Below are 91488 nucleotides of genomic sequence, written 5' to 3'. Positions count from 1 at the left end.
TTGCCCCCGCTCTCTCGCGGCGACTCCGGAACTGTACGGGGACAGGACCGCCACATGCAAATCGCCCCCGCCCGGGGTCCCGGGCAGGGGCGATCCGATGTTCAGGCGCCGTCAGACGCGGCCCATCTCCTCGGCGATGGCTGCCACGAAGCCGTCGATGTCGGCCTCCGTGGTGTCGTACGAGCACATCCAGCGCACCTCGCCGGTGTGCTCGTTCCAGAAGTAGAAGCGGTAGTGCTTCTGAAGCCGCTCGCTCACCTCGCGCGGGAGGATCGCGAACACCGCGTTCGCCTGGACCGGGCGCACGATCTCGACGCCGTCGATCCCGCGAACGGCCGCCTCCAGCCGGCTGGCCATCGCATTGGCGTGCCCGGCATTGCGCAGATAGAGGTCGCCGGAGAGCAGCGCCTCGAACTGGACGGAGAGGAAGCGCATCTTCGAGGCGAGCTGCATCGAGGTCTTGCGCAGGAACTTGATGTTCCGCACCCGCTCGGGGTTGAGCACCACCACGACCTCGCCGAACAGCAGGCCGTTCTTCGTACCGCCGAAGGACAGCACGTCGACGCCCACGTCCGTGGTGAAGGCGCGCAGCGGCAGGCCGAGCGCTGCGGCGGCGTTGGCCAGGCGGGAGCCGTCGACGTGGACGAGCATGCCGAGCTGGTGGGCGTGCTCGGTGATCGCACGGATCTCGTCGGCGGTGTAGAGGGTGCCGAGCTCGGTGCTCTGGGTGATGGAGACCGCGAGCGGCTGCGCGCGGTGCTCGTCGCCGAAGCCCCAGGCCTGCTGGTCGAGCAGCTCGGGGGTGAGCTTGCCGTCCGGGGTGGGGACGGTGAGCAGCTTGATGCCGCCCATCTTCTCCGGGGCGCCGCCCTCGTCCACGTTGATGTGGGCGGATTCGGCGGCGACCACGGCACCCCAGCGCGGGAGCAGCGCCTGGAGGGCGACCACGTTGGCGCCGGTGCCGTTGAAGACGGGGTGGGCCTCGGCCTTGTCGCCGAAGTGGCGGCGGAAGACGTCCTGGAGGTGGGCCGTGTAGTCGTCCTCGCCGTAGGCGATCTGGTGGCCGCCGTTGGCGAGGGCTATCGCGGCGAGGATCTCCGGGTGCACGCCGGCGTAGTTGTCGCTGGCGAAGCCGCGGACGGCGGGGTCGTGCCGCCGTACCGCGTCCGTACGGGTGAGGTCGGTCATCGGGCTGTCAGCCACAGGTGCTGTCCGTTCAGTTCTGCTGCGGGGCGGTCCCAGAGGCCCGCCAGGTGTCCGGCGAGGTCGGCGGTGTCGGTGAAGCCGGCGAACTTCGCCTCCGGCTTCTCGGCCCGCATTTCGGGGCTGACCAGCGCCTTGATGACCAGGATCGCAGCCGCTGCGGTGGGCTCGCCGTCGGGGGCGGTGGTCTCCTTCTTGAAGGAGTCCGCCATGGCGAGGGTCCAGGCCTCGGTGGCAGCCTTGGCGGCCGCGTAGGCGGCGCCGCCGGCGGTGGGCTTGTGCGCGGCGGCGGCGGAGATCATCGCGTAGCGGCCGGCGGAGCTGCGGACCAGGGCGGGCTGGAAGGCCAGCGAGGTGTGCTGGAGGGTGCGCACGACGGTGTCGTGCAGGAAGTCCCAGTCGTCCAGGCGGGTGTCGAAGAAGGTCTTGCTGCCGCGCCAGCCGCCGACCAGGTGGAACAGACCGTCGACATGGCCGTGCTCGGCCTCCAGGTGGTCGGCCCAGTCGTGGACCTCCTGCGGGTCGAGCAGGTCGATCACCTGTCCGCTGACCTTGGCCCCGCGCACGGCGATGCGGGTGGCGTCCAGCGCGGATTCGAGGCGCTGGGCGTCGATGTCGGCACCGATCACGGTGGCGCCGTCGGCGGTGAGGCGGCGCAGCACCGCCTGGCCGGCCGGGCCGCTGGCTCCGGCGACGGCGATGACCTTGCCGGTCAGCGGGGACTTGGTGGTCGTGGTCACGCGGCGGCTCCCTGGATACCGGTGCCGGTGATGCCGGCGGTGGCGGCGATGACGCCGCCGAGCTTCTTGGACAGGGCCTCGTAGAACATGCTCAGCGGGAACTCGTCCGGGAGCACCGCGTCGCACAGCGCCTTGTTGAGGGCCTTGCCATCGGTGATGTCGAGCGGCAGCGCCTCGGAGCCCTTCGCCCAGGTGGAGGCGGGGTGCGGGGTGAGGTAGCGGGAGACCAGCTGGTAGGCGGCGATCCAGTGGGCCGGCTTGGGCCGGTCGATGCCGTCGCGGTAGAGGGTCTCGATCTCGGCGCAGAGCGCGTTGGTGACCTGCGGGGCCCGGTCCCAGTCGATGCTGAGGCGGTTGTCGCGCCAGCGCAGCGCGTCGTGCTTGTGCAGGTAGGCGAAGAGCAACTGGCCGCCCATGCCGTCGTAGTTGCGGACGCGGTCGCCGCTGACCGGGAAGCGGAACAGGCGGTCGAAGAGGATCGCGTACTGGACGTCGCGGGCGTGCGTGTTGCCCTCGGCCTCCAGTTTCACCGCCTCCTTGAAGGTGGTGAGGTCGCAGCGGAGCTCCTCCAGGCCGTACATCCAGAACGGGCTGCGCTGCTTGATCATGAAGGGGTCGAACGGCAGGTCGCCGTGGCTGTGGGTGCGGTCGTGGACGAGGTCCCACAGGACGAAGGTCTCCTGCGCGCGGTCCTGGTCCTTGAGCAGGCCCTCGGCGTCGGCCGGGATCTCCAGGCCGAGCTGCTGGACGGCGCTGGTGGTGACGGCGCGGAAGCGGGCGGCCTCGCGGTCGCAGAAGATGCCGCCCCAGGTGAAACGTTCCGGCGCCTTGCGCACGGCCACCGTCTCGGGGAAGAGCACGGCGGAGTTGGTGTCGTAGCCGGCCGTGAAGTCGGTGAAGGTGATCGGCACGAACATCGGGTTGTCGAAGCGGGTCCGCTCCAGCTCGGCCAGCCAGTCGGGCCACACGACGCTCAGCAGGACGGCTTCCAGGTTGCGGTCCGGGTTGCCGTTCTGCGTGTACATCGGGAAGACGACGAGGTGCTCCAGGCCGTCCTCGCGCTGGTCGGCGGGGTGGAAGGCGAGCAGCGAGTCCAGGAAGTCGGGCTCCCGGTAGCCGGTGTCGGCCCACTTGGCCAGGTCCGCGTCGACGGCGGCCAGGTAGGCGGCGTCGTGCGGGAACAGCGGGGCGAGCTCCTCGACGGCGCCGCGGACAGTGGCCAGCAGCGGGTCGACGGTGTGCCGCTGGACGGCGGACAGGTCGATCGAACCGTCCTTGGACTGCAGCGGGCGCAGCGTCTCGACGGCCTCCTTCAGGCGCAGCCAGGCCGGGTGGCCGGCGAGGGTCGAGACCGGGGCGTCGGCCGCCGCAGCGAGCCTTGGCGAAAGATTCTGCATCGGGGACTCACTTCGACAGGAGTTATTTCAACGGAGACACCATAAGTACGAAAGGTTCTCCTGTTCAAGGGGGTCGCGACCGACAAAGCTTCGGCGTGGCTCCGCCGAGACCCTGGTGGGGCCACGGGGCGCGGGCCCGCCGGCCGGGCGTCCGCCATGTGGACAGGGATCTGGATGTTCTGGACAGACGCACTGTCGGAATGCGAACCTCCCGCCATGCTCCCGGCGGTGATCACGGTGACCGAGTGCCACATCGGCCTTTTCCGGGCGCCCTCTTGTTGTCACGCCTGCTGTCGCGTGCGCGGCCTCTGCCGCCGCTGTCGCTGATCCGGCTCGGAGGGCGCCGCGGACGCGGGCCCGTACGCCGACCATGCCGTGTGTGTTCCGGCGCCGCCACCGGGGGGAAGTGACCCGCCGGGCCCGCGGCCGGCCCCGGCCCGCCCGTCGCCTCCCCTGTCCCACCCGGCCCTTGCCTCCTCCCTGTCCCGCCCGGCCCTTCCTCACTGGAGCCCTGCCATGACCATCCGCAAGCCGTCCGCCGCACTGCCCCTCGCCGCACTGCTCGCCGCGGCCGCCGCGCTGACCGCGTGCGCGCCGCAGGACGCCAAGTCCGACGGGGCCGCCGCCTCGGGCTCCTCGGGTGCGGCCGGTACCGCCGCGGGCTGCGCGCCGGGAGCGCTGGCGACCCGGACGGCGGGGACGCTGACCGTCGGCACCGACAAGCCCGCGTACGACCCGTGGTTCACCGAGGACAAGCCGGAGAACGGCAAGGGGTTCGAGTCCGCCGTGGCCTTCGCGGTGGCGGAGAAGCTGGGCTACCCCAAGGAGAAGGTCAGCTGGGTGGTCGCGCCGTTCGGCAAGGCCACCTCGCCCGGGGCCAAGGACTTCGACTTCGACGTCAACCAGGTGTCCATCAGTGACGAGCGCAAGCAGGCCGTCGACTTCTCCTCCGGCTACTACGACGTGCGCCAGGCCGTCATCGCGCTGAAGAACTCCAAGGCGGCGGGCGCGAAGAGCATCGCCGACCTGAAGGGCGCCAAGCTGGGCGCGCAGGTCGGCACCACCAGCCTCGACACCATCACCGACACGATCAAGCCGAGCGTCCAGCCGGCCGTGTTCGACTCCAACGACCTCGCGAAGGCCGCGCTGAAGAACGGCCAGGTCGAGGCGCTCGTGGTGGATCTGCCGACGGCCTTCTACATCACCGGCGCCGAGGTGCCGGAGGCGCAGGTGGTCGGCCAGTTCGCGGGGGCCACGCAGGGCGAACAGTTCGGCCTGGTGCTGGACAAGGGCTCGAAGCTGACCGGCTGCGTGTCGCAGGCGGTGGACGCGCTGCGCTCCGACGGCACGCTCGCGAGGCTGGAGAAGCAGTGGCTCTCCGACGCCGTCTCGGCACCGGTGCTCAAGTGAGCGGCGACGCGGTGGCGGCCGGTCCGGCGTCGGTCGCCAAGGGCCGGGACGGGAAGGGCCGCGCCGGGAAGGGCCGCGCCGGGAAGGGGCTCGAAGGGGGTGACCTCGACGGGGAGGGCCTCGACGGCGGCGGGGGCAAGGGGGACGACGACGGCTACCGTCCGTCCGAACGGCGGCTGGCGCACGAGGCGTACCGGCGCGGCCGGGCCCGCCGGTCGGCGCTGATGGCCGCCGGGTCGACCCTGGCGACGGCGGTCGCGCTCTACCTGCTGGTCGTCAACTCCCCCGGCTGGGAGGTGACTCGGAAGACCTTCTTCAACGCCGACTACGCCCGCCAGGCGCTGCCCGAGGTACTGAAGGGGCTGCGGCTCAACCTGGAGCTGATGCTCGGCTGCGGCGCCCTGATCCTGGTGTTCGGCCTGCTGCTCGCGGTGCTGCGGACGCTGCGCGGGCCGGTGTTCCTGCCGGTGCGGCTGCTGGCCACCGCGTACGTGGACTTCTTCCTCGGGCTGCCGATGATCATCTGCCTGCTGGTGATGATCACCGGGGTGCCGGCGCTGCGGCTCGGCGGGGTGACCACCGATCCGCTGGTGCTCGGCGGGGCGGCGCTGGTGCTGACGTACTCCGCCTACGTGTCGGAGGTGTTCCGCTCCGGCATCGAGTCGGTGCACCCCAGCCAGCGGGCCGCGGCCCGGTCGCTCGGGCTCACCAACGCGCAGGCGATGCGGTACGTGGTGCTCCCGCAGGCCGTGCGGCGGGTGGTGCCGCCGCTGCTGAACAACCTGGTCAGCCTGCAGAAGGACACCGGGCTGGTGTCGATCGGCGGGGCGATCGACGCGGTGTACGCGGCCAAGATCATCGCGGCCCGGTCGTTCAACTTCACGCCGTACCTGGTGGCGGGACTGGTGTTCATCGTGCTGACCATTCCGCTGACGCGGTTCGCCGACTGGCTGACCGCACGGACGAACCGTCGGCAGTTCCAGGGAGGTGCGGTGTGAGCGGGGACGTGCTCCGACTGGAGTCCGTGCGCAAGACCTTCGGCGGCCAGGTGGTGCTGCGCGACGTGGGGTTCGCCGTGCCCGAACACTCGGTGACGGCACTGATCGGGGCGTCCGGCTCCGGCAAGTCCACGCTGATGCGGTGCGTCAACCTGCTGGAGGGGATCGACGACGGGGCGGTCTTCCTGGACGGGGAGGAGATCACCGACCCGCGCGCGGACCAGGACGCCGTCCGCCGCCGGATCGGCGTGGTGTTCCAGTCCTACAACCTGTTCCCGCACCTGACCGTGCTGGAGAACATCACGCTCGCCCCGCGCCGGGTGCACGGACGGGGGCGGGCCGAGGCGGAGGCGGAGGCGCTGGGGCTGCTCGACCGGCTGGGGCTGGCGGCCAAGGCGAAGGAGTACCCGGACCGGCTCTCCGGAGGACAGCAGCAGCGCGTCGCCATCGTGCGGGCGCTGGCCACCGGGCCCCGGCTGCTGCTGCTCGACGAGATCACCGCGGCGCTCGACCCGGTCCTGGTCGGGGAGGTGCTCTCGGTGGTGCGCGACCTCAAGGAGCAGGGCATGACGATGGTCCTGTCCACCCACGAGATGGGGTTCGCGCGCGAGGTGGCCGACCAGGTCTGCTTCCTGGACGACGGGGTGGTGCTCGAACAGGGGCCGCCGGAGCAGGTGTTCGGCGATCCGCGGGAGGAGCGGACGCGACGGTTCCTCAGCCGGGTCGTCGCCTCGGGGCGGCTCGCGGGCTGAGCACCGGCCGGGGCGGCGGAGCGTGTGCCCGGTGGCCGCACACCGGGGGCACCACTGTGCGCCCCGGTGCGCGCCCTGCCCGCGCCCCGGCCACAGCGGTGATCGTGGACTGGACGACCGTCCAGACCGCGGTCGGCGGGCGACGGTGTGGCGGGCCGCACCGCACCGCCGCCGGCCGCCCGCCCTCTCCGCCCCGGGAGGCCGCCGTTGCACGGACCCTCGCTGATCAGCTGGCTGCTCGCGCTCCTCACCGCCACCGCCGGCGCCTACTGTCTCACCCGGCTGCGCCACTCCCCCTGCGCCGCCGACACCACTCACCACTTCGGCGCCCGCCGCCTGCTCGCCCGGGAGTCCGACGCCGCCGAGGCCCTGATGGGGCTCGGCATGGCCGCCATGGCCGTGACCGGCGGCGCCGTCCCGGCCACCGTCTGGGCCTGGGTGTTCGGTCTCCCCGCCACCACCTTCCTGCTCGCCGCCGTACGCGCCCCGGCCCGCCGGGCACACCGGCTGCACCACGCGATCGGCGCGCTCGCCATGACGTACATGGCGCTCGCGATGACCGCCACCCCCGGCCATCACCACCACGCCGCCGACGCGGGCACGCCGCTGCTGACCGGCTCCCTCCTGCTCTACTTCGGCGCCTACTCCCTGTGGGCCGGCACCCGGCTCCTGCACACGGCCTCCGGGACCGTGGCACTCGGCACCGCCGGGCTGCCCCGGGCCTGCCGGCTCACCATGGGCATCGGCATGTTCGCCATGCTCCTGACCATGTGAGCCCGGATCGATCCAAGAGCCCATCCCTGACGTGGCGTTGGTCACTGGCCGGTCGAAAGCCGTTCCTCCGGACGTCATCAGCGCATAGGTTGGCAGGGAGCGCGTTGTCGCGTTCCGTGCGTACTCGGGGAGCCCATGCGATGACTGCCCTGATCGGCCTGCTGCTGCTCGGACTGCTGCTCTCGACCGTCGCGCCCCGGCTGCTGGCCCGGGCCCGCTGGGCGGAGCGCGAACCGGTGCTGGCGCTGCTGGCGTGGCAGTGCCTGGTGGTGGCCGTGCTGCTGTGCTGCGTCCTGGGCCTGCTGCTGGCCGCCTCCGCCGCGCTGCCCGAACTGCGCGCCCTGGTGTTCTCGGGCGCCCCGCACGGCGTCGAGGCCGCGTACGGCCTCCAGGACGCCGAGGGCTGGGGCCGACTGTGCGCCGCGGTGCTGGCGGCGGGCGGCCTGCAGACGGTGCTGGCGCTCACCCGCGAAGTCCGTTCCGCGAAGGCGATCCGCGACCACCGACATGCTCAACTCACGGTCCGTGCTCCGGAGTTGCCCGAGGCCATCGCGTCCGCCCGCAGCCGCCGGGAGCGGCTGGTGGTGCTGGAGAACGTCCGCCCGGAGGCGTGGTCGCTGCCCGGCCCGGACTCCCGCCTGGTGGTCACCACCGGCGCCCTCCAACAGCTGACCGACCGGGAGTTGGCCGCCGTCCTGAGCCACGAGCGCGGGCACGTCCGGGCCCGGCACCACTGGCTCCAGCAGTGCGCACAGGCGCTCGCCTCCGGTTTCCCCGGGGTCGGCGTGTTCAGTGCCTTCCGGGCCCAGGTGGAGGAGCTGGTGGAGCTGGCGGCCGACGACCGGGCGGCGCGCCGGCACGGCCGGCACACCACCGCCCTCGCGCTGGCCGAACTCAACCTGGACCGCGGGGTGTTCGGCTCCTGCCCGCCTGGTCTGGCGCAGTCCCCGCGGCGGGTGGACCGGCTGCTCGCGGGCCGTCCTCGGCTGTCCGTCCCGCACCGGCTGCGGCTCACCGTCGTCGCCCTCGCCGCACCTGCCGCGGCCGTCCTGCTGGCCGTCGCCCCGGGGCTGACCTCGCTCCTCTGAGAAGGCCCGCACCCCTTCGGAAAGGTCCAATCCGGGCGTCGGCCCACCGAGTTGACACCAGGTCAGCTTGCCGGCGGCTCGCCCAGCGGCCCGAGCGGAGCGCCGAGGGTCAGTTCGAGCACCTCGCGATGGAGCGGCCTGGCCTGCTCGTACCGCTCCCGACCGGTCCCGGTCAGGGTGATCACGATGGCCCGCCGGTCGCTCTCGCACATCGCCCGGGTGACCAGCCCGCCCTTCTCCAAGCGTGCGATCACCCGGGACAGCGCGCTCTGGCTGAGGTGGACGGTGTGGGCCAGCTCCTGCGCCCGCAGCGCATGACCGCCGCCCTGGCACCCCTCCACCAGGCGCTCCAGCACCTCGAACTCGCTCACGCCCAGCCCGCACTTGTCACCCAGCTCGCGATCGAGCATGCAGGCCGTGGCGGCATGCCGGGCCAGCAGGTCGCGCCATTGCGCGACGAGACCGGCCTCCGCCGGGGAGTCGAGATCAGCCACGGTGCCACCCTAGCACGTGCGCCGTAAAATTATGTGTTCACATCTTATTCATTTGCATTGAATGCACACGCATGTACTGTCCTCCCCATGACCACCGCGACCGCCACGTCACCCGACGCCCCGTCAACCAGCGGGCTGAGCTGGACACCCCGCCTCTGGGGCACCCTGATCGTGCTCTGCGCCGCCATGTTCCTGGACGCCCTGGACGTCTCCATGGTCGGCGTCGCCCTCCCGTCCATCGGCTCCGAGCTGCACCTCTCCACCTCCGCCCTGCAATGGGTGGTCTCCGGCTACGTGCTCGGCTACGGCGGCCTGCTGCTGCTCGGCGGCCGCGCCGCCGACCTGCTCGGCCGCCGCCGGGTCTTCCTGGTCGCCCTGGGCGTCTTCGCCGCCGCCTCGCTGCTCGGCGGCCTGGTCGACGACGGCGGGCTGCTGATCGCCGCCCGCTTCCTCAAGGGCGTCAGCGCCGCCTTCACCGCCCCCGCCGGCCTGTCGATCATCACCACGACCTTCGCCCAGGGCCCCGCCCGCAACCGGGCGCTGTCGATCTACACCACCTGCGGCGCCAGTGGCTTCTCGCTCGGCCTGGTGCTCAGCGGGCTGCTCACCTCGGTCGGCTGGCGCTGGACGTTCCTGATGCCCGTTCCGGTCGCACTGCTCGCCCTGCTCTTCGCGGTCCGGCTGCTCCCCCGCCCCGCCGAGGAGCGCGCCAAGGGCGGCTACGACGTGCTGGGTGCGATCACCGGCACCGCGACCGTGCTGCTGCTGGTGTTCACCGTCACCGAGGCGCAGGGCGTCGGCTGGCTGAGCCTGCGCACCGTCGGCTCGCTGGTCGTGGTCGCCGCACTGGCCGCCGCCTTCCTGCTGGTGGAGAGCCGCACCGCCCACCCGCTGGTCCGACTCGGCATCTTCCGCAACGGCTCGGTCGCCCGGGCCAACGTGATCGCCTTCGCCATGGCCGGCGCGTACGGCGGGTTCCAGTTCGTCGTCACGCTCTACCTGCAGCACCTGCTGGGCTGGTCGGCGCTGCAGATGGCCCTCGGGCTGCTGCCGGCCGGCGCGTTCATCGCGCTCTCGGCACCGTTCATGGGCCCGATCGTGGACCGCTTCGGCACCGGCAGGCTGCTGCCGATCGGCCTGCTGGCCCTGGTCGGCGCGTTCGCACTGTTCCTGCGGCTGGACGAGCACAGCTCGTACCTGGGTCTGGTCCTGCCCTCGATGCTGCTGCTCGGCGTGGGCTTCGCGCTGGCCTTCCCCTCGGTGAACATCGCCGCCACCGACGGCGTGGGCGACGAGGAGCAGGGTCTGGCCTCCGGCCTGGTCAACACCGCGATCCAGGTCGGCACCGCGGTGGTCCTGGCCGGCGCGACCGCGATGATCGCCGCCGGCAGTGCCGGCGGCGACAGCCCGCAGGCGCAGCTGGACGGCTACCGGCCGGCCCTGGTGTTCGTCACGGCGGTCGCGCTGTTCGGCCTGCTGATCGCCGCGGTGGGCGCCCTGGTCGACCGGCGGCGGACGTCAGCTCCCGCGCCGGTGCGGGACTACGATTACCCCCCGGTCGGGTCGAGCACGGCGCGGACCGAAGTCCTGACCAACCGCTGACCGTCGACCGCCGCCCGGGGCCGGCCCCCCGGCCCCCGCCGTCGGACAATGGCGCCGGCTCCACCAAACCCCCGTTTTGGTGGAGCCGGCCGTCTTCTGTACCGGGCGCCCGAGCGGCGCCCACCGGCGCGCGGTTTCACGGTGCGACTACCGGCTCCGCCAGTATATTGGCCCGGAGCCAACGAACGTTCGGAGCAGACACGATGGCACCTCGCGGGGATTCGGTCAATGAGGAGATGCGGCAACGCTCCCGTCTGCGCATCATGCGAGCCACCGTCGAACTGGTCGACCGGCACGGATACGCGGGCACCACGCTGACCGACATCGCCGAGCGGGCCGGGCTCGCGCGCGGGCTGCTCTCCTACTACTTCGACGGGAAACGGCTGCTGATGCAGTCGGCGACGCACCGGATGATGCACCAGTCGCTCTCCGGCGCGCTCGCCGAGCTGACCCCGGACGCCACGCCGGCGGCCCGGCTGGCCCGCGCGATCGACGCGGTTCTCACCCTCGCCCTGGAGCATCCGCGGGTGATGCGCTCGCACCTCGCGCTGATCCTGGACCCGGACTCCGGCGCCTTCGTCCAGGACCCGGAGCAGCAGCAGCTCGGCGCGATCCTCCAAGGCCTGCTGCTCGACTGGGGCGCACCGGACCCGGCCGCCGAGCACGCGGTGCTGCGCAGCGCGCTGATGGGCGGCTGCATCGGGGTGCTGCTGCCGGGCGCCGAACTCCCGCTGGCACTGATCCGGGCCGACCTGTTCCGCCGCTACGACCTGCCCTGGGAACTGGGCACCCCGCCGCAGGCACTGCCGCCGGAACGCGAACGGCCGCCGGCCCGCGGCTGACGGCGGGTGGACGGCGGCTCGGTGTCCGGGCGACCGATCGCGGGAGCCGGACCCGTACGCTCTGCCGGGAGTTCCTCTCAGCGCTCCTTGAGGATCGACGCCAGCAGGTCCACGGTCCGCTCCGGCGTGAGGCTGTCCACGCAGAGCCGCTCCATGACCTGGATGTACGCGTCGACGTCGTCCCGCTTGTCGAGGTACAGCGCGCTGGTGAGCTGCTCCAGGTAGACGACATCCGCGAGGTCCTGTTCAGGGAAGCGCAGGATCGTGAACGCCCCGGACTCCCCCGCGTGCGCGCCGAATCGGAACGGCATCACCTGGATCACGACGTTGGCCTGCTCGGCGACGTCGATCAGGTACTGCACCTGGCCGCGCATCACCTTGGGCCCGCCGACGGGGCGGCGCAGCGCGGCCTCGTCGATCACGGCCCACAGTCGCGGGCTGGCGCCCTCGGTCAGCAGCTTCTGGCGACGCAGGCGGAGGCTGACCCGCCGCTCGATCTCCTCCTCGCTGACGACCGGCCGACTCTGGCCGAAAACCGCCCGTGCGTACTCCTCGGACTGCAGCAGTCCGGGGATGAACTGCACCTCGTAGGTGCGGATCAGCTGGGCGGCCTCCTCCAGGCCGACGTAGGTCTGGAACCAGCCCGGCAGCACGTCGTTGAAGCTGTGCCACCAGCCGGACTTGTTGGCCTCGCGGACCAGCCCGAGCAGTGCCTCCCGCTCCAGGCCGTCGTCCACGCCGTAGAGGCTGAGCAGGTCGGCGACGTCGCGCTCCTTGAAGCTGACGCGGCCGAGTTCCATGCGGCTGATCTTGGACTCCGAGGCCCTGATCGCGTAGCCGGCGTCCTCGCGCGTGATGCCGCGCGTCTCACGCAGGCGACGCAGCTGAGAACCGAGGAGGATCCGGCGGACCATCGAGCCGCCGCCCGGCTGAACTGTGGTCATGCGGTCGAAACCTCCACCTAGGGCAAACAGCGCACAGTCTGCCATCAGTTGAGCGCTCACGGTGCCGATACTGACGGATGTTCCTATCAGTTCCACACTCCACACACCAGGATGCACGTGCATCCGGCGCTTGCATATGCCAATAGTGCGACTGCACGTGAATCGACTCTTGCATCTGCAGTGAGCGCACACCACCATGGTGCACGTGCACCTGCACATCCCTGGCATTCCCGCGGGCTCCGCGTCGACCCCACGCGCGACTCCGTGCACCGACCCGGCAGCGTTCCCCCGCGCCACCGGGGGTTCGTGTGCGCGCGCGCTGGTCGAGGGGGCGGCCGAGCGGCCGAGCGAGTCGGAGGTGACCGGCATGACCCCGGCGGGTCCAGCCGTGTCCGCCCCCTTATGGGAGGAGCTCTTCATGAGCACCGGTACGGCTTTGGCGGTTGACCCCCATGTGGTCACCTGTACGCTCGCTCCTCGCTTCGAAGCCGTCAGAACCGCGCGCGACTTCGCCAGAACCTCTCTTCAGCGCTGGGGCCTGATGGAGCTGTTCGACGACGTCGCGCTGGTGGCCTCGGAGCTGGTGACCAACGCACTGCGGCATGCGATCGGCGCACGGCCCGACCCTGCGGGTGGCGTCCAGGGCGAGTACGACTTTCCCATACAGCCGACCCCTGAGGGCCGGCTGCCGATCCGAATAAGCCTGGTCCACCGCTCCCCCCAGGTGGTCTGCGCGGTGAGCGACCCGAGCTGCATCGGCCCGGTCGCCCGGGAGGCGGACTTCGTCGCCGAGTCCGGCCGCGGACTGCACCTGGTGGAGTCCTTCAGCCGCTCCTGGGGTTGGCACCCGCTGGGCAGCGGCAAGGTGGTCTGGGCCCTGTTCGAGGCGGAGCCGGCCACCGGTTCCGAACTCGGTGGACGGCACCGGCGCTCGGCCTAGCGCCAGGCGGCGCGCGGCCGGCCGAGGGAGGCCCCGGGAGGACCGCACCCCGGGCTCCGCGGAGCGGATCGGCGGGCCTGGCACAGGTGCGCCACGGGCTCCGGCCCAGCCCTCAGGGCGATTTCCACGACGATTCCCGGGCCTGTCTCCCGGACGAGCCGGCCGGACCGACGGCCGGGCACCCCGGCGGCCCGACTCCCGTCCACGTCCGGGCCCCCAGCCGTGCGCGGGACCACCCGCCACACCTGCGCGCGGTCGGCCGCGAGAACGGCCGCCACGAGAGCGCCCGCCATGTGGCCCCGGACCGGCCCCGGACAAGACAAAGGCCGTCGCGGTGTCAGCACCCACGACGGCCCCCCGATGGCAGGACGGCGGCCGGTCAGACCGCCAGGTGGTCGAACTCCCCGTCCTTGGCCCCCAGCAGCAGGGCGGCGATCTCGGCCCGGGTGTAGATGAGCGCCGGACCTTCCGGGAAGCGCGAGTTGCGCATCGCCACATCGCCCCCCGGCAGGGCCGCGAACTCGACGCAGTTCCCCTGGGAGTTGCTGTGCAGGCTCTTCTGCCAGACAACCCCCTTGAGGTCGGCGGCCGCCATCCCGTTGTAGGTGTCGTACGAGCCGTACGTGTCCTGCGAGTCGTGCATAGAAATCTCCCGAAGAGCTCCGGAGTGGTCGTCCAGCGCGGCGCTCCCGGCACCCGCCGAACGAACGGACCGGCCCCGTACCGGCCCGGCACAACGCCTCACTTGACGCGATGATAGCTGCTGTGCACGTGCATCAGCACGGGACATTGCAGGTGCACGAGGCCTTTCACCGGCAGTTCTGAACTCTTCACGGACCCTTCTCCTGACGGTACGTAAACGGACATAGCCGAGTGAATCGCCAGATTCTCGATAACCGGCCGTGAGCGATTCCCCGCTGAATGTTGATCTTCAGACGCCCGGAGTCGCGCCTTCGTGACCCTCCGTCAGGCGACCTCCCGGCTGTGAGACATCTCACGCGCCACAGAAGCAACTCGACGCCCCGTCGGACACGTCAGGGCAACCAGCGGTGATCGCTCGAAGGCTGGGTGAGATATGTCCGGATTGCGGGCAAACCGCCCGGACGGACACGACGGGAGCGCGGCGCACCCGCCATGACCACGTGAAACTCGAACGGCAGCCGAATGCAGGCCTGACGGGCCGATGTCCTACGATCTCCGGCATGAGCACCGCAGCCATCCCGGGCGCGCCACTGCCCGTCCGCACTCCAGGCTCCCGTGCGCGGGGGCGCCACCGTCGCCCCGAGCGCCCCGAGATCCCGGCCGGATCCCCGGCCCTGGTGCTCGCCGTGCCCGCGACCGCCGGGCCCGAGTCCCGCTCGGTCGTCGAGGAGCTGCTGTCGATCGTCCGCAGCGAGCAGGGCGACATCCAGACCGCCGTCGGCTACCTCCCGGGCGAAGCCGCCCAGGGCGCCGACAGCGACGACCGCACCGTCGCCGAACTGCTGGCCATGGCCGCCGAGGCCGGCCTGCCCGCGCCGGTCCTGGTGCCGCTGGTACCCGGCCCGCACGGATTCCTGACCGAACTCCACGCCCTCGCCGCCGAGTACGGAGCCCCCGTCACCGACGTGCTCGGCCCGCACCCGCTGCTCGCCGAGGCCGTGCACGTGCGCCTGTCCGAGGCCGGCCTGGCGCGTGCCGACCGGGCCCGGCTGTTCGCCATCGCGACCGCCGCGGACGGCGTCGTGCTGACCACCGTCGGCGGCGAGGAGGCCGCTGCCGCTGCCGGCATCACCGGTGTCCTGCTGGCGGCCCGGCTGGCCGTCCCGGTCGTGCCCGCCGCGCTCGACGTGCCGGGCTCGGTCGCCGCGGCCGTCAACCACCTCAAGGAGACCGGCTCCCAGCGCCCGGCGCTGGCCCCGCTGGTGATCGGGCCGGAGGCCGACTCCGAGCTGCTCGCCACGGCCGCCGAGGAGACCGGCTGCCCGTCCGCGGCGCCGCTGGGCGCCTACCCGACGGTCGGCCAGCTGATCGCCTCCACCTACCTGGCCGCGCTGCCGGCGCCCTCCCCCGAGGCCCTGACGCGGGCCGAGGCCGAGGCGGCGGAGGCCGCCGAGGGCACCCACGCCGACCACTCCGGCCGGGGTGGTCGCGCCGCTCACGCCGCTCACGCCGCCGCCGAGGAGTCGGCCGGCCAGTAGTAGCGGTCACCGCACGTGTGAAGGGCCCGGAACGGCTACGTTCCGGGCCCTTCCCGCTTGTCCCGTAAGGGAGTTAAAGGACGAATAGGTGTGATGTCCGTTCTATCCGCATTTGTTCACCATCGCTCGACGCACCCCCCGACGGCCACAGTGCGGACACGCCGCTCTCCCGACGGGCGGGCCCCCAGGCGACCCGACCCACCGTCACCCGCCTCCTGAAACGCAGACAGTTGCGCGCACCCTTCGCGGCGTTGCCGGAAATCGGTCATTTCCGATCATGACAAGTGAGGGGAACGACCGTTCTCGCCAAACCGTGATGCGCGTCACAGGTGTTTGCAGTTTGAACTTAAGTCTGCTTAACGTGCTCCCCGTTCGTGGCCACACGAACCCAGTTCATCCGCGACGCCGAGTCCTGCCGTCGGATGTCCTGGCAGCGCGAAAACGCACCACGGCAGGAGCGGGGGACCCACAGGTAAGTCGCCCCGGACCGTTCCCCGGAACGATCCAGGGCTAGGGGTGAAGCCGCGCCCACAGCGCGGCCGGGCAACTCCAGCCCGAATCCGACAGCTCACCTCGCAGGCGTGGGAGAGGACTGCGTCTTCATGCTGCCCACCAACGGCACCCGTCTGTCCAGTCGTACCCGACGCGTGATCGCCGCCGTCGGCGTCGCGGGCGTCGGCCTCACCATCCCCTGCCTCACCTCCGGCACCGCCTCCGCCGCCTCCGTCGCCACCTGGGACAAGGTCGCCCAGTGCGAGAGCACCGGCAACTGGAGCATCAACACCGGCAACGGCTTCTACGGCGGCCTGCAGTTCACCTCCAGCACCTGGGCCGCCTTCGGCGGCACCGCCTACGCCCCCCAGGCCAACCAGGCCACCAAGGACCAGCAGATCGCCGTCGCCGAGAAGGTCCTCGCCTCGCAGGGCCCCGGCGCCTGGCCGGTGTGCTCGGTCCAGGCCGGCCTGACCAAGGGCGGCACCCCGGCCGCCGTCGACACCTCGGCCGGCTCGACCACCGGCTCGGCTGCCGGTTCGACCGCCACCAAGCCCGCCGCGAAGCCGGCCGCCCCGGCCGCCAAGCCCGCGCAGACCCAGACCCCGGCCCCGGCCGCGAAGCCCGCCAAGCCGGCCGCACCGGCCCAGGACCAGGCGCAGGCCCCCGCCGACTCCACCAACGGCACCTCGGCCCAGAAGGGCCAGAGCCAGGCCCGGAACAGCGCCCAGCCCCAGGCCGACGACTACACCGTCGCCTCCGGCGACTGGCTGTCCTCGATCGCCGACAAGCACAACCTCCAGGGCGGCTGGCAGCGGCTGTACGAACTCAACCGCGGCACCCTGACCGAGGGCCCGGACTCCATCTACCCGGGCCAGCGCCTCTCGTTCAAGGACGGCGGCCAGGCCCAGCAGTCGGCTCAGGCCGACCGGTCCGGCTCCGGCTCGTCGGCCACGTCCGGCTCGGACTTCACCTGGTTCGACCGCTCGCAGAAGTCCGGCCAGACCTCCAACGGCGCTGTCGCGAGCGCCAAGCCGGCCGCCCAGCCCCAGGCCCCGGCCACCAAGCCGGACTCCAAGCCGGCCGCCCAGGCTCAGACCCCGGCTCAGACCCCGGCCGCCACCGGCAGCATGGCCGCCGCGGTCTCCTTCGCCCAGTCGAAGGTCGGCCAGGCGTACGTCTACGGCGGTACCGGCAACGGCGGCTGGGACTGCTCCGGCCTGACCCAGGCCGCGCTGCGCGCCGCGGGCGTCTCCGTCCCGCGCGTCGCCGCCGACCAGGCCGCCGCCAGCACCCGCGTCTCGCTGGACAGCCTGCAGGCGGGCGACCTGCTGTTCTGGTCCAACAACGGCCAGAACTCCGGCGTCTACCACGTCGCGATCTACATCGGCGGCGGCCAGTACGTCGAGGCCGCCAACCCGAGCTCGGGCGTGCGCCTGCAGACCGTCGCCAACTGGGCGCCGGACTTCGCCGGCCGGGTCTGAGCACGACCGACGGGTGACAGCCGACAACTGACGGCTGACCCGGCACCCTGGCGGCACACAACGGGCCCCGGAGAGCAACTGCTCTCCGGGGCCCGTCCGTTGACCGTCCTCAGCGCGCGCAGGCCCCCGTGGACCCGCGCATGACCAGCTCCGGCTGGAACATGAACTCCCCGCGCTGGACCGCGTTTCCGCCGACCTCCTCCAGCAGCGCGTCCACCGCCGCGGTCGCCATCGCCTCGACCGGCTGGCGGATCGTGGTCAGCGGCGGCTCGGTGAAGGCGATCAGCGGCGAGTCGTCGAAGCCGACCACCGAGACGTCGTGCGGCACCGACAGCCCACGCTGCCGCACCGCCCGGATCGCCCCGAGCGCCATCATGTCGCTGCCGCAGACGATCGCCGTGCAGCCCTTGTCCAGCAGCGCGCCGGCCGCCGCGTGCCCGCCCTCCACGCTGAACAGCGTGTGGTGGACGAGTTCCTCGGCCTCCTCCTGGCTCCGTCCCAGCACCTCGCGCATCGCCGCCGTGAAGCCCTCGATCTTGCGCAGCACCGGCACGTACCGCCGCTGCCCGACCGCCAGCCCGATCCGCTCGTGCCCGAGTTCGGCCAGGTGCTGGACGGCCATCCACATCGCGGCCCGGTCGTCCGGCGAGATGAACGGCGCGTCGATCCGCTCGCTGTAGCCGTTGATCAGCACGAACGGCACCCCTCGCCCGGTCAGCCGGGCGTAGCGGTCGTGGTCGGCGGTGGAGTCGGCGTGCAGCCCGGAGACGAAGACGATGCCCGCCACGCCCCGGTCGACCAGCATCTCGACCAGTTCGTCCTCGGTGGACCCGCCCGGTGTCTGGGTGCACAGCACCGGGGTGTACCCGTGCCGGCTGAGCACCTGCTCGATCACCTGGGCCAGTGCGGGGAAGATCGGGTTGCTCAGCTCCGGCGTGATCAGCCCGATCAGGCCGGCGCTGCGCTGGCGCAGTCGGGTCGGCCGCTCGTAGCCGAGCACGTCGAGCGCCGCCAGCACGGTCTGCCGGGTGGCGGCGGAGACGTTCGCCTTGCCGTTGAGTACGCGGGAGACGGTGGCTTCGCTGACCCCCGCCTGCGCCGCGATGTCTGAGAGTCGCGCCGTAGTCACGGTCCCAGAGCCTATTGCAACCACGTCAGACCGCCCACCAGCCGGTGCTGTCCGGCGCGAGCACCGTCTCGCCGCCGTCGACCACCAGCTCCACCGAGGAGAGCAGCAGCTTTCCGGGCGCCGCTATCCGGACCGGCTCGTCCGTGGCGTTGACGGTGCAGACGAAGGAGCCGCGGCGGAACGTCAGGGTCCCCTCGGGGCCCTCCAGCCACTCCACGGCCGTCCCGGCGCCGAGGTCGTCCTGGGAACGGCGGACGGCGAGCGCGCTGCGGTACAGCTCCAGGGTGGACGCCGGGTCGCCGGTCTGCGCCTCGACGCTCAGCGCGGCCCACTCGGCCGGCTGCGGCAGCCAGGACGGCCCGCCGGCGACCGGGCCGAAGCCGTACGGGGCCTCGGTGCCGGACCACGGGATCGGGACGCGGCAGCCGTCGCGGTAGCCGTCCTGCCCGGCCTTGCGGAAGAACGACGGGTCCTGGCGGACCTCGTCCGGCAGGTCGGTGACGTCCGGCAGACCGAGTTCCTCGCCCTGGTAGATGTACGCGGAGCCGGGCAGCGCGAGCATCAGCAGGGTGGCGGCGCGGGCCCGGCGCAGGCCGAGCTCGCGGTCGCCGGGCGTGCGGATCTGGGTGCCGAGGCCGGGCGGGTTGGCGAAGCGGGTGGCGTGCCGGGTGACGTCGTGGTTGGACAGCACCCAGGTGGTCGGGGCGTCGACCGGGCGCATCGAGTCGAGCGAGACGTCGATCACCTCGCGCAGCGCGGCGGCGTCCCAACCGGTGCCCAGGTACTGGAAGTTGAAGGCCTGGTGCAGCTCATCGGGGCGCACGTAGTTGGCGGTGCGCTGGACGGTCGGGGTCCAGGCCTCGGCGACGCCGATCCGCTGGCCCGGGTACTCGTCGAGGATCTTGCGCCAGCTGCGGTAGATCTCGTGCACGCCGTCCTGGTCGAAGAACGGCATGACGTCGTTGCCGAGCAGCTTGAGCTGGTCGGAGCCGCCGAGGTCGGGCAGGCCGGGGGCCTTCACCAGGCCGTGGGCGACGTCGATGCGGAAGCCGTCGACACCCATGTCGAGCCAGAACCGCAGGATCGAGCGGAACTCGTCGGCGACGGCCCGGTTCTCCCAGTTGAAGTCGGGCTGCTCGGGGGCGAACAGGTGCAGGTACCAGTCGCCGGGGGTGCCGTCCGGGTTCTCGCTGCGCGTCCAGGCCGGGCCGCCGAAGATGGACTCCCAGTCGTTGGGCGGCAGTTCGCCGTTCTCGCCCTTGCCGGGGCGGAAGTGGTACCGCTCGCGCAGCGGGGACTCGGGGCCCTCGCGCAGGGCGCGCTGGAACCACTCGTGCTGGTCCGAGGAGTGGTTCGGGACGAGGTCGACGATGATCCGCAGCCCCAGCTGGTGGGCGTCCCGGATGAGCGCGTCGGCGTCCAGCAGGCTGCCGAACATCGGGTCCACGGCGCGGTAGTCGGCGACGTCGTAGCCCGCGTCCGCCTGCGGCGAGGCGTAGAACGGCGACAGCCAGACCGCGTCCACGCCGAGGTCGCGCAGGTACGGCAGGCGGCTGCGGATGCCGGGCAGGTCACCCATGCCGTCGCCGTTGGAGTCGGCGAAGCTGCGCGGGTACACCTGGTAGATGACCGCGTCCCGCCACCAGCCTCTGGACGCGCCGCCAGTCGCAGGAGCCGGGGTGACCGCCTCGTGGGCGGCGGCGTCGGCGGCAGGCCGGGAGGTGTCGGCCAGGTTCTGGGTCATGGACGGTATCCCTTGGGGACTAGAGGAGCGAGGAGCGTTACGACTTGGAGGCACCGGCGGTCAGACCGGTGACCAGGTGACGCTGCACCAGGTAGAAGAAGGCTGCCGACGGGATCGCGATCAGCACGGCGGTCGCGGCCATCAGGTTCCACTGGGCGTCGTGCTCGCTGACGAAGGTCTGCAGGCCCACGGCCAGCGTGTACTTGTCGGAGCTGAGCATGAAGGTGGAGGCGAACGGCACCTCGGCCCAGTACGTGAGGAAGGAGTAGAAGGCGGCCACCGCCAGACCCGGGCGGGCGAGCGGCAGCACCAGCCGCCAGAAGGTGCCGAACGGGCTGAGCCCGTCGACCCGGCCGGCCTCGTCGATCTCCACCGGGATGGTGTCGAAGTAGCCCTTCAGCAGCCACGCGCAGTACGGCACGGTGGTGGTCGAGTAGACCAGGATCAGGCCCAGGTAGCTGTCCAGCAGGCCGAGGTCGGAGAGCATCGTGTACATCGGCACGATCAGCACCGCGATCGGGAACATCTGGGTGACCAGCAGCGACCACATCAGCGGCCGGTGGCCGGGGAAGCGCATCCGGGAGACGGCGTAGCCGGTGGTGGCGGCGACCAGGACGCCGAACACGGTGGTGACGCCGGAGACCAGCAGGGCGTTGCCGAACCAGGTGAAGAAGTCCGTGTCGAACAGCACGTGGTGGTAGTTCGACAGCGTGAGCTTGTCGAGGATCGCGCCGGGGTGGAGGTAGTCGGTCTTGTCCGGGCCGAGCGAGACGAAGAGGATCCACGCCACCGGGAACAGCGCGATCAGGCCGGCCACGATCAGGGTGCCGTGGGACAGCGCCCTGGCCAGCAGGCTGCTCTCACCGCGCCGGCGGACCTTGGCCGGCCGGGCGGCCGGGGCCACGGTCGTCGCGGGGGTGGGGAGTTCGGTGGTGGTGCTCATCGGGGGTACCTGCCTTCGTGGGTCAACTGGGTCCGGGGCCTCAGCCGTTGGCCTGCTCGTTGCGGGCGAGCCAGCGCCGGTAGAAGGCGGTGAAGACGATCAGGATGGACAGCAGGATCACGCCGTAGGCGGCGGACTGCGCGTAGTCCCGGGGGATCTGGCCGAAGCCGAGCCGGTAGGCCCAGGTGACCAGCAGTTGGGCGTCGGGCGCACCGGTGCCGAAGAGCAGGAAGATGACGTTGAACTGGTTGAACGTCCAGATCACGCCGAGCAGGACGACGGTGGAGGAGACGGCCCGCAGCCCGGGCAGGGTGACGTACCGGAAGCGCTGCCACGGCGTGGCGCCGTCCATCTCGGCGGCCTCGTACAGCTCGGCCGGGATCGACTGCAGGCCGCCGAGCAGCGAGATCATCATGAACGGCACGCCGGCCCAGGTGTTGACCAGGATCGCGGCGGACTTCTGCGCCCACGGGTCGGTGAGCCAACCGGGTTCGGGCAGGTGGAGGAAGGAGAGCATGCTGTTGACGACACCGCCGTCGGACAGCATCAGTCGCCAGGAGAAGACGGTGACGAAGGTCGGCACGGCCCAGGGCAGGATGAGCAGCATCCGGTAGACGGCGCGGCCGCGCAGCTTCTTGTTGAGCAGCAGGGCGAGGCCCAGGCCGAGGGTGTAGTGCAGGAGGACGCAGATGGCCGTCCAGGCGATGGTCCAGACGAAGTGGGACCAGAAGCGGTCGTACGAGCCGGGGCCCCACAGGATGTCGGCGTAGTTGTGGAAGCCGACGAAGTTGTAGCTGGCCGGGATCTCGTTGACGCCGATCTTGCGGGCGACGTTGAGGCTGTTGGCGTCGGTCAGGGTGAGCCAGAGGCCCTGGACCAGCGGGTAGAGCACCAGCGCACCGAGGACCAGCACCACGGGGGCGATCATCGCGTAGGCGTACCAGTGCTTGGCGTAGGAGCGCTTGACGCGTTCCAGCAGGCCCGGACGCTGCTCGCGCTCCGGGCTGCCCTTGCCGGTGGCGCCCTGCACGGCGACTGACATCGATTGACACCTTCTCGGGGGGAAGTCTCGGGGAGAGCGGGTCCGGCCGCCGGGCCCGCCGGGTGGCCGCCGCCGCGAGAGCGGCGGCGGCCCGGACGGCCGACGGCGACTACTTGGCGAAGCCCGGCAGCAGCTTGGCGTAGTCGGTGGCGACGGTGTTCAGCGCGTCCTGGGTGCCGGTGCCCTGGACGGCCTTGCCCAGGTTGGTGCCGAGCGAGGAGAACAGCGAGCTGTACTCGGGCAGTTCGGGGCGCGGCTTGGCGCTGCCGAGGACGGCCTGGAAGCCGGCGATGCCGGGGTCGGCCTTGACGTCGGCGGTGAAGGCGTCGGAGCGGGTCGGCAGGGTGGAGTTCTTCTGCGCGATGAACGCCTGGCTCTCCGCCGAGGTCATGAAGGCGGCGAACTTCTCGGCGGCGGCCTTGTGGGCCTGGTCGGCACCGGCGTAGACGGAGATGTTGTGCCCGCCGGTGGGCGCACCGGACTTGCCGCTGGAGCCCGCCGGGACGGGCGCGATGCCGAGGTTGTTCTTGTCGGCGAACGCGGCGCCCTTGTAGATGTTGGTGATCTCCCACGGGCCCTGGACGATGGCCGCGACCTTGCCGTTGTTGAAGGCGTCCATCATGTGCGCGTAGGCGTCGGTGGTGACGTCGGCCTTGGCCATGCCGGGCGCGGTGAACATCGTCTTGTAGGTCTCGATGGCCTTGACGGCCTCCGGCGAGGTGACGGTGATCTTCTTGCCGGCGGCGTCGACGGTGTCGGTGCCCTCGCCGAACAGGAACGGCATCGCGTAGTAGCCGTCCGCGGCCTTCAGCCAGAAGCCGTCGACACCGGCCTTGTCCTTGAGCGCGGCGGCGTCGGTCTTCAGCTCGTCCCAGGTCTTGGGGGCGTCGGTGATGCCGGCCTTGGCGAACAGCTCCTTGTTGTAGAGCAGGCCCAGGGTGTCGGTGACCAGCGGCACGCCGTACAGCTTGCCGTCGAACTTGGCCTGCTGGATCAGGCTGGGCTGGAAGGCGGAGGTGTCGGCGACGGCCGGGGTGCCGTCGAGCGGCTCCAGGTAGCCGGCCTTGGCGAAGGCGGCGGTCCAGCCGACCTCGGAGCGGAACACGTCCGGAGCACCCTTGGCCCCCATGGCGGTCTGGAGCTTGTTCTGCGCCTGGTCGAACGGGACGTTGACGAAGTCGACCTTGACGTTCGGGTTGGCGGCCTCGAACTTCTTGACCAGCTCCTGGTAGTTCGGCGCCTCGTTGGTGGCGTTCGAGGTGTCCCAGTAGGTGAGGGTGACCGGCCCGTCGGCCTTGCCGTTTGAGCTGGAGCCGCTGCTGCCACAGGCAGCCATCGAGACCGCGAGGGCCACAACGAGGGCAGAGGCCGCGATGCCACGCCGCATGAGAACTCCTTGGGAGGGTGGGGGTGCCCGAGATCTTCGGAGACAGGCGCATAATGGCTGCCTCGTGCCGACTGCACCGTTGCTGCCGTCGGGCTCGGAAGGAAGTTAACAGCGGTGCAATAGCGACGGAAAGTCCTTGCAGCAAGTTTCTGCAAGAAACGGCGATCGTTACGCCCACGTGTCCTGGACGTAGCCGCACGGTAGTTGACAGTGCGACCAAATGTCCGGGTTCACCCGTTTCGATCCGGTACCGGATGGCCGAGAGCACCACCATCCCTGGCCGAAAACCGCTTGCAGCAGACTGAACGCATGCGTATCAGAGCCGCCATGAGGGACGAACTACCGCTGCTGTGCGAACTGGAGCGGGCCGCCGGGGCCCCCTTCGCCGCGATCGGCATGCCGGAGATCGCCGACGACGAACCACCGGCCCCGCACGAGCTGGCCCACTACCTGGACGCGGGCGTCGCCCTGGTCGCCGTCCCCGACGCGACCGACCTGCCCCACGGGACCGACCTGCCCGACGCGGCCGACCTGCCCCACGGGACCGACCTGCCCCAGCAGCCCGGTCCCGGTCCGATCGCCGGCTACCTGCTCGCCGAGCCGGTGGACGGCGCCCTGCACATCGAACAGGTGTCGGTCCACCCCGACCACGCCCGCCGGGGCATCGGCCGGGCACTGATCGAACACCTCGCGGCCGGCACCGACGCCCCCGCGCTCACCCTCACCACTTTCGCCGACGTCCCCTGGAACGCCCCCTACTACGCCCGCTGCGGCTTCCGCCCGCTCGCCGACCACGAGCTCACCCCGGGCCTGCGGGAGATCCGCCGCAAGGAGGCCGAGCACGGTCTCGACCGCTGGCCCCGGCTCTGCATGCGCCGGGACCTCGCACGGGACCCCCGGCAGGACCCCCAGCGGGACCTCACCCCGGACGCGCCCGGAGCGCTCAGCTGACGCCCAGCCGCAGCACGGTCGTCGAGCGGAACTCCTCCCCCGGCCGCAGCACGGTGCTCGGGAACGCCGGGTGGTTCGGGGAGTCCGGGAAGTGCTGGGTCTCCAGCGCGATCCCGGCGAACGGCCCGTACGGGACGCCGCTCGCGCCGGTGACCGCGCCCTGGAACTTGTTGGCCGTGTAGACCTGGACGCCCGGCTCGGTGGTCAGCACCTCCAGGGTGCGCCCGCTGACCGGGTCCTCCAGCAGCGCCGCCCGGGCCGGGCCGCCGTCGGCCGGCCGGGCCCGGAGCACCCAGTTGTGGTCGTAGCCGCCGGGCCCGGCCAGCTGCGGGTGGTCGTCGTGCACCGACTTGCCGATCGGCGTGGCCACCGTGAAGTCGAACGGCGTGCCGGCCACCGGTTCGGTCCGCCCGTACGGGATCTGCCGCTCGTCGGCCGGGGTGTAGGCGTCGGCGTCGAGGGTGAGCAGGTGGCCGAGGACGTCGCCGTTCCCTTCACCCGCAAGGTTGAAGTACGCGTGGTTGGTCAGGTTGACCACGGTCGGCTTGCTGGTGGCGGCGCGGTAGGCGATCACCAGCTCGCCGGCCGGGTCCAGGGTGTAGGAGACGGTGACGTCCAGCGCACCGGGGAAGCCCTGGTCGCCGTCCGGGCTGTGCAGCCGCAGCCGCACCCCGCCCTCGATCCCGTCGGCCTCCCAGATCCGCTGCGCGAAGCCGTCCGGCCCGCCGTGGATGGTGATACCGCCGCCGGTCGGGGCGAGCGGGTGCTCCTCGCCGTCGATGGTGATCCTGGAGCCGTCGATCCGGTTGGCGTACCGGCCGACCACGGTGCCGTAGTGCCGGGCCGGGCCGAGGATCTGCGTCAGCTGGTCGGTGGAGAGCAGCAGTTGGGCGGGGCGCCCGGCGCGGTCCGGGCCGGTGAGGGTGTGCAGGGTGGCGCCGAGGGTGAGCACGCTCGCCTCGTACGGGCCGGCGGAGAGCGTCCAGCGCTCGATCGCGGCGCCCACGCCCGAGGGGTCGAGGGGTTCGTGCCGCACGCTGGTGGCCTCGCTCGCCATGGCCTGCTCCTCACTGGCGGTCGCGGGTGCCGTGACCGCCCCGGTTCCGGGTCCGTCCAGGGGGTCGCCGCGGCGACCCCCACGTCTGCGTCAGCCTAGCGACGGCGACCGCCCCGGGAGCGCTCCCGTGCCTCCGCGCGCCGCCCGGGCGCCCGCCGCCCACGCGCCCGGGCCGCCACGGCTACTCCTCCTCGGGCTCCGCCCCCGGCCGGGTGGCCCCGCGCGGCTGCGTCGGCAGCCCAAGGGCGGAGGCCAGGCCGTCCGGCCCGCTGCCCGCCTTGCGGTAGACCGCGGCCAGTCGACGGTTGACCAGGCTGAGGTGCACGCCGAGCTCGTCGGCGATGCGCTGCGGCGGCACGCCCTGCACCGCGAGGTTGGCGACCTCCCACTCGGGCTGGCTGAGCGTCTCCCGGAAGTCGCGCAGCCCCAGCCGGTTGGGCCGCAGGCCGTAGTTGGCCAGCTCCCGCCGCGCCTGGTCGACCAGCCCCTCGGCCGAGCAGTGCTGGGCCAGTTCAATGCCCTGGTACAGGTACTCCTGCGCGTCCTCCAGCCGCCCGACCCGGCGCAGCGCGGCGCCGAGGTCGACCAGCGCGACGGCGTGCTCGTACCCGGCCGGCGACTGGCCGAGGTACATCACGGCCTGCTCCAGCAGTTCGACCGCCTGCTGGCCGTCCTCGATCTGGGCGTTCAGCCGCAGCGCGGTGCCGATCGCCGAGGCGGTGCCGAAGGTACGGGCGTCCTGGACGGCCTTGTGGGCGTACTCGCGGGCCCGGTCGGGCTCGTCGGCCGCGATCGCGATGGCGAGGTGGCCGGCCCAGGGCGCCCATACGGTGTTGTGCCAGCCGCGGGCCTCCAGTTGGGCGCCGGCCTCGGTGAGTGCGGCGGCCGCCCCGGCGTAGCGCTTCTTGGCGATCAGCAGCTTGCCGTACAGCGAGGGCGCGTCGGGCAGCACCATCGCGGTCGCGTGGTACGGCGGGTGGAAGCCGAACTTGACGGCGAGTTCCCAGGCCTCCTCGGTCCGGCCGCGGGCGAGCAGGGTGTCCACCAGGACGCCGACGGCGTCCCAGGCGAGCGGCAGCTTGGGGCCGATCCGCTCGGACAGTCGCAGCGCGCGGCGCAGGAAGTCCTCGGCCTCGGCGAGCAGGCCGCGGCGGAAGCGGGCGAGGCCCATCAGGAAGTACGCGAAGCCCCGGTGGGCACCGCTCCACCCGGCGACCTCGAACTGGATGATGGCGTCCGCGAACAGCCGCTCGGCCTGGGCGATGCGGTCGTTGTAGGTGTAGGTGAGGCCGAGCATGGAGGGCAGTTCGAAGCCCCAGGTGCTGTTGGTCCAGCCGAGTCCCTTGGGCAGTCGGCCTGCGTCGAGGACCGAGTCGGCGTAGGTCAGAGCCTCGGCGGAGGGGGCGCCGCGCAGGGTGAGGTCCCAGGCGCGCATCGCGAGGACGGCCCGGTCGGCGGCGTCGCGGGTGCTGAGGCCGTCGCACATGAGGCCGAGCCGGGTGGAGCGGCCGGGCCCGTCGTCCTCGGACTTGCGGAAGGCGTGCCACATGAACGAGGCTGCCTGGAGCCGGAGTCGGCCGGCCGGGTCGGCGGTCTGCTCGGCCTCGTCCTGGCAGACCACCGCGGCCTGGCGCAGTTCGCCGCTGTGTGCGAGCACCTCGGAGAGCCGGAAGGTGGCGTCGACCCGCAGTTCGGGGCGCAGCGGCCCCTCGTCGGGGTCGAGGGCGAGCTTGAGCTGGTTGACGGTGGCGACGGGGTCGGTGAGCAGCGCGGAGCAGCCCAGTTCGTACAGGACCTCGGCGCGGATGTCGTCGGCCGGGGGTTCGTTGAGGGCCCGGTGCAGGCAGCGCTGGGCGGCTTCGGGAGCGCCGATCAGCAGGTGTTCGACGGCGGCCCGGCGCAGTTTGCGGACGGTCTTGTCGTCGCCCTCGCCGGAGAAGGTCTCGACGAGGTGGCGGGAGGCGGCGAGCAGGCCGAGTCCGGCGTTCTCGATCTCGGCGGCGGCGACGCCGTGCATGCCGGTGCGGGTGGCCTCCGGCATGGTGTTGTAGATCGAGCTGCCGATCAGCGGGTGGACGAACTCCAGGTTGCCGTTGGGGGTCTGGGTGAGCACGCGCTGCTTGCGCAGCTGCTTGATGGCGTCGCGGGCGCCCTCGGTGGTCTGGGCGCAGATCCGGGTGGCGAGGTCGACCCGGATGTCGGTGCCGAGCATCGCGCAGGCCCAGGCGAAGCGCAGGGTGCCGGAGCCGAGCCGGTCGATCCAGCTCTTGAGGGTCATTCCGGTGGCGTCGACGGCGAGTTCGCGCAGTTGTTGGGAGTTCTCCTCGACCGGTTCGAGGTCCTGGTCGCGGACCTGGTCGAGCAGGGCGACGGCTTCGAAGGGGTTGCCGTTGACGACGTTCCAGAACTCGTAGCAGAAGGCGTCCTCGGCCTTGTCGCCGAGTTCGGCGCGGATCATGTCGGTGACGGAGACCAGCGAGAGCCGGTTGAGCTCGTGCTTGCTGGTGGCGAGGCCGAGGACGGCCTTGCGGTGCTGCTGGATCTCGGTCGGCCAGTCGTTCTCGTCCTCGCGGAAGGCGAAGACGAGCAGGACGGGCAGTTCGCGGGAGCGGACGGCGAACTGGGTGAGCCAGGAGAGCGACTCGTGGTCGCCCCAGTGCAGGTCGTCGACGATCATGACCAGCGGGGCCCGGCGCGGCGCGAGTTGGGTGAGGACGTAGTCGAGGCCGTCGCGCACGCCCTGGGGGTCGAGGCGGCGGGCGCCGGCCTTGGGCCGCTTGAGGCCCATGGCCGGTCCGACGACCTCCTCCCAGGTGCCCATGACCTGGCGGAACTCGTCGGGCTCCAGGCTGGTGAGGAGGGGTTGGAGGAGCTGGCGCAGCACGTGGTAGGGCTCGTTGAACTGGCGTTCGCCGCCGCGGGCGAACAACACGGTGGCGCGGTCGCGGAGTTTGGCGACCCGTCGGACCTCGTGCAGCAGGCTGGTCTTGCCGATGCCGGGGCGGCCGGAGAAGGCGAGCAGTTCGCCGATCTCGGTGCCGCCGGCCGCGAATTCGCAGCAGAGTTTGTCGACGGCCGTTTCGACGGAGCGCAGTTCGGCGTCGCGGTCGCGCAGCCTGACCCTCGGCGAGGTGCTGTCGCCGTCCCGGCCGGAACCTGATCCCGTCCGAAGTTCGTTGTCCTGCTCGGTCACCGTCGTGCCTCCGCCTCGCCACTCGCGTCACAGCCCGTGTCGCTGCTCGCATCACTGCCCGTGGAGCCGAGGTTAGCGCTGCGTGGCACTCACTGTGGGGCATTCGCGCAGGCTGGGGCGGACGGTGAGGGTTCGGACGCCTTGCCAAGGGCAATTGCCCTATACCCCTAACGTCCGATCATTACATCAGATACCCTACGGCCCGCGAGGCGAAGATGATCTTTCGCTACCACCCTCTCCCCGGAAGCCTCGCCGCGTCAACTCCCCCCACACCGAGCGTTCGAACCACTAGTGCCCCCACCCTTCGCCGCACCGGGAGTCCGATGTCTGACGACACCTCACTTCAGATTCCGTTCCCGCACCGCCGCAGCCCGCACGGCCCGCAGGCCACCGCACTGCACCGTGACTGGCTGGTCCGCCACCCGCTGCTCCCCGACGTCGACCACCCCGGGTACGCCCACTGGGAGGTGGTCGACCTCGCCGCCCTCGGCTACCCCGACACCGGCCCGGACGAACTCTCCCTCGCCGCCGACCTGATGGGCTTCTACTTCCTCTTCGACGACCAGTTCGACGGCCCGCTCGGCCGCCGCCCGACGGAGGTCGCCCCCATCTGCGAGCGGCTGATCGCCGTCCTGCACGGCGCCCGCCCCGACCAGGACTCGCCGGTCGAGACCGCCTTCGCCGACCTCTGGGACCGCAGCGTGCGCGGCATGCCCGCCCGTTGGCAGGCCCGCGCCGCGTACAACTGGGAGTGGTACCTGGCCAGTCACCCCGCCGAGGCCGCCGGCCGCATCTCCACCCGGCCACCCGACCGCGACGGCTACCTGGTGCTCAGACGAGGCACCGCGGCGATGGAGACCATCTTCGACATGGTCGAACGCCTCGGCCAGTTCGAGGTCCCCGCCGCCGTCCTGCACCACCCGGTGCTGCGTCAACTGCGCCAGCTGGCCGCCGACATCCCCTCGCTCAGCAACGACGTCCGGTCGTTCCCGCTGGAAGCCCCGCGCGGCGACGTCAACAACCTGGTGATGATCGTCCAGCGCGAGCGCCGCTGCTCGGCCGAGGAGGCCTGCGCGGTGGTGCTGGAGGAGGCGCAGCTGATGGTCGAGCGCTGCCGGGACCTGCACGGCCGACTGCCGGACGTCTACCGGGAGTTGGGGCTCTCCCGAGTCGAACGGACGATCGCCCAGCGGTACGCGGACGGGCTGGTCACCTGGCTCGCCGGCTACCTGTACTGGGAGTCCCGCACCGGCCGCTACCACGCGGTCTGACACCGTCCCGACCGGAGCGCGGAGACACGGTGCGCGCCCCCGCGCGACGGCCGGAACGCGCACCCTCCGTACGGGCCGGGCGCACGGACCGTAGCCGCGCCCCGCGCCGGGTGGCTATCGTGCTCGACGGCGGACGCCCCGGCGGGCCTCCGCCCCGAATTGCGTGTCCGCACCCTCCCGCCGGGCCGCCCCGCGCCGGGCGCGGCCCGGCGCGCCGCCCCCGCCACCCGGTCCGGGCGGCGCCCGACGTCGCGAGGAGACACCAGAGCATGACGGTCTACCAGCCCCCCGGCACGCCCGGCAGCATCGTCGCCTACCGCTCCCGGTACGAGCACTGGATCGGCGGCGGCTGGACCCCGCCGGCGCGCGGCGAGTACTTCGGCGACCCGACCCCGGTCACCGGCGAGGTGTTCACCGAAGTCGCCCGCGGCACCGCCGAGGACATCGAGGCCGCGCTGGACGCGGCCCACGCCGCCGCCCCCGGCTGGGGCCGCACCCCGCCCGCCGAGCGGGCCCAGGTGCTGCTGCGGATCGCCGACCGGATGGAGGCGAACCTGGAGCGGCTGGCCGTCGCGGAGAGCTGGGAGAACGGCAAGCCGGTGCGCGAGACGCTGGCCGCCGACCTCCCGCTCGCGGTCGACCACCTGCGCTACTTCGCGGGCGCGCTGCGCGCCCAGGAGGGCGGCCTGTCCCAGCTGGACGAGGACACCGTGGCGTACCACTTCCACGAGCCGCTGGGCGTGGTCGGCCAGATCATCCCGTGGAACTTCCCGATCCTGATGGCGGTCTGGAAGCTCGCCCCGGCGCTCGCGGCCGGCAACGCGGTGGTGCTCAAGCCCGCCGAGCAGACCCCGGCCTCGGTGCTGCTGTGGGCCGAGCTGACCGCCGACCTGCTGCCGCCCGGCGTGGTCAACATCGTCACCGGCTTCGGCGAGGAGGCCGGCGCCCCGCTGGCCTCCAGCAACCGCATCCGCAAGATCGCCTTCACCGGCGAGACCACCACCGGCCGGCTGATCGCCCGCTACGCCAGCGACAACCTGATCCCGGTCTCGCTGGAACTCGGCGGCAAGAGCCCCAACCTGTTCTTCGCGGACGTCGCCGACGCCTCGGACGCCTTCTACGACAAGGCGGTCGAGGGCTTCGCGATGTTCGCCCTCAACCAGGGCGAGGTGTGCACCTGCCCCAGCCGGGCGCTGATCCAGTCCTCGGTCTACGAGCGGCTGCTCGCCGACGGTCTGGAGCGGGTGCGCGCGATGCGCCAGGGCGACCCGCTGGACACCGAGACCCAGGTCGGCGCGCAGGCCAGCGCCGAACAGCTGAAGAAGGTCCTCTCCTACTTCGAGATCGGCCAGGCCGAGGGCGCCAAGCTGCTGGCCGGCGGCGAGCGGGCCGACCTCGGCGGCGCCCTGGCCGGCGGGTACTACGTGACGCCGACGGTGTTCGAGGGCGTCAACAGCATGCGGGTCTTCCAGGAGGAGATCTTCGGCCCGGTCGTCTCGGTCACCCGCTTCGAGGACTTCGCCGAGGCGATCAGCCTCGCCAACGACACCCAGTACGGGCTCGGCGCGGGCGTCTGGACCCGCGACCTCAACACCGCCCACCGCGCCGGGCGCGCCATCCAGGCCGGCCGGGTGTGGACCAACTGCTTCCACGCCTACCCCGCCCACGCGGCCTTCGGCGGCTACAAGAACTCCGGCATCGGCCGGGAGAACCACAAGGCGCTGCTGGAGCACTACCAGCAGACCAAGAACCTGCTGGTCAGCTACTCCCCGGACGCGGTCGGCCTCTTCTAGGCCACGGCCTTCACGAAACACGGAGCGGGAGACCGGTCCCGGCCTCCCGCTCCGCCGCCACTCCCCGTGGCCGCACCGCGAACGCCCGCTGGGACGTCCACGCTGCGCAACCCTCCGTAGGGCAAAACGCCCATTTCGGGATCTAAGCACATGAATGCGCGATTTTCTCGACGCGCCGCCGACATGCCCGAACACACCCGGCGAACGCCGTAAACAGGACTCCCCGTCCCTCACCCCCGGGAGTCCCGATGACCATCTCCCCCGCCAAGCTCTCCGACCCCACCGTGCGCGCCTTCGTCGCCGCGGTCAACGCGGGCGACCGCGACGCCTTCCTGGCCACCCTCACCCCGGACGCGACCATGTCCGACGACGGCTCCGACCGCGACCTGCCCCAGTGGATCGACAAGGAGATCTTCACCGTCCGCGGCCGGATGGACGTCCAGACCGAATCGGACGGCGGCCACGCGCTGATCGCCAACTTCACCAACGACACCTGGGGCGAGATGCGCACCGCCTGGCGCTTCACCCTCACCGGCCCCAAGATCACCCGCTTCGAGACCGGCCAGGCCTGACGGCTCGGGACCGGGCCCGCCGCTACCCGGACAGCCCCAGGCACCCCCGCACCGCGCGGATCAGGTTGCGCGAGCGGATGTCGCCGGTGACACCCGGCTGCATGCCGTTGGTGACGTAGCCGAAGCCCAGCCCGAGCTCCGGGTCGGCGAAGCCCAGCGAGCCGCCCCGGCCGGGGTGGCCGAAGCTCGCCGGGGAGGCCATCGGGGCGGTCGGGCCGTGCCGCCAGAAGCCCAGGCCGAAAGTGGAGTTGACGATCAGCACCCGGTCCGGCCCGCTCACCTCGGGCCCGGCCGCGCGGGTCAGCACCCCGGGCGCGAGCAGCGGCGGCAGCAGCGCGCCGGAGCCGTCCGGGCGGTCGGCGGCGCCGATCAGCGCCGCGTAGAACCGGGCCAGCGAGCGGGCGGTGCCGATGCCCCCCGCGCCGGGGATCTCGGCGGCCTGCACCGCCGGGTCGTTGAGGTCCACCCCGGGGCGCACCGAGGCGAAGGACCGCGCGGTCAGCGAGGCCGGGTCCTGGTAGGCGTCCCGGACGGACTGCTTGGGTCGCAGTCGCAGCCCGCTCGGCCCGGTCCGGGCCGCCTCCGGGGCGGGCAGGTCGACCAGCCGGCCGACCCTCGGCGCGGCCCCGGCCGGCAGCCCGATCCACAGGTCCAGCCCGAGCGGCCGGGCGATCTCCTCGGCGAAGTACTGGCCGATCGTGCGCCCGCTCACCCGCCGCACCACCTCGCCGACCAGCCAGCCGAAGGTGTACGGGTGGTAGCCGTGCGCGGTGCCCGGCTCCCAGGCGGGCGCCTGCGCGGCCACCGCGGCCGCCGCGCGCTCCCAGGTCAGCACGTCCTCCAGCCGCAGCGGCACGTCCAGCGCGGGCACCCCGGCCTGGTGCGACAGCAGCCAGCGCACCGGCACCCCGCCCTTGCCGGCCTGCGCGAACTCGGGCCAGTAGGAGGCCACCGGGGCGTCCAGGTCGAGCAGGCCGCGCTCGGCCAGCAGCAGCGCGGTGGCCGCGGTCAGGCCCTTGGTGACCGAGCGCAGCACCTGGGCGGTGTCCGCCGTCCAGGGCACCGCCGGCGCGGGCCGCCCGCCGACCTCGGGCCGGGCGTCACCGCCCCACAGGTCGACCACCTTGCGGCCGCGCGCGTACAGCGCGAAGGCCGCGCCCAGTTCGCCGTACTCGCGGAAGTTCCGCGCGAAGGCCTCCCGTACGGGCTCGAACCCCTCGGCCGTCTCTCCCCAGATCTCCACCACCGCGCGCCGCCCTCAGCCTGTCCGGTTCCCGCGTTCCCGCCCGCGTCGGATCGCACACGAATCGCATGCGCATCACAGTGCGCATCACATGCGAATCGAGCTCGGATCGCACTCGAAAAGCGTTCGAAGCGGGCCCCGAAACCCTAACCTGTCCATCATGACCAACCCTGCCGAAGAACTGCTGGACGTCGTCGACGAGCACGACCGGGTGATCGGGACGGCGCTGCGCGGGGAGGTGTACCGGCAGGGGCTCACCCACCGGTGCGTCTTCATCCTGGTCCGCGACCCGGCCGGGCGGATCTTCGTCCACCGCCGCACCGACACCAAGCTGTTCGCCCCCGGCGCGTACGACATGTTCGTCGGCGGCGTGGTCGGCTCCGGCGAGACGTACGCCGAGGCCGCCGTACGCGAGGCCGAGGAGGAGCTCGGCGTGCACGGGATCAGCCCGCGTCCGCTCTTCAAGTTCCTCTTCCGGCAGGACCGGCTCTCCTGGTGGAGCGACATGTACGAGGCCGAGTGGGACGGCCCGGTCCAGCCGCAGGAGTCCGAGGTCGCCTGGCACGCCTGGCTCACCCCCGCCGAGCTCGCCGACCGCCTCGCCCGCGACCACTTCGTCCCCGACGGCCGCGAGGCCTACCGCCGCTACCTGGACCTCCACGCCGCGTAGGCCCCGCCCCGGACGGCGGATAGGGTGGCGCGCATGGCCTCCCGTACGCCGTCGCCGACGGCCGCCCGCGCTGCACGGACCCCCGCCCCGGAGCAGGCACCGGCCCGGGCGGCGGGCCAGGCGCCGGACCGGGCACCGGCCCGGGCGGCTGCCGGTGAGCGGCCGCGCCGCAGGCTCAGCGTGGACGAGCGGCGCGAGCAGCTGATCGCCGTCGCGCTGGAGCTGTTCAGCCGCCGCCCGCCGGAGGAGGTGTCGATCGACGACATCGCCGCCGCCGCGGGGGCCTCCCGGCCGCTGGTGTACCACTACTTCCCCGGCAAGCAGGCGCTGTACGAGGAGTCGCTGCGGCGGGCCGGGCGGGAGCTCTCGGCGCGCTTCGAGGAGGCCGCCGACGGGCCGCTGTCCGAGCGGCTGTACCGGGTGATGGGCCGCTATCTGGACTTCGTGCAGAGCCACGGGCCCGGCTTCGCGGCGCTGCTGCGCGGCGGCTCGGTGGCGGCCAGCGCGGGCACCTCGGCGGTGATCGACGAGGTGCGGCGGGCCGCCCACGACCAGATCCTCTCCCACCTGGCGATCCCCGCGCCGAGCCCCGGGCTGCGGCTGACCGTCCGGGCCTGGATCGCCAACGCCGAGATCACCTCGCTGGAGTGGCTGGCCGAACGCTCGGTGCCGCTGGAGGACCTGCAGCTGCACCTGGTGCAGGAGTTCGTCGCCTCCCTCACCCTCACCGCCGCCCGGGAGCCGGCGCTCGCCGCCGAACTCGCCTCGTTCTTCGCGGACGAGCGTCCTGACGGCCCGACCGGGCGCCTGGTGCGGGAGCTCGCCGGACTGTTCGCCGTCCCCGGGATCGCCGAGGCGGTCACCGCGCTCGCCACCGCACCGTCCGGCGAAACGTCCCCGCAGGCCACGGGCGAAACGGCCGCGGCTCCCATCGGGTGATCCGCCGGTTCGGTCCCGACAGCGGGCTCTGATAGGAATGAGCACGGATCCGACGGCACGCCGCCACGGCGCGCGCGGACCCACCCGAACCAGCGGACCGCAGACGCAGCAGAGCGGGGGGCTCAACAGTTGACCCAGGACGTCCAGTTCAGCGCGGAGGCCAATCCCTTCGCGGCGGCGGAGCAGGTCTGCGCGACCCTCGGCACGCTCACCGACGCCCTCTTCGACGAGCGCACCTCCCGCCATCCGGCGGCCTCGCTCAGCGCCCTACGTCCGGCCGAACACCCCGCCTCAGAGGCGCTGTTCGGCCTCCCACTGGCCCCGAACGGCCCGGTGCACGCGGCCGTGGACCGGCTCGGCACGGTGCTCACCGCCGGCACGGCCCGCCCCGGTACCGGCGCCCGGGTCGCCGACCGGGTGACCACCGCCCTCCACACCCGCTACGGCGGCGGGGCGGTGCGCGGCGCGATCGCCGACCGGGGCACCACCTCGGCCGCGCTGTTCCAACTGCCGGTCACCGGCGAATTCGCCGACCCCAAGCTGCGCCCTCCGTTCGCCCCGGCGCTGGCCGCGCTGGCCGCCGGGCAGCAGACCCGCCAGCCGGTCGAACTGGCCACCGGCGCGGGCGCCGAGGTCCGGCTGGTGGTCCCGCCCGGCTTCCACCCGCTGACCTCCCCCGGTGGTCCCGCCGGGGTCTGCTCCCGTACGGTGCCCGCGCCGGCGGGCGGGGCGGACGGCGTCGACCCGGCCACCGCCGCGGCCGCCGAGGAACTGACCGGGCATCTGGCCGAGGTCGCCGAGGAGCTGTTCAGCGGTGACGGTCCGGAGCAGCGCCGCGACTTCGCGGTCATCTCCGCCACCCTCGCCGACCTGGTCCACGACGCCGGCACGGTCTACGCCGGCGTCTGCGCGCTGGACGTGGACGGCCGGGCCTCCGACGCCGCCCTGGTCGTCTCGCTCGCCCGGCACCCGCTGCCGATCACCGCGCTCGCCACCGAGCTCGCCACCGTCCGGCGGCACGCCGAGGTGTGGACGGTCCTGCTGCCGGCCGGGCCGGCCGCCGTCCTGGTCGAGGGACGGACCGTCCCGGTGCCGGGGCCGCTGTCCGCCGACGGGCAGCGGCGCTGGGTGGTCACCTCGGCGGTCGAGGCCTTCGTCCCGCTGCCGGACGGCGGCACCGTGCTCTGCGTCCAGCTGTCCACGGCGCAGCCGGAGGACTGGGACCTGTACACGCAGGCGTTCGCGGAGCTGCTGAAGAGCGTTCAGTTCGGCTGGGACGGGGAGGTGTCCGGCGCCGTGCGCGCGCCCGTGCCCGCCACGCCTGCCGCCGCTCCCACTCCCGCTCCCGTCGAGAAGGAGCCGGAAGAGGCGCCGGCGCAGCTCCCGCCCGAGGACTTCAACCCGTTCGCGCCCGTCGCGGAGGCCTCCCCGGCCGACGCCGAGCCACAGGCGGCGCCGGCCAGGCGGAAGGGCACGCCGGTCATGGTGCCCCCGCCGGACTTCAACCCCTTCGCCCCGGAAAGCCTCCCGTCCACCCCGGACACGTCCCCGGCGGCGGCCGCCCCGGCCACCGACCCGTTCGGCACGGTGACGGCCGACCAGTCGGACCCGTTCGGCACCACGCTCGCGGCGCAGGGCCCGGCCGTCCCACCGCCGCCCTCCGCACCGCCGGCCGTTCCCGCGCAGGTTGCTCCCGCGCAGGACGCCCCGCGGAAGGGCACGCCGGTCATGGTGCCTCCGCCGGACTTCAACCCCTTCGCCCCGGAAAGCCTCCCGTCCACCCCGGACGAAGCGACGGAGACCGACGCGGCGGAGGCTTCGGGCCCGGAGACCAGGCCGTTCGGCTGAGCCCCGACCACTGCCCCTCCGCCAGGATCCAACCGCAGGATCGACAGGAGGCCGCGACAACGCGACGCCGAAAGCCGGCAGTTGACCGCCATTGTGGACAACGCCCGGACGCGACAGGAAGGTTGGGAGGCCCTACGCCGTCAGCCAGCGCGCCGGGCCAGGTGGACCACGTCCGGCACGCCGCGGCTGACCGGGATCTCGTGCGTGACGACGTCGGAGAAGCCCGCCGCCCGCAGTGCCTCCTCGAAGTCCGCGGAAGGCTGCGCGCTCCACACCGCCAGCACCCCGCCCGGCTGCAGCCGGTGCCAGAGCACCGCGAGCCCGTCGGCGCCGTACAGCCCGGCGTTGGAGTCGGTGACGGTCCAGTCCGGGCCGTTGTCGATGTCGAGGCACAGCGCGTCGTAGCGCTCGCCGTCGGCAGCCGCCAGGTACTCCAGCAAGTCGGTGTGGAGGACCTGGACCCGCTGGTCCTCCAGCGCGCCGCCGGAGAAGGCGCCGAGCGGCCCGCTCCGGTGCCAGTCGATGACGGCGCTCTCGCGCTCGACGATGGCGATCCGCCCCCAGCGCGGCTCGGCCGCCGCGTACGCCAGCGAGAAGCCGACGCCGAGGCCTCCGATCAGCACCGAGGGCTCCGCGGGGGCGCCGGTGCGGTCCAGTTCGTCCAGCGCCGCCTGGATCAGCAGGCGTTCGGAGCGGCCGTCGGCGGTGTCCATCAGGAAGCAGCCGTTGGCGATGATCTCGAAGTGCCGGCCGCGCCGGCGCAGCACCACCTCGCCGAACGGGCCGTCCCGCCGGTCGAGCGTGACGACGGCCTCGTGAGCGTCCCGTTCGGGCAGTGCGGTGGACATGCGGCTTCCTCAGCGGACTCGGGTGCAGGAGCGTCCCGGCGGACGAGTACCCGCCCGACAATAGCCGAGTCCGCCCCTGCGCCCGTCACGTCGTGACCAGCACCCCGGCGTAGGAGACGCCCGCGACGACCACCCAGGAGCCGAGCCCGAGCAGGGCGAGCCGCCCGCCGGTGCGGACCATGGTCGGCAGGTGCACGGCGCTGCCGAGGCCGAACAGCGCGGCGGCCAGCAGCAGTTCCTGGGCGTCCCCGGCGAGGGTGAGCGCCCGCTCCGGAAGCACCCCGGTGGTCCGCAGCACGATCATCGCGAGGAACCCCGCCACGAACAGCGGGACGATCGGCGGGCGGCTGCCGATGGTGCCCGGGTTCTTCGCAGGGCCTTCCCCCGACTCCTGGCCGGCCCCGACGACGGCCTCCCCGGCCCGTCGCGCCCGGCGCCGTACCGCGACGGCCATCCCGGCGACCAGCGGCGCCAGCAGCACCACCCGCATCAGCTTGACCAGGACGGCCTCCCGCAACGCGCCCGCCCCGCCGGTCTGCGCGGTGGCGACCACCTGCCCGACGTCGTGCACGCTGGCGCCGACCCACCGCCCGAACTCCACGTCGCCCAGCCCGAACGGCTGCTGGAGCAGCGGCAGCACGGCGATGGCCAGCGTCCCGCACAGGGTGACCAGGGCCACCGAGGCGGCGACGTCCTCCTCCTCGCTGCCGGCCGCCTGGCTGACCGCGCCGATCGCCGAGGCTCCGCAGATGGAGTACCCGGTGGCGACCAGCAGCGGCTGGTCGCCCGGCAGGCCGAGCCGCCGGCCGAGCCAGAGCGTTCCGGTGAAGGTGGCCGCGACCACCGCGAGCACCATGGCGACGGTGGCCCAGCCGAGGCCGAGCACGTCGTCCAGGCTGAGCTTGAGCCCGAGCAGGACGATCCCGAGCCGCATCAGCCGCTTGCCGGCCATGGACAGCCCTGGCCGGGCCACCCCGCGCACCACCGGGCGCAGCGCGGGCAGGTGGGCAGCCGCCATGCCGAGCACGACGGCTGCGGTCAGCTTGGGCACGGCGGGCACGGCCGCGTGGACGGCGATCGCGGCGGCCACCCCGGCCGCCGCGAGCAGCAGGCCGGGGGCGTCCCCGCCGAGCGGGGGCAGTGAGCGGGTGCGCGTGGCGCGCTCCCGGAGGGTCAGTGCCACGCCGCCCTCACTGCTGCTGGTCGGCGGGCAGCCGGTAGACGCGCCGGATGCTGGTGCCGAGCCGCGAGACGTCCGCGCCGTAGACGTGGATGGAGATGGCGGTGCTGTTGCAGGCGTTGCGCACCAGGTGGATGTCACCGGGCGGGGCGAAGGCGGCGACGGTGCCGGCCGGGCCGGCGACGTGCTCGGTCTCGACGAGGTGGGCGGTGCGGCCGTCGGAGACCAGCCGGTAGCGGGTCTCGCTCTCCTGGCCCTGGTGGACGCCGGCCACGCACCAGGAGACGTGGTCGTGGATCGGGGTCTGCTGGCCGGGCAGCCAGACCAGGGCGACGACGGAGAAGCCGCCGTCCTCCTCGGCGTGCAGGACGTGCTGGCGGTAGCGCGTCGGGTCGCCCTCGCGCTGGGCGGGGGTGAGCAGCGCGTCGGGCCCGTCGGGGTCGGCGCGCAGGTGCGGGGCGAGGCGTTCGCCGACCAGGTAGGCGGTGAGTTCCGGGGGCAGTCCGCGGTCCACGACGGCACGGATCTCGCCGATCAGGGCGGTCATCCGCTCGGTGAGCCGGTCGCTGCCGACCGTGGCTGGGGGTGTCATGCCAGCAGGTTCGGCTGCACCGACCTATCACGTCCAACGATGGTTCTTAAGCTTCCCCCCAACTTCAGCTTATGAATCGCCCCGGTGAGCACCCACCGGAGCCACGACTCAGCACCCGATCCGGCTCGCCGCCGCCCGCCGCAGGTGGTCCAGCACCAGCCCGGTGGCCGGTATCCGCCGGTGCTCGCGCAGCACGTACGCGCTCACCTGCCGGCGCAGGTGCGGTTCGACGGCCCGCCCGGTGACCTTGCGGTGGCACATGAAGGAGAGCACCAACGCGGGCATCAGCGCGATCCCGACCCCGGCGGCGACCAGGCTCTGCACCGCGAGGTTGTCGTCCGTGGAGAACACGATGTCCGGCGCGAAGCCCTCCTCCGCGCAGACGTTCAGCAGGTTGGCCCGGCAGCGCGGGCACCCGGCGATCCAGCGCTCGCCGTCGAGGTCGGCGAGCCGAACGGCGTGCCGACGGCCGAGTGGGTGTCCGACCGGCAGCAGCACGGTGAGCAGGTCCTCCATCAGCGGGATCTCGTCCAGCCCGTCGGGCACCTCGGTCGCGCCGCCGGGGTAGCGGAAGGCCAGCGCGATGTCGCACTCCCCGCGCAGCAGTCGCTGGACGGAGTCCGGCGGTTCGGCCTCCAGCAGCTCGACCCGCACACCGGGATGCTCGGCGAGCAGCCGGGCCATCGCCTCGGGTATCAGGGTGGCGTTGGCGCTGGGGAAGGCGCAGACCCGCACCCGCCCGGCCCGCAGCCGGGCGAGCGCGGCGAGCTGCTGCTGGGCGGCGGAGAGGCTGCCGAGGATCAGTTCGGCGTGCCGGGAGAGCGCCTCGCCCGCCTCGGTGAGCCGCAGTCCGCGCCCGGCCCGGGTGAACAGCGCGACGCCGACGGTGCGTTCGAGCGCCTTCATCTGCTGGGTGATGGCGGGCTGGGTGTAGCCGAGCTCGCGGGCGGCGGCCGAGTAGGAGCCCGCCCTGACGACCTCGTGGAACGTCCTGATGTGCCGCGAGTCGAATACCGGCTCCATGGCCCTCCCCCGGTCGTCGTCGTCGAACCTCCGCAATCATAAGAGGAAATTGGAGATGCCCGCTCTATCCCCACCCACACCTATGGTTCAGGATCGAACCAGGCCTCTCACTGCTGCGCGGACGGCGGCAGCCCCATCGCCACCCCGGCCTTGACCACCGGCGCCCCGCCCCGCATGCTCGGGCTGCGCCGACTGCGGCGCTCGACCCAGCGGGCGAGCCAGGAGAGCAGCAGGCACATGCCGATGTAGATCGGCGCGATCACGATCACCACCGGGATGAACGGCAGGTCGTAGTCGAGGTTGGTGGCGATCAGCTTGCCCGCGTGCAGGAACTCCTCGTAGGTGATCAGGAAGCCCAGCGAGGTGTCCTTGAGCGCGACCACCAGTTGGCTGATGATGGCCGGCAGCATGGCCCGGTTGGCCTGCGGCACCAGCACGTACGTCATCACCTGGGTCTTGCGCAGGCCGAGCGCGTAGGCCGCCTCGCGCTGGCCCTTGGGCACCGCGAGCACGCCAGCCCGGAAGACCTCGGCCAGCACCGAGCCGTTGTACAGCACCAGCCCGGCCACCAGCGCCCACAGCGGCTGCACCTTGAGCGCGACGAAGACGAAGAAGATCATCACCAGCAGCGGCATGGCCCGGAAGAACTCCACCACCACCGTGGAGAGCACCCGCACCACCTTGTGGTCGGACAGCCGCCCGGCCGCGAACAGCGCGCCGAAGGGCAACGCGAACAGCACCGTCCAGCCGAAGGCCTTGAGGGTGTTGCCGAGCCCGCTCAGCAGCAGGTCCTGGACGCCCCGGTACTCGAAGGGCATCCACTTCTGGTACGTGAACTGGTGGGTGTGGAACAGCATGTAGACGATCCAGCCGATCAGCGCCGCGATCAGCAGCAGCGCGATCCCGCCGTACAGCCGGTGGCGGGCGAGCGCCTTCGGACCGGGGATGTCGTACAGCGCCGAGGATCCAACGGTCATCGCGACACCGCCACTCGTCGTTCCAGCAGGTTGAAGACGGCGCTGACGGCCAGGGTGATGATCAGGTAGCCGACGGCGATCCAGACGAAGGTCCAGATGATGCTGTAGCCCAGTTCGTTGATCGTCCGGTAGGTGCCGAGCAGTTCGGTGACGCTGAACGAGCCGGCGATCGCCGTGTTCTTCGCCAGCGCGATCATCACACTGCCGATCGGCGCGACCACCGACCGGTACGCCTGCGGCAGCACCACCACGCTCATCGTCTGCCCGAAGCTCATGCCCAGGCTGCGCGCCGCCTCCCCCTGCCCCGCCGGCACGGTGTTGATGCCCGAACGCATCGCCTCGCAGACGAAGGCCGAGGTGTAGCAGCTGAGCGCGGCCACCGCGAAGACGAAGAACGGCAGCGTGATGTTGAAGCGCGGCAGGCCCAGCACCACTATGAAGAACAGCAGGGTCAGCGGCGTGTTGCGCAGCAGCGTCACCCACGCCGTCCCGAACACTCGCAGCGGCCGGACCGGCGAGACCCGGAAACCCGCGATCATCACTCCCAGCACCAGCGACAGCACGGCGCTCACCGCGAACAGCGAGAGCGTGCCGAGGAAGCCGTCCCAGTAGGTCGACCAGTTGTCGGTCAGCGTTTTCACGGCGCGGCCCTCTCAGTACCGGTCGATCGGCGGCGGTGTCGGCGCCGGCTCCCCGGACAGGCCCAGGGTCGCGTCGTAGGCCTTCTTCCAGTCGCCGTTCTGTTCGTTCTGCGCCAGCGCGTCGTCCAGGGCCAGGCGCAGCACGGTGTCGTTCTTCGGAGTCCCGATCCCGTACGGCTCCTGGGAGAACAGCGGGCCGACCACCTTGAGCTCGTCCGGCACCTTGGCCGCGTAGCCCAGCAGGATCGCGTTGTCCGTGGTGACGGCGTCCACCTGGCCGGTGATCAGGTTGTCCACGCAGGCCGAGTAGGTGTCGTAGCCGATCAGCTTCGCCTTCGGGTACTGCGACTGGATGCGCTGGTACGGGGTCGAGCCGGCCGCCGAGCAGACCTTCTTGCCGTCCAGGTCCTGCGGGCCGTGGATGGTGTTGTCGTTCCTGCGCACCAGCAGCGACTGCCCCGCGACGAAGTACGGCCCGGCGAAGCCGACCAGCTTCTTCCGGTTGTCGTTGATGGTGTAGGTGCCGACGTAGAAGTCCACCTGGCCGTTCTGCAGCGCGGTCTCGCGGTTGGCCGAGGCGATGGTCTTGAACTCGATCCGGTCCGGCGGGAAGCCGAGGTAGGCGCCGACCATCTTGGCGATCTCGATGTCGAAGCCGGAGTACACGCCGGTGGCCGGGTTCTTCTCGCCCAGGTACGGCTGGTCCTCCTTGGCGCCGACCACCAGGTGGCCCCGGCTCCGGGCGGCGTCCAGGGTCGGCGAGCCGGTGATGGAGGCGGCGTCGCGCACCTGGTAGCTGGGCAGCGCGCTCGCCTGCGGGCCCTTGGGCGGCGGGGTGCCGGGCTTGCCGCAGCCGGCGGCCAGCACGGCGAGCAGCAGGACGGCGGCGAGCACCGTCCGGCTCCGGGCGGCGGGCGTGGTCTTCCTCGTCACGGGCGCCGCCTCAGTGCTTCAGGATCTTGGACAGGAAGTCCCGGGCGCGCTCGCTCTCCGGAGCGCTGAAGAAGTCCTCCGGGGCGCGGTCCTCGACGATCCGGCCGTCGGCCATGAAGACCACCCGGTTGGCGGAGGCCCGGGCGAAGCCCATCTCGTGGGTGACCACGACCATCGTCATGCCCTCGTGCGCGAGCTGGCGCATGACGTCCAGCACCTCGTTGATCATCTCGGGGTCGAGCGCCGAGGTCGGCTCGTCGAACAGCAGTGCCTTCGGGTCCATCGCCAGCGCCCGGGCGATCGCCACCCGCTGCTGCTGGCCGCCGGAGAGCTGGGCCGGGTACTTGTCGGCGTGCGCCTCCAGCCCGACCCGCTCCAGCAGGGCGCGGGACTTGGCGTCCGCCTCCGCCCGGGGCCGGCCGCGGACCTTGATCTGCGCGAGCGAGACGTTCTGCAGCACGGTCTTGTGCGCGAACAGGTTGAAGGACTGGAACACCATGCCGACCTCGGCGCGCAGCCGGGCCAGCCCCTTGCCCTCCTCGGGCAGCGGCTCGCCGTCGATCAGGATGGTGCCGTCCTCGATCGGCTCCAGGCGGTTGATCGCCCGGCAGAGCGTCGACTTGCCGGAGCCGGACGGTCCGATGACCACGACGACCTCGCCGCGGCCCACGGTCAGCTCGATGTCCTGGAGGACGTGCAGGTCCCCGAAGTGCTTGTTGACGCCGCGCACCTCGATCAGCGGCGTGAAGGCCGAGGGCCCCGCCTGGGCCGGCCCGGGAGCGCTGGTCACCGGCCGCGACGCCCCTTCAGCAGCCAGCCCAGCGCGCCGCCGGCGAGCAGCGTGGCGAGCAGTGCGATCCAGAGCGGCGCGGTAACGGTGAACACCCAGAACTGGATCTTCACCTTGTCGAGGTTCGCGAACAGGAACCACACGGCGAGGACGACGAGGACGCCGATCCCGATGTACCGGGTGGGGATCCCAGCGATCTCGCTGCGTTTGGAGCCGGACGAGCCGTCCGAAATCTTGGTCACCGGAGCAGTCTGCGGGCCGGGGCTCCGATTTGCCCGGTTACGCGCCCTGATGGGTGAGGTAGTAACCCGCACGGGGCAATCCGGCCCCGTGCGGGTTTGAAGTGCCGTACGCGTCAACGGCGCCGTACGGGTTCAACGGCGCCGGCCCGCTACCGCTCGTCCCGCCAGGAGCGCCAGAGCGCCGCGTACGGGCCGCCGGCCGCGACCAGCTCCGGGTGGCTGCCGTACTCGCTGATCCGGCCGCCCTCGACCACCGCGATCACGTCCGCGTCGTGCGCGGTGTGCAGCCGGTGGGCGATGGCGATGACCGTGCGGCCCTCCAGCACCCGGGCGAGCGAGCGCTCCAGGTGCCGGGCGGCGCGCGGGTCCAGCAGCGAGGTGGCCTCGTCCAGCACCAGGGTGTGCGGATCGGCCAGCACCAGCCGGGCCAGCGCCAGCTGCTGGGCCTGCGGCGGAGTCAGCACGGTGCCGCCGGAGCCGACCTCGGTGTCGAGGCCGTGCGGCAGCGCGTCCACCCAGCCGCCGGCGTCCACCGCGTCCAGCGCGGAGCGCAGTTCGGTGTCCTCGGCCCCGGGCGCGGCCAGCCGCAGGTTGTCCCGCAGGGTGCCGACGAAGACGTGGTGCTCCTGGTTCACCAGGGCGACCTCCGCCCGCACCCGCTCGGCCGGCATCCGCGCCAGTGCCGCCCCGCCGAGCGTCACGCTGCCGCGCCCGGGAGCGTAGATCCCGGCCAGCAGCCGCCCCAGCGTGGACTTGCCCGCCCCGGACGGCCCGACCAGCGCGACCCGGGTGCCCGGCGCGACGTCCAGGCTGATGCCGTGCAGGACGTCGGCGCCCTCCCGGTAGCCGAACCGGACGTCCCGGGCCTCGACCCGGCGGCCGTCCGGGTGGCTGGACTCGTCACCCTCGTGCTCCGGCACCTCGCGGACGCCGACCAGCCGGGCCAGCGAGGCCTGGCCGATCTGCAGTTCGTCGTACCAGCGCAGGATCAGGTCGACCGGACCGGTCAGCATCTGCGCGTACAGCACTCCTGTGGTCAACTCGCCGACGGTGATCCAACCCTTGAGGGTGAACAGCCCACCGAGCAGCAGGGTGGCCAGCACCGCCGAGGAGTAGAACGCGTCGATGGTCGGGAACCAGACCGAGCGCAGCCACAGGGTGTAGCGCTCCCAGGCGAGCCACTCTCCCAGCTTGCGGTCCGTCAGGGCGATCCGCTGGTCGCCCAGGCGCAGCGTCTCCACCGTCCGCCCGGCGTCCACCGTCTCGGCCAGCACGGTGTTCACCGCGGCGTACCCGGCCGACTCGTTGCGGTAGGACTGCGGCGCGCGCTTGAAGTACCAGCGGGAGCTGACCAGCAGCAGCGGCAGGCCGACCAGCGAGGTGAGCGCGAGCAGCGGCGAGGTGACCAGCAGGGCGCCGATCACCAGCAGCAACGACACGATGGCGACGGCGAGTTCGGGCACGGCCTCGCGCACCGACTTGTCCAGCCGGTCGATGTCCGTGGTGCCCCGGGAGACCAGGTCCCCCGTGCCGGCCCGCTCCAGCACGCCGGTGGGCAGCGCGACCGAGCGGACCAGGAAGTCCTCGCGCAGGTCGGCCAGCACCCGCTCGCCGAGGACGGCACCGCGCATCCGGGACCAGCCGGTGAAGGCGGACTGCACCACCAGCGCCAGCAGGTACCAGCCGACCGCGACCGCGATGGTGGCCTCGGCGGTGCCGGTGGCCAGCGACTCGACCAGGCTGCCGAGCACCCAGGGGCCCACCAGCCCGGCCACGGTGGCCACCGAGTGCAACCCCACCACCGCGGAGAACCCGCCGCGGTGGCGCCGGGCGAGCAGGCGCAGGTAGGCGCGCACGGCCGCCGGTGAGCCGACCGGCAGGGTGGTGGCCGGCCCCTGCTCCTCATGGACGGGGGGCTTCATGACGTGCTCCTCAGGTGTGCGGCGGGTCGGGCGGGACGGACGGCGCGGGTGCCCACGCGGCCGCTCATACCGGCTCCCCCACCGGTTCCGGCTGCTCTTCGCGGGTGACCACGGCCCGGTAGGCCGGCTCGGTCCGCATCAGGTCGCGGTGCCGCCCGGCCACGGCCGCCCGGCCGTCGCGCAGCAGCACCACCCGGTCCGCCTGGTCGAGCAGCAGCGGGCTGGTCGCGAAGAGCACCGTGGTGCGCCCCGCCCGGGTGTCCCGCAGTCCGGTGGCGATCCTGGACTCGGTGTGGGCGTCCACCGCGCTGGTCGGCTCGTCCAGGACGAGGACCGGCGGGTCGGCCAGCAGCGCACGGGCCAGGGCGAGTCGCTGGCGCTGCCCGCCGGACAGCGAGCGCCCGCGCTCGGTGATCCGGGCGAGCATCGCGTCGCCCTCGCACTCCGGCGAGCCGTCCACCAGAGCCTCCAGCACGTCGTCGGACCGGGCGGCGGCCAGCGCCTCGGCCACCGAGACCCGCCCCGAGGACGGGATGTCGAACAGCCCGGCCAGGGTGCCGGAGAGCAGCACCGGCTCCTTGTCGTGGACCAGCACCGCCGCCCTGGCCTCGGCCAGCGGTACCGCGTCCAGCTCCGTCCCGCCGAGCCGGACGGAGGGCTGCTCCGGCTCGTCGCCGGCGGCCGGGACGTGCCCGCCGAGCCGCCCGGCGAGCGCCCCGGCGAAGTCCGGGTCCCCGCAGACGACTGCGGTCAGCTCCCCGGCCCGCGCGGTCAGCCCGGTCGCCGGGTCGAACAGGTCGGCGTTCCCCGGCTTGTTCAGCGAGGCCTCGGCCACGCCGCTGGTACGGCTGAGCGAGAGCACCCGGACGGCGCGCCCGGCGGAGACCCGGGCGACGCTCCAGGCGTGTGCGGCCTCGCCCAGGATCCGCAGCGGCGCCGCGAGGAAGGCGGTGGCGCCGTACACGGCGATCAGGGTGCCGACGGCGAGTTCGCCCGCGGCCGCCTGCCGGGCGCCGTACCACGTCACCCCGATCACGAACAGGCCCGGCAACAGGACCTGTTGGGCCTGCATCAGCGACCAGAGCCGGGCCGATCGGACGGCCGCGGCCCGGACCTTCTGGGAGGCGGCCCGGTACCGGTCGAGGAACAGCTCCTCGCCGCCGATGCCGCGCAGCACCCGCAGCCCCGCCACGGTGTCGGCGGCCAGCTCGGTGGCCTTGCCGCCGAGCGTGCGCTGCTGCTCGTACCGCCGCTCGAACGGCCCGATCAGCGGCCAGACGGCGGCTGCCAGCACCGGGATGCCGAGCAGCACCCCGACCCCGAGCACCGGTTCGACGACCAGCACGGCCGAGCTGACGGCCAGCCAGACGATCACCGCGGCCCGGACCCGGGCGACGAGTTCGACGTACCAGCCGATCCGCTCGACGTCCCCGCTGCCGACCGCGACGACCTCGCCGGTGGCGATCCGGCAGGACAGCCCGGCGCCCAGGTGCGAGGCCTGCCGGGCCACCAGCTGCCGCACGTGGCACGCCGCGTGGATCCAGTTCCAGACCGCCTGGCGGTGCAGCAGCACGGCACCGAGCGCGGACAGCACGGCGAGCGCCACCGCGAGGGCGCCGGCCCGCCAGATCCCGGCGGCCTCGCCGTCGACGGCGGCCTGCACGCCCCACCCGAGCGGTATCGGCAGCGCCGCCTGGCCGCCCATCTCCAGCAGCGCCCAGCAGGTGGCGAGCACCTGCCCGCGCCGCTGGCCGCGCTGGAGCCAGCGCAGGAAGGCCAGGGGTGAGGAGAGGTCGGGACTGCCGGGGTCGGCCAACGGCAGGGGGGTGAGCAGCATGACGCTCCGATACAGGAGGGTGCGGGACGGCACTGGAGGGTGCTGGAGGGTGCTGGAGGGTGCGAACAGGCGTGAGCGGACACGCCGGGAGAAGGTCACGAGCCGGAGGCGCGGGTCTCGCGGCACGGCGGGCCCGGCTCGCGCGAACGACGGAAGCCGGACGGCGGCGGGCGACAGCGCGGCACCTCGCCCCGGCGGCATCGGCGCGTCCGGAGCGGCGCCGGACGGGACGGCCGGGCGTAGGCGGGAAGGGCATGAAGGGCCCGGATCTCAGGAGGTCATGGCCGCGAGCCTGCCAACCCCGATGTGATCCGCGCAACAGGTTTTTTGGCTACCCGGCCCCTGAATCCCCGCCGCAGCGGGCCTCCGGCCCCGCAAGATTCCCCCGAACGGCGGGAACAATCCCGCCCGGGTGCCAGTTGCCCCTTTCTGGAATCACACGGACGACCAGGAGGGCACCCCTTCCCGTGAGCAACATCCCCAACGTCACGCTGAACGACGGCGCGCAGATCCCGCAGCTCGGATTCGGCGTGTGGCAGGTCCCGGACGACGAGGCCACGGCCGCCGTCCGCACCGCGATCGAGGCGGGCTACCGCTCCATCGACACCGCGGCCATCTACGAGAACGAGGCCGGCACCGGCCAGGCGATCACCGAGGCCCTGGCCGGCGGCGTGGCCCGCGAGGACCTCTACATCACCACCAAGCTGTGGAACTCGGGCACCCGCGACTGGTCGGGCGAGCAGGGCCGCGACGCCGTCCTGCGCGAGTTCGACGCGTCGCTGGCCAAGCTCGGCCTCGACTACGTCGACCTCTACCTGATCCACTGGCCGCGCCCGAAGCACGGCAGCTACCTGAACGTCTGGAAGGCCTTCGAGCAGCTGAAGGCGGACGGCCGGGTCAAGTCGGTCGGCGTCTCCAACTTCGGGCCCGAGCAGCTCACCCGGCTGCTCGACGAGACCTCGGTCGTCCCGGTGCTGAACCAGGTCGAGCTGCACCCGTACTTCCCGCAGACCGAGCTGCGCGCCTTCCACGCCCAGCACGGCATCGCCACCGAGGCCTGGAGCCCGCTGGGCCAGGGCAAGGAGCTGCTCGCCGAGCCGGCGCTGGCGAAGATCGCCGAGAAGCACGGCCGCACGGTCGCCCAGGTGGTGCTCCGCTGGCACCTGCAGAGCGGCGTGATCGCGATCCCGAAGTCGGTCACCCCCGCCCGCATCCGGGAGAACCTGGACGTCGCCGGCTTCGAGCTGGACGCCGAGGACCTCGCCGCGATCGCCGGTGTCGCCACCGGCACGCGGATCGGTCCGGACCCGCAGGAGTTCGACTGGAACTGACGGCACCCGCCGTCCGACTTCTCTGACGAGCGGTCATGTCGAACGACCGCCCACCCCGATCAGGGGTGGGCGGTCTTCGGTGTGCCACGATCCGCCGGCGCCAACGAGCAACGGCCTCCGGCGGGTCAGGCCACCAACGCCTTGAGCCGCCAACTCCTTGAACCACCAACGCCTCAAGCCCTCAACACACCGGGCCTTCCGTACGTTGGCGAATCGTTTTGGCTGGCGCTCAAAGGATCCCTCTAGAGCCGCGCCGCCTTGCCGAGGAGCGCCAGCGCGGGCCCGTGCTCACCCTCGTCCAGCGGGGCGAGCAGCAGCCGCTGGACCTCGGCCACGCCGGCCGTCGAACGGTGCAGCAGGTCCTGGCCCGCCGGCGAGAGCGACAGCAGGTTGCGGCGCCCGTCCGAGGGGTCGCGCCGGCGCTGCACCAGACCGCGGCGCACCAGCCGGCTGACCATCTCGGCCATCGTCGCCTTGTCCAGCGAGGCCAGCTCACCGACCGTACGCTGGTCGGCGCCCGGCTCCAGTTCCAGCGCGTCCAGCACCGCGTACTGCGGAGCCGTCAGCTCCGCACCGACGTGCTCCGACCAGAGTTTGGTGTGCACCTGCTGGCCCACCCTGATCAGGTAGCCGATCGCCCGCTGCGCGTCCAGTGTCGGCCGCGCGTCGGAGAACACGGCGACCGCGGCGGGCTCCAGCCTGGCTATCTTGGCCATCACCCGCACGATCTCCACCTGCTCCTCCGCCGTCAGCGGCTCGAACAGGGTGCGCTGCACGCGGACCACACCACCGGTGGCCTCACGCACCGCCTGGGCACCGCTCTGCGAGAGCGCGAGCAGTTTTCGCCGGCCGTCGGCCGGGTCACGCCTTCGCAGCACCAAGCCGCGGCGGACCAGCCGCGCGACCATCTCCGCCATCGTCGCCTTGTCCAGCGAGGCTCGCTCGCCGACCGTCCGCTGGTCGGCACCCGGTTCGAGGGCCAGGACCAGCAGAACGGCGAACTGCGGAGCCGTGAGATCGGCTCCGACATGCTCGGACCACAGCCTGGTGTGAACCTGCTGTGCAACGCGAATCAGGTGTCCGGGCGACTGTTGCAGTCGCGCGGACACGCGGGTCGTCGGGATCTCCCCCAGCACCATGTATCCGTCCCGATGTCACACCCGGTGTGTGTGGGACACCCGGGTGGGGCAGTAACGGCGAGTGGGCGTCCAGCTATGAGGGAGGGCGCTCCAGCCGTGCAGCCGGTGGCTGCTGGCGGACACTATACAAACGGCGGGCCCTTGCTGGCAGGCAGGGGCGGATAGTAGACGCAGGTTCGGCAACATTGGCATATTTACGCGGCCGCCACGCCCTCTCGGTAACCCGTTCTCAGTAGAAAGCCGACCGGTCGGTCCTTACCGACCGTCACGTGCGGCTCTCCGACCCTGTTCGCCCTCCCTACTCGCGGGTAGGGTGTGGCCACCCTCCCCGGGGCGCTCCCCGCGGAGACCACCCCGAGAGAGACGAGAGCGCGCATGACCGAGCAGAGCACCGCCCCCCGGGTCGCCGTCGTCACCGGCGCCGCCCGCGGCCTGGGCGCCGCCACCGCCGTGCAACTGGCCGCCGACGGCTACGCCGTGGCCGTCCTCGACCTGGACGAGACCGCCGGGAAGGACACCGTCGACCGGATCACCGCGGCCGGCGGGCGGGCCCTGGCCGTGGGCGCCGACGTCTCGGACGCCGACCAGGTGCAGGCCGCCGTCGACCGGGTGGCCGCCGAACTCGGCGCCCCCGTCGTGCTGGTCAACAATGCGGGCGTGCTCCGCGACAACCTGCTCTTCAAGATGTCCGAGTCCGACTGGGACACGGTCATGAACGTCCACCTGCGCGGGGCCTTCCTGATGACCCGCGCGGTGCAGAAGCACATGGTGGACGCCGGTTTCGGCCGCATCGTCAACCTGTCCTCCTCCTCCGCCCAGGGCAACCGCGGTCAGGCCAACTACTCGGCCGCCAAGGCCGGTCTGCAGGGCTTCACCAAGACTTTGGCCATTGAGCTGGGCAAGTTCGGCATCACCGCCAACGCCGTGGCGCCCGGCTTCATCGCCACCGACATGACCGCGGCCACCGCCGCCCGGGTCGACATGGACTTCGAAGACTTCAAGCGGGCTGCGGCCTCCCAGATCCCGGTCCAGCGGGTCGGCCTGCCTGAGGACGTCGCCCACACCATCTCCTTCCTCGCGAGCGAGGGCGCCGGCTTCGTCTCCGGGCAGGTGATCTACGTCGCGGGCGGCCCCCTCGACTGAGCACGGAACCTACACAGGGTTACCACGGAGTGGGAAGCCGGCCGCACCGACCTCCCACTCCGTTTTCTTTACCGGGGCTTTTGCAGAATCATTCGAACACCACACTGGCATTCGATCCGAGAATCACGGAAATCACTCCCCGGGCGGACCTCTCCCCGCCAATTGTCGATTTCACGGGAAAATGACAAATCCCTCCGGAATAGCCCCGGCCGGATGGGTAAGGTCACCCCCGTGCAAGCCCCGAGTACCCCCGCGCCCTATCCCAACCAGGGGCCGGAGCAGCTCACCACCACCCACCGCGAGCGCCCGAGCCCCGAACGAGTCCACCGCCGCGAGCCCGGCTGGCCGCCGATGAGCCGCCGACAGGCCGCCCTGCTCGCCGTGACCTGCGTCGCCTACCTGCTGGTCCTGGCCGGTGTCCTGCTCAACACCGCCCTGGTCGACCTCGACTGGTCGGTCCGGCTGTTCCGCCCCTACGACCACTGGCCCAGCCTGGAACCGCTGCTCGACACCTGGGTGGTCGCCGGGCAACGCGGCCCCTCCGCCATCGCCGCCTTCGTCTGGCTCGGCTGGCGCGCGCACCGGCTGGGGCGGCTGCGCCCGCTGCTGGTGATGGCCGTCGCGCTGCTGCTGCTCAACGTCACGGTCGGCGCGGTCAAGATCGTCACCGGCCGGCTCGGCCCGCACTACGCCCAGTACGTCGGCTCGCCCGAACTGTTCTCCGGCGGCACCATCTTCCCGTCCGGTCACACCGCCAACGCGGTCGTCACCTGGGGCGTGCTCGCCTACCTCGCGGTCCGCTGGCGGCGCACCGGCGCGGTGATCGCCGCCGCCACCGCCTGCTCGATCGGCCTGACCACGCTCTACCTGGGCACCCACTGGGTCACCGACGTGCTGGCCGGCTGGGCCGCCGGACTGCTGGTGCTGCTCTCGCTGCCGCTGCTGGAGCCGATGGTCGTCGCCGCCGAACAGCGGTTGGCCCGGCGGCCGGGCCACTGAGCCCGCACGCCAAGACCACCGGGAGGACGGCCCTACCCCTCCCAGCTGCGCTCGACCACGCCGTCGCGCACCGCGAGGTTGAGCCGGCCCTCACGGTGGTCCATGGTCATCATCGCCCCCGGCTCCAGAACCCGGACCGAGGCCCAGCCGTGCCGCCGGGCCAGCTCCCGGGCCCGTTCGATCCGCAGCCCCGCGTAGCCCTCGGCGTCCGCCGCCGCGTCCGACCCCGTCATCGCGTCTCCCCCGCTCTCCCCCACGGACGTACGCTGGAATCGTAGCCCCCACCCGCGCGGCCCGGAGGTGAACGGCCATGCGCACCACCACCCCGCGACGGCCGTGGCGCAGCGGCACCGAGCCGGCCACCGCCCGCAGCGACCTCAAGCTCCGCTACCTGCTGTCGCTCACCTTCACACCGCTGTTCGCGCTCGCGACGGCGGGCTTCGCGATCTGGGCGGCGGCCTCCCCCGCCAACGGCGCCCCCAGCCAGGGGACCCTGACCGGCTTCGCCGTCGCCTGCGGTCTGCTCACCCTGTTCGCCACCGTCGATCTCATCGTGGTCATCCGGCGCCGCCGGACCGAGCTCTGACACGGTGTCTCCCACGGAGTGGGAAGTCGGCCCGGCCGACTTCCCACTCCCGGGGCACTTCCGCAACACTTCCGCACCGCCACCGAGCACCCACCCAGAGCCGGCCCGGAACCGGCTCAGCGGCTGCCGACCGCCTGCTTCACCAGCGTCCGCCCGAAGTCCCACATCAGCCCGCTCCCCCGGTGAGCGTCATCCATGATGTCGGTGAAGGCGTCCACGAACCGGTCGACGTCGCGCTCCGTGATGATCAGCGGCGGGATCAGCTTGATCACCTCCAGGTGGTCACCGGACACCTGGGTCAGGATCCGGTGCCGCTGGAGCAGCGGGACGACCACCATCTGGGCGAACAGCCCCTTGCGCGCGGCTTGCAGGGCCGTCCAGCCGGTGCGCAGCTTGAGCGACTTGGGCCGGCCGAACTCGATGCCGATCATCAGCCCCCGGCCGCGCACCTCGGCGAGCAGCTCGTACCGGTCGACCAGCGCGGCCAGCCGCTCGCGCAACTGGTCGCCGACCTGACGCGCGTTCTCCACCACCTTCTCCTCGCGCATCACCTCCAGGGTCGCCAGGCCGGCCGCCATCGCCTGGGCGTTGGCGCCGAAGCTGGCCGAGTGCACCAGCACCCGGTCCATCGAGGAGTACACCTTCTCGAAGATCCAGCTCTTGCCGAGCGTCGCCCCGACCGGCACGTAGCCGCCGGAGAGCGCCTTGGCCGCGCAGACCAGGTCGGGCAGCACGCCCTCCTCGTGCTGGTAGGCGAAGAACTCGCCGGTACGGCCGATCCCGGTCTGCACCTCGTCGCAGATCAGCAGCGCCCTGTGCTCGTGCAGCAGGGCCTGCGCGGCGCGCAGCCAGCCGGGCGGCGGCGCCAGGACGCCCTTGCCCTGGATCGGCTCGACGATCAGGGCCGCGACGTCGCCGCGCTTCAGCTCCTTGGCCAGCGCGCCGAGGTCGCCGAGCGGGATGGCGGTGTCCGGCAATAGCGGGTCGAAGCCCTTGCGGAAACCGCTCTCCCCGTTGACGGAGAGCGAGCCGGTGGTCAGCCCGTGGAAGGCGTGGTCGGCGTACAGGACGCGCCTGCGGCCGGTGGCGTACCGGGCGAACTTGAGCGCGGTCTCCACCGCCTCGGTGCCGCTGTTGCCGAAGAACACCCGGTCCAGCCCGGGCGCGTACGAGAGCAGCCGCTCGGCGAGCAGCCCGGGCAGCGGCGAGCAGTCGAAGCGGACCAGGTCCGGCAGGTCGAGGTCCATCACCTGCTGGATCGCCGACCGCACGACCGGGTGGTGGCGGCCCAGCGCGAAGATGCCGAAGCCGGCCAGCATGTCGAGGTACTCGTTGCCCTCGGCGTCGTAGAAGTACGGGCCCTTGGCGCGCTCGTAGTACTTGTCGAACCCGATGGTGTGCAGCATGCGCGGCAGCTGCGGGTTGAGGTGGCGGCCGTGCAGCTCGTACCGCTCGGCGCCGCGTTCGGCGATCAGCGCGGCGAGGTCGAAGCTGGCGGCGGCGGTGCGGTCGGGGTCAGCCGGCATGGCGCTGGTTCGCTCCTCGGTTCGGTAGCAGGTTCTTGGCGAAGACGGCGGTCTGCGCGGCGACTCCGGTGCCGGTCAGGCCGGTCTCCTCCAGGATCTCCCCGCGGGCGGCGTGGCCGAGGAACTCCTGCGGCAGGCCGAGCACCCGCACCGGCACGTCCACGTCGGCGTCGCGCAGCGCCTGGGCGACGGCGGCGCCGACGCCACCGGTGCGGCCGTTGTCCTCGACGGTGACGACCAGCCGGTGGGCGGCGGCCAGTTCCGGCAGGGCCGGGTCGACCGGTTTGACCCAGCGGGGGTCGACGACGGTCGCGGTGAAGCCCTCGGCGAGCAGCAGCCGGGCGGCGTCCAGGCAGGCGGCGGCGGTGGTGCCGACCGCGACCAGGAGGATCTCCGACGGCCGGCCGGTGCGCAGCAGGACGTCCATCCCGCCGATCCGCTCGACGGCCGGCACGGCGGGCCCGATGGTGGCCTTGGGGAAGCGGACCACGGTGGGGGCGTCCGCGACCTCGACGGCCTCGCGCAGCTGGGCCCGCAGCTGGTCGGCGTCGCGCGGGGCGGCGAGCCTGAGGCCCGGGACGACCTGCAGGATCGACATGTCCCACATGCCGTTGTGCGAGGCGCCGTCGCTGCCGGTGACCCCGGAGCGGTCGAGGACGAAGGTGACACCGAGCCGGTGCAGGGCGACGTCCATCAGGACCTGGTCGAAGGCCCGGTTCAGGAAGGTCGCGTAGACGGCGACGACCGGGTGCAGGCCGCCGGTGGCGAGGCCGGCGGCGGAGGTGACGGCGTGCTGCTCGGCGATGCCGACGTCGAAGGTGCGTTCCGGGAAGGCCTTGGCGAAGCGGGCCAGGCCCACCGGTTGGAGCATGGCCGCGGTGATCGCCACCAGGTCGGGCCGCTCGGCGCCGAGCGCGACCAGCTCGTCGCCGAACACCGAGGTCCAGGACACTCCGCCGCTGGGCGAGATCGGCAGGCAGGTGTACGGGTCGATCGGGTTGACGGCGTGGAAGCGGTCGGCCTCGTCCTGTTCGGCGGGCCGGTAGCCGCGTCCCTTGACGGTGAGGCAGTGCACGATGACGGGGCCGCCGAAGTTGCGCGCCTGGCGCAGCGCCTGTTCGACGGCGCCGAGGTCGTGGCCGTCGATCGGCCCGAGGTACTTCAGCCCGAGGTCCTCGAACATGCCCTGTGGCGCGAAGGCGTCCTTGAAGCCCTTCTTGGCCCCGTGCAGCGCGTCGAAGATCGGCTGGCCGACGAGCGGGGTGCGCTGCAGCGCACCTTTGCCGAGGGCGAGGAAGCGTTCGTACCCCTGGGTGGTGCGCAGGGTGGCCAGGTGGTTGGCGAGGCCGCCGATGGTCCTGGCGTAGGAGCGCTCGTTGTCGTTGACGACGATGACCAGCGGCCGGTCGCGGGCCTCGGCGATGTTGTTGAGCGCCTCCCAGGCGAGCCCGCCGGTGAGCGCGCCGTCGCCGATCACCGCGACGGTGTGCCGGTCGTGCTGGCCGAGCAGTCGGGCGGCCTTGGCGAGGCCGTCGGCGTAGGACAGGGCGGTGGAGGCGTGCGAGTTCTCGACCAGGTCGTGTTCGGACTCGCCGCGCGAGGGGTAGCCGGAGAGCCCGCCCTTCATCCGCAGCCGGGAGAAGTCCTGGCGGCCGGTGAGCAGTTTGTGGACGTAGCTCTGGTGACCGGTGTCGAAGACGATCCGGTCGTACGGGGAGTCGAAGACCCGGTGCAGGGCGATGGTCAGCTCGACCACGCCGAGGTTGGGCCCGAGGTGTCCGCCGGTGCGGGTGACGGCGTCGATCAGGAACGCGCGGATCTCGTCGGCGAGCAGCGGGAGTTCGACCGCCGGAAGCTTTCGCAGTTCGGCCGGGGACGTGACGCTGGAGAGCAGTGACATGGGTACACCTCACGACTCGGAGTGGTGCGGTGGTGCCGCCGCCCGGCGGGAGCGGGGCCGGCCCGGGCGCGGGGCCCGGGCCGGACGGGGTGTCCTCGGGAGCGGTGGCGCGGTCGAACGACCGGCTCAGTGGCCGCGGTTGGCGCCGATGGTCTCGGTGATGGCGCGCAGCGACTCCTTGAGCGAGCCCATGGTGGCGAGTACGGCGGTCGGCTCGTAGCCGCAGTGCGCCATGCAGTTGGCGCAGCGCGGGTCCTTGCCGCGGCCGTACTTGCTCCAGTCGGTCTTCTCGACGAGTTCGCGGTAGGTGGGCACGTAGCCGTCGGCCATCAGGTAGCAGGGCCGCTGCCAGCCGAACAGCGAGTAGTTGGGGATGCCCCAGGGGGTGCACTCGAAGTCGGCCTTGCCCTCCAGGAAGTCCAGGAAGAGCGGGCTGTGGTTGAGCCGCCAGCGGCTCCGGTTGCCGCCGGCGAAGGCCTTGCGGAAGAGCTCCCGGGTCTGGTCGACGCCGAGGAAGTGCTCCTGGTCGGGGGCCTTCTCGTAGGCGTAGGCCGGGGAGATCATCATCTCGTCGACCTTGAGCTCGTCGTTGAGGAAGTCCAGCACCTCGATGATGGTCTGCGGGGTGTCGGTGTTGAAGAAGGTGCTGTTGGTGGTGACCCGGAAGCCGCGCCGCTTGGCCTCCTTGATCGCCGCCACCGCCTCGTCGAAGGTGCCCTCCTTGGCCACCGACTCGTCGTGCCGCTCGCGCATGCCGTCGATGTGCACGGCGAAGGTGAAGTACGGCGAGGGCTTGAACTTGTCCATCTTCTTGCGCATCAGCAGCGCGTTGGTGCAGAGGAAGACGTACTTGCGGCGCTCGACGAGCTGGCGGACGATCTCGTCGATCTGCGGGTGCATCAGTGGCTCGCCGCCGGCGATCGAGACCATCGGGGCACCCGACTCCAGGACCGCGCCGACCGCCTGGGCCACCGGCATCCGCTGCTTCAGCACACCCGCCGGGTGCTGGATCTTGCCACAGCCCTCACAGGCGAGGTTGCAGGCGAACAGCGGCTCCAGTTCGACGATCAGCGGGAACTTGTCCCGGCGCTTGAGCAGCTTCTGCTGCATGAGGTAGGTGCCGACCCGCACGGTCTGGCGCAACGGCATGGCCATGGCTAGCTCGCCTCCTGGGGGAGCGTCGAGGATGTGGGGTGGTTCAGGTCCGCGGGGCCGGGCCGGGACTCCTGCCGGTACCAGTCGACCAGGGCGGGTACCGCCGCCCGCAGGGTCCGCCAGGCACGCACCCCCGCCGGGAGGGTTCCGAGCCGCAGCAGTTCGCGCTCGGGGGTGTCCACGACCACCCGCAGGACGGCGGCGGGCAGCGTCGGCCGCCGTTCCCGCAGCGCGGCCAGCACGGCGGCGGCCTCCATGTCGACGGCGAGCGCGCCCTGGAGGTGCAGGGCCCGCCGTTCGAGGCCGCGGACGACGTGGTCGGCGGTGTGGTGCACCCCGGCGTGCGCGGTCAGGCCGAGCTCCTTGAGGGCCCTGGCGAGCTCCGGTCCGGAGTCGACGGGGTACAGGTGCCCCTCCGCGTCGCGCACGCCGTCGGCGACCACGATGTCGCCCGGCAGCACGCCCGGACCGACCGCGGCGCCGAAGCCGGCCACCACGACCGCGCCGTAGCCGCCGGGGGCGGAGCCGAGCAGCCGGCGGACGGTCAGCGCGGCCCGCCGCCGGCCCATGCCGGTGCGCACCAGCACCGGCGGCCCGCCGGCCGCGCCGCGCCAGTCGCCGCCGCGCAGCGCCCAGACCTCGGGGCCCAGCGCGCAGAGCACCAGCAGCGGTGCGGTGGTCACCGCGCCGCCCCGATCGCCGGGGTGTCGCCGTTCCTGCCGCCGAAGGCGGGGCTGCCGTGCAGGTAGCGGCCGAGCGCGGTGACCGGGAAGACCAACCGGTACAGGTGGTAGTTGATGGAGAAGTCCCACGGGAAGCCGGTGCCGGTGAACTGCGGCTCGTCCCAGGTGCCCTCGGGCAGCTGGGTGCGCACCAGCCAGTCCACGCCGCGTTCCACCGCCGGGTTGGGCCGGCCGTCCGGGCCCTCCCCGGCCGCGAGCAGCGCCATCAGCGCCCACGCGGTCTGCGAGGCGGTGGAGTCGCCGCGCCCGGCCCAGCGGGCCGGGTCCTCGTAGGAGCGCATGTCCTCGCCCCAGCCGCCGTCGGTGTTCTGCCGGTCCTCCAGCCAGCGGACGGCCCGCCGGATCGCCGGGTGCTCGTCCGGGACGCCGGCCGCGACCAGGGCGGGCAGCACCGAGCCGGTGCCGTAGATGTAGTTGGTGCCCCAGCGGCCGAACCAGGAGCCGTCCGCCTCCTGGTTGTGCAGCAGCCACTCGACGCCGCGCCGGGTGCGCCGGTCGCGGGCCCGGCCGGTCTCGGCGAGCATCTCCACCACGTGGGCGGTGACGTCGGCGGACGGCGGGTCGACCACCTCGCCGAAGTCGCAGAACGGCAGCTTGTTGGGCAGCGTGCTGGTGTTGTCGACGTCGAAGGCGCCCCAGGCCCCGTTCTTGGACTGCATGCCGAGGTTCCAGAGCACGCCGCGGTCCATCGCCGCATCGACCTTGGCCGGGTCGGGGTGGTCGACCCGGCCCAGCGCGAGCACCACCTCGGCGGTGTCGTCGATGTCGGGGTAGGTGTCGTTCTCGAACTCGAAGGCCCAGCCGCCGGGGGCCAGCGAGGGCCGCTGGACGGACCAGTCGCCGTCCTTGCGGATCTCCTCGCCGAGCATCCAGTCGACGGCCGAGACCAGCGCCGGGTGGTCGGCCGGCAGCCCGGCGTCGACCAGCGCGATGGTGGCCAGGCAGGTGTCCCAGACCGGGGACTGGCAGGCCTCCAGCCAGCGGCGGCCGTCCTCGGTGTGCACGGTGAAGCGGTCGAAGGAGGAGAGTCCGGCCTTCATCACCGGGTGCTCCAGCTCGTAGCCCTCCAGGTGCAGGGCGATCAGCGAGTACACGGCCGGCGGCTGGATGCCGCCCCAGCAGCCGTCGGCCTCCTGCCGTTCGACGATCCAGCGGCAGGCCTGGGAGACGGCGAGCCGGCGTAGCGGGCGCAGGGCGCGGTGGTGGTAGGCGTGCAGGACCTTGTCGAGGCGCTCGAAGAGGCCGTCCCAGCTGGTGGCGGGGGCGAGCGGCCGGTCGGGGTAGGGGTGGTCCGGGTCGGTGTGCAGCTCGGTGAGCGGGAAGGGCGCCGGACGGACGGGGCGGTGGGCCGAGACGACGGTCAGCGGGACGATGGTCTGGCGGGCCCAGCAGCCGAAGGCGTAGATGTTCAGCGGCAGCCACTTGGGCAGGAAGATGATCTCGGGCGGCATCTCGGGGAGCCGTTCCCACGGCCACCAGCCGAAGAGCGCGAGCCAGATCCGGGTGAAGACCCGGGCGGCCGCGATGCCCCCGGCGGAGCGGACGTACCGCGCGGCGGCCACCATGTGCGGGGCCTCGGGGTCGTCGCCGGCGAGTTTGAGGGCGACGTACGCCTCGACGGTGGTGGACAGTTCGGCCGGCCCTCCGTGGAAGGTGGCCCAGGTGCCGTCCTCCCGTTGCTGGGACCGGATCCACTCGGCGGTGGCCTTGGTCTGGTCCTCGGTCCGGATCCCGAGGAACTGCCGCAGCAGTAAGTCCTCGGCGTCCATCGTGACGTTGGTCTCCAGGTCGCCCTTCCACCAGCCCTCGGAGCTCTGCAGCGAGAGCAGGTGGGTGGTGGCACGGGCCAGGGCCTCCTGCGCGTCGGCCGCTCCGAGGTCCGCCTCACCGGCCGGCCGGAGCTGGTCGGTGTCTTCGGGCTGCCACCGCCCGGCGCCCAGCAGGGTCGGGGGGCGGTCGCCCACCGCGACCGGCTCGGAATCGTACTCAGGGTCGAGCCGGCCGTCCGCGGTTGCTGTCAACGTAACGTCACCTCTCTCGTACCACCACGAATTCGGCGAGTGCGACGAAGTGCTCGCGCACCTCGTCGGACATGGGCACCTCGTCCAGGGCGGCGAGGGCAGTCGTGTGCTGGCGGCGGGCTTCCTCCTGGGTCCAGGCGCGGCCGCCGGCCTCTTCGATCAGCGCGGCCCGGGCGGCGAGCTCGGGCTCGCCCTCCTCGCCGCGGCCCTTCGGGTCGGCCAGCTGCTCGGCGAGCCGGCGCGAGGCCGCGCCGCCCTCGGCCAACGCGGCGGCGACCGGCAGGGACTTCTTGCGCTGGCGCAGATCGCCCCAGTGCGGCTTGCCGGTGACCTCGGTGGCGCCCCAGATGCCGAGCAGGTCGTCCACCGCCTGGAAGGCCAGGCCCAGGTGGTGGCCGTAGCGCTCGAGCGGTTCGGAGACCTTGTCGTCGGCCCCGGCCAGGACGGCGCCGATCGCCGAGGCGGCCGCCAGCAGCGCCGCGGTCTTGCCGCCCTCCATCTCCAGGCACTCGGCGACGGTGACGCTGTCGCGCTGTTCGAAGGCGACGTCCATGGCCTGGCCGTCGATCAGTCGGCGGGTCGCCGTGGTGAGCAGCCGGACGGCCCGCGCGGCGTCGGTGGGGCTCGTACCGCCGGGCACCGCGGCGTCGAGCAGCACCTCCGTGCCGAGCGTCGCCAGGGCGTCGCCGACCAGGATCGCCTGAGCCGGACCGAAGACCGTCCAGGCGGTGGCCCGGTGCCGCCGGGTCTCGTCACCGTCCATCAGATCATCATGGAGCAGGGAGAAGTTGTGCACCAGTTCAACCGCGACCCCGCCCGGCACGCCGACCTCGGCGGCGGCGCCGGTGGCCCGGGCGGAGAGCAGGGCCAGGGCGGGGCGCACGGCCTTGCCGCCGTCGCCCTTGGACGGAGTGCCGTCCCGGTCGATCCAGCCGAAGTGGTACGCGGCGACGGTGTCCATCGGTGCGGCCAAACGGGCGACGGCGGACCGTAGCGGCGGGGTGCAGAGCGTGCGGCTGCGGGCCAGCAGCTCCGGCACCGAGACCGGTTCGGCGTGCGCCGTGCCTCCGACGGCGCTGCCGGTGCGTGACTCCACGTGCGTTCCCTCTCCCTCGTGGTGCCGGACCGCCCGGGGCTGCCGGGTGCTTGCGCTGTCGGTGCGGCTGGTGTCGATGTGGCCGGTGTCGGTGCGGCTCGGGTCGGTGCGGCTGGTGCCGGTGTCACCGCTGTCAGTGCCGCCGGTGCGGCCGGTGTCGTTCCCGCCGCGGTCGACGGGAGGCCCGCCGGCTCTGGCGGGGTCCCCGGCGGCGCCCGCCGTCACCGGGGCCACCTCCCGTCGCCCCGGTCCACCGGGAGCCGGCTGCCGGCCGCGGCGAGCGCCGCGTCGGCCGCGGCGTGGCCGCTGCGCACGGCCCCCTCCATGGTCGCGGGCCAGCCGGTGGCCGTCCACGCGCCGGCCAGCAAGAGGCCGGGGACGTCCGTGCGGGCCGACGGGCGCAGCAGCGCGCTGCCGGGCGCCGGGTCGAAGGTGGCGGTGCGCTCACGGGTGACGAAGAAGTCCAGCACCTCGGCCCCGGCGGCGGCCGGGAGCAGTCGCGCCAGCTCCGGCAGGTACCGGCGGCGCAGCTCCGCGACCGGCAGGTCGATCTCGTCCTGGACGGCGGACTGCGAGAGCGCCAGGTACTGGACTCCGGGGTGGGCCCGGCCGAGCCCGGTGCCGGCCAGGCCGGAGTGCGCGGTGCGGTCGAAGACCCACTGCACCGGGGAGCCGAGGGCGGCGAAGAACGGCCGCCGCAGCACCTTGCGGTCGTAGACCACGTGCACGTTGAGGATCGGCGCGGTGCCGAAGTCGGCCAGCCGGTCCTGGCCGGGGAGGGCGTTCGGGGGCAGCAGGGCGGCCGCGCTGTCCTGGGCGCCGGCCAGCACGACGGTCTCGGCGGCGAGCGGCTCCGCGTCGCCTTCCAGATGGACGGCGTGCTGGGGCACCGCCGGCTTGAGCTCCGCGACGCGGGCGCGCAGCAGCACCTTCACGCCGGCGCGTTCCAGCTCGGCGAGCGCCCGGTCGTGGTGGATCACGCCGAGCGGGACGGCGGCCGTGCCGATGTCGGAGGCGCCCGGGTCGGAGAGCAGGCCGGTCTTGAAGACCATCGCCGCCAGCGCCAGCGACACCTGGTCGGCCCGGGCGTTCAGGGTGGCGACGCCGACCAGGTCCCAGAGCGCGGCGAGGGTGTTCGCGTTCTGCCCGTTGCGGCGCAGCCACTCGCCGAAGGAGATCTCGTCCAGTGCCGGGTCGGCGAGGTCCAGGCCCTGGAGCGCCAGCGCGCCGCGGACCACCCGGGCGCGGTCGGCCGGCCCGAGGTGCGGGTAGCGGGCGAGGCTGCCGGCCAGGTGCAGCGGGACGGGCAGGCCGGCCCGGCGCAGCCGCCCGAGGGTGCGCACCGGGGCCGCGTCCGGCCCGGAGACGGAGAGCACCGGGACGTCCAGCCGGTCCTGCAGGTGGACCAGCCGGGCGGCGCCGAGCCGCTCCAGCAGGCCGCGGTAGGCGGTGCAGCAGCGCAGGTACACGTGCTGGCCGTTGTCGACGGTCAGCTCGCCGCGCTGGAAGGAGAACGCCAGCCCGCCGAGCCTGGGCCGCCCCTCGACCAGCGTGACCCGGTGGTCGGCCTCGGCCAGCCGCAGCGCGGCGGTGATCCCGGCCAGGCCGCCGCCGACCACAACGGCGGCCGGGCGCGCGGCATCGGCTCGCCCGGTCATCGGCCCTCCCCCTCGCGATTGCTGGACCGCCCTGCGGCGGTCGCTCCGGCCGGCACGCTCGTGACCGGCCCGGTCGTGGTCAACACTGCCCTGCCCGCTTGTGATTCCCCGCTGACACAGCGTGACAGAACTGCGGTGAGAATCAAGAACGCCCCCCGGCGAGCCCGGAAAGCGCGACGTACGCCTTCTCCCAGCCCGGCAGCGAGACCCGGCCGCGCAGTACGGACTCGGGGTCGGCGGCGATCCGGCCGAGCAGCCGGTGGTAGATCCCCGCCATCGCGGCGGTGCAGGCCCGGCTGCGGCGGTCGAGCATGGGCAGCAGCCGCAGGCCCTCCTCGAAGGCGGCCTGGGCGCGGGCGGCCTCGAAGGCCACCAGGCCGGTGAAGTCGGCGCCGACCGGCGGCCTGGGCAGCGCGAAGCCCTGCTCGCAGCCGAACCGGGCCAGGTCCTCGGCGGGCAGGTAGGTGCGGCCGTTCAGGGCGTCCTCGCGCAGGTCGCGCAGGATGTTGGTGAGCTGCAGGGCCAGGCCCAGGGTGTCCGCGTAGCCCGCGCCGCGCTCGGGGTCGTCGCAGCCGTACACGCCGAGCGAGAGCCGGCCGACCGAGCCGGCCACGCAGCGGCAGTAGACCTTCAGTTCCTCGTAGGTCTGGTACTCGGCGCCCTTGAGGTCCATCTCGACGCCGTCGATCAGTTCGTCGAAGCCGCCGAGCGGGATCGGGAAGCGCCGGGCCGCGTCGGCCAGGGCGACCTTGATCGGGTCGGTGTCGTCCTCGGCGACCGCCCCGGCGCGGACCTCGTCCACCAGTTCCCGGGTGCGCACCAGCGCCTCGGCCTTGCGGTCGGACGGGAGGTCCCCGTCGCCGATGTCGTCGACCCGGCGGGCCAGGGCGTACAGGGCCGACATGGCCAGCCGCTTGGGTTCGGGCAGCAACCGGATGCCGTAGCTGAAGTTGCGTGCCTGAAGTCCGGTGACTGCCTCGCAGTACCGGTACGCCGCCATGACCTGGGCCGACGCCAGTGGTGATGCCGCCACTCGGGCGTTCACCTTCCCTTCGCGAAGATGGCCGCCGCCTTCGCTGCGAGGCGGCGCTTGTCAGGCTTCGCCTGCTGCGCGAGCACGTCGTACCCGGCGTCCTCGATGGCCGCCAGGGCCGCGTACCCGCCGGCGGTGAATCCCGCCAGGAGCAGTCGAAGCCTCCCCCGAACCGTACCTACCAATGGCGCGCCGCGGTCGAGCAGGGTGCGGGCCCGCTGCACCTCGAAGGCGATCAGCTCGCGCACCGGGCCGCCGGCGGTGGGAGCGGCGAGGTCCGCCTCGGTGACGCCGAACCGGGCGAGGTCCTCGGCGGGGAGGTAGATCCGCCCGTGGGCGAGGTCCTCGGCGACGTCCTGAAGGTGTTCGACCACCTGGAGGGCGCTGCAGATCGCGTCGGACAGCTCGATCCGCTCGGGGGTGGAGACGCCGGCGATGGCCAGCACCAGGCGGCCGACCGGGTCGGCGGAGAGGGTGCAGTAGCCGATCAGGTCGTCGTAGCCGGCGTAGCGGGTGGTGGTCTGGTCCACCCGGTTGGCCTCGATCAGGCGGCGGAACGGCTCCGGGGTGAGCCCGTGCCGGTCGACCAGCGGCACGAGGCTGCGCAGCAGCGGGTGGCGGGGGCCCTCGGCGGCTCCCGGGTGGAACGCCGCCTCGAAGACCCGGTCGAGATCGTGCTCCAGTCCGTCCAGCAGTGCGAGGCGGAAGGCGACCTGCCGCGGAGTCGGCGGGCCGGACTGGGCCGAAGGGGTGGCGGGAGGCGTGGCCTCGACCCCGAGCAGGGCGGCGGTGGCGGCCGGATCGGCCAGGTCGCCGTCGCCGGCGTCGTCGACCAGCCGGGCGTAGCCGTAGACGGCCATCAGGTCGTCGCGCCAGGCCGCGGGCAGGAAGAACGGGGCGACCGGGAAGTTCTCCGCGCCCGCCTTGTCCAGGGTCTCCCCCGCGGAGCGGTTCACCGACGTATCTCTGGGCTGGGCCGAAGCCGACACTGCTGTCACTCCCCCGTTCTACACCGCTGGGCATCACCGGCCCGACTCGGACACGCGTCCGAGCGGGGGCGCCACCTCCGGCACACCGCCCCCGCGCATACAGCCTGACACCACGGGGCGCGCCGGAGAAGAGCGCCCCGCCCGGCGCACGGGGGCGCTCACCCCCGCGGCGGCGGGCCACCCGGGGTACCGGCGGGGGCGCACGAACAGGGGGCCGGCCCCGGAAACCCCGGAACCGGCCCCCTGGACGGCCTGCGGTTACGGGCGCTCGCCGCGCTCGTAGCGGCCGACGACCTCTTCGGTCGGGCCGTCCATGATCAGCTCGCCGGCCTCGATCCAGATCGTCCGCTCGCAGACCTCGCGGATCGAGCTGTTGTCGTGGCTGACCAGGAAGACCGTACCGGCGGACTTGCGCAGTTCGTCGATCCGCTTCTTGCTGCGCTGCTGGAACGCCTGGTCGCCGGTGGCCAGCGCCTCGTCGATCAGCAGCACGTCGTGGGTCTTCGCGGCGGCGATGGCGAAGCGCAGGCGGGCGCCCATGCCGGAGGAGTACGTGCGCATCGGCAGCGAGATGAAGTCGCCCTTCTCGTTGATGCCGGAGAACTCGACGATGTCCTGGTAGCGGCTGCGCACGTCGGCCGGCGCCATGCCCATCGCCAGGCAGCCGAGGATGACGTTGCGCTCACCGGTGAGCTCGTTCATCAGCGCCGCGTTCACGCCCAGCAGCGAGGGCTGGCCGTTGGTGTAGATGCCGCCCTTCTCGGTCGGCAGCAGGCCCGCGATCGCGGCCAGCATGGTCGACTTGCCGGAGCCGTTGGAGCCGATCAGGCCGATCGCCTCGCCCTTGTAGGCGGTGAAGCTGACGCCGCGCACGGCGTGCACCTCGCGCACGCCCGCGGAGCGCTTGCGGCTGATGATGCGGCTCAGCGCCGAGGTGGCGCTGCCCTTGCCGGAGCCGGCGCCGTGCACCCGGTAGACGATGTGCACGTCGTCGACGACGACGGTGGGCTCGCGGGCGACGTCCGCGTCCCGGATGGTGTCCAGCTTGCTCAGTTCGACGTCAGCCACGGCCGTACTCCTCCTCGGCCTTCCAGAAGAAGACGTATCCGATCACGAACATCACGACCGCCCACCCGATGGCGTAGGTCCACTGGTGGTGCGGAAGTACCTGGTGCTGGGGCTGGTGCGGGTTGTAGATGATCGGCGCGAAGGCGTGCCGGAGCAGGTCCATGTAGACCGACGCCGGGTTGAGGGACATCAGCGTCTGGATGTAGTCCGGCCATTCCTTGATCTTGTCCTCGATGCTGAACATCACGCCGGACAGGAACATCCAGGCCCGCATCACGAAGGGGATCAGCTGGGAGATGTCGCTGGTCTTGGAGCCGAGCCGCGCCATGACCAGGGCGATGCCCGTGTTGAACATCATCTGCAGCAGCAGGGCCGGGATGATCAGCAGCCAGGTCCGGCCCGGCTTGATGCCGCTGACCAGCACGGTGCCGACCAGCACCACCATCGAGATCAGCAGCTGCTGGAGCTGGATCACGGTGAACGCGATCGGCAGCGAGGCCCGGGGGAAGTGCAGCGCCCGGATCAGCCCGAGGTTGTCGGCGATCGCCCGGGTGCCGGACTGCACCGCGTTCTGGGTGAACTGGAAGACGAAGACGCCGATGCAGAGCCAGGCGATGTAGGTGTCCGGCGGGAAGTTGTCCTTGCTCTTCAGGATCACACCGAAGACCAGGTAGAACACCGCGCAGTTCAGCAGCGGCGTCACGACCTGCCACAGCTGGCCGAGCTTGGCGTCGGTGTACTGGGCCACCAGGCGGGCGGTGGCGAAGGCCCAGATGAAGTGGCGCCGGGCCCAGAGCTGCTTGGTGTAGGAGATCAGGCCGGGCCGCCTGCCGCTCACGGCCAGGCCGTACTTGTCCGCAAGCTGCTTGGGGGTCAGGCCCGCGTCCACCCCCCTGGGGGATGAGAGGCTGACGGGTTCACTCACTGTCGACACATTCGTCCTTCACGCGGGATCGGTCGGGGCGGCCGGTCGACGGGGGTCCGCCGGCCTTGCGCCGATGGGGATCCACTGGATCACGGGGAGAGTCCGGCCGGTGTGTGGTCACCGGCCGCAGCGATCGATCATTCGATCAGATGACCGGTGGCCGGCCCAGCCTGGTCAATCGCCAAACGGTACGCCATCGCATGGGCCGCCGCGGACCGCAGGGTTCGCGCCAGCCCGCCCGGAACCCGCCCCACCAGGCCTTCAGCGCCTCCGAGGAGGGGCGGCGGGCCAGGGTCAGCAGGAACCAGGTTCCCAGATAGAGAGGCACCAACAGGGCCGGAAGGTTCCGTCTGGCGAGCCAAACCCTGTTACGGGCAATGTTGTGGAAGTAGGTGGCGTGCCGGGCGGGCGAGGTCGTCGGGTGGTGCAGCACCACGTCCGCGCGGTAGTCGATGGCCCAGCCGGCGTCCGCCGCGCGCCACGCGAGGTCGGTCTCCTCGTGGGCGTAGAAGAACTCCGCGGGCAACTGCCCGGCCTGCTCGAACACCGCGCAGCGCACGGCGGTCGCGCCACCCAGGAAGGTGGTCACCCGGGACGAGCGCAGCGGGTCGCTGGCGCGCAGCCGGGGGACGTGCCGGCGCTGGGTCACGCCGGTGTCGGGGTCGGCGATCCGGAAGGCCACGATGCCCAGCTCCGGGTCGGCGGTGAAGGCCTCGCGCAGCAGGCGGGCCGAGTCGGTGCGCGGCAGGTGCCCGTCGTCGTCCAGGAAGAGGACGGCGTCCACGTCCCGGCCGTCGCGGCCGAACAGCTCGATGCCGACGTTGCGCCCGCCCGGGATGCCGAGATTCTCCGGCAGCTCGACGCTGCGCACGCCCTCCGGCAGCGGCGGCAGCTGGGCGCCCTGGCCCACCACGGCCAGCTCGACCGCCGCGCCCTCCTGGGCGCGCACCGATTCGATCAGGGCGGCCAGTTCCTCGGGGCGGTTGCCCATGGTGATGATGACGGCTCCGAGGCGGAAGCTCTCCGCGCTGGTCGGGGCGCTCATCGCAGCCTGCTGGAGAGGACGATGCTCAGCAGGTGCAGCACGGTCTGCAGCATGGCGATCGCCGCCAGCGCCACCACCGCGACCCGGGTGAAGAACAGCCCGCCGTGGACGGCGTCGGCGATCCCGGCCGCGAGGATCAGCAGCGAGGCCTCGACCGCACCGACCAGTCGGTGGAACTTCAGGAAGGAGGCCGCCCGGCGGGCCTTGGCCACCGAGGACGAGCGCGGCACCGAGGCGCTGTCCTCGACCGCCGTCAGGCCGCTGCGGGCCCGGGCCACGTCCACCAGGTCCGTCTCGGACTTGATCAGGATCGCGCCGAGCGCGGCCAGCGTGCCCAGGAACGCCCACTCCCAGTGCGAGCCGCCGCCCTCGCGGTGCAGCAGGTCGGTGGCGCGCAGGCCCAGCCCCGTGAGCAGGGCCGCCTCGGACATGTAGTGGCCGACCCGGTCCAGGTAGACGCCGGTGAGCGAGGTCTGCCGGCGCCAGCGGGCCACCTCGCCGTCCACGCAGTCCAGCAGCAGGTAGACCTGGATCAGCAGGGCCCCCAGGACCGCGCCCGCGATGCCCGGCACGACCAGCGCGGCGCCGGCCAGGACGCCGGTGAACATCATCAGGTACGTCAGGCCGTTCGGCGTGATCGCCGTCACGGTGGAGAGCACGCGGGTGATCCGCAGCGAGATCCGCCGCATGTACAGGCGCCCGGCCCAGTGCTCGGCGCTGCGGCGCTGGAGCATGCCCTCCGGGTGGATCACCGCGCGCAGTTCCTCGATCGAGGGCCGGCGGGTCAGGTCCACCGGGGGCCGCTCGGCGCCCGCGGTGGAGGGGTCAGCTGTTGACGGCTTGGACATAGTCGGCGTACGCGTCCCTGATTGCTGAGGGGGAGAGGTCGAGGTGCTCAAGGATGGTGAAGCGCCCCGGGCGGGTGTTCGGAGCGTAGTGCACCGCGTCGGTGAACTCCGCCTCGGTGAAGCCGATCTGAGCTGCGGTCACCGGCAGCCCGTGGCTCGCCAGGCGCTCCACGATCAGACCGGTCAGCTCGCGCTCGCCCCGCAGGAAGCTGGCGAACGCGGCGCCGAGGCCGACCTGTTCGCCGTGCTGGGCGGAACGCTTGGGGTACAGCACGTCCAGGGCATGCGAGATCTCGTGGCAGGCGCCCGAGGAAGGCCGGGTGCTGCCCGCGATGTTCATCGCGATGCCGGACAGTACCAGGGCTTCCGCGAGGGCCGTGAGGAGGTCCTGATCCTGAGTGTTACCTGGGTGCCGCAGCAGGTTCTCGCCGGCCGAGCGGGCCATCGCCACGGCCAGGCCGTCCACCGGCTCGCCGGTGACCGCGTGCGACAACTCCCAGTCCGCGCAGGCGGAGATGTTGGAGACCACGTCGCCGATGCCGGCTGCCACGAAACGCGGCGGGGCCTGCCGGATCACATCCAGGTCGACGATGATGCCGATCGGGCTGGGCACCCCGTAGGAGCCGCGGCCGGCGTCGTTGTCGAGCGTGGAGACCGGCGAACAGATGCCGTCGTGGGCCAGGTTGGTGGCGACCGCGACCAGCGGCAGTCCGACCCGGGCGGCGGCGTACTTGGCGGCGTCGATGATCTTGCCACCGCCGAGGCCGACCATCGCGTCGTAGTGCCCGCCGCGCACCGACTCGGCCAGGCGCACCGCGCTGTCCAGGCTGCCGTCGTCCACGTTGTACCAGTCGGCGCCGGGCAGGGCCGGCTCCAGGCGCCGGCGCATCGCCGCTCCCGAGCCGTTGCTGATCGCCACCGCGATCCGGCCCGAGGCGGACAGCCGCTGGTCGGCGAGGATGCCGCCGAGCGCGTCCAGCGCGCCCGGGCGGACCTCGACGAACAGCGGCGACGGAACCAGCCGGGTCAGTACTGGCACGCGATCTCCCGCGCCTTCGCCAGGTCGTCGTGGTTGTCGACCTCGACCCAGGAGACCTCGCCGATCGGCTGCACGTCGATCCGCAGGCCGCGGTTGACCATCTCCTGGTAGCCGTCCTCGTAGTACAGCTGCGGGTCGCGCTCGTAGGTGGCGCGCAGCGCGTCGGTCAGGTCGACGGCGGCGGCGGGGTTGATCACGGTGACGCCGATGTACTCGCCGGTGGCCTCGGTCGGGTCCATCAGCTTGGTGATGCGGCGCATGCCGGCGGCCGGGTCGACGACGACCTTCATCTCCTCGTCGGCGAGCTTCTTCACCGTGTCGAGGGCCAGCAGGATGCCGGGGGCGGTGCCGGCCTCGACGAGGCGCTGGTTGCCCTCCAGCATGGTGCGCTGCACGGACGCCGGGTGCACGGTGTCGCCGTTGGCCAGCAGCAGGCCCTCGGCGAAGAGCTCGCGGGCGCACCAGAGCGAGTACGCGTTGTTCCACTCCTCGGCCTTGTCGTTCTCGACCAGGTGGAGCTTGACGCCGTACTTGCTCTCCAGGGCGTCCTTGCGGTCGTACACCGCCTCCTTGCGGTAGCCGACGACGATCGCCGCCTCGCGGATGCCGACCTCGGCGAAGTTGCCGAGGGTGAGGTCCAGCACGGTCCGCTCCCCGTCGACCGGCACCAGCGCCTTGGGCAGGGTGTCGGTGTACGGGCGCAGCCGGCGGCCGGCGCCGGCTGCCAGAACGAGGCCGATCATGCGGGGTCTCCTGATCCGTCGTGCGGTGCGCGGGGCGGTGCGCGCGGGGTGCCGGGGCACCGGCTTTCCGTCCGGCCGGGCCGCGAATCGGCGCGCCGGTGCCGCCGCGAGTGCGGGCACCGTGCCGTAAGCGATGGTAGGCGACCCGGGCGGCCGGCCCGAACGCGGCCGGGGGCTGCGAGGTGACGGGAGGGTGGCGAAGGAGTGATCGAACGCGCGGGCGAGGCAACGATCGAACGCGAGGGGAACGGATACCGAACAGTCCTGCTATTCCGATGACCCTTCCGGGAACGTATCGGGCCCATCTCTGCCCGGAATCGACCTGCCGACGGTCATGATCCGCCCGGTTGTGCGTGGGACCCGTACCCACCGCCACCCATACGGCAGACTGGAGCCCGACGCCGGCGCCGGTGCCCCCGCTGCGTCCGCTGCACCCGGTGTACCGGACGTACCCCGATGCTTCCGTTGCTCCCCCCCTCCCGAAAGAGGCCCCATGCCCCAGAGCCTGCCGACCAACCCGACACACTTCGACTCCGAGATCGACACCGGTCTCGACGTCGAGACGGACGTGACGGTCGCCCCGGGGGCCTCGACCGGGACCGCCGGCGCCGGTCCCGAGATCCTGCTGGAACTGGTCGACGACGAGGGCGTCACCACCGGCACCGCCGAGAAGCTCTGGGCACACCAGCAGCCCGGCCGCCTGCACCGCGCGTTCTCGGTGTTCCTCTTCGACCGCCAGGGGCGGCTGCTGCTCCAGCGGCGGGCGCTCGGCAAGTACCACTCCCCCGGCGTCTGGTCGAACACCTGCTGCGGCCACCCGTACCCGGACGAGCCGCCGTTCGTCGCCGCCGCCCGCCGCACCGCCGAGGAACTCGGCATCGCGCCGGCGCTGCTCTGCGAGGCGGGCACGGTCCGTTACGACCTGCCGGACGAGGCCTCCGGGCTGATCGAGCGGGAGTGGAACCACCTGTTCGTCGGGCTGGTGACCGCGCCCGTCGAGCCCAACCCCGACGAGGTGGACGACTACGCCTTCGTGACCGCGCAGGAGCTGCGGGAACTGCGCGCCGAGCGGCCGTTCTCGGTGTGGTTCGAGACGGTCTTCGAGGCGGCGCTGCCGGGGATCCGGGAGATCGCCGGGCGGGACTGGTAGGCGGGCGGGACCGGTCGGCGGGCCCGCGGCGCTCAGTCGTCGGTCTCCGGGGGGACGGGCAGCGAGGCCCAGATGACCTTGCCGCCCTCCCCCGTCCGCTCCACGTCGCACACCCCGCCGGCCTGCAACGTCACGCTCTTCACCAGCAGCAGGCCGCGGCCGCCGGTCCGCCCGGTGTCGCTCTCCAGCGCCTTCGGCCGGTACGGGTCACCGTCCTCGACCGACACCCGGACCCAGCCCCGGCGGACCGCCAGCTCGGTCGTCACCTCCGGCGACAGCTTCGCCGCGTGCGTCACCGCGTTGCTCACCAGCTCCGAGACGATCAGCAGCACGTCGTCCACCAGCTCCTGGTAGCGCACCCCGGCCATCCCCTGGGCCAGCAGGCGGTCACGGACCGCGTGCCGGGTCAGCGGCACCGAGGCCTCCTCGGCCGGCACCGGGAAGCGCCACACGCCCTCGACCGGTCCGGCGGGTGCGCGTTCCGGCCCGGCGCGTCTCGGCTCGGCGCGTGCGCGCTCCGGCCCGGCGCGTCTCGGCTCGGCCTTCGCCGCCCCGCTGATCTGCTCCACGTCCAGCCGCCCTTCGTCCGCGACCCGGGGGTGTCCGCGACCCGGGAATCAGGCGTTCCGCTCATGGCGCCCTCGATCCACAGAGGCTAGGAGAGGCACCGACGGGACCGTGGCACCGTCGACAACTTGCCCGTGTCGGACCGCTTCCGGCCGGAACGGACCGCAGCCACCGCCGGGGTCGACCGTTTCCTTCGCGCTCGCCACCACTTCGGCCGGGGTTCGCGCACCGTGGCGACCCATCCCAACCAGCCCGACCACCCCTGCCGACCCGGACGTCCCCCCACCCGGGGAAACGCAGGTGAGAAGCACTCCAGAACCCTGGTAATGTTCTCTCTGTCGCCGAGGGGGCGAGAAAAACCCCGAAGCACACACCCTGTCCGGGTGGCGGAATGGCAGACGCGCTAGCTTGAGGTGCTAGTGCCCTTTATCGGGCGTGGGGGTTCAAGTCCCCCCTCGGACACAACCGAATTCCCCGTGGGATCCGAAAGGAACCCGCGGGGAATTTCTTTTTCCCGGCGCGCCGCCGCCGTCCACGGGTTCTCGCGGGTTCTCCCGGATTCTCCCTGCGGACCGGGTGGCCGCCGCGGCGCTCGCGACCCCCCGCAACCGCTGTGACCCAGGCGACTTCTGCGGCTGTCGTGACCCGGAAAGCGGACACGAGATGGCAACGATCGGACAGTTTGAGCTTCCCTTGAGGTATTCGCCCCTTTTGGCCCCATAGGCTGTCTCCGTTTGTCCGGAAACCAGCACAAAAACCACGACACCACCCGATGAAACCCCGAGCGAGAGGACCGATACGTTGAGTGAGCCAGAGTCTCCGACGGCATCACATCAGAACTACCGGCGATCGCTCGGCACCATCAGCCTGACCGCCGTGGGGCTCGGATCCATCATCGGATCCGGGTGGCTGTTCGGCGCCGAGCGCGCCGCCCGGCTGGCCGGCCCCGCGTCGATCCTGGCCTGGGTGATCGGGGCCGCGGTGGCACTGACCATCGCGCTCACCTACAGCGAGCTCGGGTCGATGTTCCCCAAGGCCGGCGGCATGGTCCGGTACGGCCAGTACTCGCACGGCTCGCTGGCCGGCTACCTCGCCGCCTGGGCCAACTGGATCGCCATCGTCTCGGTCATCCCCGGCGAGGCCACCGCCTCCGTCCAGTACATGAGCTCCTGGCACTTCGGCTGGGCGCAGGGGCTGTACAACGGCAAGGAACTCACCCTGAGCGGGGTGGCACTGGCCAGCGTGCTGCTGGTCGGCTACTTCGTCCTCAACTGGTTCGCCATCACGATGTTCGCCAAGACCAACACGGCGATCACCGTCTTCAAGGTCATCGTCCCGACCCTGACCGCCGGCGCGCTGCTGTTCGCCCACTTCGACACCGCCCACTTCACCGACCACGGCGGCTTCGCGCCGAACGGCTGGAGCGCCGTGTTCACCGCCGTCGCGGTGTCCGGCATCGTCTGGGCCTTCAACGGCTTCCAGTCCCCGCTCAACCTGGCCGGCGAGGCCCGCAACCCCGGCAAGTCGCTGCCCAAGGCCGTCATCGGCTCGATCCTGATCGCCCTGGTGATCTACGTCGCGCTGCAGATCGCCTTCCTCGGTGCCATCCCGGCCGCCGACCTGTCGCACGGCTGGAGCAGCCTCGCCTACACCTCGCCGCTCGCCGACCTCGCGATGGTCTGGGGCCTCAACTGGCTCGCCCTGCTGCTGTACGCGGACGCCTTCGTCTCCCCCAGCGGCACCGGCATGATCTACGCCGCCACCACCTCGCGCATGATCCACGGCGTGCAGGAGAACGGCCACCTGCCGAAGATCTTCGGCAAGGTCGACGCCAAGACCGGCATCCCGCGCCCGGCCCTGGTGCTCAACCTGGTGGTCGCCTTCCTGTTCCTCGCGGTCTTCCGCGGCTGGGGCTCGCTGGCCGAGATCGTCTCGGTCGCCACCGTGATCTCGTACGTCACCGGCCCGGTCGCCGTGATGGCACTGCGCCGCCTCGCCCCGGACCTGCCCCGGCCGGTCCGGCTGCGGGCCATGCCGGTCATCGCCCCCGTGGCGATGGTGTTCGGCTCGCTGGTCCTGTACTGGGCCCGCTGGCCGCTCACCGGCAAGGTCATCCTGCTGATGGCCGCCGGTCTGCCGATCTGGGCCTGGTACGAGCTGCGCAAGCCGTGGGCCGAGCTGAAGCCGCACCTGAAGGCGGGCGCCTGGATGGTCGCGTACCTGTTCGTGATGGCCGGTGTCTCCTGGGCCGGCAGCACCGACTTCGGTGGCCAGGGCTACCTGCCCGAGGGCTGGGACCTGCTGGTCGTCGCGGCCATCGCGCTGGCCTTCTACCACTGGGGCGTCGCCAGCGCCTGGGCCAACCCGTCCCTGGCCGCCGTCCGGCGCGAGCTGGCCGAGGAGGCCGCGGCCGGCGAGGGCGCCGACGGCCCTGCGGGCTCCGGTCGGGAGCCGCGGGAGGCCTCGCGGGCCTGAGGGAGCGTGCAACGCCGAAGGGCCGGTCGAGTCGTCGACCGGCCCTTCGGCGTTGACGGGGGCCGGATGGGACAGGACGGGGCGGGGTGCCGGGTCCCGGTCGGACCCGTCGGCCGTCGGCCGTCGGCCGTCAGCCGCGGCGGGCGCGGCGGATGACGGCGGTGACGACCGGGGGGAGCAGGTCGCGGGCGGCGCGCTTGGCGACATTGGCCGGGCGGCGCAGTTCGGCGGCGCGGGCCCGGCGGGCGGCGAGGTCGCGGGCGGCCTCCTCCTGGGCCTCCTGGGCCGCCCGGCGGGACTGCGAGGCCTCGTTCCGGGCCGCCTCGGAGGTCAGCCGCCGGTGGTGGCGGGAGGGGCGGAACGCGTCGATCCCGTCCGAGCTTCCGGTCATCCGGAGCACCTGCTGCCCGTTCAGGGTCTCGGAGCTGAGGTAGCAGCCCTCGGCGAGGTCCACCCGGTCGAGCAGGTCGCGCTGGAACGGCTCCGGATCCCCCCAGGTGCCGTAGAACTTGCACTCGGTCAACATGATCGGCTTGAGCCCGTGGTTGAAGACCGCGCCCCAGGTCGCGGCGGCCACGCCCGGGGTGTGCTGCGAGCGGTAGTCGTCCAGGACGACGACACCCTGGTCCTGGAGCGCGACCCGGGCCACCTGGAGGTCGCCCACGACGTGCTCGTACAGGTGCGAGGCGTCGATGTGGATGAAGCGGAACGTGCCCGCCGCGATCCGCCCGCCGGCCAGGACGGAGGTCGGGGCCTGGATTATCTCCGGCAGTTCCTCGTGGAAGGCGAGGTAGTTGACCTCGAAGGCCGAGCGGGTCAGCGACTTCCGGTAGGAGATGTCCATCTCGGCCGCGTTCTCGTCGTCCGGCGCGTCCGAGTCGAAGAGGTCACAGACGGTGAAGGACTCGCCGGGCTGGAGGTGCTCGCCGATCACGATCGCGCTGCGGCCCAGGTACGCACCCATCTCCAGCAGGTCGCCGGTGACCCCGGTCTTCTCCTGCCGTCCCATGAACCAGTCGAACGAGTGCCGGTCATGCTCCCAGAACCAGCCCGGAACGTCGTCCAGCACGGCTGGTTCGGCAGGCCGCTGCGACTCGTCCTTCAACGCGGCATCGGTCACGGGATGCTCCTTATGCGGTACGGATGACCTGCGGATTTGAGCCAGATCTCAGCCCGGTGGCAGCCCCCGCCCGACCGTGGGACACGCTGGTCCCGGACCATGTGCACCACTACGAACCACTGGCAACAGTAGTGCCTCACCGCTGAGTTCGCTGCAATCTACAGCGGTGCCCGCGGGCGTGAGGAGCTTTTCGCGCAATGATTTTCGCGGACCGTCGTTTCGCTGCCGGAGGGTGAACACGGAGCCTTCGGGACGGTTCGTCCGGTGTCCCGCGGCGGCGGACCACGGCGCGACCGGTCGCGCCGCACGCTGATCGTCAACTGGACGTCCAACGGCGGGCGGTGGAGCTGACGGCGGAGGCGGTGAGGGGCGGCCCGGTGCCGTGGCCGTGCGAGGCCCTTGAGCGGTCGGACGAGCGGCGCGCGGGCGCGGGGCCGAGCCGTCCGACGAGTACACCGCGCGGTTCGCCCCGGGGTGACCCGTCGGCCCACCGGGCCGGATTGGCTCTTGCGCGCGGCCGACCGGGCCGCCTTGACTGGCCCTTTGACTAGCGCTGTTGGTCAATCGGCCGACCGGATGAGAGGACACTCGGTGCAGCAGCACGCGGAGTACGGCGACCAGTACATCGACGGCGCCTGGCGGCCCTCCCTGGATGACGCCGGGTCGATCGAGGTGCTGAACCCGGCGACCGAGCAGGTGCTCGCCACCGTGCCGGCCGGCGGGCCCGCCGACATCGACGCCGCGGTCGCCGCGGCCCGCCGGGCGGCCCGCGGCTGGGCGACGACCGCCCGCGCGGACCGGCTCGCCCTGCTGACCCGGTTGCGGGACGGAATCGCCGCCGCCCAGGAGGAGATCACCGCCACCGTGGTCGCCGAACTCGGCGCCCCGGTCGGCTTCGCCGCCGCCGTGCACGCCGGAGCGCCGCTGACCGTGGCGACCTCCTACCTGACACTGCTCGCCGAGCACCCCTTCGAGGAACGGATCGGCAACTCGGTGGTGCTCGCCGAGCCCGCCGGGGTGGTCGCGGCGATCACGCCGTGGAACTACCCGCTGCACCAGATCGTCGCCAAGGCCGTCCCGGCCCTGGCGGCCGGCTGCCCGGTGGTCCTCAAGCCCGCCGAGGACACCCCGCTGGTGGCCCGGCTGTTCGCCCGGCTGGTGCACGAGGCGGGCTTCCCCGCGGGCACGTTCAACCTGGTGACCGGCACGGGCGTGGTGGCGGGTGCGGCGCTCGCCGCCCATCCGGGCGTGGACATGGTCTCGTTCACCGGATCCACCGCCGTCGGCCGACAGGTCGCCGAGACGGCGGGCCGGGGCCTGAAGCGCGTCGCCCTGGAACTCGGCGGCAAGTCCGCCAACGTGGTGCTGCCGGGCGCGGACCTGGCCCGGGCGGTCAACGTCAACATCGCCAACGTGTTCGCCAACTCGGGCCAGACGTGCAGCGCGTGGACCCGCCTGCTGGTGCACCAGGACCAGTACGAGGAGGCCGTCGCGACGGCCGCGAAGGCCGCCGCCAAGTACGCCCCGGGCGATCCGACCGACCCGCAGACCCGGATCGGCCCGCTGGTCAACGCCAAGCAGCTGGCCAGGGTGCGCGGTTACGTCGAGGGCGCGCTCGCCGCGGGCGCCCGGCTGGTCGTCGGCGGCGCGGAGCCCGTCCCCGGCCTGCCCGCCGGCTTCTACGTCCACCCGACCGTGCTCGCCGACGTCACGGGGGACATGGCGATCGCCCGGGAGGAGGTGTTCGGCCCCGTCCTGGTGGTCCTCCCCTACCGGGACGAGGACCACGCCGCCGAACTCGCCAACGACACCGAGTACGGCCTGGCCGGCGGCGTCTGGGCCGCGGACACCGACACCGCCGCCGCCTTCGCCCGCCGCCTCGACACCGGCCAGGTCGACCTCAACGGCGGCCGCTTCAACCCGCTCGCGCCGTTCGGCGGCTACAAGAGCTCCGGCCTCGGCCGCGAACTGGGCCGCCACGGCCTGGAGGAGTTCCTCCAGTGCAAGTCGCTCCAGTACTGACCGCGGCGCCGAGCGGGGTACCGGCCGCGGCACCGGCTCCGGGCCCGCCGCACGTGGGGCGGCGGGCCCGGGGGTTCGGGCATCGAGGCCGGTCGGGCGGGGCCGGTCAGGTGAGGTCGACGCCCGGGTAGAGGGGGAAGGGGGCGAGGAGGTCGGCGGCGCGCTTGGCGGCGCCGTCGCGCACGGCGTCGTCGAGGCGGTACTGGGCCTTGGAGGGGGCGCCGCCCGCGGTGGTGGTCGGGGTGGTGGCGCGCAGCACGGTGTCGATCAGGGCGGCGATCTCGTCCATCTCGGCGGTGCCGAGGCCGCGGGTGGTGAGCGCCGGGGTGCCGAGGCGCACGCCCGAGGTGTACCAGGCGCCGTTCGGGTCCTGCGGGACGGAGTTGCGGTTGGTGACGACGCCCGAGTCCAGCAGCGCCGCCTCCGCCTGACGACCCGTCAGGCCGTAGCCGGAGACGTCGGCGAGGACGAGGTGGTTGTCGGTGCCGCCGGTGACCAGCCGGCCGCCGCGGCGCAGCAGGCCCTCGGCGAGCGCCCGGGCGTTGTCCACGACGGCGCGGGCGTAGGTCCGGAACTCGGGCCGGCGGGCCTCGGCGAAGGCGACCGCCTTGGCGGCCATGACGTGCGAGAGCGGCCCGCCGAGCACCAACGGGCAGCCGCGGTCGACGTGTTCGGCCAGTTCGGTGTCGCACAGCACCATGCCGCCGCGCGGGCCGCGCAGCGACTTGTGGGTGGTCGTGGTGACGATCTGGGCGTGCTGGACGGGGTCGTGGTCGCCGGTCAGCACCTTGCCCGCGACGAGGCCGGCGAAGTGCGCCATGTCGACCATGAGGGTCGCGCCGACCTCGTCCGCGATCTCGCGCATCCGCCGGAAGTCGACCAGTCGAGGGTAGGCGGAGTAGCCGGCGACCAGGATCAGCGGGCGGAACTCCCGGGCGGTCTCGCGCAGCGCGTCGTAGTCGATCAGGCCGGTGGCCGGGTCGGTGCCGTAGCTGCGCTGGTCGAACATCTTGCCCGAGATGTTGGGTCGGAAGCCGTGGGTGAGGTGGCCCCCGGCGTCCAGGGACATGCCGAGCATCCGCTGGTTGCCGAGCGACTGGCGCAGCTGCGCCCAGTCCTGCTCGGTGAGGTCGTTGACGCCCCGGACCTTGGCCCGCTCCAGCGCCGGGCTCTCCACCCGCCGGGAGAGGACGGCCCAGAAGGCCGTGAGGTTGGCGTCGATGCCGGAGTGCGGCTGGACGTAGGCGTGGTCGGCGCCGAACAGGGCGCGGGCGTGCTCGGCGGCGATGGTCTCGACGGTGTCGACGTTGCGGCAGCCCGCGTAGAAGCGCCGGCCCGCGGTGCCCTCGGCGTACTTGTCGCTGAGCCAGTTGCCCATGGCGAGCAGCACGGCCGGGGAGGCGTAGTTCTCGCTGGCGATCAGCTTGAGCGAGGCGCGCTGGTCCTCCAGCTCCCGGCCGATGGCGGCGGCGATCCGCGGCTCCACGCCGGCGACCACGTCGAGGGCGCTGCGGAAGGCGGTGTCGGCGGCCGCGCCGGCGGCGGTGTGCGGGGCCTGGGCGGCCTCAACGGCATGAGGGGTGTGCGGGGTGGCCAAGGCGGTCTCCTCGTGGTGCACGGACGAGTACGGACGGCCCAGGCGCTCGGCAACTGTCGTGCGGGTGCACGGAGCCGCTTCCCGATGGTCGGTTCCATCCGTGCGCGCCAGTCGCGGCTCCCCGGGATCGTACCAATGCCCGGGGGGATGTGGCGGAGATCTCAGGATTCGGGACGGCACGCCCGTTTCGCCCCTCGATGTCCGTTCTTCCGCAACGCCGGTATTGCGGCGCAATGACGCCGAATGAAGCCGCAATACGCGCCGAAACAATGCCGGGAAAAACCGCCGGAGGTGATTTGCGGACCTCCCCGCGCATCCGGTCTGATGGCGCTCGAACGGCCGACGGGAAACCCCCGGGGGCCGGTTCGGAAATGCACACCAGCGCACCCTCACCCACAGGGCGGCGGAGAATTCGGGGAGTACGCCTCTCATGGCCGTGGTCGAAACAGCAGCGGGCTCCGTCCCCGCACCCGCCGCGCCGAGGCTGCTCGGCCGGCTCCTGCGCGACCGGGTCGGCGCCGCCGCCCTCGCCGTCGTCCTGCTTTTCCTGCTGCTCGCCCTCGCCGCCCCGCTGATCGCCGCCCTGTACGGGAAGAACCCGGTCGAGCACTACGGCCAGAACTCCCCCGGCCTGCTGAGCGACAGCGGCCTGCCCGTCCTGCCGAACGGCGGCATCTCGGGCGACTTCTGGTTCGGCCTGGAGCCGGGGCTCGGCCGGGACGTCCTGACCCAGTTGCTCTACGGCATCCGCACCTCGCTGCTGATCGCCTTCGCCTCCGCCGCCGTGACCACCACGCTCGGTGTGCTGGCCGGGGTCGCGGTCGGCTACCTCGGCGGGATCGCCGACCGGCTGTTCGGCTTCCTGGCCAACGTGCTGCTGGCCTTTCCGACCCTGCTCCTGCTCCTCGCGCTGAGCCCCGTCATCCAGTCCCGACTGGTCGATCCGGGCACCGCGGAACCGGAGTGGATGCAGTTCCTGGTGCTGATCCTGGTCTTCTCCGCGTTCGGCTGGATTCCGCTCGCGCTTTCCCTGCGGGCCACCGTGCGGTCGCTCCGGGAAAGGGATTTCGTGCAGTCCGCCCGGGCCCAGGGCGCCGGCCGATTCCATGTCGTCGTCCACGAACTGCTGCCGAACGTCCGCTCGCAGCTGCTGGTGCACGCCACCATGGCGGTGCCGACCTTCGTCGCCTCCGAAGCGGTGCTGTCCTTCCTCGGCGTCGGCATCACGGAGCCGATCCCGGACTGGGGGCGGATGATCTCCCGCGGCTCCGAGGTCTTCCAGGCCGATCCGACCTACATGGTCTTCCCCGGTGTCGCCCTGCTGCTCTTCGTGCTCGCCTTCAACCTGCTCGGCGACGCCGTCCGGGACGCGCTGGACCCGCGCGCCGCCCGCTGAGCCCCGCCCTTCTCCGTCCATCACCCCAAGCCCGCCCCGACCCGCCCCGGCTCCCGGGGCAAGGAGAGATTCGCCATGCGCTGGACCAGACCGTCCCTCGCCGTCGTCGCCACCGCCCTGCTGGCGACCGCCTGCTCGGCCGGCGCGGGCACCGGCCCGGCGCCCGCCGGGGCGGCCGCCAAGGAGACGTCCCCGCTGACCGCCGCGCTCGGCGGCGAGAAGGAGAGCGCCGGACCGGCCCCCGCCGTTGCCGGCGCCCGCGTGGGCGGCACCGTGAACGTGTACAACAGCGTCGAGTTCCGCCACCTCGACCCGCAGAAGGTCTACGCGGGCGCGACGTACAACGCCTCGCTGCTCTGGGGCCGCCAGCTGACGCAGTACCAGGTCGTCGACGGCAAGGCCAAGCTGGTCGGCGACCTGGCGACCGACACCGGCACCTCCGGCGACGGCGGGCGCACCTGGACGTACAAGCTCAAGGACGGCGTGGCCTGGGAGGACGGCAAGCCGATCACCGCCCAGGACGTCAAGTACGGCATCGAGCGCAGCTTCGGCAAGGGCTACGAGGTCGGCCCGCCGTACTGGCCGCAGTGGCTCACCGGTGAGGCCAGCTACGAGGCGGCGCGCGCCAAGTACGCCGGCCCGCAGGACGGCGACCTGGCCGCGATCGAGACGCCCGACGAGCACACCATCGTCTTCCACTTCCCGCAGCCGCAGGCCGACGTCCCGTACATGGCCGCGCAGTCCTCGTCCTCGCCGGTGCGCCGGGACAAGGACACCGGGACGGACTACGACCGGCAGCCGTTCGCCACCGGCCCCTACCGGATCGTCGAGCACGTCCAGAACACCCGCATGGTGCTGGAGCGCAACCCCGCCTGGAAGGCCGAGACCGACCCGATCCGCAGCCAGTACCCGGACAAGTTCGTCTTCACGTTCGGCAAGGAGGCGCTCAACATCAACCAGGAGATCCTGTCCGGGCGCGACGGCGGCGCCAGCGCCACCACCGCCTCCGACGTGCTCTCCCCCGAGCTGTACCAGACCGCCGACACCGACCCGAAGGCCAAGGACCTGGTCGTCTCCGGGCGCCAGGGCGCCTTCGTCACCCAGCTGGTGATCAACAACGAGCGGGTGCCGGACGTCGAGGTCCGCAAGGCCCTGCACCTCGGCTACCCCCGCCAGCAGGCCCGCCAGGTCCAGGGCGGCTCCCGGATCGGCGAGCTCGCCACCACGCTCAGCTCGCCGGCGCTGATCGACTGGGAGAAGTACGACCTCCACCCGGTCAAGCCCGAAGGCGACCCGGAGGCCGCCAAGGCCGCGCTCGCCAAGGCCAAGCAGGCGCCGACGAGCCTGACCTACGGGTACAAGAACACCCCGGACGGGCAGCGCACCGCGCAGGTGCTGGTGGACGGCTTCGCCAAGTCGGGCATCACCATCGTGCCCAAGCCGATCGACCCCAAGGCGTTCCTGGACGAGGTGCACCGCGCCGACTCCCCGTACGACCTGTTCGAGGAGACCTCCTCCGTCGACTGGCCGACCCCGTCCACGCTGATCCCGTTCTCCTTCGACGGCCGCGCCGGCAGCGACCTCAACTCCGCGCGCTACCGCAACCCGGCGGTGGACAAGGAGATCGACCGGATCAACCAGATCGGCGAGCCGCGCGCCAAGGCCAAGGAGCTGTACGCGCTGGAGAAGACCGTGATGCAGGACGTCCCGGTGCTGCCGTTCGTCTACGCGAACGTCAACCAGGTGCGCGGCTCCAACGTCGGAGGGGCGTTCATCCACCCCATCTACGGCACGGTCAGCCTGGCGTGGCTGTACCTGAAGTCCTGACCGCCGCACCCGCCCCCGCGCCGGTCGGTGCGGGGGCGGGCCCCTGAACTCCCGCACTCCCCGTGCACTCCACGTAGTCCTGCCCCGCGTACGCCTCCCCGTCCCGTCGACCCCGGACCGGCCATGCTCTCCTTCGCCCTGCGGCGGACCCTCCAGGCCCTCGCCGTCCTGGTCGCGGTCTCCGCCGCCGCCTTCGCCCTCTTCTACGCCGCGCCCGCCGACCCGGCCCGCGCCGCCTGCGGCCCGCGCTGCGACAGCGGCCAAGTCGCGGCGGTGCGCCAGAGCATGGGCCTGGACCAGCCGCTGCTCACCCAGTACACCGACTACCTCACCGGGGTCGTCGCCGGGCGCGACATCAGCGACGTGGACGGCTCGGTCATCCACTGCGACGCGCCCTGCCTCGGCTACTCCTACCGGCTGCACCAGCCCGTCACCGAGGCCCTGGCCGACCACCTGCCGGTCACGTTCTCGCTCACCGCCGGCGCCCTCGCCGTCCTGCTGGTGCTCGGCCTCGGCACCGGGTTCGTCTCCGCGCTACGGCACGGCGGCCGCACCGACCGGCTGCTCTCCGGCTTCACCCTCGTCGGCGCCAGCGTGCAGATCTACTTCCTCGGATACGTCGCCCAGTGGGCACTGGTCTACTCCACCGGCCTGCTGCCACTGCCCTCCTACACCCCGCCGACCGAGGACCTCGCGGCCTGGGCGGGCGGGCTGCTGCTCCCCTGGCTCGTCCTCGGATTCGTCAACTCCGCCGTGTTCGCCCGGCTTTCACGCTCCCAGCTGCTGGAGACGATGAACGAGGAGTACGTCCGCACCGCGCGCGGCAAGGGCCTCGGCCGGCTGCGCGCCCACCTCAAGTACACCTCGCGCGGCGCCGCCGGGCCGCTGGTGCAACTGCTCGGCCTGGAGGCCGGAGTGCTGCTCGGCGGGGCGGTCATCACCGAGACGGTGTTCGGGCTGAACGGGGTCGGGCGGTTCGCCGCCCAGGCGGTGTCCGGGCAGGACCTGCCCGCAGTGGTCGGCGCGGTACTGCTGGCCGCCTGCTTCGTGGTGCTGTTCGTCGCGCTGGCCGACCTGGTGGTGGCCTGGCTCGACCCGCGAATCCGCCTGAGCTGACTGGAGCCGTTCGATGACGTCCACTGTTGAGTCCGTGCCCGGGGGCGCGCCCGGAGCCGTGTCGGAGGCCGTTCCTGGGCCTGGTGCCGCGCCTGCCGCAGAGCCCGTGCTGAGCGTTCGCGATCTGACCGTCACCTTCGCCGACCCGCGCGGCGGCGCTCCCGTGACCGCCGTCCAGGGGCTCTCCTTCGACCTGGCCGCCGGTGAAGTCCTCGGCCTGGTCGGCGAGTCGGGCTCCGGCAAGTCGGCCACCGGACTCGCCGTCCTCGGCCTGCACGACCCGCGCACCACCACCGTCACCGGCTCGATCCGGCTGGACGGGCAGGAGCTGGTGGGCGCGACGGAGTCAGCGCTGCGTCCGGTCCGGGGCGGCCGGGCCGCGCTGGTCTTCCAGGACGCGCTCACCTCGCTCAGCCCCTTCCACGGCGTCGGCGCCCAACTCGCCGAGATGTACCGGCTGCACCACCCCGGCGCCGGTCGCGCCGAGGCCCGCCGACGCGCCGCCGCGATGCTCGACCGGGTCGGCATCCCGGCCGCCCGGGTGCGTGACTTCCCGCACCAGTTCTCCGGCGGGATGCGCCAGCGGGTGATGATCGCCATGGCGCTGATGAACGACCCGCAGGTGCTGATCGCCGACGAGCCCACCACCGCCCTGGACTCCCGAGTGCAGCGGCAAGTCCTCGACCTGCTCAGCGAGTTGCAGCGCGAGCACGGCACGGCGGTGCTGCTGGTCAGCCACGACCTCGGCGTGGTCGCCGGAACGACGGACCGCACGCTCGTGCTGCGCGGCGGCGTCCAGGTCGAGTCCGCGCCGACCGCCGAGCTGCTGGCCGCGCCGCGCGAGCCGTACACCCGCGCACTGGTCGGGGCGGCGCTCACCCTGGACTCCGTACCCGGCTCACCACTGCCGACAGTTGACGATCCGTCACCCGTCGCCGCATTCGCGCCCCGGGCTGTCGGGCGCCCCGAGCGCTGGCTCGTCGAGGTGGCGGACCTCGCCGTCCACTTCCCCGGACGGCGCCGCCTCCCCAGCCTGCGCGCCGAGCCCGTCCGGGCAGTGGAGGGCGTAGGACTGCGGATCGCCCCCGGCGAGACGCTCGGACTGGTCGGCGAGTCCGGCTCCGGCAAGTCCACCACCGCCCGCGTCCTGGCCGGCCTCCAACAGCCCACCTCGGGAACGGTGTTGTACGACGGCCAGGACGTCACCCGCCCGGGCCGGGAGCTGCGGCGCCGGCTCAGCCGGGAGATCCAGCTGGTCTTCCAGGACCCGTACGCCTCCCTCAACCCGCGCCGCACCGTCGCCCAGACCCTCGACACCCCGCTGCGCCTGCACACCTCACTCGACGCGGCGCAGCGGCGGGAGCGCTCGGCCGAACTGCTGGACCAGGTCGGGCTGCCCGCCGCCCACCTGGACCGCTACCCGCACGAGTTCTCCGGCGGACAGCGCCAGCGGATCGGCATCGCGCGGGCCCTCGCCCCGCAGCCGCGCCTGATCATCGCGGACGAACCGGTGTCGGCCCTGGACGTCTCGGTCCAGGCGCAGGTGCTCAACCTGCTGATGGAGCTGCGCGAACGCCTCGGCGTCGCCTTCCTGTTCGTCTCGCACGACCTCGCCGTGGTACGGCACTTCTGCGACCGGGTGGCCGTGATGCACCGGGGCCGGCTGGTCGAGTCCACCGACCGCGACCGCCTGTTCAGCGCGCCGCACACCGAGTACACCCGGGAACTGCTGGCCGCAGTGCACTAGCGCTGGCGCCGGTCCTCGCGGGGGGCGGCGGCCGTGAGGGGACTGGCCGTGGCCTCGCGGGGGTCGGTGGGGAGGAGTGCGTAGAGGCGCATGTCGCGGCGCTCGTCGTCGTACCCGGCGGAGGCGGCCGGGACGGTCGTGACCAGCGGGACGTACGGGTCGGTGCCCGCCTCCCGGACCACGGCGAGGTCGGTGAGGCGCCAGGGGCGAAGGATGAAGGGGCCCTCGTAAAGCGTTGGCACGATCAGGGGCGGTCGGTCCATGCTCGAAGCCTGTCATGTGCGATCAAGGAGCCCCAGCGAATATGTCCACCAGCGATCAACCCGACTCCGCAGGAGACCGCGCAGCCGTCGACCGCGAGCTCGTCGAGGCCGCCCGGGCGGTGGCCCGGCGCTACTGCCGGGGCGACAACCACACCGTCGCGGCCGCCGGGCGCAACGCCGACGGGCGGATCGTCACGGCCGTGAACGCCTACCACTTCACCGGCGGCCCGTGCGCGGAGCTCGTCCTCATCGGCGCGGCCGCCGGCCAGGGCGCGTACGACCTCACCACGGTCGTCGCGGTCGGCGACCAGGACCGGGGCGTCGTGCCGCCGTGCGGCCGCTGCCGGCAGGTGCTGCTCGACTACTTCCCGACGGTCGAGGTCATCGTCAAGCGGGGAACGGAGCTGCTCGCCCTGCCCATCCTCGACCTGCTCCCCGAGGCGTACGTCTGGGCCGAGCACCAGGACGGCTAGCGGCCCTGCCTTCGAGTCGCCCGAGTGGCCGTTCGCCCGTCGTTCGGCTGCGCGAGCGCGACTCCAGGCACTAGCGTGCTGGCGACGTGTCGTAGTGATCGCCAACCGAGGGGGCACATTGTCGGACGACCTGCTCACAGCAAAGATCAACCACGGGTTCGACCACCTCGACGCCGACGGCGACGGGCTCCTCACCGAACGGGACCACGCCCTCATGGGCATCGCCGTCGCCCGCTCGCTCGGCCACCAGGAGGGCTCGGAGGCCGAGGCCGTCATCGTCCGCGCGTACCTGACGGTCTGGCACGACCTGCACCTCGCCCACCTGCCCGCCGGCACCGAGGCGATCACCCGCGAACAGTTCGTCCGCTCGACCGGCGCCCTCTCCGATGACCCCGAGGCCGCGCGGACCAGCTTCGGCGCACTCGCCGACGCCTTCCTCGCCGTCGCCGACACCGACCGCAGCGGAACGGTCGACGCCGGCGAGTTCTTCGTCTTCCAGCGCGGCCACTTCGCCGGCCTCTCCCGCGACGACGCCGACGAGGCCTTCCGCCACCTCGACCGCGACGGCGACGGCACCCTCTCCGCAGCCGAGTTCACCAGCGCGATCATCGAGTTCTGGACCAGCCGCGACCCCGACGCCCCCGGCAACTGGTGGACGGGCAAGCCCCCGCACACCCTCTGACACCCCCTCCGGCAGAGCCGCCCCCTCGCCCGCCGGAACGCGAGGCCGGCGGCCCGCCCAACTCGCCGTGCCCGCCGGGTGGTCAGGTGGCGGGGACGATGCGCTCGACGATGGTCTCGATCAGGGCGGGCAGGGTGTCGGTGCCCAACACCTCGGGCAGGGTGAGGTGTTCGACGATCAGGCCGGTCATCGCGAGGTAGAGGACGAGGACGGTCTCGCGGTCGCCGGGCAGTCCTCCGTCGAGGTGGTAGGCGACGTTGGCCTCCAGCTGCTCGCGGATGGTGCCGGTGAGCTGGGCCCGCAGGCCGGGGCGGCGGGTGGCCTCCAGGCGCAGTTCGAGCATCGCGAGGTAGCCGGCCCGGTCGGCGGAGATGCGGCGGATCAGGTCGTGCATCAGGGCGGTGACCAGGGCGCGGTCACGCGGGGCCCGCAGCAGGTCGGCGATGACGGCCGGGTCCGGGGTGAGCCGGTGGTGGATGTGCCGGGCGGTCTGGTGGAGCAGGTGGTCGCGGTTGGCGAAGTAGTTGGAGGCCGTGCCGTTGGGGACGCCGGCCTGCACGTCGACCGCGCGGAAGGTGAGGCCGCGGGCGCCGTCGCGGGCGAGGACCTCGATGGCGGCGTCGGCGAGGGCGGTGCGGCGGGCGGGGTTCTGGACCATGGGCCGATTCTCTCTCGCGGGGTTTTCGGGGACCGGGGCGCCCGGGCCTGAAAACATCCCGGCAACCACTATGGCTGGAGTACTATAGTCGGAGTGGTTAGGCGACAGGCCGCGCGGTCCGCGCCGCTTCCCGACTCCAGAGGACCTGCATGCGCAAGCTCAGCTACTTCATCGGCACCACCATCGACGGCTTCATCGCCGGCCCGGACGACAGCTTCGACTTCTTCGCGCCGTTCCTCACCGAGGACTACACCTCGGCGCTCTTCGCCGAGTACCCGGAGACCATCCCCACCCCCGGCCGCGCGGCGTTCGGCATCGCGGAGGCGCCCAACAAGCGCTTCGACACCGTCGTCATGGGCCGCGGCACCTACGCACCGGGGCTGGCCGTGGGCCTCACGAGCCCCTACGCCCACCTGCGGCAGATCGTGGTCTCCCGCACCCTCGGTGCCGGCCCGGACCCGGCGGTGGAGGTCACCGCGGAGGATCCGGTGGCCCTGGTCCGCAGGCTGAAGCAGCAGGACGGGCTCGACATCTGGCTCTGCGGCGGCGCCGACCTGGCCGGCCAGCTGCTGCCCGAGATCGACGAGTTGATCATCAAGCAGTACCCGGTGGTGGCTGGGTCGGGCATCCCGCTGTTCCGCGCGGAGTTCGAGCCCCGCGCCTTCACGCTCACCGACAGCCGCGTCTTCGAGCACGGCAACGTCGTCCTCACCTACGCGCGGACCACCCCGGACGCCGCCTGACGCCCACCACGGGGCGGACGCGCGGGGCGCGGGGCACGGGACACACGGGGCGAGAGGCGCTATCGCGGCGCGGGCACGAGGACGTACCGTGGGCGCTCCCCAAGCCGAGAGGTCGAACCCGTGTCCGAGGAGGCCCTGCCGTTCTTCGTCTACGGCACCCTGCGCAGCGGCGGCCGCAACCACGCCGCCCACCTGGCCGGACGCTGCGCCGACATCCGCCCGGCCGTGCTGGACGGCGCCACGCTGCACGACGGCCCCGGGTACCCGTACGCGGTGCCGGACGCGACGCCCGGGCGCCGGATCGTGGGCGAGCTGATCACCGTACGGCCCGGCGCGTACGCCGGAGCGCTCGCGGCGCTGGACCGGCTGGAGGACTGCCGGGCGGACGGAACCGGCCTGTACGTACGGCGGCGGCTGCCGGTGCGGACGGCGGCGGGCGAGGTGCGGGAGGCCTGGGTGTACTTCGCCGGGCCCGTCGTCGAGAGCCGGCTGCGGGAGCGGCCCGCGGTGATCGACTCGGGGGACTGGGCGGACCGGTAGCGGGGGGCGGGCGGGAGACGACCGGCCGGATACCGCCAGGTAGGCTGCCCCGACAGTTGTTCCCTCTACTCACGGCGCCCGCCGAACGACAAGGAGCCACCCGGTGCCCGAGCTGCCACCCCCGATCACCGTCGTCGGGATCGGGGCCGACGGCTGGCCCGGCCTCTCCACCATCGGCCGCGCCGCCCTACGGGCAGCCGAGGTGGTCGTCGGCGGCCCCCGGCAGCTGAACCTCCTCCCCCACGACGAGGTCGCCGCCGAGCGCGTCCCGTGGCCGTCCCCCCTGCGCCCGGCCGTCCCCGGACTGTTCGCCGCGCACGCGGACCGCCGGGTCGCCGTCCTGGCCAGCGGCGACCCGATGTTCCACGGCATCGGCCGCACCCTCGCCGAGACGGTCGGCGCCGGGCGACTGCGCGTCCTGCCGCACCCCTCCTCCGTCTCCCACGCCTGCGCCCGACTCGGCTGGCCGCTGGAGTCCACCGAGGTGGTCAGCCTGGTCGGCCGCCCGCTGGACACCCTCGCCCTGGCCCTGAACCCCGGCCGCCGCCTGCTCGTGCTGAGCGCCGACGCCACGACCCCGGCCGCCGTCGCCGCGCTGCTCACCGCGCGCGGCTACGGCGCCGCCCGCCTGCGCGTGCTCGAACAGCTCGGCGGCCCGACCGAACGACAGCTCGACGGCACCGCCGACGGCTGGCCGCACCCGCCCGGCGACCCCCTGAACGTCATCGCGGTCGACCTCGGCGACGGCCCCCGCAGCTCGCTCGTCCCCGGCCTGCCCGACGCCGCCTACGAGAGCGACGGCCAGCTCACCAAACGGCACGTGCGCGCCGCCACCCTCGCCGCCCTCGCCCCCTCCCCCGGCGAACTGCTCTGGGACGTCGGCGGCGGCTCCGGCTCGATCGCCGTCGAGTGGCTGCGCGCGCACCGCGACTGCCGGGCCGTCAGCATCGAACGCGACCCGGTGCGGGCCGAGCGGATCGCCCGCAACGCCGCCGCCCTGGGCGTGCCACGACTGCGCGTGGTGACCGGTCCGGCCCCCGCCGCGCTCGCCGAACTCCCCACCCCCGACGCGGTGTTCATCGGCGGCGGCCTCACCGCGACCGGTCTGCTGGACAGTTGCTGGGCCGCCCTGCGGCCGGGCGGCCGGCTGGTCGCCAACACCGTGACGCTGGAATCCGAGGCGCTGCTCACCGAGTGGTACCGGCGCCACGGCGGGGAGCTCGTCAAGCTCGCCGTCGCGCACGCCGTCCCGGTGGGCGGCTTCACCGGGTGGCGGCAGGCCATGCCGGTCACCCAGTGGTCCGCCGTCAAGCCCAACACCCCTCAGGAGAACGCGTCGTGACCGTCCACTTCATCGGAGCCGGCCCCGGCGCCGCCGACCTGATCACCCTGCGCGGCCAGCGCCTCCTGGCCCGCGCCGAGGTCTGCCTCTACGCCGGCAGCCTGGTGCCGCGCGAACTGCTCGACGAATGCCCGCCCGGCGCCCGCCTCGTCGACACCGCGCAGCTCAACCTGGACCAGATCATCGCCGAGCTGGTCCGCGCGCACCAGGCCGGACAGGACGTGGCCCGGCTGCACTCCGGCGACCCGTCCGTCTTCTCCGCCGTCGCCGAGCAGATGCGCCGCCTCGACGCGGCCGGCGTGCCGTACGAGATCGTCCCCGGCGTGCCCGCCTTCGCCGCCGCAGCGGCCGCGCTCAAGCGGGAGCTGACCGTCCCGACCGTCGGCCAGACCGTCATCCTCACCCGGATCGCCAAGCGCGCCACCCCGATGCCCGAGGGCGAGGACCTGGCCACCCTCGGCCGCAGCGGCGCCCTGCTGGTACTGCACCTGGCCGCCGGATACGTGGACGACGTCGTCGAGCAACTGCTCCCGCACTACGGCGCCGACTGCCCGGCCGCCGTCGTCGCGATGGCCAGCCGGCCGGACGAGCTGGTGCTGCGCGGCACCCTCGCCGACATCGCCGGGCAGGTCAAGGCCTCGGGCGTGGTGCGCACCGCCGTCATCCTGGTCGGACG

81 protein-coding genes, 1 tRNA gene and 2 riboswitches are annotated in these 91488 nt (G+C 72.5%); of the genes, 35 read left to right on the top strand and 47 right to left on the bottom strand.

All coding sequences use genetic code 11. From position 1 onward, the window contains the following. Positions 1–111: 111 nt before the first annotated feature. From AB0O82_RS23555 to AB0O82_RS23545, 3 genes are read right to left on the bottom strand one after another with little or no spacing between them, the layout of a single operon-like run. Positions 112–1188: a low specificity L-threonine aldolase gene (locus AB0O82_RS23555; RefSeq protein WP_363585907.1), complete on the bottom strand. Its 1077-nt coding sequence runs from the start codon at positions 1186–1188 to the stop codon at positions 112–114. After that, positions 1185–1943 carry an SDR family NAD(P)-dependent oxidoreductase gene (locus AB0O82_RS23550; RefSeq protein ID WP_350875646.1) on the bottom strand — a complete coding sequence of 253 codons (759 nt, stop codon included), beginning with the start codon at positions 1941–1943 and terminating at the stop codon, positions 1185–1187. The genes AB0O82_RS23555 and AB0O82_RS23550 overlap by 4 nt, the downstream gene beginning before the upstream one ends. After that, complete coding sequence (locus AB0O82_RS23545) at positions 1940–3340, bottom strand: DUF6421 family protein (protein WP_363585902.1); 1401 nt, start codon at positions 3338–3340, stop codon at positions 1940–1942. The genes AB0O82_RS23550 and AB0O82_RS23545 overlap by 4 nt, the downstream gene beginning before the upstream one ends. Before the next feature lie 516 nt (positions 3341–3856). Between AB0O82_RS23545 and AB0O82_RS23540 the strand changes: the two genes are divergently transcribed. From AB0O82_RS23540 to AB0O82_RS23520, 5 genes are all read left to right on the top strand, one after another. After that, a complete protein-coding gene (locus AB0O82_RS23540) occupies positions 3857–4750 on the top strand; it encodes an ABC transporter substrate-binding protein (RefSeq protein WP_363585901.1) in 894 nt (297 codons plus the stop codon). Between the two features lie 176 nt (positions 4751–4926). Then, positions 4927–5748 carry an amino acid ABC transporter permease gene (locus AB0O82_RS23535; RefSeq protein ID WP_350875703.1) on the top strand — a complete coding sequence of 274 codons (822 nt, stop codon included), beginning with the start codon at positions 4927–4929 and terminating at the stop codon, positions 5746–5748. Further along, positions 5745–6500 (top strand): amino acid ABC transporter ATP-binding protein, encoded by a 756-nt coding sequence (locus AB0O82_RS23530; protein ID WP_063350137.1) that lies wholly within the window; start codon positions 5745–5747, stop codon positions 6498–6500. Before AB0O82_RS23535 ends, AB0O82_RS23530 begins: the two co-directional genes overlap by 4 nt. A 207-nt stretch (positions 6501–6707) precedes the next feature. Continuing rightward, positions 6708–7274 carry a DUF5134 domain-containing protein gene (locus AB0O82_RS23525; protein WP_363585900.1) on the top strand — a complete coding sequence of 189 codons (567 nt, stop codon included), beginning with the start codon at positions 6708–6710 and terminating at the stop codon, positions 7272–7274. Positions 7275–7414: 140 nt separating this feature from the next. Beyond that, on the top strand, positions 7415–8362 hold the full coding sequence (locus tag AB0O82_RS23520; RefSeq protein WP_363585899.1) for a M56 family metallopeptidase: 948 nt from the start codon (positions 7415–7417) through the stop codon (positions 8360–8362). 62 nt (positions 8363–8424) lie between these two features. Here AB0O82_RS23520 and AB0O82_RS23515 read toward each other — a convergent pair whose 3' ends face one another. Then, a complete protein-coding gene (locus AB0O82_RS23515; RefSeq protein WP_363585898.1) occupies positions 8425–8856 on the bottom strand; it encodes a MarR family transcriptional regulator in 432 nt (143 codons plus the stop codon). 87 nt (positions 8857–8943) lie between these two features. Between AB0O82_RS23515 and AB0O82_RS23510 the strand changes: the two genes are divergently transcribed. Together AB0O82_RS23510 and AB0O82_RS23505 are read left to right on the top strand one after the other, a co-directional pair. Continuing rightward, complete coding sequence (locus AB0O82_RS23510; protein ID WP_363585897.1) at positions 8944–10458, top strand: MFS transporter; 1515 nt, start codon at positions 8944–8946, stop codon at positions 10456–10458. A 263-nt stretch (positions 10459–10721) separates the two neighbouring features. Further along, a complete protein-coding gene (locus AB0O82_RS23505) occupies positions 10722–11300 on the top strand; it encodes a TetR family transcriptional regulator (RefSeq protein ID WP_244293512.1) in 579 nt (192 codons plus the stop codon). A 77-nt stretch (positions 11301–11377) separates the two neighbouring features. Here the strand turns inward: AB0O82_RS23505 and AB0O82_RS23500 are convergent, their stop codons facing one another. Continuing rightward, positions 11378–12244, bottom strand: coding sequence for a helix-turn-helix transcriptional regulator (locus tag AB0O82_RS23500; RefSeq protein WP_063350131.1), 867 nt, complete (start codon positions 12242–12244; stop codon positions 11378–11380). A 418-nt stretch (positions 12245–12662) separates the two neighbouring features. Between AB0O82_RS23500 and AB0O82_RS23495 the strand changes: the two genes are divergently transcribed. After that, positions 12663–13184, top strand: a complete 522-nt coding sequence (locus AB0O82_RS23495; RefSeq protein ID WP_363585896.1) for an ATP-binding protein — start codon at positions 12663–12665, stop codon at positions 13182–13184. 379 nt (positions 13185–13563) lie between these two features. Here AB0O82_RS23495 and AB0O82_RS23490 read toward each other — a convergent pair whose 3' ends face one another. After that, entirely contained in the window at positions 13564–13827 is a 264-nt protein-coding gene (locus AB0O82_RS23490; protein WP_363585895.1) for a DUF397 domain-containing protein, read from the bottom strand. Between the two features lie 559 nt (positions 13828–14386). Here AB0O82_RS23490 and AB0O82_RS23485 point away from each other — a divergent pair. Next, the gene (locus tag AB0O82_RS23485) at positions 14387–15364 is read left to right on the top strand and encodes a hypothetical protein (RefSeq protein ID WP_363585894.1); all 978 of its coding nucleotides are present in this window, start codon (positions 14387–14389) and stop codon (positions 15362–15364) included. Positions 15365–15798: 434 nt separating this feature from the next. After that, positions 15799–15959, top strand: a riboswitch (cyclic di-AMP (ydaO/yuaA leader). Further along, positions 15946–17340 carry a transglycosylase family protein gene (locus AB0O82_RS23480; RefSeq protein WP_363585893.1) on the top strand — a complete coding sequence of 465 codons (1395 nt, stop codon included), beginning with the start codon at positions 15946–15948 and terminating at the stop codon, positions 17338–17340. Its footprint overlaps the riboswitch before it by 14 nt. Before the next feature lie 109 nt (positions 17341–17449). Here AB0O82_RS23480 and AB0O82_RS23475 read toward each other — a convergent pair whose 3' ends face one another. The 5 genes from AB0O82_RS23475 to AB0O82_RS23455 all read right to left on the bottom strand — a co-directional run bounded on the left by AB0O82_RS23475 (position 17450) and on the right by AB0O82_RS23455 (position 23585). Next, the gene (locus tag AB0O82_RS23475; RefSeq protein WP_208869121.1) at positions 17450–18469 is read right to left on the bottom strand and encodes a LacI family DNA-binding transcriptional regulator; all 1020 of its coding nucleotides are present in this window, start codon (positions 18467–18469) and stop codon (positions 17450–17452) included. Positions 18470–18494: 25 nt separating this feature from the next. Beyond that, positions 18495–20213 carry a glycoside hydrolase family 13 protein gene (locus AB0O82_RS23470; RefSeq protein ID WP_363585892.1) on the bottom strand — a complete coding sequence of 573 codons (1719 nt, stop codon included), beginning with the start codon at positions 20211–20213 and terminating at the stop codon, positions 18495–18497. A gap of 37 nt (positions 20214–20250) precedes the next feature. After that, positions 20251–21156 carry a carbohydrate ABC transporter permease gene (locus AB0O82_RS23465; protein WP_363585891.1) on the bottom strand — a complete coding sequence of 302 codons (906 nt, stop codon included), beginning with the start codon at positions 21154–21156 and terminating at the stop codon, positions 20251–20253. Positions 21157–21196: 40 nt separating this feature from the next. Beyond that, positions 21197–22198, bottom strand: a complete 1002-nt coding sequence (locus AB0O82_RS23460; protein ID WP_363585890.1) for a sugar ABC transporter permease — start codon at positions 22196–22198, stop codon at positions 21197–21199. Positions 22199–22307: 109 nt separating this feature from the next. Then, entirely contained in the window at positions 22308–23585 is a 1278-nt protein-coding gene (locus AB0O82_RS23455) for an extracellular solute-binding protein (RefSeq protein ID WP_063350123.1), read from the bottom strand. Between the two features lie 309 nt (positions 23586–23894). Between AB0O82_RS23455 and AB0O82_RS23450 the strand changes: the two genes are divergently transcribed. After that, entirely contained in the window at positions 23895–24536 is a 642-nt protein-coding gene (locus tag AB0O82_RS23450; protein WP_363585889.1) for a GNAT family N-acetyltransferase, read from the top strand. On the opposite strand, the gene AB0O82_RS23445 is transcribed toward AB0O82_RS23450, so the two are convergent. Further along, positions 24529–25593: an aldose epimerase family protein gene (locus AB0O82_RS23445; protein WP_363585888.1), complete on the bottom strand. Its 1065-nt coding sequence runs from the start codon at positions 25591–25593 to the stop codon at positions 24529–24531. The two genes, AB0O82_RS23450 and AB0O82_RS23445, sit on opposite strands and share 8 nt — an antisense overlap. Before the next feature lie 181 nt (positions 25594–25774). Further along, positions 25775–28786, bottom strand: a complete 3012-nt coding sequence (locus AB0O82_RS23440; RefSeq protein ID WP_363585887.1) for an AAA family ATPase — start codon at positions 28784–28786, stop codon at positions 25775–25777. A 323-nt stretch (positions 28787–29109) separates the two neighbouring features. Here AB0O82_RS23440 and AB0O82_RS23435 point away from each other — a divergent pair, with 323 nt between their 5' ends. From AB0O82_RS23435 to AB0O82_RS23425, 3 genes are all read left to right on the top strand, one after another. Next, positions 29110–30057, top strand: a complete 948-nt coding sequence (locus tag AB0O82_RS23435; protein WP_350875605.1) for a terpene cyclase — start codon at positions 29110–29112, stop codon at positions 30055–30057. A 269-nt stretch (positions 30058–30326) separates the two neighbouring features. Further along, positions 30327–31850, top strand: a complete 1524-nt coding sequence (locus tag AB0O82_RS23430; protein WP_363585886.1) for an aldehyde dehydrogenase family protein — start codon at positions 30327–30329, stop codon at positions 31848–31850. Between the two features lie 248 nt (positions 31851–32098). Continuing rightward, on the top strand, positions 32099–32422 hold the full coding sequence (locus AB0O82_RS23425; protein WP_363377241.1) for a nuclear transport factor 2 family protein: 324 nt from the start codon (positions 32099–32101) through the stop codon (positions 32420–32422). A 22-nt stretch (positions 32423–32444) separates the two neighbouring features. On the opposite strand, the gene AB0O82_RS23420 is transcribed toward AB0O82_RS23425, so the two are convergent. Further along, positions 32445–33668, bottom strand: coding sequence for a serine hydrolase domain-containing protein (locus tag AB0O82_RS23420; protein WP_363585885.1), 1224 nt, complete (start codon positions 33666–33668; stop codon positions 32445–32447). A 157-nt stretch (positions 33669–33825) separates the two neighbouring features. Between AB0O82_RS23420 and AB0O82_RS23415 the strand changes: the two genes are divergently transcribed. The 3 genes from AB0O82_RS23415 (at position 33826) to AB0O82_RS23405 (ending at position 37122) form a co-directional block, all read left to right on the top strand. Then, the gene (locus AB0O82_RS23415) at positions 33826–34335 is read left to right on the top strand and encodes an NUDIX domain-containing protein (RefSeq protein ID WP_363585884.1); all 510 of its coding nucleotides are present in this window, start codon (positions 33826–33828) and stop codon (positions 34333–34335) included. 33 nt (positions 34336–34368) lie between these two features. Then, entirely contained in the window at positions 34369–35274 is a 906-nt protein-coding gene (locus tag AB0O82_RS23410; RefSeq protein ID WP_363585883.1) for a TetR/AcrR family transcriptional regulator, read from the top strand. A gap of 129 nt (positions 35275–35403) precedes the next feature. After that, positions 35404–37122 (top strand): hypothetical protein, encoded by a 1719-nt coding sequence (locus AB0O82_RS23405; RefSeq protein ID WP_363585882.1) that lies wholly within the window; start codon positions 35404–35406, stop codon positions 37120–37122. A 140-nt stretch (positions 37123–37262) separates the two neighbouring features. On the opposite strand, the gene AB0O82_RS23400 is transcribed toward AB0O82_RS23405, so the two are convergent. The 11 genes from AB0O82_RS23400 to AB0O82_RS23350 form a co-directional block, all read right to left on the bottom strand. After that, the gene (locus tag AB0O82_RS23400) at positions 37263–37970 is read right to left on the bottom strand and encodes a spermidine synthase (protein ID WP_363585881.1); all 708 of its coding nucleotides are present in this window, start codon (positions 37968–37970) and stop codon (positions 37263–37265) included. Between the two features lie 85 nt (positions 37971–38055). After that, positions 38056–39147 carry a putative sulfate exporter family transporter gene (locus AB0O82_RS23395; RefSeq protein WP_363585906.1) on the bottom strand — a complete coding sequence of 364 codons (1092 nt, stop codon included), beginning with the start codon at positions 39145–39147 and terminating at the stop codon, positions 38056–38058. 13 nt (positions 39148–39160) lie between these two features. Next, positions 39161–39742 carry a cysteine dioxygenase family protein gene (locus AB0O82_RS23390; protein WP_363585880.1) on the bottom strand — a complete coding sequence of 194 codons (582 nt, stop codon included), beginning with the start codon at positions 39740–39742 and terminating at the stop codon, positions 39161–39163. A gap of 108 nt (positions 39743–39850) precedes the next feature. Next, the gene (locus tag AB0O82_RS23385) at positions 39851–40765 is read right to left on the bottom strand and encodes a LysR family transcriptional regulator (RefSeq protein WP_363585879.1); all 915 of its coding nucleotides are present in this window, start codon (positions 40763–40765) and stop codon (positions 39851–39853) included. 107 nt (positions 40766–40872) lie between these two features. Then, entirely contained in the window at positions 40873–41742 is an 870-nt protein-coding gene (locus tag AB0O82_RS23380) for an amino acid ABC transporter permease (RefSeq protein ID WP_063350111.1), read from the bottom strand. Then, a complete protein-coding gene (locus tag AB0O82_RS23375) occupies positions 41739–42383 on the bottom strand; it encodes an amino acid ABC transporter permease (RefSeq protein WP_363585878.1) in 645 nt (214 codons plus the stop codon). Before AB0O82_RS23375 ends, AB0O82_RS23380 begins: the two co-directional genes overlap by 4 nt. Before the next feature lie 12 nt (positions 42384–42395). Next, a complete protein-coding gene (locus tag AB0O82_RS23370; RefSeq protein WP_363585877.1) occupies positions 42396–43316 on the bottom strand; it encodes a glutamate ABC transporter substrate-binding protein in 921 nt (306 codons plus the stop codon). A 10-nt stretch (positions 43317–43326) separates the two neighbouring features. After that, a complete protein-coding gene (locus tag AB0O82_RS23365; protein WP_363585905.1) occupies positions 43327–44055 on the bottom strand; it encodes an amino acid ABC transporter ATP-binding protein in 729 nt (242 codons plus the stop codon). Positions 44056–44102: 47 nt separating this feature from the next. Next, positions 44103–44348: a LapA family protein gene (locus tag AB0O82_RS23360; protein WP_363585876.1), complete on the bottom strand. Its 246-nt coding sequence runs from the start codon at positions 44346–44348 to the stop codon at positions 44103–44105. A gap of 149 nt (positions 44349–44497) precedes the next feature. Next, positions 44498–46270, bottom strand: a complete 1773-nt coding sequence (locus tag AB0O82_RS23355; RefSeq protein ID WP_363585875.1) for an ABC transporter ATP-binding protein — start codon at positions 46268–46270, stop codon at positions 44498–44500. 64 nt (positions 46271–46334) lie between these two features. Beyond that, positions 46335–48107 (bottom strand): ABC transporter ATP-binding protein, encoded by a 1773-nt coding sequence (locus AB0O82_RS23350; RefSeq protein WP_363585874.1) that lies wholly within the window; start codon positions 48105–48107, stop codon positions 46335–46337. A 467-nt stretch (positions 48108–48574) separates the two neighbouring features. On the opposite strand from AB0O82_RS23350, the gene AB0O82_RS23345 reads away from it, so the two are divergent. Continuing rightward, on the top strand, positions 48575–49438 hold the full coding sequence (locus AB0O82_RS23345; RefSeq protein ID WP_063350106.1) for an aldo/keto reductase: 864 nt from the start codon (positions 48575–48577) through the stop codon (positions 49436–49438). A gap of 242 nt (positions 49439–49680) precedes the next feature. On the opposite strand, the gene AB0O82_RS23340 is transcribed toward AB0O82_RS23345, so the two are convergent. Beyond that, positions 49681–50577, bottom strand: coding sequence for a MarR family winged helix-turn-helix transcriptional regulator (locus tag AB0O82_RS23340; protein WP_363585873.1), 897 nt, complete (start codon positions 50575–50577; stop codon positions 49681–49683). Positions 50578–50952: 375 nt separating this feature from the next. On the opposite strand from AB0O82_RS23340, the gene fabG reads away from it, so the two are divergent. Together fabG and AB0O82_RS23330 are read left to right on the top strand one after the other, a co-directional pair. After that, positions 50953–51720: a 3-oxoacyl-ACP reductase FabG gene (gene fabG, locus AB0O82_RS23335; RefSeq protein ID WP_363585872.1), complete on the top strand. Its 768-nt coding sequence runs from the start codon at positions 50953–50955 to the stop codon at positions 51718–51720. A 231-nt stretch (positions 51721–51951) separates the two neighbouring features. Next, on the top strand, positions 51952–52719 hold the full coding sequence (locus tag AB0O82_RS23330) for a phosphatase PAP2 family protein (RefSeq protein ID WP_363585871.1): 768 nt from the start codon (positions 51952–51954) through the stop codon (positions 52717–52719). 32 nt (positions 52720–52751) lie between these two features. Here the strand turns inward: AB0O82_RS23330 and AB0O82_RS23325 are convergent, their stop codons facing one another. Further along, entirely contained in the window at positions 52752–52952 is a 201-nt protein-coding gene (locus tag AB0O82_RS23325) for an I78 family peptidase inhibitor (RefSeq protein WP_063350104.1), read from the bottom strand. Positions 52953–53029: 77 nt separating this feature from the next. On the opposite strand from AB0O82_RS23325, the gene AB0O82_RS23320 reads away from it, so the two are divergent. Beyond that, entirely contained in the window at positions 53030–53305 is a 276-nt protein-coding gene (locus tag AB0O82_RS23320; protein ID WP_363585870.1) for a DUF6343 family protein, read from the top strand. Between the two features lie 116 nt (positions 53306–53421). Here the strand turns inward: AB0O82_RS23320 and AB0O82_RS23315 are convergent, their stop codons facing one another. The 15 genes from AB0O82_RS23315 to AB0O82_RS23245 all read right to left on the bottom strand — a co-directional run bounded on the left by AB0O82_RS23315 (position 53422) and on the right by AB0O82_RS23245 (position 71094). Then, a complete protein-coding gene (locus tag AB0O82_RS23315; RefSeq protein ID WP_363585869.1) occupies positions 53422–54831 on the bottom strand; it encodes an aspartate aminotransferase family protein in 1410 nt (469 codons plus the stop codon). Then, positions 54821–56731: a 1-deoxy-D-xylulose-5-phosphate synthase gene (gene dxs / locus AB0O82_RS23310; protein ID WP_363585868.1), complete on the bottom strand. Its 1911-nt coding sequence runs from the start codon at positions 56729–56731 to the stop codon at positions 54821–54823. The genes AB0O82_RS23315 and dxs overlap by 11 nt, the downstream gene beginning before the upstream one ends. A gap of 126 nt (positions 56732–56857) precedes the next feature. Then, positions 56858–57886 carry an adenosyl-hopene transferase HpnH gene (gene hpnH, locus AB0O82_RS23305; protein ID WP_063350100.1) on the bottom strand — a complete coding sequence of 343 codons (1029 nt, stop codon included), beginning with the start codon at positions 57884–57886 and terminating at the stop codon, positions 56858–56860. Between the two features lie 2 nt (positions 57887–57888). Beyond that, positions 57889–58569 (bottom strand): 1-hydroxy-2-methyl-2-butenyl 4-diphosphate reductase, encoded by a 681-nt coding sequence (locus AB0O82_RS23300; RefSeq protein ID WP_350875555.1) that lies wholly within the window; start codon positions 58567–58569, stop codon positions 57889–57891. Further along, entirely contained in the window at positions 58566–60650 is a 2085-nt protein-coding gene (gene shc / locus AB0O82_RS23295) for a squalene--hopene cyclase (protein ID WP_363585867.1), read from the bottom strand. The genes AB0O82_RS23300 and shc overlap by 4 nt, the downstream gene beginning before the upstream one ends. A 7-nt stretch (positions 60651–60657) precedes the next feature. After that, positions 60658–61689 carry a polyprenyl synthetase family protein gene (locus AB0O82_RS23290; RefSeq protein WP_363585904.1) on the bottom strand — a complete coding sequence of 344 codons (1032 nt, stop codon included), beginning with the start codon at positions 61687–61689 and terminating at the stop codon, positions 60658–60660. A gap of 278 nt (positions 61690–61967) precedes the next feature. Continuing rightward, positions 61968–63404, bottom strand: a complete 1437-nt coding sequence (gene hpnE / locus AB0O82_RS23285; RefSeq protein WP_363585866.1) for a hydroxysqualene dehydroxylase HpnE — start codon at positions 63402–63404, stop codon at positions 61968–61970. A 142-nt stretch (positions 63405–63546) separates the two neighbouring features. Beyond that, complete coding sequence (gene hpnD, locus AB0O82_RS23280; protein WP_350875695.1) at positions 63547–64404, bottom strand: presqualene diphosphate synthase HpnD; 858 nt, start codon at positions 64402–64404, stop codon at positions 63547–63549. 41 nt (positions 64405–64445) lie between these two features. After that, positions 64446–65393, bottom strand: coding sequence for a squalene synthase HpnC (hpnC, locus tag AB0O82_RS23275; protein ID WP_363585865.1), 948 nt, complete (start codon positions 65391–65393; stop codon positions 64446–64448). Between the two features lie 291 nt (positions 65394–65684). Further along, the gene (locus tag AB0O82_RS23270; protein WP_350875547.1) at positions 65685–66494 is read right to left on the bottom strand and encodes an ABC transporter ATP-binding protein; all 810 of its coding nucleotides are present in this window, start codon (positions 66492–66494) and stop codon (positions 65685–65687) included. Continuing rightward, entirely contained in the window at positions 66487–67428 is a 942-nt protein-coding gene (locus AB0O82_RS23265; protein ID WP_363585864.1) for an ABC transporter permease, read from the bottom strand. Before AB0O82_RS23265 ends, AB0O82_RS23270 begins: the two co-directional genes overlap by 8 nt. Before the next feature lie 136 nt (positions 67429–67564). After that, complete coding sequence (locus tag AB0O82_RS23260) at positions 67565–68464, bottom strand: glycosyltransferase (protein ID WP_363585863.1); 900 nt, start codon at positions 68462–68464, stop codon at positions 67565–67567. Then, on the bottom strand, positions 68461–69198 hold the full coding sequence (locus tag AB0O82_RS23255) for a CDP-alcohol phosphatidyltransferase family protein (RefSeq protein ID WP_363585903.1): 738 nt from the start codon (positions 69196–69198) through the stop codon (positions 68461–68463). Before AB0O82_RS23255 ends, AB0O82_RS23260 begins: the two co-directional genes overlap by 4 nt. A gap of 91 nt (positions 69199–69289) precedes the next feature. Further along, positions 69290–70351 (bottom strand): iron-containing alcohol dehydrogenase family protein, encoded by a 1062-nt coding sequence (locus AB0O82_RS23250; RefSeq protein WP_063350092.1) that lies wholly within the window; start codon positions 70349–70351, stop codon positions 69290–69292. Next, the gene (locus AB0O82_RS23245; protein ID WP_363367292.1) at positions 70339–71094 is read right to left on the bottom strand and encodes a phosphocholine cytidylyltransferase family protein; all 756 of its coding nucleotides are present in this window, start codon (positions 71092–71094) and stop codon (positions 70339–70341) included. Before AB0O82_RS23245 ends, AB0O82_RS23250 begins: the two co-directional genes overlap by 13 nt. Before the next feature lie 493 nt (positions 71095–71587). On the opposite strand from AB0O82_RS23245, the gene idi reads away from it, so the two are divergent. Continuing rightward, complete coding sequence (gene idi, locus AB0O82_RS23240; protein ID WP_350875539.1) at positions 71588–72244, top strand: isopentenyl-diphosphate Delta-isomerase; 657 nt, start codon at positions 71588–71590, stop codon at positions 72242–72244. A gap of 32 nt (positions 72245–72276) precedes the next feature. Here idi and AB0O82_RS23235 read toward each other — a convergent pair whose 3' ends face one another. Next, positions 72277–72696, bottom strand: coding sequence for an ATP-binding protein (locus tag AB0O82_RS23235; RefSeq protein ID WP_063351556.1), 420 nt, complete (start codon positions 72694–72696; stop codon positions 72277–72279). Between the two features lie 492 nt (positions 72697–73188). Between AB0O82_RS23235 and AB0O82_RS23230 the strand changes: the two genes are divergently transcribed. Both AB0O82_RS23230 and AB0O82_RS23225 read left to right on the top strand, forming a co-directional pair. Next, a tRNA-Leu gene (locus AB0O82_RS23230) sits at positions 73189–73273 on the top strand. A 339-nt stretch (positions 73274–73612) separates the two neighbouring features. Beyond that, positions 73613–75286, top strand: coding sequence for an APC family permease (locus tag AB0O82_RS23225; RefSeq protein ID WP_363585862.1), 1674 nt, complete (start codon positions 73613–73615; stop codon positions 75284–75286). A gap of 130 nt (positions 75287–75416) precedes the next feature. On the opposite strand, the gene AB0O82_RS23220 is transcribed toward AB0O82_RS23225, so the two are convergent. After that, complete coding sequence (locus tag AB0O82_RS23220; protein WP_363585861.1) at positions 75417–76406, bottom strand: class I SAM-dependent methyltransferase; 990 nt, start codon at positions 76404–76406, stop codon at positions 75417–75419. A 591-nt stretch (positions 76407–76997) separates the two neighbouring features. On the opposite strand from AB0O82_RS23220, the gene AB0O82_RS23215 reads away from it, so the two are divergent. Continuing rightward, positions 76998–78428, top strand: a complete 1431-nt coding sequence (locus tag AB0O82_RS23215) for an aldehyde dehydrogenase family protein (RefSeq protein ID WP_363585860.1) — start codon at positions 76998–77000, stop codon at positions 78426–78428. Positions 78429–78534: 106 nt separating this feature from the next. On the opposite strand, the gene AB0O82_RS23210 is transcribed toward AB0O82_RS23215, so the two are convergent. Next, positions 78535–80025 (bottom strand): glycine hydroxymethyltransferase, encoded by a 1491-nt coding sequence (locus AB0O82_RS23210; protein ID WP_363585859.1) that lies wholly within the window; start codon positions 80023–80025, stop codon positions 78535–78537. Positions 80026–80054: 29 nt separating this feature from the next. Next, positions 80055–80150: riboswitch (ZMP/ZTP riboswitch) on the bottom strand. Positions 80151–80455: 305 nt separating this feature from the next. Here AB0O82_RS23210 and AB0O82_RS23205 point away from each other — a divergent pair. The 4 genes from AB0O82_RS23205 (at position 80456) to AB0O82_RS23190 (ending at position 86111) form a co-directional block, all read left to right on the top strand. Beyond that, positions 80456–81421 carry an ABC transporter permease gene (locus AB0O82_RS23205; RefSeq protein ID WP_363585858.1) on the top strand — a complete coding sequence of 322 codons (966 nt, stop codon included), beginning with the start codon at positions 80456–80458 and terminating at the stop codon, positions 81419–81421. 75 nt (positions 81422–81496) lie between these two features. Next, entirely contained in the window at positions 81497–83248 is a 1752-nt protein-coding gene (locus tag AB0O82_RS23200; RefSeq protein WP_363585857.1) for an ABC transporter substrate-binding protein, read from the top strand. 123 nt (positions 83249–83371) lie between these two features. Then, positions 83372–84364 carry an ABC transporter permease gene (locus AB0O82_RS23195; protein ID WP_063350084.1) on the top strand — a complete coding sequence of 331 codons (993 nt, stop codon included), beginning with the start codon at positions 83372–83374 and terminating at the stop codon, positions 84362–84364. 106 nt (positions 84365–84470) lie between these two features. Further along, on the top strand, positions 84471–86111 hold the full coding sequence (locus AB0O82_RS23190; protein WP_363585856.1) for an ABC transporter ATP-binding protein: 1641 nt from the start codon (positions 84471–84473) through the stop codon (positions 86109–86111). On the opposite strand, the gene AB0O82_RS23185 is transcribed toward AB0O82_RS23190, so the two are convergent. Continuing rightward, the gene (locus AB0O82_RS23185; protein WP_363585855.1) at positions 86108–86374 is read right to left on the bottom strand and encodes a hypothetical protein; all 267 of its coding nucleotides are present in this window, start codon (positions 86372–86374) and stop codon (positions 86108–86110) included. The genes AB0O82_RS23190 and AB0O82_RS23185 overlap by 4 nt on opposite strands. A gap of 41 nt (positions 86375–86415) precedes the next feature. Here AB0O82_RS23185 and AB0O82_RS23180 point away from each other — a divergent pair, with 41 nt between their 5' ends. Both AB0O82_RS23180 and AB0O82_RS23175 read left to right on the top strand, forming a co-directional pair. Continuing rightward, entirely contained in the window at positions 86416–86847 is a 432-nt protein-coding gene (locus tag AB0O82_RS23180; RefSeq protein WP_363585854.1) for a cytidine deaminase, read from the top strand. Positions 86848–86965: 118 nt separating this feature from the next. Beyond that, the gene (locus AB0O82_RS23175; protein WP_363585853.1) at positions 86966–87529 is read left to right on the top strand and encodes an EF-hand domain-containing protein; all 564 of its coding nucleotides are present in this window, start codon (positions 86966–86968) and stop codon (positions 87527–87529) included. A gap of 82 nt (positions 87530–87611) precedes the next feature. Here the strand turns inward: AB0O82_RS23175 and AB0O82_RS23170 are convergent, their stop codons facing one another. Further along, the gene (locus tag AB0O82_RS23170) at positions 87612–88187 is read right to left on the bottom strand and encodes a TetR family transcriptional regulator (protein WP_363585852.1); all 576 of its coding nucleotides are present in this window, start codon (positions 88185–88187) and stop codon (positions 87612–87614) included. A 149-nt stretch (positions 88188–88336) separates the two neighbouring features. Here AB0O82_RS23170 and AB0O82_RS23165 point away from each other — a divergent pair, with 149 nt between their 5' ends. The 4 genes from AB0O82_RS23165 to cobM form a co-directional block, all read left to right on the top strand. Next, positions 88337–88930: a dihydrofolate reductase family protein gene (locus AB0O82_RS23165; protein WP_363585851.1), complete on the top strand. Its 594-nt coding sequence runs from the start codon at positions 88337–88339 to the stop codon at positions 88928–88930. A 120-nt stretch (positions 88931–89050) separates the two neighbouring features. Further along, complete coding sequence (locus tag AB0O82_RS23160; protein WP_063350078.1) at positions 89051–89470, top strand: gamma-glutamylcyclotransferase family protein; 420 nt, start codon at positions 89051–89053, stop codon at positions 89468–89470. A gap of 103 nt (positions 89471–89573) precedes the next feature. After that, positions 89574–90812 (top strand): precorrin-6y C5,15-methyltransferase (decarboxylating) subunit CbiE, encoded by a 1239-nt coding sequence (gene cbiE, locus AB0O82_RS23155; protein WP_363585850.1) that lies wholly within the window; start codon positions 89574–89576, stop codon positions 90810–90812. Then, the coding region (cobM, locus tag AB0O82_RS23150) for a precorrin-4 C(11)-methyltransferase (protein WP_363585849.1) at positions 90809–91488 on the top strand (680 nt) is incomplete at its 3' end. The genes cbiE and cobM, both read left to right, overlap by 4 nt.

The sequence above is a fragment of the Kitasatospora sp. NPDC088264 genome (assembly GCF_040685715.1).
GTDB lineage: Bacteria > Actinomycetota > Actinomycetes > Streptomycetales > Streptomycetaceae > Kitasatospora.
Note: the sequence above shows the minus strand (reverse complement) of the source record. Positions and strands in the feature narration are given on the sequence as shown.

Coding starts and splice junctions, on each gene's coding strand:
- AB0O82_RS23385 (WP_363585879.1), bottom strand. CDS start 40,765: ATGGAGCCGGTATTCGACTCGCGGCACATCAGGACGTTCCACGAGGTC.
- AB0O82_RS23325 (WP_063350104.1), bottom strand. CDS start 52,952: ATGACGGGGTCGGACGCGGCGGCGGACGCCGAGGGCTACGCGGGGCTG.
- AB0O82_RS23435 (WP_350875605.1), top strand. CDS start 29,110: ATGTCTGACGACACCTCACTTCAGATTCCGTTCCCGCACCGCCGCAGC.
- AB0O82_RS23470 (WP_363585892.1), bottom strand. CDS start 20,213: ATGACCCAGAACCTGGCCGACACCTCCCGGCCTGCCGCCGACGCCGCC.
- AB0O82_RS23545 (WP_363585902.1), bottom strand. CDS start 3,340: ATGCAGAATCTTTCGCCAAGGCTCGCTGCGGCGGCCGACGCCCCGGTC.
- AB0O82_RS23415 (WP_363585884.1), top strand. CDS start 33,826: ATGACCAACCCTGCCGAAGAACTGCTGGACGTCGTCGACGAGCACGAC.
- AB0O82_RS23170 (WP_363585852.1), bottom strand. CDS start 88,187: ATGGTCCAGAACCCCGCCCGCCGCACCGCCCTCGCCGACGCCGCCATC.
- AB0O82_RS23340 (WP_363585873.1), bottom strand. CDS start 50,577: ATGGTGCTGGGGGAGATCCCGACGACCCGCGTGTCCGCGCGACTGCAA.
- AB0O82_RS23380 (WP_063350111.1), bottom strand. CDS start 41,742: ATGACCGTTGGATCCTCGGCGCTGTACGACATCCCCGGTCCGAAGGCG.
- AB0O82_RS23180 (WP_363585854.1), top strand. CDS start 86,416: ATGTCCACCAGCGATCAACCCGACTCCGCAGGAGACCGCGCAGCCGTC.
- dxs (WP_363585868.1), bottom strand. CDS start 56,731: ATGTCACTGCTCTCCAGCGTCACGTCCCCGGCCGAACTGCGAAAGCTT.
- hpnH (WP_063350100.1), bottom strand. CDS start 57,886: ATGGCCATGCCGTTGCGCCAGACCGTGCGGGTCGGCACCTACCTCATG.
- AB0O82_RS23485 (WP_363585894.1), top strand. CDS start 14,387: ATGAGCACCGCAGCCATCCCGGGCGCGCCACTGCCCGTCCGCACTCCA.
- AB0O82_RS23260 (WP_363585863.1), bottom strand. CDS start 68,464: ATGAGCGCCCCGACCAGCGCGGAGAGCTTCCGCCTCGGAGCCGTCATC.
- AB0O82_RS23430 (WP_363585886.1), top strand. CDS start 30,327: ATGACGGTCTACCAGCCCCCCGGCACGCCCGGCAGCATCGTCGCCTAC.
- AB0O82_RS23390 (WP_363585880.1), bottom strand. CDS start 39,742: ATGACACCCCCAGCCACGGTCGGCAGCGACCGGCTCACCGAGCGGATG.
- AB0O82_RS23315 (WP_363585869.1), bottom strand. CDS start 54,831: ATGCCGGCTGACCCCGACCGCACCGCCGCCGCCAGCTTCGACCTCGCC.
- AB0O82_RS23500 (WP_063350131.1), bottom strand. CDS start 12,244: ATGACCACAGTTCAGCCGGGCGGCGGCTCGATGGTCCGCCGGATCCTC.
- AB0O82_RS23450 (WP_363585889.1), top strand. CDS start 23,895: ATGCGTATCAGAGCCGCCATGAGGGACGAACTACCGCTGCTGTGCGAA.
- AB0O82_RS23205 (WP_363585858.1), top strand. CDS start 80,456: ATGGCCGTGGTCGAAACAGCAGCGGGCTCCGTCCCCGCACCCGCCGCG.
- AB0O82_RS23320 (WP_363585870.1), top strand. CDS start 53,030: ATGCGCACCACCACCCCGCGACGGCCGTGGCGCAGCGGCACCGAGCCG.
- AB0O82_RS23540 (WP_363585901.1), top strand. CDS start 3,857: ATGACCATCCGCAAGCCGTCCGCCGCACTGCCCCTCGCCGCACTGCTC.
- AB0O82_RS23255 (WP_363585903.1), bottom strand. CDS start 69,198: ATGCTCCAGCGCCGCAGCGCCGAGCACTGGGCCGGGCGCCTGTACATG.
- AB0O82_RS23520 (WP_363585899.1), top strand. CDS start 7,415: ATGACTGCCCTGATCGGCCTGCTGCTGCTCGGACTGCTGCTCTCGACC.
- AB0O82_RS23350 (WP_363585874.1), bottom strand. CDS start 48,107: ATGCTGCTCACCCCCCTGCCGTTGGCCGACCCCGGCAGTCCCGACCTC.
- AB0O82_RS23195 (WP_063350084.1), top strand. CDS start 83,372: ATGCTCTCCTTCGCCCTGCGGCGGACCCTCCAGGCCCTCGCCGTCCTG.
- AB0O82_RS23355 (WP_363585875.1), bottom strand. CDS start 46,270: ATGAAGCCCCCCGTCCATGAGGAGCAGGGGCCGGCCACCACCCTGCCG.
- AB0O82_RS23425 (WP_363377241.1), top strand. CDS start 32,099: ATGACCATCTCCCCCGCCAAGCTCTCCGACCCCACCGTGCGCGCCTTC.
- AB0O82_RS23185 (WP_363585855.1), bottom strand. CDS start 86,374: ATGGACCGACCGCCCCTGATCGTGCCAACGCTTTACGAGGGCCCCTTC.
- AB0O82_RS23465 (WP_363585891.1), bottom strand. CDS start 21,156: ATGAGCACCACCACCGAACTCCCCACCCCCGCGACGACCGTGGCCCCG.
- hpnD (WP_350875695.1), bottom strand. CDS start 64,404: ATGGCGGCGTACCGGTACTGCGAGGCAGTCACCGGACTTCAGGCACGC.
- AB0O82_RS23505 (WP_244293512.1), top strand. CDS start 10,722: ATGCGAGCCACCGTCGAACTGGTCGACCGGCACGGATACGCGGGCACC.
- AB0O82_RS23400 (WP_363585881.1), bottom strand. CDS start 37,970: ATGTCCACCGCACTGCCCGAACGGGACGCTCACGAGGCCGTCGTCACG.
- AB0O82_RS23410 (WP_363585883.1), top strand. CDS start 34,369: ATGGCCTCCCGTACGCCGTCGCCGACGGCCGCCCGCGCTGCACGGACC.
- AB0O82_RS23455 (WP_063350123.1), bottom strand. CDS start 23,585: ATGCGGCGTGGCATCGCGGCCTCTGCCCTCGTTGTGGCCCTCGCGGTC.
- AB0O82_RS23200 (WP_363585857.1), top strand. CDS start 81,497: ATGCGCTGGACCAGACCGTCCCTCGCCGTCGTCGCCACCGCCCTGCTG.
- fabG (WP_363585872.1), top strand. CDS start 50,953: ATGACCGAGCAGAGCACCGCCCCCCGGGTCGCCGTCGTCACCGGCGCC.
- AB0O82_RS23510 (WP_363585897.1), top strand. CDS start 8,944: ATGACCACCGCGACCGCCACGTCACCCGACGCCCCGTCAACCAGCGGG.
- hpnE (WP_363585866.1), bottom strand. CDS start 63,404: ATGACCGGGCGAGCCGATGCCGCGCGCCCGGCCGCCGTTGTGGTCGGC.
- AB0O82_RS23460 (WP_363585890.1), bottom strand. CDS start 22,198: ATGTCAGTCGCCGTGCAGGGCGCCACCGGCAAGGGCAGCCCGGAGCGC.
- AB0O82_RS23165 (WP_363585851.1), top strand. CDS start 88,337: ATGCGCAAGCTCAGCTACTTCATCGGCACCACCATCGACGGCTTCATC.
- AB0O82_RS23445 (WP_363585888.1), bottom strand. CDS start 25,593: ATGGCGAGCGAGGCCACCAGCGTGCGGCACGAACCCCTCGACCCCTCG.
- AB0O82_RS23245 (WP_363367292.1), bottom strand. CDS start 71,094: ATGATCGGCCTCGTTCTGGCAGCCGGCGCCGGCCGCCGGCTGCGCCCG.
- idi (WP_350875539.1), top strand. CDS start 71,588: ATGCCCCAGAGCCTGCCGACCAACCCGACACACTTCGACTCCGAGATC.
- AB0O82_RS23490 (WP_363585895.1), bottom strand. CDS start 13,827: ATGCACGACTCGCAGGACACGTACGGCTCGTACGACACCTACAACGGG.
- AB0O82_RS23495 (WP_363585896.1), top strand. CDS start 12,663: ATGAGCACCGGTACGGCTTTGGCGGTTGACCCCCATGTGGTCACCTGT.
- AB0O82_RS23555 (WP_363585907.1), bottom strand. CDS start 1,188: ATGACCGACCTCACCCGTACGGACGCGGTACGGCGGCACGACCCCGCC.